This is a genomic window from Levyella massiliensis, from assembly GCF_000308275.2.
GTDB lineage: Bacteria > Bacillota > Clostridia > Tissierellales > Peptoniphilaceae > Murdochiella > Murdochiella massiliensis_A.
This window is the reverse complement of record NZ_HG529490.1, coordinates 934,450-1,049,792: the sequence shown is the minus strand read 5'-3', so window position 1 is coordinate 1,049,792 and position 115,343 is coordinate 934,450. Positions and strand designations below refer to the sequence as shown.

Annotated in this window: 98 protein-coding genes, 6 tRNA genes and 1 pseudogene (1 of these 105 running past the window's edge); 82 read left to right on the top strand and 23 right to left on the bottom strand. The window is 50.7% G+C overall.

From position 1 onward, the window contains the following. The first annotated feature begins 199 nt into the window (after window positions 1-199). The 4 genes from BN98_RS04840 (at window position 200) to BN98_RS04825 (ending at window position 5,595) form a co-directional block, all read left to right on the top strand. Window positions 200-1,294, top strand: coding sequence for an ABC transporter substrate-binding protein (locus BN98_RS04840; protein WP_019189455.1), 1,095 nt, complete (start codon window positions 200-202; stop codon window positions 1,292-1,294). Window positions 1,295-1,375: 81 nt separating this feature from the next. Then, complete coding sequence (locus BN98_RS04835; protein ID WP_019189456.1) at window positions 1,376-2,878, top strand: ATP-binding cassette domain-containing protein; 1,503 nt, start codon at window positions 1,376-1,378, stop codon at window positions 2,876-2,878. A 30-nt stretch (window positions 2,879-2,908) separates the two neighbouring features. After that, window positions 2,909-4,741: a glutamine--fructose-6-phosphate transaminase (isomerizing) gene (gene glmS / locus BN98_RS04830; protein WP_019189457.1), complete on the top strand. Its 1,833-nt coding sequence runs from the start codon at window positions 2,909-2,911 to the stop codon at window positions 4,739-4,741. Window positions 4,742-4,815: 74 nt separating this feature from the next. Continuing rightward, the gene (locus BN98_RS04825) at window positions 4,816-5,595 is read left to right on the top strand and encodes a hypothetical protein (protein ID WP_019189458.1); all 780 of its coding nucleotides are present in this window, start codon (window positions 4,816-4,818) and stop codon (window positions 5,593-5,595) included. A 162-nt stretch (window positions 5,596-5,757) separates the two neighbouring features. Here BN98_RS04825 and BN98_RS07945 read toward each other — a convergent pair whose 3' ends face one another. Beyond that, window positions 5,758-6,936: an AI-2E family transporter gene (locus tag BN98_RS07945; protein ID WP_019189459.1), complete on the bottom strand. Its 1,179-nt coding sequence runs from the start codon at window positions 6,934-6,936 to the stop codon at window positions 5,758-5,760. A gap of 220 nt (window positions 6,937-7,156) precedes the next feature. Here BN98_RS07945 and BN98_RS04815 point away from each other — a divergent pair, with 220 nt between their 5' ends. Beyond that, the gene (locus BN98_RS04815; protein ID WP_019189460.1) at window positions 7,157-8,077 is read left to right on the top strand and encodes a nucleotidyltransferase family protein; all 921 of its coding nucleotides are present in this window, start codon (window positions 7,157-7,159) and stop codon (window positions 8,075-8,077) included. 36 nt (window positions 8,078-8,113) lie between these two features. Next, window positions 8,114-9,307, top strand: coding sequence for an acetate kinase (locus tag BN98_RS04810; protein WP_019189461.1), 1,194 nt, complete (start codon window positions 8,114-8,116; stop codon window positions 9,305-9,307). 136 nt (window positions 9,308-9,443) lie between these two features. On the opposite strand, the gene BN98_RS04805 is transcribed toward BN98_RS04810, so the two are convergent. Further along, window positions 9,444-10,109, bottom strand: coding sequence for an HAD family hydrolase (locus BN98_RS04805; RefSeq protein WP_019189462.1), 666 nt, complete (start codon window positions 10,107-10,109; stop codon window positions 9,444-9,446). A 14-nt stretch (window positions 10,110-10,123) separates the two neighbouring features. Beyond that, window positions 10,124-10,882, bottom strand: a complete 759-nt coding sequence (locus BN98_RS04800) for an MBL fold metallo-hydrolase (RefSeq protein WP_019189463.1) — start codon at window positions 10,880-10,882, stop codon at window positions 10,124-10,126. A 138-nt stretch (window positions 10,883-11,020) separates the two neighbouring features. On the opposite strand from BN98_RS04800, the gene BN98_RS04795 reads away from it, so the two are divergent. Both BN98_RS04795 and BN98_RS04790 read left to right on the top strand, forming a co-directional pair. Further along, entirely contained in the window at window positions 11,021-12,346 is a 1,326-nt protein-coding gene (locus BN98_RS04795) for a glutamate--cysteine ligase (protein WP_019189464.1), read from the top strand. After that, the gene (locus BN98_RS04790) at window positions 12,333-13,754 is read left to right on the top strand and encodes a hypothetical protein (RefSeq protein WP_019189465.1); all 1,422 of its coding nucleotides are present in this window, start codon (window positions 12,333-12,335) and stop codon (window positions 13,752-13,754) included. Before BN98_RS04795 ends, BN98_RS04790 begins: the two co-directional genes overlap by 14 nt. A gap of 82 nt (window positions 13,755-13,836) precedes the next feature. Here BN98_RS04790 and BN98_RS04785 read toward each other — a convergent pair whose 3' ends face one another. The 6 genes and pseudogenes from BN98_RS04785 to BN98_RS07940 form a co-directional block, all read right to left on the bottom strand. Further along, a complete protein-coding gene (locus BN98_RS04785; RefSeq protein WP_019189466.1) occupies window positions 13,837-14,397 on the bottom strand; it encodes a QueT transporter family protein in 561 nt (186 codons plus the stop codon). A 479-nt stretch (window positions 14,398-14,876) separates the two neighbouring features. Then, window positions 14,877-15,746, bottom strand: a pseudogene (locus BN98_RS04780) (IS3 family transposase); the annotation flags it as partial. After that, window positions 15,743-16,069 (bottom strand): transposase, encoded by a 327-nt coding sequence (locus BN98_RS04775; RefSeq protein WP_019189468.1) that lies wholly within the window; start codon window positions 16,067-16,069, stop codon window positions 15,743-15,745. The gene BN98_RS04775 and the pseudogene BN98_RS04780, both read right to left, overlap by 4 nt. Before the next feature lie 341 nt (window positions 16,070-16,410). After that, window positions 16,411-17,418 carry a hypothetical protein gene (locus BN98_RS04770; protein WP_019189469.1) on the bottom strand — a complete coding sequence of 336 codons (1,008 nt, stop codon included), beginning with the start codon at window positions 17,416-17,418 and terminating at the stop codon, window positions 16,411-16,413. A gap of 65 nt (window positions 17,419-17,483) precedes the next feature. Continuing rightward, a complete protein-coding gene (locus BN98_RS04765) occupies window positions 17,484-18,941 on the bottom strand; it encodes a carbon starvation CstA family protein (protein ID WP_019189470.1) in 1,458 nt (485 codons plus the stop codon). Between the two features lie 272 nt (window positions 18,942-19,213). Further along, window positions 19,214-20,362 (bottom strand): polysaccharide deacetylase family protein, encoded by a 1,149-nt coding sequence (locus BN98_RS07940; RefSeq protein WP_019189471.1) that lies wholly within the window; start codon window positions 20,360-20,362, stop codon window positions 19,214-19,216. A gap of 273 nt (window positions 20,363-20,635) precedes the next feature. Here BN98_RS07940 and BN98_RS04755 point away from each other — a divergent pair, with 273 nt between their 5' ends. From BN98_RS04755 to BN98_RS07925, 7 genes are read left to right on the top strand one after another with little or no spacing between them, the layout of a single operon-like run. Beyond that, window positions 20,636-23,431 (top strand): ATP-dependent helicase, encoded by a 2,796-nt coding sequence (locus BN98_RS04755; protein WP_195891104.1) that lies wholly within the window; start codon window positions 20,636-20,638, stop codon window positions 23,429-23,431. Window positions 23,432-23,488: 57 nt separating this feature from the next. Beyond that, a complete protein-coding gene (locus BN98_RS04750; protein WP_019189473.1) occupies window positions 23,489-23,845 on the top strand; it encodes a GntR family transcriptional regulator in 357 nt (118 codons plus the stop codon). Beyond that, on the top strand, window positions 23,829-24,914 hold the full coding sequence (locus BN98_RS07935) for an ABC transporter ATP-binding protein (protein ID WP_019189474.1): 1,086 nt from the start codon (window positions 23,829-23,831) through the stop codon (window positions 24,912-24,914). The genes BN98_RS04750 and BN98_RS07935 overlap by 17 nt, the downstream gene beginning before the upstream one ends. A gap of 9 nt (window positions 24,915-24,923) precedes the next feature. Further along, window positions 24,924-25,754: a hypothetical protein gene (locus BN98_RS04740; protein ID WP_019189475.1), complete on the top strand. Its 831-nt coding sequence runs from the start codon at window positions 24,924-24,926 to the stop codon at window positions 25,752-25,754. Window position 25,755: 1 nt separating this feature from the next. Then, window positions 25,756-26,613, top strand: coding sequence for a hypothetical protein (locus BN98_RS04735; protein ID WP_019189476.1), 858 nt, complete (start codon window positions 25,756-25,758; stop codon window positions 26,611-26,613). Next, window positions 26,613-27,227, top strand: coding sequence for a histidine phosphatase family protein (locus BN98_RS07930; RefSeq protein ID WP_019189477.1), 615 nt, complete (start codon window positions 26,613-26,615; stop codon window positions 27,225-27,227). Before BN98_RS04735 ends, BN98_RS07930 begins: the two co-directional genes overlap by 1 nt. 50 nt (window positions 27,228-27,277) lie before the next feature. Then, complete coding sequence (locus tag BN98_RS07925) at window positions 27,278-29,146, top strand: cell wall-binding repeat-containing protein (protein WP_019189478.1); 1,869 nt, start codon at window positions 27,278-27,280, stop codon at window positions 29,144-29,146. Window positions 29,147-29,198: 52 nt separating this feature from the next. On the opposite strand, the gene BN98_RS04720 is transcribed toward BN98_RS07925, so the two are convergent. Beyond that, a complete protein-coding gene (locus BN98_RS04720) occupies window positions 29,199-29,960 on the bottom strand; it encodes an exodeoxyribonuclease III (RefSeq protein ID WP_019189479.1) in 762 nt (253 codons plus the stop codon). Window positions 29,961-30,123: 163 nt separating this feature from the next. Between BN98_RS04720 and BN98_RS04715 the strand changes: the two genes are divergently transcribed. From BN98_RS04715 to BN98_RS04645, 15 genes are all read left to right on the top strand, one after another. Further along, entirely contained in the window at window positions 30,124-32,997 is a 2,874-nt protein-coding gene (locus BN98_RS04715; RefSeq protein WP_019189480.1) for an insulinase family protein, read from the top strand. 350 nt (window positions 32,998-33,347) lie between these two features. Then, window positions 33,348-33,632, top strand: coding sequence for a 30S ribosomal protein S6 (rpsF, locus tag BN98_RS04710; protein ID WP_019189481.1), 285 nt, complete (start codon window positions 33,348-33,350; stop codon window positions 33,630-33,632). Window positions 33,633-33,651: 19 nt separating this feature from the next. Then, window positions 33,652-34,152, top strand: a complete 501-nt coding sequence (locus BN98_RS04705) for a single-stranded DNA-binding protein (RefSeq protein ID WP_019189482.1) — start codon at window positions 33,652-33,654, stop codon at window positions 34,150-34,152. Window positions 34,153-34,172: 20 nt separating this feature from the next. Next, on the top strand, window positions 34,173-34,400 hold the full coding sequence (rpsR, locus tag BN98_RS04700; protein ID WP_019189483.1) for a 30S ribosomal protein S18: 228 nt from the start codon (window positions 34,173-34,175) through the stop codon (window positions 34,398-34,400). A 194-nt stretch (window positions 34,401-34,594) separates the two neighbouring features. Further along, window positions 34,595-35,548, top strand: coding sequence for a DUF2232 domain-containing protein (locus BN98_RS04695; protein WP_019189484.1), 954 nt, complete (start codon window positions 34,595-34,597; stop codon window positions 35,546-35,548). Continuing rightward, the gene (locus tag BN98_RS04690) at window positions 35,541-37,559 is read left to right on the top strand and encodes a DHH family phosphoesterase (protein WP_019189485.1); all 2,019 of its coding nucleotides are present in this window, start codon (window positions 35,541-35,543) and stop codon (window positions 37,557-37,559) included. Before BN98_RS04695 ends, BN98_RS04690 begins: the two co-directional genes overlap by 8 nt. Further along, window positions 37,540-37,986: a 50S ribosomal protein L9 gene (gene rplI / locus BN98_RS04685; RefSeq protein ID WP_019189486.1), complete on the top strand. Its 447-nt coding sequence runs from the start codon at window positions 37,540-37,542 to the stop codon at window positions 37,984-37,986. The genes BN98_RS04690 and rplI overlap by 20 nt, the downstream gene beginning before the upstream one ends. Window positions 37,987-38,010: 24 nt before the next feature. Then, complete coding sequence (gene dnaB, locus BN98_RS04680) at window positions 38,011-39,372, top strand: replicative DNA helicase (protein WP_019189487.1); 1,362 nt, start codon at window positions 38,011-38,013, stop codon at window positions 39,370-39,372. A 41-nt stretch (window positions 39,373-39,413) separates the two neighbouring features. Further along, on the top strand, window positions 39,414-40,280 hold the full coding sequence (locus tag BN98_RS07920) for a DnaD domain-containing protein (RefSeq protein WP_052332301.1): 867 nt from the start codon (window positions 39,414-39,416) through the stop codon (window positions 40,278-40,280). Then, the gene (locus BN98_RS04670) at window positions 40,277-41,236 is read left to right on the top strand and encodes an ATP-binding protein (protein WP_040942529.1); all 960 of its coding nucleotides are present in this window, start codon (window positions 40,277-40,279) and stop codon (window positions 41,234-41,236) included. Before BN98_RS07920 ends, BN98_RS04670 begins: the two co-directional genes overlap by 4 nt. A 77-nt stretch (window positions 41,237-41,313) precedes the next feature. Further along, entirely contained in the window at window positions 41,314-42,000 is a 687-nt protein-coding gene (locus tag BN98_RS04665) for an NAD(P)H-hydrate epimerase (protein ID WP_052332300.1), read from the top strand. A gap of 89 nt (window positions 42,001-42,089) precedes the next feature. Beyond that, window positions 42,090-43,355: a serine--tRNA ligase gene (gene serS, locus BN98_RS04660; protein ID WP_019189491.1), complete on the top strand. Its 1,266-nt coding sequence runs from the start codon at window positions 42,090-42,092 to the stop codon at window positions 43,353-43,355. Window positions 43,356-43,421: 66 nt separating this feature from the next. After that, window positions 43,422-44,504, top strand: coding sequence for an undecaprenyldiphospho-muramoylpentapeptide beta-N-acetylglucosaminyltransferase (locus tag BN98_RS04655; protein WP_019189492.1), 1,083 nt, complete (start codon window positions 43,422-43,424; stop codon window positions 44,502-44,504). 88 nt (window positions 44,505-44,592) lie between these two features. Then, window positions 44,593-45,210: a chromate transporter gene (locus tag BN98_RS04650; protein ID WP_019189493.1), complete on the top strand. Its 618-nt coding sequence runs from the start codon at window positions 44,593-44,595 to the stop codon at window positions 45,208-45,210. After that, complete coding sequence (locus tag BN98_RS04645; RefSeq protein WP_019189494.1) at window positions 45,207-45,773, top strand: chromate transporter; 567 nt, start codon at window positions 45,207-45,209, stop codon at window positions 45,771-45,773. The genes BN98_RS04650 and BN98_RS04645 overlap by 4 nt, the downstream gene beginning before the upstream one ends. 10 nt (window positions 45,774-45,783) lie before the next feature. Here BN98_RS04645 and BN98_RS04640 read toward each other — a convergent pair whose 3' ends face one another. Further along, on the bottom strand, window positions 45,784-47,163 hold the full coding sequence (locus BN98_RS04640) for a UDP-N-acetylmuramoyl-tripeptide--D-alanyl-D-alanine ligase (protein ID WP_019189495.1): 1,380 nt from the start codon (window positions 47,161-47,163) through the stop codon (window positions 45,784-45,786). Beyond that, complete coding sequence (locus BN98_RS04635) at window positions 47,160-48,251, bottom strand: D-alanine--D-alanine ligase family protein (protein WP_019189496.1); 1,092 nt, start codon at window positions 48,249-48,251, stop codon at window positions 47,160-47,162. The genes BN98_RS04640 and BN98_RS04635 overlap by 4 nt, the downstream gene beginning before the upstream one ends. Before the next feature lie 162 nt (window positions 48,252-48,413). On the opposite strand from BN98_RS04635, the gene BN98_RS04630 reads away from it, so the two are divergent. The 5 genes from BN98_RS04630 to BN98_RS04610 all read left to right on the top strand — a co-directional run bounded on the left by BN98_RS04630 (window position 48,414) and on the right by BN98_RS04610 (window position 56,350). Continuing rightward, entirely contained in the window at window positions 48,414-50,375 is a 1,962-nt protein-coding gene (locus BN98_RS04630; protein WP_019189497.1) for a tellurite resistance TerB C-terminal domain-containing protein, read from the top strand. Then, on the top strand, window positions 50,362-51,657 hold the full coding sequence (locus BN98_RS04625; protein WP_052332299.1) for a BREX system ATP-binding domain-containing protein: 1,296 nt from the start codon (window positions 50,362-50,364) through the stop codon (window positions 51,655-51,657). The genes BN98_RS04630 and BN98_RS04625 overlap by 14 nt, the downstream gene beginning before the upstream one ends. 72 nt (window positions 51,658-51,729) lie before the next feature. Continuing rightward, window positions 51,730-53,931: a DEAD/DEAH box helicase gene (locus BN98_RS07915; protein ID WP_019189499.1), complete on the top strand. Its 2,202-nt coding sequence runs from the start codon at window positions 51,730-51,732 to the stop codon at window positions 53,929-53,931. Further along, window positions 53,907-54,611, top strand: coding sequence for an ABC transporter ATP-binding protein (locus BN98_RS04615; protein ID WP_019189500.1), 705 nt, complete (start codon window positions 53,907-53,909; stop codon window positions 54,609-54,611). The genes BN98_RS07915 and BN98_RS04615 overlap by 25 nt, the downstream gene beginning before the upstream one ends. Further along, a complete protein-coding gene (locus tag BN98_RS04610) occupies window positions 54,608-56,350 on the top strand; it encodes a hypothetical protein (protein WP_019189501.1) in 1,743 nt (580 codons plus the stop codon). The genes BN98_RS04615 and BN98_RS04610 overlap by 4 nt, the downstream gene beginning before the upstream one ends. A gap of 59 nt (window positions 56,351-56,409) precedes the next feature. Here the strand turns inward: BN98_RS04610 and BN98_RS04605 are convergent, their stop codons facing one another. The 3 genes from BN98_RS04605 to BN98_RS04595 all read right to left on the bottom strand — a co-directional run bounded on the left by BN98_RS04605 (window position 56,410) and on the right by BN98_RS04595 (window position 59,962). Continuing rightward, entirely contained in the window at window positions 56,410-57,351 is a 942-nt protein-coding gene (locus BN98_RS04605; RefSeq protein WP_019189502.1) for a TDT family transporter, read from the bottom strand. Between the two features lie 9 nt (window positions 57,352-57,360). Continuing rightward, a complete protein-coding gene (gene tyrS, locus BN98_RS04600; RefSeq protein WP_019189503.1) occupies window positions 57,361-58,602 on the bottom strand; it encodes a tyrosine--tRNA ligase in 1,242 nt (413 codons plus the stop codon). Between the two features lie 145 nt (window positions 58,603-58,747). Continuing rightward, the gene (locus BN98_RS04595; RefSeq protein ID WP_019189504.1) at window positions 58,748-59,962 is read right to left on the bottom strand and encodes an MFS transporter; all 1,215 of its coding nucleotides are present in this window, start codon (window positions 59,960-59,962) and stop codon (window positions 58,748-58,750) included. A gap of 158 nt (window positions 59,963-60,120) precedes the next feature. Here BN98_RS04595 and metG point away from each other — a divergent pair, with 158 nt between their 5' ends. From metG to BN98_RS04565, 6 genes are all read left to right on the top strand, one after another. Further along, window positions 60,121-62,169: a methionine--tRNA ligase gene (gene metG / locus BN98_RS04590; RefSeq protein ID WP_019189505.1), complete on the top strand. Its 2,049-nt coding sequence runs from the start codon at window positions 60,121-60,123 to the stop codon at window positions 62,167-62,169. Then, on the top strand, window positions 62,166-62,981 hold the full coding sequence (locus tag BN98_RS04585) for a TatD family hydrolase (RefSeq protein WP_019189506.1): 816 nt from the start codon (window positions 62,166-62,168) through the stop codon (window positions 62,979-62,981). Before metG ends, BN98_RS04585 begins: the two co-directional genes overlap by 4 nt. Next, the gene (gene rnmV / locus BN98_RS04580; RefSeq protein ID WP_019189507.1) at window positions 62,974-63,633 is read left to right on the top strand and encodes a ribonuclease M5; all 660 of its coding nucleotides are present in this window, start codon (window positions 62,974-62,976) and stop codon (window positions 63,631-63,633) included. Before BN98_RS04585 ends, rnmV begins: the two co-directional genes overlap by 8 nt. Then, entirely contained in the window at window positions 63,630-64,532 is a 903-nt protein-coding gene (rsmA, locus tag BN98_RS04575) for a 16S rRNA (adenine(1518)-N(6)/adenine(1519)-N(6))-dimethyltransferase RsmA (protein ID WP_019189508.1), read from the top strand. Before rnmV ends, rsmA begins: the two co-directional genes overlap by 4 nt. A gap of 20 nt (window positions 64,533-64,552) precedes the next feature. Next, window positions 64,553-64,783 carry a glutaredoxin family protein gene (locus BN98_RS04570; RefSeq protein WP_019189509.1) on the top strand — a complete coding sequence of 77 codons (231 nt, stop codon included), beginning with the start codon at window positions 64,553-64,555 and terminating at the stop codon, window positions 64,781-64,783. Window positions 64,784-64,850: 67 nt separating this feature from the next. Beyond that, window positions 64,851-65,111, top strand: a complete 261-nt coding sequence (locus BN98_RS04565; protein WP_242826675.1) for a GNAT family N-acetyltransferase — start codon at window positions 64,851-64,853, stop codon at window positions 65,109-65,111. Between the two features lie 81 nt (window positions 65,112-65,192). Here the strand turns inward: BN98_RS04565 and BN98_RS08695 are convergent, their stop codons facing one another. Continuing rightward, window positions 65,193-65,495 (bottom strand): DUF1858 domain-containing protein, encoded by a 303-nt coding sequence (locus BN98_RS08695; protein WP_084765295.1) that lies wholly within the window; start codon window positions 65,493-65,495, stop codon window positions 65,193-65,195. A 343-nt stretch (window positions 65,496-65,838) separates the two neighbouring features. Here BN98_RS08695 and BN98_RS04555 point away from each other — a divergent pair, with 343 nt between their 5' ends. The 5 genes from BN98_RS04555 to galE all read left to right on the top strand — a co-directional run bounded on the left by BN98_RS04555 (window position 65,839) and on the right by galE (window position 71,413). Then, complete coding sequence (locus tag BN98_RS04555) at window positions 65,839-67,224, top strand: aminopeptidase (protein WP_019189513.1); 1,386 nt, start codon at window positions 65,839-65,841, stop codon at window positions 67,222-67,224. A 385-nt stretch (window positions 67,225-67,609) separates the two neighbouring features. After that, window positions 67,610-67,849 (top strand): Veg family protein, encoded by a 240-nt coding sequence (locus BN98_RS04550; protein WP_019189514.1) that lies wholly within the window; start codon window positions 67,610-67,612, stop codon window positions 67,847-67,849. A 217-nt stretch (window positions 67,850-68,066) separates the two neighbouring features. After that, complete coding sequence (ispE, locus tag BN98_RS04545; RefSeq protein WP_019189515.1) at window positions 68,067-68,900, top strand: 4-(cytidine 5'-diphospho)-2-C-methyl-D-erythritol kinase; 834 nt, start codon at window positions 68,067-68,069, stop codon at window positions 68,898-68,900. A gap of 349 nt (window positions 68,901-69,249) precedes the next feature. Next, on the top strand, window positions 69,250-70,287 hold the full coding sequence (locus tag BN98_RS04540; protein WP_195891103.1) for a D-alanyl-D-alanine carboxypeptidase family protein: 1,038 nt from the start codon (window positions 69,250-69,252) through the stop codon (window positions 70,285-70,287). A gap of 118 nt (window positions 70,288-70,405) precedes the next feature. Next, the gene (gene galE / locus BN98_RS04535; RefSeq protein ID WP_019189517.1) at window positions 70,406-71,413 is read left to right on the top strand and encodes a UDP-glucose 4-epimerase GalE; all 1,008 of its coding nucleotides are present in this window, start codon (window positions 70,406-70,408) and stop codon (window positions 71,411-71,413) included. A 120-nt stretch (window positions 71,414-71,533) separates the two neighbouring features. Here the strand turns inward: galE and murJ are convergent, their stop codons facing one another. Then, window positions 71,534-73,081: a murein biosynthesis integral membrane protein MurJ gene (gene murJ / locus BN98_RS04530; protein WP_019189518.1), complete on the bottom strand. Its 1,548-nt coding sequence runs from the start codon at window positions 73,079-73,081 to the stop codon at window positions 71,534-71,536. A gap of 168 nt (window positions 73,082-73,249) precedes the next feature. Between murJ and BN98_RS04525 the strand changes: the two genes are divergently transcribed. The 11 genes from BN98_RS04525 (at window position 73,250) to BN98_RS04475 (ending at window position 83,191) form a co-directional block, all read left to right on the top strand. Further along, the gene (locus tag BN98_RS04525) at window positions 73,250-73,915 is read left to right on the top strand and encodes an ECF transporter S component (protein ID WP_019189519.1); all 666 of its coding nucleotides are present in this window, start codon (window positions 73,250-73,252) and stop codon (window positions 73,913-73,915) included. A 187-nt stretch (window positions 73,916-74,102) separates the two neighbouring features. Next, window positions 74,103-74,516, top strand: coding sequence for a tRNA (adenosine(37)-N6)-threonylcarbamoyltransferase complex ATPase subunit type 1 TsaE (gene tsaE, locus BN98_RS04520; protein ID WP_019189520.1), 414 nt, complete (start codon window positions 74,103-74,105; stop codon window positions 74,514-74,516). Further along, the gene (gene tsaB / locus BN98_RS07910; protein WP_019189521.1) at window positions 74,504-75,244 is read left to right on the top strand and encodes a tRNA (adenosine(37)-N6)-threonylcarbamoyltransferase complex dimerization subunit type 1 TsaB; all 741 of its coding nucleotides are present in this window, start codon (window positions 74,504-74,506) and stop codon (window positions 75,242-75,244) included. Before tsaE ends, tsaB begins: the two co-directional genes overlap by 13 nt. Further along, window positions 75,241-75,744, top strand: a complete 504-nt coding sequence (gene rimI, locus BN98_RS04510; RefSeq protein WP_019189522.1) for a ribosomal protein S18-alanine N-acetyltransferase — start codon at window positions 75,241-75,243, stop codon at window positions 75,742-75,744. The genes tsaB and rimI overlap by 4 nt, the downstream gene beginning before the upstream one ends. Next, entirely contained in the window at window positions 75,725-76,732 is a 1,008-nt protein-coding gene (gene tsaD / locus BN98_RS04505; RefSeq protein WP_019189523.1) for a tRNA (adenosine(37)-N6)-threonylcarbamoyltransferase complex transferase subunit TsaD, read from the top strand. The genes rimI and tsaD overlap by 20 nt, the downstream gene beginning before the upstream one ends. A 25-nt stretch (window positions 76,733-76,757) precedes the next feature. Then, window positions 76,758-77,480, top strand: coding sequence for a phosphatase (locus BN98_RS04500; RefSeq protein ID WP_019189524.1), 723 nt, complete (start codon window positions 76,758-76,760; stop codon window positions 77,478-77,480). An 8-nt stretch (window positions 77,481-77,488) separates the two neighbouring features. Next, window positions 77,489-79,714 carry an ATP-dependent helicase gene (locus BN98_RS04495; protein WP_019189525.1) on the top strand — a complete coding sequence of 742 codons (2,226 nt, stop codon included), beginning with the start codon at window positions 77,489-77,491 and terminating at the stop codon, window positions 79,712-79,714. Window positions 79,715-79,723: 9 nt separating this feature from the next. Beyond that, on the top strand, window positions 79,724-81,793 hold the full coding sequence (ligA, locus tag BN98_RS04490; RefSeq protein ID WP_019189526.1) for an NAD-dependent DNA ligase LigA: 2,070 nt from the start codon (window positions 79,724-79,726) through the stop codon (window positions 81,791-81,793). Between the two features lie 36 nt (window positions 81,794-81,829). Continuing rightward, window positions 81,830-82,495, top strand: coding sequence for an RdgB/HAM1 family non-canonical purine NTP pyrophosphatase (rdgB, locus tag BN98_RS04485; protein WP_019189527.1), 666 nt, complete (start codon window positions 81,830-81,832; stop codon window positions 82,493-82,495). Then, window positions 82,492-82,980, top strand: coding sequence for a metallophosphoesterase family protein (locus BN98_RS07905; protein WP_019189528.1), 489 nt, complete (start codon window positions 82,492-82,494; stop codon window positions 82,978-82,980). The genes rdgB and BN98_RS07905 overlap by 4 nt, the downstream gene beginning before the upstream one ends. Before the next feature lie 139 nt (window positions 82,981-83,119). Beyond that, window positions 83,120-83,191: transfer RNA gene (locus tag BN98_RS04475), tRNA-Arg, on the top strand. 72 nt (window positions 83,192-83,263) lie between these two features. Here BN98_RS04475 and BN98_RS04470 read toward each other — a convergent pair. Continuing rightward, entirely contained in the window at window positions 83,264-84,301 is a 1,038-nt protein-coding gene (locus BN98_RS04470) for a threonine aldolase family protein (RefSeq protein ID WP_019189529.1), read from the bottom strand. Window positions 84,302-84,485: 184 nt separating this feature from the next. Between BN98_RS04470 and BN98_RS04460 the strand changes: the two genes are divergently transcribed. The 5 genes from BN98_RS04460 to BN98_RS04440 all read left to right on the top strand — a co-directional run bounded on the left by BN98_RS04460 (window position 84,486) and on the right by BN98_RS04440 (window position 88,918). Beyond that, window positions 84,486-84,559, top strand: a tRNA-His gene (locus tag BN98_RS04460). Between the two features lie 31 nt (window positions 84,560-84,590). Beyond that, window positions 84,591-84,671 (top strand) — tRNA-Leu (locus tag BN98_RS04455). 250 nt (window positions 84,672-84,921) lie between these two features. Continuing rightward, complete coding sequence (locus tag BN98_RS04450; protein ID WP_019189530.1) at window positions 84,922-86,757, top strand: hypothetical protein; 1,836 nt, start codon at window positions 84,922-84,924, stop codon at window positions 86,755-86,757. A gap of 80 nt (window positions 86,758-86,837) precedes the next feature. Next, a complete protein-coding gene (locus tag BN98_RS04445) occupies window positions 86,838-87,662 on the top strand; it encodes an aminoglycoside 6-adenylyltransferase (protein WP_019189531.1) in 825 nt (274 codons plus the stop codon). Next, on the top strand, window positions 87,659-88,918 hold the full coding sequence (locus BN98_RS04440; RefSeq protein WP_019189532.1) for a D-alanyl-D-alanine carboxypeptidase family protein: 1,260 nt from the start codon (window positions 87,659-87,661) through the stop codon (window positions 88,916-88,918). Before BN98_RS04445 ends, BN98_RS04440 begins: the two co-directional genes overlap by 4 nt. 82 nt (window positions 88,919-89,000) lie before the next feature. Here the strand turns inward: BN98_RS04440 and BN98_RS04435 are convergent. Further along, a tRNA-Arg gene (locus tag BN98_RS04435) sits at window positions 89,001-89,074 on the bottom strand. Between the two features lie 174 nt (window positions 89,075-89,248). Between BN98_RS04435 and BN98_RS04430 the strand changes: the two genes are divergently transcribed. The 8 genes from BN98_RS04430 (at window position 89,249) to BN98_RS04395 (ending at window position 98,983) form a co-directional block, all read left to right on the top strand. Continuing rightward, on the top strand, window positions 89,249-89,722 hold the full coding sequence (locus tag BN98_RS04430) for a nucleoside 2-deoxyribosyltransferase (protein WP_019189533.1): 474 nt from the start codon (window positions 89,249-89,251) through the stop codon (window positions 89,720-89,722). A 70-nt stretch (window positions 89,723-89,792) separates the two neighbouring features. After that, the gene (gene fusA, locus BN98_RS04425) at window positions 89,793-91,853 is read left to right on the top strand and encodes an elongation factor G (protein WP_019189534.1); all 2,061 of its coding nucleotides are present in this window, start codon (window positions 89,793-89,795) and stop codon (window positions 91,851-91,853) included. A 360-nt stretch (window positions 91,854-92,213) separates the two neighbouring features. Further along, the gene (locus BN98_RS04420) at window positions 92,214-92,675 is read left to right on the top strand and encodes a CtsR family transcriptional regulator (protein WP_019189535.1); all 462 of its coding nucleotides are present in this window, start codon (window positions 92,214-92,216) and stop codon (window positions 92,673-92,675) included. 10 nt (window positions 92,676-92,685) lie between these two features. Beyond that, a complete protein-coding gene (locus BN98_RS04415; RefSeq protein WP_019189536.1) occupies window positions 92,686-93,294 on the top strand; it encodes a UvrB/UvrC motif-containing protein in 609 nt (202 codons plus the stop codon). Further along, window positions 93,284-95,752, top strand: a complete 2,469-nt coding sequence (locus BN98_RS04410; RefSeq protein WP_019189537.1) for an ATP-dependent Clp protease ATP-binding subunit — start codon at window positions 93,284-93,286, stop codon at window positions 95,750-95,752. The genes BN98_RS04415 and BN98_RS04410 overlap by 11 nt, the downstream gene beginning before the upstream one ends. Continuing rightward, window positions 95,743-97,155, top strand: a complete 1,413-nt coding sequence (gene radA, locus BN98_RS04405) for a DNA repair protein RadA (RefSeq protein ID WP_019189538.1) — start codon at window positions 95,743-95,745, stop codon at window positions 97,153-97,155. The genes BN98_RS04410 and radA overlap by 10 nt, the downstream gene beginning before the upstream one ends. A 142-nt stretch (window positions 97,156-97,297) precedes the next feature. Beyond that, a complete protein-coding gene (locus BN98_RS04400; RefSeq protein ID WP_019189539.1) occupies window positions 97,298-97,813 on the top strand; it encodes a CarD family transcriptional regulator in 516 nt (171 codons plus the stop codon). A 3-nt stretch (window positions 97,814-97,816) separates the two neighbouring features. After that, window positions 97,817-98,983, top strand: a complete 1,167-nt coding sequence (locus tag BN98_RS04395) for a PIN/TRAM domain-containing protein (protein ID WP_019189540.1) — start codon at window positions 97,817-97,819, stop codon at window positions 98,981-98,983. 68 nt (window positions 98,984-99,051) lie between these two features. Here the strand turns inward: BN98_RS04395 and BN98_RS04390 are convergent, their stop codons facing one another. Next, entirely contained in the window at window positions 99,052-100,473 is a 1,422-nt protein-coding gene (locus BN98_RS04390) for a S41 family peptidase (RefSeq protein ID WP_019189541.1), read from the bottom strand. Between the two features lie 242 nt (window positions 100,474-100,715). Between BN98_RS04390 and BN98_RS04385 the strand changes: the two genes are divergently transcribed. The 5 genes from BN98_RS04385 to BN98_RS04365 all read left to right on the top strand — a co-directional run bounded on the left by BN98_RS04385 (window position 100,716) and on the right by BN98_RS04365 (window position 104,829). Then, the gene (locus BN98_RS04385) at window positions 100,716-101,192 is read left to right on the top strand and encodes a ferritin (RefSeq protein WP_019189542.1); all 477 of its coding nucleotides are present in this window, start codon (window positions 100,716-100,718) and stop codon (window positions 101,190-101,192) included. A gap of 361 nt (window positions 101,193-101,553) precedes the next feature. After that, complete coding sequence (locus BN98_RS04380; protein ID WP_019189544.1) at window positions 101,554-102,099, top strand: rubrerythrin family protein; 546 nt, start codon at window positions 101,554-101,556, stop codon at window positions 102,097-102,099. A 45-nt stretch (window positions 102,100-102,144) separates the two neighbouring features. Then, a complete protein-coding gene (locus tag BN98_RS04375; RefSeq protein WP_019189545.1) occupies window positions 102,145-102,411 on the top strand; it encodes an HPr family phosphocarrier protein in 267 nt (88 codons plus the stop codon). 161 nt (window positions 102,412-102,572) lie between these two features. Then, a complete protein-coding gene (gene cdaA, locus BN98_RS04370) occupies window positions 102,573-103,625 on the top strand; it encodes a diadenylate cyclase CdaA (protein WP_019189546.1) in 1,053 nt (350 codons plus the stop codon). Further along, a complete protein-coding gene (locus tag BN98_RS04365; RefSeq protein WP_019189547.1) occupies window positions 103,606-104,829 on the top strand; it encodes a CdaR family protein in 1,224 nt (407 codons plus the stop codon). The genes cdaA and BN98_RS04365 overlap by 20 nt, the downstream gene beginning before the upstream one ends. 1 nt (window position 104,830) lies before the next feature. Here the strand turns inward: BN98_RS04365 and BN98_RS04360 are convergent, their stop codons facing one another. Further along, window positions 104,831-105,520 (bottom strand): LiaF transmembrane domain-containing protein, encoded by a 690-nt coding sequence (locus tag BN98_RS04360; RefSeq protein ID WP_019189548.1) that lies wholly within the window; start codon window positions 105,518-105,520, stop codon window positions 104,831-104,833. 178 nt (window positions 105,521-105,698) lie between these two features. On the opposite strand from BN98_RS04360, the gene gltX reads away from it, so the two are divergent. The 5 genes from gltX to BN98_RS04335 are packed head-to-tail and all read left to right on the top strand — an operon-like array spanning window position 105,699 to window position 112,171. Then, window positions 105,699-107,180, top strand: a complete 1,482-nt coding sequence (gene gltX, locus BN98_RS04355) for a glutamate--tRNA ligase (protein WP_019189549.1) — start codon at window positions 105,699-105,701, stop codon at window positions 107,178-107,180. Window positions 107,181-107,228: 48 nt separating this feature from the next. Continuing rightward, window positions 107,229-108,647, top strand: a complete 1,419-nt coding sequence (gene cysS, locus BN98_RS04350) for a cysteine--tRNA ligase (RefSeq protein WP_019189550.1) — start codon at window positions 107,229-107,231, stop codon at window positions 108,645-108,647. An 8-nt stretch (window positions 108,648-108,655) separates the two neighbouring features. Further along, the gene (gene rlmB / locus BN98_RS04345) at window positions 108,656-109,423 is read left to right on the top strand and encodes a 23S rRNA (guanosine(2251)-2'-O)-methyltransferase RlmB (RefSeq protein WP_019189551.1); all 768 of its coding nucleotides are present in this window, start codon (window positions 108,656-108,658) and stop codon (window positions 109,421-109,423) included. A gap of 4 nt (window positions 109,424-109,427) precedes the next feature. Further along, window positions 109,428-110,567, top strand: a complete 1,140-nt coding sequence (locus BN98_RS04340; RefSeq protein WP_019189552.1) for a hypothetical protein — start codon at window positions 109,428-109,430, stop codon at window positions 110,565-110,567. A 44-nt stretch (window positions 110,568-110,611) separates the two neighbouring features. Further along, complete coding sequence (locus BN98_RS04335; RefSeq protein WP_019189553.1) at window positions 110,612-112,171, top strand: ATP-binding cassette domain-containing protein; 1,560 nt, start codon at window positions 110,612-110,614, stop codon at window positions 112,169-112,171. A gap of 6 nt (window positions 112,172-112,177) precedes the next feature. On the opposite strand, the gene pepT is transcribed toward BN98_RS04335, so the two are convergent. Beyond that, entirely contained in the window at window positions 112,178-113,392 is a 1,215-nt protein-coding gene (gene pepT / locus BN98_RS04330; protein ID WP_019189554.1) for a peptidase T, read from the bottom strand. A gap of 837 nt (window positions 113,393-114,229) precedes the next feature. Here pepT and BN98_RS04325 point away from each other — a divergent pair. Both BN98_RS04325 and BN98_RS04320 read left to right on the top strand, forming a co-directional pair. Continuing rightward, window positions 114,230-114,302 (top strand) — tRNA-Thr (locus BN98_RS04325). Window positions 114,303-114,334: 32 nt separating this feature from the next. Further along, window positions 114,335-114,407, top strand: a tRNA-Lys gene (locus BN98_RS04320). Window positions 114,408-114,835: 428 nt separating this feature from the next. On the opposite strand, the gene BN98_RS04315 is transcribed toward BN98_RS04320, so the two are convergent. After that, window positions 114,836-115,343, bottom strand: partial view of a DUF438 domain-containing protein gene (locus BN98_RS04315; RefSeq protein ID WP_019189555.1) — the final stretch only. The gene runs 884 nt beyond the window's last position; the window shows 508 of its 1,392 coding nt (coding positions 885-1,392); its start codon lies off the right edge, out of view; it ends in the stop codon at window positions 114,836-114,838.

Sequence of the window (115,343 nt, the reverse complement as noted above, 5' to 3'; positions counted from 1 at the left end):
AGGCCACGAATCCATCGAGCTCTATCTATGAAATTATGGTACCACAGCCAAGCGCCATTGAAAAGAAATCATTTTCATTCAGCATGAAAAGGAGCCGGACTTCTGGGCCGCCTTCTTTTCATTGCCAATCCCAAAACAACTGGTTTACAATGAGTAGCGAACATTAAGAAAAGTAGGAACATAGAAACGAGGCAATAGAATGAAACAAGAAAGACGTTTCGGACGTCTGTTTGGCAGTGTATTTTTGGCGATGGTGTTATCGCTGGTTTTAACCGCTTGCGGTGGGAAGGCACCAAAAGATAGCAGTGAGGCCGCTTCGAAGGCATCGGCATCGATAGCAACGCAGACGGAGCAGTCGAAAGAAGAGGCGAGTGCGAAAGCGGCTCAAGGCGAAACGCTGCGCTTGGCTGCGCTGAAGGGGCCGACATCGATGGGGCTCGCGGATTTGTTTGCCAAAGCCGATGCCGGCACGGAGAAGCTTAACTATCGTGTGGCGGGATCGCCGGATGAAGTGGTGCCATTGCTGGTGAAGAAGGAAATCGATGTGGCGGCAGTGCCGTCGAATCTGGCGGCGGTTCTGTATGCCAGGACCAAGGGCCAGGTACAGGTGATTAATATCAATACGCTCGGTGTGTTGTATCTGGTGGAGCGTGGCGATAGCGTGAAATCCATTGCTGATTTGAAGGGAAAGACAATTGTGGCCTCGGGAAAGGGAGCCACACCGGAGTATGTGCTTCGCTATCTGCTTCAGGCGAATGGTCTTAGCGATGGTGATGTGACCATCGAATGGAAGAGTGAGCACGCTGAGGCGTTGGCAGCGATGACGAAAAATCCGAAGGCGGTGGCACTGTTGCCGGAGCCGTTTGTAACGTCGGCGGAAGCTAAGACGCCGGATTTGCATCGGGCGGTGGATCTTACCGCCGCTTGGGATGCTGCGCAGAAGAAGGAAAAGACGCCTTCAGCGCTGGTGATGGGTGTATTGGTAGCGCGCAAGGAATTTGTGGCAGCGCATCCGGAGGAAATCCAGCATCTGCTGGAGGCGGCCCAAGCCTCTGTGGCGATGGTCAAGGCAAATCCCGATAAAGCCGCAGCGATCATCGGTCGTCTGGGTATTGTGCCCGCACCGGTAGCGAAGAAGGCGATTCCGCACGCCAATCTGGTGTGTGTGACGGGCAAGGAAATGCAGGAGAAACTGGAAGGGTATCTGCAAGTGCTGTTCAAGCAAAACCCGAAGGCAGTGGGCGGTGCCCTGCCGCAGGCGGATTTCTACTATCTGCCGGGCGGTGAACAGTAGCGCAGCGTAACTTGTCGCATTGCTGCCGATAACAGGGAGGAGAGCCGTCCGCGTGGCGGCAGAGAATACGAGGAGCGGGAGATGACGGAAAGAGGCAAAAACGGGTTGGTACTGCTTTTCTGGCTGGCCGTGTGGAGCGTGGCCGCGCTGGTGGTGGCCAATCCTCTGTTTTTGCCGGCACCGTGGACGGTTTTGGAAGCGATGATGGCCACGGTGCAGGAGCCGTCCTTTCTTCTGCGCCTCTTTTTTTCACAAGTACATGTGTTAGGCGGCCTGTTGGTCGGTGCGTTTCTCGGCAGTCTGCTCGGCTGGCAGAGTGCGACGCACCCTCTGCTTTATCGCTTTTGCCGCATACCTGTTTTATTGATGCGTGCGGTGCCGGTGGCGTCCTTTATTTTATTTGCTCTTTTTCTGATGCCTTCCGCGCATCTGGCATTTTTTATCGTATTTTTGCTCGTGCTGCCACCCGTCTTTGAAAATGCGCGCGTGGGCCGCCTTTCGGTAGACCATGATTTGGAAGAGATGGCAGATACCTTTCATGTGACGCCTGCGTTGCGATTTCGAGGGTTGTTGTTGCCAACGGTCTCTCCATATTTGACCGCTGCCTTTCATAACGCCATCGGTTTGGCATGGAAAGGCGGGGCGGCTGCCGAGATGATTGCTCTGTCGACAAATACCTTGGGGGAGGCCCTCTTTCAATCCAAATTGACCTTGGAAATGCCATTGCTATTCGCTTGGACGAGTTGGATTTTGTTATTGAGCGCCTTCCATACCAAAGTGTTGCTGTTTTTGTGGAAAAAGGCTGTGCATGCCGTCTGTCGGATCGGTGTGCAAAAGGCGGCGCCAAGGGCAACCTCGCAACAGAGCGAGGGGCCACTTTTGCGATGGACGGATGTGTCAGTGGCCTATGGTGAACAGACCATATTGAATCGGGTCTCCGGACGTATTGCGATCGGGGATCGCATTGTCTTGACGGGACCATCGGGACGGGGAAAGACGACGCTGCTGCGCTTGCTTTCCGGTCTGGAACAGGGCGCATGTGGCAATGTGTACGAAAACGAAACCTCGCGCCGTCAAGAGCATCGCTATGAAAACGACGATACGGCGTTGCGCTTTGCGATTCTTTTTCAGGAAGATCGACTGCTACCACAGCACACCGTCCGAGAGAACTTGCGTTTTGTGGGGATCTCCGAAGAGGCCATCGCTGAAGGACTGGAGGCTCTGGAATTGGGTGATGCTGGGGACAAGCCGGCAATGCAGCTTTCAGGCGGTATGAAACGACGTGTGGCACTGTTGCGTACCGTATTGTGGCCGGGCGATATCCTTATACTGGATGAACCGGGGACGGGCATGGATGCGATGTTGCGCGAAAAAGCTCTACGCTATGCGGAACGGAAGAGTCACCACTTTGTGGCGATGGTGGTGGCGGATCATCTGCCGGAGGATGGCAAATGGCTTGCCGTGCATACGAGCTGGGCATTGCTGGCTGATGGAAAATTACAGACTACCCTCAATGAAGAAGGTGCGTCCATTGTCCAAGCTATGGACAGTTATGATAAAATGCAAGATGAAGAATTCCGGTAATCGAGAAGAGTTCTTCGGAGAGGAGATAGTATGTGTGGCATTGTAGGTTATGTCGGAGATTCCTCCGCAGTTGAAATATTAATTGATGGTCTGGAAAAACTGGAGTACCGTGGATACGATTCAGCGGGTATTGCCATTCGTAATCATAAAGGCGCTTTCGAGGTGTTGAAGGAGAAGGGACGCCTGTCGAATTTAGAGAAGCTTATTGCGGAAGCAAAACCGGAGGGGGAGGAAGGCATCGGACACACCCGCTGGGCGACGCATGGTGAATCCACTCGAACCAATGCGCATCCGCATTATTCCAAAGATGACCGCGTCGTGGGCGTTCACAACGGCATCATCGAAAATTATAAAGAATTGAAGCAGGAGCTGACGGAGAAGGGTTACTCCTTCTATTCCGAGACCGATACGGAAGTTTGCATCAATTTAATTGATTATTACTATACGAAAAAGAAGGATCCGCTGCAGACCTTAATCGTTGCCAAGTCTCATATTCACGGCTCTTATGCGTTAGCCATTATGTTTTACGATCGCCCGGGTGAGATTTGGGTGATGCGTAAAAATTCACCGATGGTATTGGGCGTGAAGGACGGCGCAAGCTTCTTGGGCTCGGATGTTACGCCCATGTTGAAGCACACCCGTGACGTATATTACATGGAAGACGACCAGATTGCCGTTTTAAAACGTGACGGGATTTCCTTCTTTGATGCCGAGGGTAAATCCATTTCTTTATCGATGCAGCATATCGATTGGGACGTGGCTGCCGCGGAAAAAGGTGGTTATGACCACTTTATGCTGAAGGAAATTCATGAGCAGCCAATCGTGATCTCGAACTCCCTGCGCCACTTCTTGGAGCCCAACGGCTGGATTCGCTTCCAGGGTTCGCATCTGACGCCGGAGTTTTATGATTCCTTTGATCGCATTCACATTATTGCTTGCGGTTCGGCGTATCACGTGGGCTGTGTGGCGAAATACACCATCGAATCCCTGGCCCGTATTCCCGTGGAAACGGATATCGCTTCCGAATTTCGCTATCGCAGCCCCATCCTGTCGGAACGGGATTTGGTGATCATTATTTCCCAATCCGGCGAAACGGCGGATTCTTTGGCAGCCTTGCGTGAAGCCAAAGCGCTCGGGGTCCCGACACTGGCCATTGTCAACGTGGTAGGTTCCTCCATCGCCAGAGAGGCGGATCGCGTGATCTATACCGTTGCCGGTCCGGAAATTGCCGTGGCAACGACGAAGGCCTACAGCTGTCAGCTTTTGGTGATGGATCTGTTAGCGCTTGATCTTGCGGTGCATCACAAGAAAATCAGCGAAGAGAAATTGCAAGAGCTTTTGGGAGAATTGAAGACGCTGCCGCGTAAAATGGAAGACATCCTGAAGCAAAAAGACAGCTACAAAGAGATGGCGCGTCATTTCTTGAATAAGAAGAATATGTTCTTTGTCGGACGTGGTGTGGACTATGCGGCATGTCTGGAATCCAGTTTGAAACTGAAAGAAGTTTCGTATCTGCATTCGGAAGCGTATGCCGCCGGCGAGTTAAAGCATGGCACCATCAGCCTTATCGAAGAGGGAACGCCGGTTATAGGCATTGCTACACAGCCGGAGTTAATGGAAAAAACGCGTTCGAACCTGTTGGAAGTGAAGACACGCGGCGCGGATGTGTTTACGCTTATCATGGACGGCATGGAAGGTTTTGAAGACGTAGGTGAAGTAATCACCATTCCCGCCATTCATCCGCTCTGGGCCACCAGCTTGTCTGTTCTGCCCATGCAGCTGTTAGCCTATTACGAATCTACTCTGCGCGGCCTTGACGTGGATAAACCGCGTAATTTGGCCAAGAGCGTTACGGTGGAGTAAACCTTACTGACGAAGGTCAGGCTTAGCAATGTCGGCTACGGCATCGCCCAAAAGAACTGTAAAAGGAGAAAGATTTGATTTCCTACACCTTTCCACAATTGATTCATGACGCCTGTGTTTTAGCGGTGGCTCCGGTTTTGAGCCGTGCACTCAGCGGCGCCATGGGAGACGAGATGGATCTCGAGGAAGCGGGCCATACGATTAAGCAAATCCTTGAAGACGATCCCATGAAACCGTCTTTCCAACTGCTGCCCGGCGAGGAAGGACCGGATTTATCCGGCCTTGGATTTCATTCCTTGTTCTTCCTCCTCTTTCAACAGCCCTACACCGGCTTCGAACGTGACACTTCTCGCAACGGCGCCATAGTCTTTCTGGAACGGCATTACGATCTGACACCTGCCCAGGAAGATATGATTTGGATGACGCAGCACCTCTACCAAACCGCCAATGACCAATTGCTCGCCCCCGATCTGGAGACGACGGATGGCGATGGTACAGCAGGTGAGAGGGCGGAAGGCTCTGAGGCAAACAGCGCCGACTTTTCGACATGGACCGACGAGCGCGCCTTGGATGTCATGAAGAACGCCATCGCTCCCTTTGGCGAAGATGTGGAAGCCTTTTTTGCGCCCCTTACCACCAGCCTCGAAGTGCAGACGGACATGAAACGTGCCGATGCCGGCAATGCCGATGCCATGATCGAAGTAGCCTATGACCTCATCGAAGGCCGCGGCGTAGCCCCGGATTTCAAGCTGGCGCAGCGGTGGGCGGAGCAAGCGCTCAAGGAGCAAACCAAGCGAAAAGACGAAGCCGAGAAGATGCTCGCATTCTTAGAACTATTGAACGAACGCCATTAATGCTTCCGCTGGCGGTTGCCCGCAGGCAATACTGGAACATAGAGAAGCCGGCCTTTTGGCCGGCTTTTTATCATTAAGAAGGCGGCCCGACGGGCCGCCTTTTCAGTATTAAATCGTACGTATCACACCCGGCCGAAGGCCGGCATCGCTAGTAAGTTGCCATTATTTTCTTTCTAAGTTCAGATTCTTTTCGACAATGCGGCGATCCATATAATCCATCAAAATCGTGTAGAACGTGGAGACCAGCGGCACGAAGAGGAACATGCCGAGGATGCCGAAACTGGCGGCTCCGACAAGCACGGCCAAAAGCACCCAGATGCCGGGCAATCCCGTCTGCTGACCGACGACGCGAGGATAGATGATGTTGCCCTCCATTTGCTGGAGGCAAGTGAGATAGACCAGGTAGGTGATGGCGTGAAGCGGGGAAATGGTCAGGAGCATGAAGGCACCGAGCACGCCCGCCAAGAATGCACCAACTAAGGGGATCAGTGCGCCCATCATGGTCATGAGCGAAATCATCAGCGAATATTCCAAGCCGAGCAAATTCATACCGACGTAGTTCATTACGCCGAGCAGCACCGCTTCCAGAAACTGGCCGGTAAAGAAGTTATAGAAACTGTCGAAGGCCGTATAGGACACGTACATCAATGTATCTGCTTGTTTCTCACTGAAGAAGGTGTAAATGAATTTCTTCGATTGATGGCTCAAGCGTTCCTTGCTTGTAATTGCATAAATCGAAAAGATGAAGGAAACCAACGCTGACACAGAGATACTCACGACGGAGCTAATTTGCGTGAAGATGTTTTGTGCAAATTGCGAAATCAACGCTTGAAGGTCGACCCCTTTGAAGTAGGTATTGATGAATTCCTGCAGGGTCAGGTTGTTCACATTATTGATCACCTGGCTGATGGCATCGTTAATGGTGTAGCGCAGCGATCCCAGCCAAGTGGCATTTTGAATGAACGAGCGCACTGCTCGCAAACCATCCGGAATCGCACGGATAAAGATTTGCAGCGATGTGATGACATTCGGAATAATGATCGCGAAGGTGATGAAGACGAAAGCGATAATAATGGCAAAGGATAGCAACATGGATAGGGGACGTGCGACTTTGGGACTTACCGGGAGGCGCAAGATCAGCGCTTCGATGCGGCGCATCGGGATGTTTACAATAAAAGCAATGGACAGACCGATGAGGAAGGGTCGGATCATGCCCAACAAGGCCAGAAACATCTCCCAGAGTATCGGTAAATTATAAAAAAGAAAGGCTAGGATGATCGCAAAAGCGGTGATCCGCAGTCCGATTAAAACGATGCGTTTGTCTTGGGGTGTCAGTTTCATATGCACTTCCTTTCCATTGCTCTCATTTTAGCATAGATACGACGGATGGTAACCTGTTAGCGATGCTTTCCTTGAGCGATAGGATAGCTCTGCATCGTTTTGTCGTGGGCATGGCGATGTCTTCCTCTCTACGGTTAGACTGCGGAAGGTGAGCATTTTGTGCTATCATAAAAGGCAAATGGCTGCATTAAAAGTTACAGCCGGTCGAAAGGGGACCTATATGGAGAAAAAACCAATTTTACTGGTATTGGCAGCGGGCATGGGCTCTCGCTATGGTGGCTTAAAACAGATTGATCCGCTCGGCCCGACAGGAGAAATCATCATCGATTATTCCATCTTTGATGCGGTGGAAGCAGGCTTTGAGCGTTTCGTCTTCGTGATCAAAAAAGAGAATCGCGAAGCGTTTGATGAAATTTTGACCGCTCATTTGCCGAAGAATTTGGAAATTCACATCGTTTATCAGGATATTCAGGCTGTGCCCGAGGGCTTTACGATTCCTGAAGGACGTGAGAAGCCTTGGGGAACCACGCATGCCATCGTCGCGGCCAAAGACGTTATCGATGCACCTTTTGCAGTGATCAACGCCGACGATTATTATGGCAAAGAAGCCTATCGCCAAATTTATGCGTTTATGACCTCGGATAAGATGAAAGAGGATCATCACGCCATGGTCGGCTTCAAAATTAAAAACACCTTAACCGATCACGGTTCCGTTTCTCGCGGCGTTTGTGAAGTCGAAGACGGCAAACTGGTGCAGATTGTCGAGCGCACGAAGATTTTCAAGGAAGGCAGCGGCGCCCGCTTTATCGATGAGAATGGCGTAGAGCAGCATTTGGATGGCGAAAACGTCGTTTCCATGAATTTCTGGGGATTCCATCCCGCTTTCATGCAGGTGATGGAAAAAGAATTGGATCGCTTCTTCCGTGAGGATGTTGCAAAGAATCCGTTAAAATCCGAAGCGTTGTTGCCCACTGCGGTCGGCTTGGGCCTCCAAAAGGGTATTCTTTCGGTGGAAGTTTTGAAGACGAACGATGCCTGGATGGGCGTGACGTATCATGAAGATAAGGAACCCGTGATGGCAGGCTTCAAGAAGCTGGTGGAAGAAGGCGTGTATCCTTCTCCCCTTTGGCAAAGCAAGTAATTCCGGAGATCTGGTAGCGAACAACAGGAGGCAAACATGAAAATTTTAGTCATCAACTGCGGCAGCTCGTCGCTGAAGTACCAGCTTTTTGACATGGATAACGAAGAGGTCATGGCCAAGGGCTTGGTGGAACGCATTGGTATTGAAGGCTCTCGCCTGGAACAAGAAGTCGGCGATGCAGAATGGGCGCAGGAAACGGCCATTCCCGATCACAACAAAGCCGTACAGCTCGTTTTTGCAGCGTTGACCGATGCCGAACATGGTGTCATTTCCGATATGAACGAAATCGACGCAGTCGGCCATCGCGTGGTGCATGGTGGTGAAAAATTCACCGACTCCATCCTTATCGATGACGCCGTCATCGCCGCGATTGAACAGTACATTCCGTTCAGTCCGCTGCACAATCCGGCCAACCTGCAAGGCATCAAAGCCGCCCAGGAAGCCCTGCCCGGCAAACCCAATGTTGCTGTCTTTGACACCTCTTTCCATCAATCCATGCCGGCAGAAAATTACATGTATGCTCTGCCGTATGAACTCTACAAAGATCACGGCATTCGTCGCTACGGATTCCACGGTACCAGCCATCACTTTGTGACCCTGCGTGCCGCCGAACTCATGGACATTCCTGTCGATCAACTGAATATCATCTCCTGCCACCTCGGCAACGGTTCTTCCGTGACAGCGGTCAAAAATGGCAAGAGCTACATTACCTCCATGGGACAGACCCCACTTGCCGGTGTGCCGATGGGTACTCGTTGTGGCGATATCGATCCCGCCATTGTCACTTTCCTGCAGAATCAGCTCGGTAAGAGCGCCAAAGAAGTGGATACGATCATGAACAAGGAATCCGGCGTTGCCGGCATCTCCGGTGTTTCAAGCGACTTCCGCGATCTTGAAAATGCCTCGAAGGATGGCAATGAACGTGCTCAGCTGGCACTGGATATGTTCCATGCGCGCGTACGCGAAACCGTCGCCGGTTATGCTGCCGACCTCGGCCATGTCGACGCCATTACCTTCACCGGCGGCATCGGTGAAAACGGCGCCGGCGATCGTTCGGCTATCTGCAAGGGCCTTGAAATCATGGGCGTCAAACTGGACGAATCCATCAACGGCCAGCGCAAACCCAAGGAAAAGAAAATCTCCGCGGAAGACTCCGCTATTCAGGTATGGGTTATCCCGACCAACGAGGAACTCATGATCGCTCGCGACACCATGCGTTTAGCAAAGTAAGCGCGTGCAGCGAATCCTTCATAAAGGCGCCGGCGGCGCCGGTAAGGAGCCGCCTTTGGCGGCGTAGTAATAAAAGGAAGAAGGCGGCCCGATGGGCCGCCTTCTTCCTTTTGAACCATCGCTATCGCGCTTCGGTCTACGCCGATTCTTTCGCGAATCGCTCCGCGACCTCGGCCAACGAAATGGCTTCCAATGAATCGACCTTTAGCCATGCCTGTGTAAAGGGGTAAGAGCGGGTCACCGTGCAGGGAACAGCCAGGGTTTTGAGTCCGGCAGCGGTTGCGGCGATGATGCCGTTCTTGGAATCTTCGATGACAAGGGCTTCCTTGGGAGAGACCTGAGAGACATCCAGTGCCTTCAAATAGAGATCCGGGGCAGGCTTCAAGGTTTCCACATCTTCGGCCGTCAGAACAAAGGAAAAATCGCTGCGAATGTGCAGAAAATCAAGGCGAGGTTGGATGGTGCGTGCCAGATTGGAGGAGACGATGCCACAGCGAATACCCAGGTTCTTGGCGTCATCTAAGAGACGGCGTACGCCGGGCATGAGTGGCAAGGCGCCCAGAACTTCCCCCTCCAGCGTACGCCCGAAGCGATAGAAGGCATCGCTGTCAAAGTGATCGCCATACAGGTTCTTCATATAGTCGACCAGATGCGCATGCCAAGAACCGGCAGCCAGGGCGTATTCCTCCAGCGTGAGGGAGTGACCGGTGTGCTGTGCGATCCAGGAACGCATCCGGTGAAAGACTTCGGTTTCGGTATCGGTGAGGATCCCGTCAAAATCGACGAATAAATACTTAAGCATCGGTTGCTCCGTTTCTAACCTTGTACGATGATTTTATCGCCGGATTTTTGGATGGTTTGGATGCGCGACTCCGTATGGCCCTGGTAGCGATTGTAAAAAGCATTGCTGATTTCAGGCTCGTCACGGAAGTGCATCGGAATAAAAATCTGCGGATGCAATCGCTTCAAATAGTAGGAAGGGCCGAGCATGGCGTTTTCGCCAAGACGCGGATCCAGCACGCCAAATCCGATATCGATGGGATTCAAGCTAACTTCCTCGAGAATGCGCAGATAATCGCGTACTTCCTGTTTCTGTTCGGCTTCCGTGAAAGAGGGCCACTTCCAAGCGTTGAGATCGCCGGCGTGGAAGAAATTCACCGAATGCAACGTAAATAAAACCGAAATACCTTGATCCGTGGATCCGTAGGTGTGAAAATCGATATCGCCGAAACGGAAGACCGCATTGGGACCGGTGCGATGGGTTCTCTGGGGATCGTAGACGATCTTTCGAATGCGAGTTTGTGCCGTCGAACGGCTCAGCACCAGACATTTTCCTTCTTTTTCGATGCGTTCGACGTCGTTCGAAAGCACATAACGGGCATTTTCGGTTCCCGGCATCGTGAAAATGGCAGGATTGTAGTGATCCGCGTGCGCATGGGTAACTATAAAAAGGATCTTTTTATCCGTTGGTAATACCAGATCGCCCTTCCAGTAATCGATAACGAGGAAGGTGTCCTTGTAAGAGATGGTAAATCCGCTGTTGTACAGATATTGAATCGTAATTAAAGAAGACATAACACGTCCTTTCGTGCGTTTCTCCTCGATTATACCCTATTTTGCTTTTGGGGGTATGTGTTGAGGCTTTGTAGCAATGGGAAGCACAGCGATGCAACAGCAACTGCGGCAAAGATTCAATCCGGAAAGGTGGTAACCATGGGAAAGCGATGGACAGTTGAAGAAAAAAGACGCCTTATCACCAATGTGATACGAGGCGGTTATACGGACCGCATCCGATGGCAGGCGGGGCCGGAGATTGAGCATTTTGTGATGGAACGCGAAAGCATGAAGCGCGTGATGTATCCCGGCGAAAAAGGCGTGGAAGGGATTTTGGAGACGTTTTTGCGTCGCCATGCGGACTGGACGCCCACCTATGATGAAGGCCATTTGATCGGTCTGGAGAAATTGGGAAACAGCATTACGCTGGAACCCGGCGCACAGCTGGAAACTTCTCTCGCGCCAAGCGAATCCCTGCGCATTTTGCTCCATCGCTATCAAGAGATGTTAGATGCTTTGTATGAAATCTTGGATCCGATGGGCTATGTGCTGGTCACGGTGGGCGTTGACCCCTTTACTCCCATTGATGCCATTCCTTTGCTGCCGAAGCATCGCTACGAACTCATGGATGCGCATATGAGTCAAAAAGGCAACCTGGCGCGAGCGATGATGCGACAAAGCGCGGCATTTCAGGTTTCGGTGGATGTCGGCAGCGACGCCGATTTTGTCAGCAAGTATCGGGTGCTTGCAGCGCTTTCTCCGATTTTTTATACCTTGTTTGATTCAGCCCCGCAGCGAGAAGGCAAAGCGCTTGAAAAATTCAATGCACGGCAGGAAATATGGCGTCATACGGATCCGGCGCGTACGGGCATTCCGCCGACAGTCTTTGATCCGGATTTCAGCGTCGAAAGCTATGCTGATTGGGTGCTCTCCGCGCCGCCGATCTTTGTTCCCTGTGGCGATGCCATCAAGGCGACGGGGGATCGGACGCTGTCCGACATCCTCGACGAAACAGAAACAGAAGAGGAAGCCCAATGTTTGGTGAAACACGGTATGTCCATCGTGTTTCCGGATATTCGCGCCAAGCAAATTTTGGAAATTCGCATGATGGATTCCGTCCCCGCTTCGTGGGCTTTTGGCGCTGCAGCGCTGCTGAAGGGGCTTTTGTACAACATGAATAATATGCGCCGTTTGCAGGATATGTTTACGCCCATGCAAGTGGATTGGGTCGAGCGCGGCAAGAACTCTGGTCGCGATAACGGCATTCAGGGCTACTATCATTCGGATTATTTTGTGAATTGGGGTCTGGGCTTACTGGCGATGGCACGCGAAGGCTTGTCCGTGCAAGAGGGGAAATTGCTGGATCCTCTGGAGATCTTGTGGAAGAATCTGGATACGCCGCGCAGTGTCCTTGCGCGCAACGTCGCAAAGGAAGGCTGGACCAAAGCATTGAGAAAATGGGAAGCACGTCATGTTTTATCCTGAGTTTACAAAAGAATATATTCATCGGGTGTTGACGGATCCCATGCGCTATGCCGGCGATGCCGATCATCGCATTTCTTCCAGTCGGGAAGAACGCCGCCTCTATCACGGGACCATTGTGCCCATGATCTATCAGGGATTCTTCCTGACACCGGCAGATGTTGCCGTGTTTCGCACGATGATAGAAACTATGGTTTCCATCGGACGTAAAATGACCGATGCCTACGTTAAAAATCCGGCCTATCGCCGGGGCTTTCATTTTGACCCGACCATAGAAGAACTGATTTTGCTTGATCCGGGCTATGACATTCCCGTGCCCGTGGGTCGCTACGATATTTTTTACAATGGCAATGGCGAGTATCGCTTCTGCGAACTCAACACGGACGGTTCTTCCGCCATGAACGAAGATCGCGTGCTGGGGAATTTGCTGGAAGACAGTCTGATTTTTCAAGATATGCGTGATCAATGGAAGATTTCCCGCTTTGAACTGTTCGATAGCTTAGTGGCAAAATTTTTAGCACGCTATCGCAGCATTCGGGGTCGCGAGGCTCGATCCGTCGCCATCGTCGATTTATTGGATAAAGGAACCGGCATAGAGTTTCAGGTGTATCGCGATCGCTTTGCGGCAGCCGGCGTGGAAGCCATGATTTGCGATGTGCGCCGGATGCATTATCGCGATGGTAAGCTCTGGGGCAGCGATGCAGAAACCGGCAAGGAAGCTCCGGTGGATCTCGTCTATCGCCGTATGGTGACTTCGGATTTTGCCGGCGTTCGTGAGGAAGCACGTGATTTTGAAGCAGCGTATCGCGACGGTGTATTCCTGTCCTTTGGTTCGTTCCGTTCGCAAGTCATGCATGCGAAGACGACTTTCTCCATGATGCACGATCCACAAACAAAGGCGATTGTAACGCCGGAGGAATGGGCCTTTATTCAGGAACACGTGCCCTTCACGAAGGAACTTGCCACGTCACAGGACGTGGAGGAAGTATTGCAAAATAAAGATCGCTATATATTAAAGCCTTACAATTCGTATGCTTCCCAAGGCATTCTTGTGGGGCGGGATCATAGCCACGCGGCATGGAAAGAACAGATTCAGGCGCTGCCGCTGGATCAGTACATCTATCAGGATTACGTGGACGTATCGCCCACACCGTTTTTGGTGTTAAAGAGCGATGCCAAATGTCGCACGTCACATCCGCTTCAGGGCGCAATAAAAGAGCTCCTGTCCCGGGAAGATCGCTCGAAGATGGCAGATTCTCCCTTTATGGTGGAGCCCTTTGGTCATGTGTTAGGTTGTTTTCTCTTTGACGAAGCGTTCAGCGGTTGCTATGTGCGCATCGGCCAAACCCACATCATTTCTGGATTGCGTGACTATTACACTGCTCCGACTTTTGTGGTAGAGCCTCGTTAGAGAGGGAAGATCGCCCCAAAAAGGACACCTTCCGCTGAGATATGATTTTCCGATCCCCAATTATGATTTGAAGAGGAATTCCTTAAAACAGGAATTCCTTTTTTCCTGTCAGGCTTTCCTTCGTGGGGAGGGTGCTTGCATCCAGCAAAGTATTGTGTACCGCTTTGTTACGCGTGAGGAAATACATCACCGGCAGGCCGATAATATAGGTAATGATGAATTCGGACAACATGATTTGTCCGGTAACGATTGGGAAAAGATCCGTTGTAATTTCTCCCAGGAAGAGTGCTTCGCCACTGTATAAGAAGGAAAATAGCGATGGGAACAGTCCGGCCACCCATTTGGAAGATACTTTGGCCATGCATGCCGTCGCCAACAATGTGCCCAGCGTGCCAACCACCATATCGATGGCACCAAACGGGCTCCAGATATTGGAAATCAGACAGCCGATGGTCAGACCGATCACATTTTTAGGATCCAGAAACGCCAGCCAGTTCATGACTTCCGAATAGCGAAATTGTACGGGACCGTAGCTGACGCCGAATCCCGACAATGTGAAGATCACATAGACGGCAGCGATGACGCCTTGTCTTGCTAGTGTTTTCGTAGAAAAAAGAGACTTTAACGATAATGATTTGTTCATGAGAACCTCCTTAGAAATTGGAGTGTTCGTGGCAACATAAAAGGTGTCGGAAAGACACCATCTTGATTTTTAAAGTGGGTGCCAAGAAACACTGTCAGACTATTGTAGACAGTTTTATAAAAAATGGCAAGGCAAACGCAAGTGTGGGCATGAAAAGCAGTGCAACCGCTTAAGGGAGGGGCGCTACAGTGCTTTTCGGAATTTGCGAGATTTGTACTGTAGAAATTCGGCAAAATACTGTGGAATACAGTGGAATACAGTACTTTTTGGAATTTACACGATTTGTACTGTAGAAAAATGGGGTGAAATACAGTACTTTTCGGAACTTGCGAGATTTGTACTGTAGAAAAATGCGGTGAAATACAGTGTTTTTTTGAATTTGCGAGATTTGTACTGTAAAAAAATGCGGCAAGATACAGTGTTTTTGTCGAAATTGAACTGTCCCCCAAATGGTAGAGTGTAGATTTCCCATTTCTACCTCATCCGTAATAAACCTCAAAAGGGGTTTGGTATCCGTTTGTCGCATGCCTTCTTTCTTTCGCATAAAAGGCCCATACATATTCGTAGACCCGTTTTCTTGCTTCTCGAATGGTTTGTGGCATCTGGTAGAGCCACTCGGTTTTCATCTTACCAAAAAAGCTTTCCATTGCTGCATTGTCCCAACAGTCTCCTTTCCTACTCATGCTACAGCGAATATAGTTCTTTCTGAGAAGCTTTTGGTAGTCTTCCGAAGCATAGGTCGATCCACGATCGGAATGGCCAATGCATCCAGGCTTTAAGGTATGCCTTGCTAGCGCATCGTCTAGGCAATCCATCACCAGCTGTTTGTTGTTCTTGGTACTCATGGCTAAGCCTAGGGGGTATCGTCCATAAAGGTCTAAAATCACAGCAACATAGAGCGTTCCTTGTGGCGTTGGGACATAGGTGGTATCGCTGATGAACTTCTCTCCTGGCGCTTTGGCCACAAAGTCTCTTTGAAGGAGATTGTCGGCGGGCTTCCTTGTTTTCGAGGAATCGGTGGTGACGAGGAATTTTGGTCGCACTCTGGAATGCCAGTGATTTTCCCGCATGATGCGTTCCACACGCTTGTGATTCACCGGCGACTTTCCTACCTTCTGTCGTTGGGAATTCAACTCCGCCGTGACCTTTCGTATCCCATAAACAGCTTTACTCTGATCGTAAATTTTTCCGATCTCTTTTGAGAGCTGCATGTTTTCAATTTGACGCAGTGTCTGCGCTTTCTGTGCGTTTTTCCACTTGTAATAGCCACTTTCAGAGACTTCAATAACTTTGGCCATTCTAGCAATTGCATGTTCATGACGAAAGCGATACATGAATGCAAATTTTAGTCTCGGGGTATCTTGGCTAGAAAGGCCGCGGCTTTTTTTAAGATGGCAATTTCCTCTTTGAGTTCCGCGATTTCTTTGTCCTTCGCAGCTTCCCTCTGCTTCTGCCTACGGGTGAACGTGCTCTCTTTCTTACGAAACTGTTGGATGTTATCTGCTAAGCCCATCTCCCCATAGTTGTTAAACAAGTCCATCCAGCGCAAAAGCGTTGAGGTTTGGATATGGTATTTCTCTGCAACAAGAAATTCTTTGCCTTCGAATTCCGGTTTTAATGCCTCTTCCACTACGCGTTTTCGAAAAGATTTCGTGTATCTACGTCGTGTCATGTCATCCTCCTTACGCCTTTCTTCATTGTATCTTTTTGTTCTGTAAGGCTCTACTTTTTGGGGGACATGTCAAATATTAGTTTTGCACTGTAATTAGGGAGAAAAAACTACAGTGTAAATTGCTGGATTTTAATAAAGTACTGTATTTCGAGCGAAATAAGTACAGTACTTTTACGAGTATGCCAATTTTGTACTGTATTCCAGGGAAAAAGCCTACCGTGTTGCATTGCTACATTTAAAAAGCACGGTATTACGCGTTACTCGCTACCGTGCTTTTCTCACTATCTTTACGTTTGTTCTTCGTGTTGCGTAAAAATCCTGTTTTTTGGGGTAGTCCCTTCTCATTCGTAATGATGCACCAAGAAAAGCGGTTTTATGGTGATAATATCTTCAAATTCTTCCGGATCAACTTCCACGTCAGCGTTTAAGGCTTTAAGATCCTTTTTCAGCTGTTCCAGCGCTTCAGCGGCGGTGTCAGCACGCTGATCGGCAATGATCTGTTCCATCCATTGCAAAACGGTCGGATGCGCATAGCGCGCGGGAACCGGGAAATCGGGCGTATCGGCGAGTGCCTTTTCCATGGCATCGATGCTATTCGTGAAACGGCGCAGAATGGCGGTGCGGTTATTCTCGGAAGTCGGGAGCACGTGGGCGCCCGAAAAGAGAAAGATGGCCCCGAAGCCGAAGAGCATGAAGAAAATACTGAAGCTTGCACCATGCAAGAATTGATAGGCGCCATAGAGTGCGGCGAGCACCCCCATGATGGTGATGGCCAGCGCCACCCATTTATAGGCAGGGTTACTCATATCGTGCATGCGTTTCTGCTTGGCGGCGGCGCTTAGTTCAATCGAGAGGCGCGGTGTCTTTTCCAGCAATGCAATGCTTTCATCCAATGTGTGGATGACGGCCAGGCCTTTCACCTGTTCCAATTTTCGTTTCTTTTCTTCGAGGCGATAGCGTCTCTCTTTTAATAGCTTTTCCGCTTCTTTACTGTGGCGCTTAATAGCCGGATGGCGCTGTTTCATTTCGAGAAGGAAAAGATCCACATCCTCCTCTTTTTTGAACAGGCAGGAGCGTTCCTTGCCATCGTCGAAGAGCACCACAAGATAGGGGAGTGTGGCAAAGAGACCTTTGCGATTGAAGCCGCCGCGGCTCATGGCTACGCGTTTGAAAGCACGATGCACGGAGGAAACAGGAACGTAGAGACTGCGATCGCGCAGATAGCGCCCCAAGTAGAGGGCCTTATCACCGATAGCACAGGGACCGAAGCGTTTCGCGTTTCGCAGATCGTTTTCAAGCTCCTCTTTAGGGAGCGTTGTCGTGCTTAATGCTTTGGGTTCAAAAAGCATAGTGCCTCCTTTGTTAAAAAAACGGGGTCGGTTTCAGACCCGACCCCGCCTTTTTTGACTCTTTATTATGCCGCGACATTCGGTGTATCGGGCGTTGCCTTCTTAGTTGCATAGAGGAACAAGCCCAAGAAGCAGGCGGCAAGGACGATACCGACAGGATACGCGATGCCAGTACCTAAATTCAAGCATTCTTTGGCATAGAAGAAATAGGTCATGGAAACGGCACTCATAAAGGTGGCTGGAACCGCGCAGAGCCAATAATTCTTCTGATGCTTAAAGAGATACATGGCTGCGGTCCACAACACGATCATAGCCAATGTCTGGTTGGTCCAGCTGAAGTAACGCCAAACGACGATGTAGTCCAGATGGGCAACAATAGCACCAACGCCCAGCAGAGGAACGCAGAGATACAGACGATTCTTCATGTTGACCTGATCCATCTTGAACCAGTCGGCCAAGACTAAACGAGCGCTACGGAAGGAAGTATCGCCGGAAGTGATCGGGCAAACAATTACACCGATCATCGCAAGGGATACGCCTACTTTGCCCATGGTCTTAATGCAGACGTCATAGATGGCGGCGGATTGACCGTTCGTCAGGATTTTAGCCAGACCCGTGCTGAGTCCGCCGGTAACCTGATACAGCGAGCAACCGGCAGCAGCCCAAATCAGAGCGATGATACCTTCAGTAACCATGGCGCCGTAGAAGACGAAACGGCCCTGATGTTCGGATTTCATGCAACGCGCCATCAACGGCGATTGCGTGGAATGGAAACCGGAAATCGCGCCGCAGGCAACGGTGATGAACATAACGCTCCATACCGGCGTTGCCTTCGGATGCATATTGGTAAAGTGATCCCAAATTTCAGGAATGGTGAAATTCGGATTCGTATAGATACCGATGATGACACCGATGGCCATTACAATCAGACAGATGCCGAAGATCGGGTAAATACGACCGATAATCTTATCGATAGACATAAAGGTAGCAATGAAATAATACGCTAAGATGAGCCAAAGCCAGAATTCGGTGCTGGCAATCACCCCGGTGATGCCGCCTTCTTGCAACAATTTAACGATCAAACCGGCGGGACCGACAGCAAATACGGTGCCGGTCATTACGAGCAGGACGACGCTGAAGATACGCATGATATTACGCATCACAGGGCCAAGATAGATACCGCAGACTTCTGTAATGGACGCACCATCATGACGCGCCGACATCATGCCGGAGAAAAAGTCGTGCACACCGCCGGCAAAGATCGTACCAAAGGTGATCCATAAGAATACAATGGGTCCCCAGAGAGCGCCTTGCAGTGCGCCGAAGATCGGGCCTAGCCCTGCAATATTCAACAATTGAACGAGGAATAATTTCCATTGCGGCAGAACGACGTAATCCACACCATCGTTGAGACGAATAGCCGGCGTTTCACGATCATCGGGAGCAAATGTGTTCTCGGTGACTTTACCATATGTAAAGAAAGCTCCGACCAGTAACAAGAAACAAATAATAAAACTGACCATACTATCCTCCTCTCTCCTGAAATGTTCCGAAGGCTACGGGGAAAAACGAAATTCCTCCTTTCCTGCCCGAAAAATTAAAGGCACCCCTTTCTCCCATGGCGAAAGATGTACGTTTGCCGGGATCTAATCCTTCGACTTCATTATATAACGAATTCAAGCGTTAAAAAAGCATGGAGAAAATAGAAAAACCTTTTCTAAATCGGATAGCGATATCGCGGACAGCAAAAAAAAGGCGGCCTGAAAGGCCGCCTTCCGCTTTTTTATTACTTTACCTATTCCAGCACGCCGAAAGAGAATCCTTCCGCACGGAGTGCTTTCACGATGGCCGGCACCGAATTTCGCGTCAGCGTCTTAGCGCCCGTGTCATGCATCAGAATGGTGATGACTTGTGGCTTGCCATATTCTCCCCAAGACTCAATAATGCGGGAAACTTGTGCCTGCGTAGAAGTTGGCGATTTTCTGCCTTCTGCATCGCCATTTAGGCAGTTCCAATCAATCCATTGCACGCCTTCCTTTGCCAACAAATTGTCCCCTTCGTCCAGATCCTTCCACGACATATGGCCACCCGGATAGCGCCAGACTTTAGGATTGACAGAGTCACCCAAAAGCTCGTGCAGGGCATCCATACATTTTTTATATTGCCCAAAAATTTCCTTGGCATTGCCATGGCGACCGGGATAGAGCTTTTCATAGATGTGATCGAACGAATGTAGCGCCAGCGCATGCCCTTCTGCCATGGTTCGCTCCAGCAAAGCCTTATGGTTAGGTGTGAACGACTTTCCGACCATAAAGAACGTAGCCGGTACGCCCAGTTCCTTTAACGTATCCAGTAGCAATGGCGTTGAGTTGGAATCCACACCATCATCAAAGGTCAAAAACGCCAGGCGATGATCAAAAATCTTTTTGCCATGATACATGGCTTCTTTCACATCCGTGGTGTTGTAGGCATACACATTGGCAGCGGTATTGTGGTTATTGCCTTTCCCTTTCGCATCTTGGACAGCGTCGCCGGTGTTGGCTTTCGGCTGTGCCGTTCCGGCAAAAATACCCGTACCCGCCTTAGCAATGCTTTCTTCACTCTCCTCCGATGCTTCCTTACTTTCGGATGGTGCGGAGTCGTTAGAGACGGCTTCTTTGGCATGGCTCTCTTGCACAGAACTCTGTGTAGTCACCATGGAAGAAGCTGGCGGCGTTACCGTCCCTTTTTTGGGCATGAAATGTTTCACAAGTGATGTTAACAAGAAAAACGCCACGGTACAAAACAATAATAGGATGAGAATCCACCCGATCATGCGTCGCTCTCTTTTTTGGCGACGATGCTGTGCACGCTCCGCTGCGTGCCTATGAATGGGTTGCTTCTCCTCTTCCGCGTGAGAGGCATTCGTTTCAGACGATGGCTGTTGATTTTCCGGCTCTTGCATACTAAATTCCTTTCTAAAGGACATGTCACTTTTCGTGACGAAATTCCATTTTTTAGCGATGCCACGGCGGTATTGAACCCGTGTTGCATCGTTTCACTGAGAAGAAGTATATCATCTGTGCACGGACTTGAACAATAACTGTAACGATACTTTATCCTATTTTCTGCGCCATGAGGAGTGCCACGTCACATGCTTTATTTCTTCAAAACGCACGAAAACCCGCCCGCCGCCATCCGTCGATTTGATAGAATAAAGGATGGAAAGGCGGTGCGCATGTTTCAACCGAATGCCCAACAGAAAAAAGCCATCGAGACCACGGAAGGACCGGTGCTAATCTTGGCAGGTCCCGGCGCAGGGAAGACCATGACTCTCGTGCAGCGCGTGGCGTATTTGATTGTGGAAAAACAGGTGGATCCGGCCGGCATTACGGTGACGACATTTACGCGAAAGGCAACACGGGAGCTGGTGACGCGCTTGAGTCAACTCTTGCAGAGAGCGCATCGCGAGGAGGCGGCACGAGAGATTCATGTCGGCAATTTCCACCAATTGGCGGGGGATTTGCTGGAGCGCTATGCGGATCGCGTGGGCTTTGCTCCGGGGTGGGCACCACTGGATGAAATGGGAAGGCGGATGCTGTTAGCGTCGCATCTGGATGTCTTTCAAGCGATTCCAAATGTGGAGACGCTGCGGCTGTCGCTGACCAAGGATTGGCATGCCTTGCGGGCATTGGGCTCGTTTTTGGATCAGCTGCGGGAAGGCTTTGCCGATTTACGGGGACAGGATGCACCGACACGGGCGGCGGTGGCCATGCTGCAAGGCTATCGCCGAATTTTGCAAGAACAGAATCGGTTGGATTTCAGTGAAATGCTTTTTAGCACGGCATTGCTTCTGGGAAGTGACGCCGCTGTTCTTGCCGAAGAGCAGGAAAAAGGTCGCTATCTGATGGTGGATGAGTATCAGGATACCAATCCCATACAGGAGCGGATTTTGCGTTTATTGCAGGCGAAGAGCGGCAATTTGTGTGTCGTTGGCGATGACGACCAGAGCTTATATCGCTTTCGGGGCGCCAGCGTCCGCAATTTGCTGGACTTCACCCATCGCTATGAAGGTGCGACGGTCATTTCGTTGCAGGAAAATTATCGCAGCGATGGTGTGATTTTACGTGTTGCCGAGCAACGGCTAAGGCAGGAAGTGGAGCAGTTGAAGGCGGGCAGGGATGACGTCGTGTACCGACTGGAGAAGAATTTAGTGCCGGCGGATGCGTCACTGTCGGAAGAAAGTGCGCTACAGCAGCTTTTTTGTGGTGATCTAGAGCTTTGGGCGAAGCGTCTGGCCACATCCATTCGCACGGTGCATGAGAAAGGCGTGCCTTATGAGCGCATGGCGGTTCTGTCCTTTTCCGTGCGGTCTGCATCCATGCTGGTTCTGGCTAAAGCATTGCGGGAACAGGGCGTACCGACACATATGCCGCGCGGCGGTACGCTGTTGGCGGATCGCGATGTGCGCCGACTGATGGGCTGTATCACGTTGGCGTTTCGCCCCTATCTTGCCCAAGCGCTTAAAGACGGAACCGTGCAGCGTCATGATTTGGACATCTTCGTTTCTTATGCTAATGACATCCCGAAAACCGCTTTTTCAGCGTGTGAGCGTGTGGCGGAGGAATTTCGTCGCGCATTGCATGAGGGAAGCGTCACGTTTGGGGAACTTTGTTATCGCTTTTTCGGCGTGGATCCGTTGCATCGCTCCCTAGAAGAGGCGTTGCAGGGAAAACTTCCAGCTCTTGAGCATACGGCAGCACTGCGGCATTTTATGACTGTTGTGGAGGAGATGTTGACCTTGGCCGAGGCGGGAGATACGCGATGGACCAAGGAAAATATTGTGGCACAGGCGGCGTTCTTATTTACGGAGATTCTGCCCGCCATTGAGGAGGCACGACTGCCTGCATCGCCGGAAGAAAGTGAAGACGTACCGACAGGGCATTTACCGCTCTTAACCATCCATCAATCCAAGGGATTGGAATATGCGGCGGTGTTTTTGGTGCATTCGCCGAAGCGACGCGCCTATGTTTCCCGGCGCGGGGTTGCTGTCTTAAAGCGAGCAGGGGCGTCTGGCTCAGAGTTGCCCGAAGAAACCGCTGCAGCAATGGACGAGGTGCGGCTTATGTATACTGCGCGCACAAGGGCAGAGCGCCTGTTGGTCGAAACGGGCATCCGCGCCGGGGCGGATGATCCGGCGCTCACAGCCAAGGATCTTGAGGCGTTAACCTTTCCGACGAAGAAGGTGTTGCCGGAAAAAACGCCCTATGCCTTTACGAGCGATATTGCCCGCTATCGTCATTGTCCGCGCCAATATTTTTTCTTGCGCAAGATGGGTTTCCCCACGCCGCGCACAAAGGCAGCAGATTACGGCACTTTGGTGCATGCGTGTCTGGCGCGCACGGTGGCGTATCTCAAAAAAACAGGCCATGCTCCATCCCCGGAGGACACGCGTACCATGGTACAATGGGTGGGGGAAGGATTTCGTCGCTCCGGCGCGCTATTAACACCGGACAGCATTCGACGCGCACAAGAGGAAGTAGCGGCTTTCTGTGCGGCAGAGCCGTTCCCGCCGCATCGCCTGTATGCAGCAGAATGGAATCTGCACGCTATACGAGACGGCTATCTGTGGGAAGGCACCATTGACTTGGCACTGGACGGCGGAAAAATGCTCGTGGATTTCAAAACGGCGCGTCCCGCTGCCACCGGGCAAGCGGTCTATCGCGATCAGCTGCGGTTTTATCGCTGCCTTATCGGCGATGGCGATGAAACCAAACAGGAAGACAAAGACGGCAAAAGCGATGTATCCATAAAAGAGTCCCAGATTCTCTATTACACCGCGGAGAGCGAACGTGAGCACCCCATGGATGGTTTTGCTTTTTCCTTCGAGGAAAGAACAGCTTTTCAGGCGGAAGTGACGAAAACGATAGAAGCCATTGAAAGCGGTGCTTTTTCTGCTCATACGAGCGATGCTTCGTTCTGTCAAGTTTGTCCGATGCGCGCCTTTTGTAATCAAGACGATACTGTTTGTTGAGGGAAAAAGGCAGCAACGCTTGCATCCCTAACATGCCCATAAGAAAGAGGAGGCCCGATGGTCGCGACACTGTATGAACGGATAGCAAAACAAATGGCAGAAGAATTGCTGCGCGAGGATAACGGCGGGGAGGTGTCTCTTCCGGAGGTCAATCTTTTGATGAAGCGTTATCGGACGACAAAGAGCACGATTGAGCGCGCTCTGCTGTTGCTAAAACAACGTCAAGTCCTTGAAGAGCAACAAGGTGTTTTGGTTCTGACTACCGATCCGGAAGCGCGTCGTCGTTTACGAGAAGCCCTGGTTTTGCAAGAAGCAACCGAACTGTTTCGCCGTGCGCGCGAATTTCATCTGGCAGATGATCGAATTGTCGGGCTGATCTTGATGGCGGGAGGCTATGATGGGGCACAAGGATAAGCATAAAAAAGAGCATAGCGGTCATAAGAAAAGAAGACAGGGGGAAGAGAGCATGAGTGAAGACAAACGTGTTGTTCCCGTTTCGGAGTTATTGCGCGGCGCGGCACCTGATCCGGTTGAGGAAGAATCGGTAGCAGAATCGGTCGAAACGCCGACCTCAGATTGGCTTAGCGTGCCGACGGAGGAATCCGCAGAAAACACCGATGAAAACATTGCTGAGGATACGGCACCGTTGCCGGTGGTGGATGACGAAGCGATACCGGAGGACGGCCCGATCCAAGCCGAAAGTCTGGAAATGGTTCAATCTGAAGAGGTGCTGGCGGAAGAGGCGCCGTCAGAAGAGGCGCCGGAGGATGGTCTCCCGGAAGGCGAAGGCGAACCGGTCGTATTGATTTCCCATCTCTCGAAAAAGATTGCCGGACAAACGGTCTTGCAGGATATTAATTTAGCCTTGTTGAATGGCCATGTGCTGGGACTCTTGGGCCCGAATGGCTCGGGAAAAACGACCTTGCTGCGCATATTAGCAGGCCTTGCGCATAAATCGGGTGGTCGCGTGGAAATTGATGGCATGGAACCCGGCACGGAGACAAAAGCGCTCGTTTCTTATTTGCCGGATACGCTGTTTCTCAGCGATGATATGACCGTCGAGCGGGCGCGCCACTATTTTGAAACCTTTTTTATGGATTTTGATCGGGAGCGTTTTGATGCGTTAGCGGAGCGATTGGCGCTGCCGAAGCATACGAAAATTTCCAAAATGTCGAAGGGCTATCGGGATCGTCTGGCCGTTTCTCTGGCCATGAGTCGTCGGGCGCGCTTGTATTTGTTGGACGAGCCCCTTGGCGGCGTGGATCCCATTGTGCGCGACGAAGTGTTGGATATCCTGATCGAAGCCCTCGGCGATGAGGCCACCATGCTCATTACGACGCATCAGGTGCGCGATTTGGAGCGCATCTTTGACGAGGTCTGCTTCCTCAAAGAAGGCAGTATCGTACGTTACGGCGCGGCGGAAGCCATTCGCCAGGAAGAAAACGCCGATCTGGATGCCGTGTATCGAATGATTTTCGGATAGGAGGCGACCATGAAATACTATTTTTCGCTCCTTCGGCGAGAAACGCGAAACGCCCGTATGGGCATACTGGTATCCGCACTTCTTGTGCTGGTCGTATCGCAAGTTCTGGCACGTTATGTTAAAGAATGGGATGCCGATCTCGTACGCTATGTCGGCGCCTTATTGGCACAGCTTCATCTGGTGGCCGGCTTTTTGCGAGAGTTATTTCGTGCGATACCTACCATAACGGAGGATGCGTTCGGGCATTTGCTGCCGCAACCGGAACGGAAATCGCTCCTTGCCGTCGTGTGCAGTTTGTTGCTCAGTGCCGTTCTCTATATGATTTCAAGCGTTTTGCTGGAACTGCTACTTGAATTTTTGCAAACGCATTCGCTGCAAGCCGTGCGCCAGGGATTAACAGCCTTTTCTCCGCAACTGTTGCTCTTGCACTTGCCGGTAGCTATTCTCGAACTGCTCTTTCTCATTACCTTGGTGATGGCACTACAGCTGTTATTACATCGCCTCGGACAAAGATTCCACTTGGCGGGCAAGGTGCCGACGGTCGTTGGGCGCGTGTTTGCTTTCTTTTGTACGATCGGCCTCTGCTGTTTTTGGATATGGGTGGCAAATAACGTAATGCTGCGTTTTCCCTGGTATCTGGACGTGCTGCAGGGAACGCTTGTCAATACCCGTCCGGCAACCTATATCATGCAAAATTTTTGGATGAGCGGTCTGCAAGTCTCGGAAGAAGGTAGATCGGTCTGGTCTGTGGCGGTACTAGGCGGCATGTTTCTTTTAACCATCCTGCAATGGGTTTTTTCTCTGATTTTGGTCGAGGATCATCTGGACTGGGAGGTATAAGATGCTAAAGCGCTTCGTTTACGAATGGAAAAGAAGCGTTCCGTTCTTTTTGACGTTTTTCATGGCAGCGACACTGTATTACTTTATCGTGCGCCTGATGATTCAGCATAAGCTATATCTGACGATGGGGATTATCCTGCCTTTTATCTTAGGGATAGGCTTGGACATGGCAGCGGTCGTTTACGTTATTTTGAATGTAAAGCGGGAACTCACCAATGCCGATGGCATACTGACATTTCTTACGCCTTTAGCACCTTGGAAAATGATGGTAGCCAAGTGGTTGAATTTCATCGTTTCGTATGGCCTGACCTTCATTGCACTACGCTTTTTGATCGCTTTTTTTCCGCTGGAGGGCAGCGGCATGGATACTTTTAGCCAAGATATCGCCAGCCTTACGGAACATGCTGCGACATTTAATGTTCCTTTTCTGTTTCTGATGGGCCGCCCCGCCATCGGTGTATTGCTCTTTGTTCTTCGCTGGACGTTGGTACTTGTACTTTTATTTTGGGTACTGGGGTGGACAGAGCGCCTCTTTGCATACGGACGATTAAAATTTGGGAAGTTTGCCGTTCGCCTGGCCAGCGTCCTTCTCTGTTTGCTGATAACGGCGATACTGGTGACGCATCTCAGCGCATGGTTTCCCTACTATTGGGAGGCGAATACCCTACAAATTTTTCATCGCGAGGCGCCATCAACCTTTTACGCGCTAATTGGATCGATGAGCTATTTTTACGGCCCGGAAGGGCCTGCCGGACCGACGCTTAGTGGCATTCCGATCGTCGCTTTTCTTGCATTGACAGCGGAAATTGCCTTTTTCTTGTGGCGCGCCAATGTAAACTGGAAGAGGATGGATCGCTGATGAGAATTTATGTGATACGGCATGGTATAAGCGAATCGAACAAAAGCATGACCTACAGTGAACCGGAAACACGGCTTGCTCCGGAAGCTGCTCGACAACTTCGCAGCGTAAAAAAGAAATTGAAATCCATTCCCTTTGAACGAGTGTATGCTTCCGACTATGCACGAACGCTCAAAACGGCCAAGATACTGGGCTTTTACGACCCGATCTTAGAGCCGCGCGTACGAGAGCGCAATTTCGGCATCTTCACCGGCCACACTCGCCTGGAATGTCAAGAGAAATTCCCTGAGGTTTATGCCAATTATCTGGCAGATCCCATGGGCTATCGCATTCCCGAAGGCGAAAGCTTTGACGATCTCTGTGATCGCGTGTGGAATTTCCTGGACGAGCTGACCGAACAAGAACGCAAGGGCAATCCTCCGATCGAAGGATTTCGCCTCCGACCGGTCTGTGATTCCCAAGTTTTGGTTGTATCCCATTTTAATGTCATCGCTGCCTGTGTATGTTGGGTCTTCGGCGATCGCTCACTCAGCCATCACGTCGTGGCGGATAACGGCGCAAGCCTTCTCCTGGATGTGCGAGGAAGCTTAAAAACCATTTTTATCGAACGATAACCGGCAGAAATAAACATCGGCCATCGGGAAGAACACATAGGAGGAAAACAATGTACACATGGAAGCGGAAAAAAGGTCAAGTATTGCTTTTATGCTTGGTCGGCATGCTATGCTGGTTTTTAGCCGGTGCATGGTCGACTGCAGAGGCGGCGCGGGCGCCGCGGGCTGGCAATGTATCGGTGAAGATAACGGGGCGCTATGAAGTACCGGACAAGACAGCCATTTTGAAAGCGGTGAATGCCATTCGCCAAGAAGCGGTGAAGGAAAGATTAACCGAACCTTATGTACCGTTGGCTTGGTCTGACGGGTTGGAAGAGATTGCTCGTCAACGTGCGGCAGAGCTCACGCTTGAGTGGGCGCACAGTCGCCCGAATGGCGGTCGCACTCCTTTTATGACCGCCTCGAACGGGGCGGAAAACCATGCGGAGAATGTGGCTAAGAACGGATCGGGCTTTGCACGAAGCATTGCGCAGTTCTATGAAGAAAAGGCGGATTATCTGGAGGCCCTTCGTACAAAAGCAGACTTGAACAATTATCCGAAGATGATAGGCCATTACACGACCATGATTGACGCAGAGTTTAAGTCCGTTGGTGCGGCAGCCTTCTATTCTCCGGCCATCGACTATTACTTTGTTGCGATGGAATTTTCACGTAATAATACGGAAAATGCTATAACCTTGCCGACGTTGCCGAAGGAAGTGCTCGTGGAGGTGGAAGGATCGCGTGTACGCAACTTAAAGTTAAACGTGCCGGCCAAGGCTGCGCAAAACAAAGCGGTTGACTTCACGTTAAGCGGCAGTGTCCACATGGTAGACAATACGACGACGAACGATAGTGAATGGATCAACCTGGCGATTATGAATGGAGCTAAGTGGAGTACATCGCCAGCCAATGCTTGCCGCGTGGACGGCAGCAAGGTCACCTTTGCGACAACAGGAAAAGTGAATTTCACCGCACAGGTCGGCAACGCGAAAGTGTCCGGTACTTCGACGGTGCAGGAGGATACATCGATTTCGAAGCCCTCTGAAAAGGATGACCAACCGCAGCTGAAGGTTTCTCGTCTCTCCGGTTCGAATCGTGAAGAAGTGGCCGCGTTGGTGGCTAGGAAATATTTCGCAAAGGCGGAGACCGTATTGGTAGTGAATAACGCCGCCTTTGGCGACGCCATGAGTGCGACCAATCTTTCGGCAGGTAAAATGCCGATTCTGTATACGACGAGTACAAAATTACCGGAAGCAACTAGAAATTGCCTGAAGACGCTATCTCCGTCAAAGATTATTATTTTGGGCGGGAAGAACTCAGTCAGTTCCGCTGTAGAAAGTGCATTGCACCAAGCTGTGCCTGCCGCAAAAGTAAAGCGTATCGACGGAAAAGATCGCTATGAAGTCAATGCAAAGACTCTCTCGAATCCAAAGGGTGGCACCATCGCCGTGAACGGCACGCTGTTCTCCGATGCGCTGATGGCATCGCCACTGGCACAGCGCTATCATGCACAAATTGCCCTGATCAGTAAGAATGCCGTGCCGGAGTCCGTCGCTCGCCAACTGCAAAAGAATGGGACGTATCTGTCGATGTATGTGGTAGGTGGCAAGAACTCCGTTTCTACGGCGGCTGAAAACGCCTTGGGTCAACTTGTGAGCAGTAAAGTCAAGCGCATTAGCGCAGCAAATCGCTATGAGCTTTCCGCCGTCGTTGCGAAATTGTTCCCAAAGACAAAACGCGGTATTCTTGTCAGCGGTGAAAAATTCTCGGATGCGTTGGTTGCGGCACCGCTCGCACAGCAATGGTCCGCACCCATTCTTCTGACGACAAAGGCGAATCTAACAGATGCGGTGCAGCAACAGATCTCCCGTCTGGACAGCGTCACCATTTTGGGTGGCGTTAATTCGGTCGGTAAAGGAATCTTGTCGTCACGTTAACCTTGCATAATAAAAACAGCCTGTCGGTCATCGGATCGACAGGCTGTTTTTTTTAGGCTTCGAGTTGCAATTCCACCGGGCAATGATCGGAACCCATGACGTCCGCATGAATGGCAGCTGAGATCAGGCGTGGCTTTAAGGCTTCGGAAGCTAGGAAATAGTCGATGCGCCAACCGATGTTACGAGCACGTGAATTAGCAAAGTTGGACCACCAGGTGTAGGCCTCCGTTTCATCCGGATGGAAGTAGCGGAAGGTATCAATGAAGCCGTTATCCAGAAGCTGATTGAACTTGGCGCGTTCCTCATCGGTAAAGCCGGCGTTCTTATGATTGGAGGCGGGATTTGCCAGATCGATATCGTTGTGCGCGACGTTCAGATCCCCGCAGACGACAACCGGTTTATCCTCTTCCAATTTTTTCAAATAGGCAAGAAAGGCATCCTCCCACACTTGGCGATAGTCGAGTCGTTCCAAACCACGTTTGGAATTTGGCGTGTAGCAGGTCACCAGAATGAAGGATTCAAACGCCATCGTGATCACGCGCCCTTCTTGGTCGTGTTCGGGAATACCGATGCCGTACGTAACGGAAAGCGGCTTTTTCTTTGTAAAGATGGCCGTGCCGGAATAGCCCTTGCGCTCGGCATAGTTATAGTATTCTTCGTAATTTTCCAGATCCAGTTCTAACTGGCCTTCGGTCAGTTTGATTTCTTGTAGGCACAGGATATCCGGATCCAGCGCTTCCAGTTTTTCTAGAAAGCCTTTGCGCACTTGAGCACGCAGACCGTTAACATTCCAAGAGATGAGTTTCAGCATCATATTTCCTTTCTATCGCTTCGGACAACGAAGATTGATGTCATGAGTCCGGAAAACGGTGCGTTTTTCCTTTGTCCATCATAACCTAAAACGAAAAAAACTGCCGCCTTCCTTGTGGGCGATCGGATTGGCATGGGCTATAATGGGAGAAAAAAAGGAGGCTGCCATGCAGGGATTTACGCTATTACAGGAAGATTTTGTATCCGAAGAGCCGTTTCAGGTACGGCGCTATCGCCATGATGGAACCGGCGCATCCGTTTACCATTTAAAAAATGAGGATCCCAACAAAATGTTTGCGATTGCTTTTCCTACCAATGCCATGGGAGCAACGGGCAACATGCACATCATGGAACATTGCGTTCTCAACGGATCTCGCAAATTCCGTACAAAAGAACCCATGTGGGACATTATGAAATCCAGCCTTCAGACGTTTTTGAATGCCATGACGTACCCGGATTGCACGGTTTTTCCGGTGGCCAGTCGAAACGATGCGGATTTTCGTAACTTAACAGAATTATATCTGGATAGCGTTTTTTATCCACGCGTATTGGAAGAACCGCTGATTTTTGCGCAGGAAGGTTGGCATCGCGAAATCTTTTCAGAAGAGGAGCCAATCCGCTATAACGGCGTTGTTTATAACGAAATGCGTGGAGCGCTGTCTGCACCGGATCAGCAGGTGTGGCTGCAAGCCCTAAGCGCCATTTTTCCGGATCAGCCCTATGCGAAAAACTACGGCGGCGACCCGTATGAAATTCCGACACTTTCCTATGAAGCCTTCTGCGATTTTCATCATCGCTATTACTATCCCTCGAATGCGTTGGTATTTTTGTACGGCGCCATTGATGAGGAGGAAATTTTTGGATTGTTGCGCTCCTATTTTGATGCGTTTCCCAAGCAAGAACCGGCACCGCGTCCGGCACGGCAAAAACACTTTTGCGCACCGAAAGAAGCCGTTTATCCCATTGCTGTGGCGGAAGAGGAAACGGTGGAAAACAAGTCCTATCTAGCGATGAACTGGATCGTGGATGAAGCGCGTACGGATTGCTCCCGCTATTTTGCACACCTGTTGGGCCCCGTGCTCACGGATTCGGAATCTTCGCCGTTGCGCCGTCGCCTGTTGGAGGAACTGGGGGCAGAGGACGTGTTCAGCCTGGAATTTCCCGTGCGTGAGATCGGGTTCAGCATTGTGGCCAAACACGTGGATCCCGCACGAAAGGAGGAGTTTGCACGCATCGTGGAGGAAAGTTTGGAAACCATGGCAAAAGAAGGAGTGGATCCGGCCATCCTGGAAGGTGCGTTACAGCGCATGGAATTTGATTTGCGCGAGAAAAACGGTGAAGCCACAAAAGCCATTACGCATCTTTCCACTTTCCTTGCCGAAGGCATCTATGGCTTAGATCCGACGCCGGTATTCCACTACGAGCAACAACTGAAGGACGTGCGGCGCCTGTTGTCACAAGGAGGTTTTGAAACGTGGCTTCGTAAACACTTGTTGCAAAATCCGCATCGCGTGCTCTCTGTGCATACGCCGGATCCAGGACGCAATGTGCGCCGCGATCGTGAGGTGGAGAAAGAATTGGCAGCCTATAAGGCGTCCTTATCGCCGGAAGCCTTGCAGGCGTTGATTCAAAAAAATGAAGCGCTGCGTACGCGGCAGAATACGCCGGATACGGAGGAAGATAAGGCAACGATTCCTTCGCTCTCTCGCGCGGTCTTGCCACATAAACTGGCTAAAATTCCTTCTCGCCTGACGACGTATGGCAGCGATACCGTGCTTTTTCATGATTTGCCGACCGCCGGTATTCACTATTTGATTGTGGCGTTTGACCTGGCACACCTCCCGGCGGAAGACCTTCCGTATGCCGCGTTGGCAGCAGACTTTCTGGGGCGACTGGATACGGAAAAACACAGCTATCAAGCATATGAGGTGGCGGAAACGCGCTACACCGGCGGCATCACTATGCGTCCGTCCATGCAACGAATCGAAGGAAGCACGAAACTATCTCGCAAGCTTTTAGTAGATATGGCGGTGATGGGCGAAGAGAATTCGGCAATGGCGTTTTCGTTGTTGCGTGAGCAACTGCTCGAAACACGTTTTACCGATCTGGCGCGTATGCGCGAGCTACTGGCAATCAGTGTGACGAACTTGAAACAGTCGATCTTAAGCGGCGGGCACGCCTTTGCCATGGAGCGCGCTTTGGCCATGACAGAACCGGCAGCCTATCATCGCCAATTTGTCTCCGGCGTGCCGTACCTGCGTTTCTTGGAGCATTTGCAGCAGAATTTTACGGAGGAGGAAGCGTCACATTTGGCAGACGTAGCCAAACGCCTTTTTGTAGCGCCCGGACGTGTGATAAACGTCACCGCTGATGGAGCGTCCGGCGAACGCTTCTTAACCGCCGCTTTGCAGGCGTTGGACGGTTTTCCGCAGAAAGATGAACCCCTTGCAACGATACCGTTTACCGCAAAACAGCAGGCTGAAGCGTATTACGGTTCGACGGATGTACAGTTTAATGCCGTAGCAGCGCCGTTCTGTTCACCGGACGCATTGGATGGGTCTATGCTCGTTTTAACCAATGTGCTGACCAATGCTCTGCTCTATAACGAAATTCGCGCAAAGGGCGGCGCCTATGGTGCGTTTGCACGGTTTACCGGCTCCGGTTATGCCCTCATGGCCTCCTACCGTGATCCAAAATTGGAGGAAACGTATCGCGTCTATCAAAATCTAGGCAACATGGTCAGGGAACTTGCGCTTTCGCCGAAAGAGCTGGATGATTTTGTAATCGGTACGGTGGGACATATGGACGCCCCGTTAACCGAAGAACAGAAAGGACGCCGTGCGTTACTGCAGTATCTTTCCGGACATGACCCCGCTATCGATGATAAGCATCTGCAGGAAGCATTAGCCGCAGATTTGAAGAGTTTGCACCGCTTGGGAGAAAAATTAGAGACCGCCATGGAGAACGTCTCTGTCGTGACGGTCGGTAGCCGCGAACGTATCGAAGCCGTATCAAGCTTTGCGGTGGTAGAGAAATTGTAGACGAAACAGACAAACTCTTTTTCCTGCGCCTAGACAGAAGGGCGATGTATCACTTTGTTCCGTTCTGTCTCAACCGGTTCCAAGTGATGGGCGCAGCTCGAATTTTCCTCAGCGCTCCCTTATAATAAAAGTGGCGATCGTAAGGAACGGAAGATCCCTTGGGACGGGCTCAAAAAAAAGAAGACGGACGCGTCACACGCGTCAGGAAGTAGGCAGCGATAAAATTGGAGTGATTCATTTGCGCTTTCTCCTCGTTTCGTTATAATAGATAGGTGACTTCTTGCGTTATCGCAGGGTCGTAATCTCTGCTCCGTTAAAAAGCGGGGCGCAAACCAGAGGGAGGTGAAAGTATGAATCAGTACGAAATGGTCCTTATCCTGAAGGCCGGTTTGGAAGAAGACGAGCGTAACCAAGTGCTCGATCGTCTGAAAGACGCCATCAACCAAAACGGAACCGTCGGGGAAATCGACGATTGGGGCACCAGAAAGCTCGCGTACGAGATCAACTACAACAAAGACGGTTATTATTACGTCCTCAATTATGAGGCAGACCCGTCCGTTGTTGCTGAAGTTGAACGTCGCGCCCGCATTTTGGATCAGATCCTTCGCTACCTTACTGTAAAGAAAGAGGCTTAGTTTCTTTAGGAGGTAACCGGTGAATCAAGTGACGATTATGGGACGCTTAACGCGTGACCCGGAATTAACCTACAACAATTCGACAGGCAACGCCATGGTACGCTTTTCGGTGGCCGTGGACAAAAAGCTGTCGCGTGAGAAAAAACAAGAGATGGAATCGCGGAATCAACCCACCGCAGACTTTATTAACTGCGTGTGCTGGGGAAAACTGGCGGAAACGGTGAATAATTTCTCAGCCAAGGGCAAGCGTGTTATCGTAGAAGGCCGTCTGCAGACGGGCTCCTACCAGACGCAGGACGGCTCCCGTCGCTATACGACGGACGTCGTGGCCAATGCCGTGGAATTTATTGACTGGAAAGATCGCAACGATTTTGGCGGCGGACAACCTGCCCGTTCCGCGCAATCGAACGACTTCCCGAAAAATGATCAGGCTGCTGCGCCCGAGCAGGGCAACAGCGGCGATGATGAATTTTTCGGTGCTGACTTCAGTCCCGTGGATGATGACCGCATTCCCTTCTAATTTCAGTAAGGGAGGTCGAAATGGCTCAACGTAAATTCAGACCCCACAAAAAGGTCTGTGTCTTCTGCAAAGACAAAGAACGCGTATTAGACTACAAAGATGTCGACGCGGTAAAAGAATTCATTAGCGAAGCGGGGAAAATTCTTCCGCGCCGCATTACGGGCACCTGCGCCAAGCATCAGCGTGATGTTACCACCGCTGTAAAGCGCGCACGTCACATTGCCCTCATTCCGTATGAGGACAAGTAAACCAGTGCTTTAAAAGAATGAATAAAGAAGGTCGCCTGCGGGCGATCTTTTTTATTGGAAGAAGGGAAATGGCAGAAGGCGCGGCCGGCGGGAACCTATTGGCGTGGGGATGGCTGTTACCACCGCACCGGTGCCGTCATCCTTTTACTCGCCCGATGACACACTATGTTAGAATGGTATCGGAGGAAGTAGCTATGAAATTCAACACAAAGCAATGGACAGCGCCGGCGAATGCCTTGATTGCCACGGCGCTGGGTGTCTTTATTTGTTATGTATCGTCCCGCTCCTTACCGATGATACGCTTTTTGCAGTATTTCCCGCTCACGACGTTACTGGTCGTGGAGGGTCCCGTTTGGGCGGTCCTATCGGCTGCAGTAAGCCTGGTGGCGATGGGCTTCCTGTTAGGCGTGGAAACCGGCCTTGTGATGGGCGCGCAGCTGATCGTCATCGCTTTTGGCGTGGGACTATTACTGCTGCGCAAGAAATCGCTCTTTCATGAGCTGGTTCTGCCGGCGGTTCTGTTCACGGCGCTGGGGATCTTTCTGTTGTTCCTGGATCAAAGGCAAGGCGGTAATACGCTGTCGTTTTTGCAGGAGATAATACAGCAGGCAACAACGGAGGTTCTGAAAACCGCGCGGGAAAGCGGCGATGATGGCGCGAAAATTCTGCAGTTGGAAGTGATGCTGCGACAGATGGGCGTGCTATTGATGGATTTGATCCCTTCAGCCATTTTCCTGGAAGGCTTTATTGCGTCAGCGATTACATCTTTCGTCTCTCGTTTGCTTCTGTCGCATACGGAAGAGAATGTAGCACCATTTCGACTGGGTAACTATGTCATCACACGACGCATGAGTTTGTCGCTGCTGGGCATGACGGCGATCGGTCTGGTGCTGGCCTCTGTGTCTTCACGGTTTCAATTTTTGGGCAGCAATTTGTTAGCTGTAGCCATCCTTTTGTATGGTTTTCACGGTCTGGCGCGCATTGATGCGCGGCTGAGGAAAGTACGCGTTCCGGTTGTGCTGCGCATTCTGCTCTATGTGGCAAGCATGATTCTGTTTTTCATTGGAGCAGTGTTTATCTTAGTAGGGCTTATAATGAGCTTTTTCATTGTTGCGGTTCCGTTGCCGCAGGGAGGAGATCATGAGTAAGAATCTGTTTCGGGGCACAAATCGAAAAGGCCCATGGGGAGAGGTGCTGGTAGTGAGTGCTGTCAGTCTCTTGATGAGCTTGGGGCTTTTCCTCTGGAATCCCTATGCCGGCGTTGCCGGTCTGGTAGGGACGATCTTTCTGAGCGTTCACAGCTATATGCGTGAACGCGAGGCAGAAGGCCGTGCCATTGCTGCGATTGAGACCTTGGATTACCATTTTGACGAATTGACGAAAAATGCTGTCTTCGGCATGCCGTTTCCCATGACAGTCTTGGATGAAGAGGGGAATTTTCTCTGGTACAATTCGTACTTTAAAAAGATTTTCGGCATCCGCGATTCACTGCTCGGACAGCGCTATGATCAGCTGTTTGCTGATGTGCCGATTAAGGTGCTGAAGGAAAAAAATGCGGAACCCTTTCGCGTTGAGGTAGACAAACGCATTTACCTGTTTTATAACAGCGTAACAACATCTTCCAAGGAAGGCGCTCTTATTCTGCTGTACGGCATTGATAACAGCGAGGACGAAGAAATTCGTGCGCATTACACAGCAGAACGGCAGGTGCTTGCGGTGGTATTTCTGGATAATTACGACGAAGTACGCGCTACGTTGCCCGAAGCGGATCGTCCGATCGCGTTTGCACAGATCGACCGAATGATCTCAGACTTTGCTTCCAAATACGATGCCTCGTTTGTTAAATACGAAACCGATCGTTATTTAATGGTGCTGACGCAGGATGCTTTCGAGCGCATGAAGAAGGATCGTTTCCCGCTGTTGGAGGAATTGAAAACGGAGAGCGATGAAGTCCAGGCCATTCGGCCGACGGCATCCATCGGTGTGGGCTACGGTATGGCGTCGCCGGCGGAGAATATGCTTGAAGCACGCTCGGCCATTGATATTGCGTTGGCACGCGGTGGAGACCAGGTGGTGATGAAATCCGGCGAACAGTTGGATTATTTCGGCGGTAAAAATCAGGCGACACAGCGCATTACGAAAGTGAAGGCGCGCGTGATGTCCAATACGGTACGACAATTTATTGAGGAATCCTCTCATGTCCTTATTATGGGGCATCAGAATGCAGATATGGATTCCTTGGGCTCCTGCCTGGGCATGTTGAACTTTGCGGAGCAAATGGGCGGCGATGCATGGATCGTTTTGGATGAAGTGACGCCTTCCATTGAAAACCTCTATAACCAGGTGAAACAAGAAGCACCGGATATGATGAAACGCATCATTTCACCGCAGCGCGCCATGGATCTTAGGGATCCGCAAGCACTCATCATTGTCCTGGACAATCATCGCCATGATGCCACGGCTGCGCCGGCGTTATTGGATGGCGGGAATCGCGTCATCATCATTGATCACCACCGCCGCGGCGCGGGGTATATTCAGGGGGCAGAAATTTCCTATATTGAGCCGTATGCCTCTTCAACCTCGGAAATGGTGACGGAACTCATCAGCTATCAGGACAGCGAAATCGCCCTGCCGAAAGTGGCAGCCGAAGCACTTTTGGCTGGCATTACGGTGGATACGAAGAATTTCTTCTATCAGACGGGTACGCGTACGTTTGAAGCTGCCGCCTATCTGAAGCGTAAGGGCGCAGATTCCATCGTAATTAAGGAACTGTTTAAAGATGATTTTGAATTGATGCGATATCGCTCCGAAATTTTAGTGAGCGCAAAGCATCTGCGACCAGATATTATGATTGCTCGCTTCCCCCACGATATAGAGGGCTCGACACTCATTGCTTCGCAAGCGGCAGATGACCTGTTGGGCATTCGCGGCATAAAGGCCTCTTTCGTGCTGACGCTGGCGGAGAAGCGCGTTCACATTTCAGCGCGCAGTTTGGGGGATATCTCGGTACAACTCATCATGGAGAAAATCGGCGGCGGCGGACACATGACCGCTGCGGCAACACAGATGGACACTACGTTGGATGAAGCACAAAAACAGTTGGAAGAAGCCATAGAAACGTATTTAAAGGAGGAAGGCAATGAAAGTAATCCTGCTTAAGGATGTCAAAAATTTAGGCAAAGCCGGAGAACTGGTCAACAGCAAACCGGGCTATTTTCATAACTTTTTAGCGGCGAACGGACTGGCCGTTGAGGCCACACCGGCAGCGGTGAAAAACTGGAAGGCGGAACAAAGGCGTCTCCAGGCAGAAGAAGCTGCGCAAAAAGCCGAAGCGGAAGCGCTGAAAGTAAAAATTGAAGGCCTCGAAGTCAAAGTACAGGCCAAAGGTGGCGGTAACGGAAAATTGTTCGGCTCGGTGACTGGCCAGGATATTGCCGATGCGGTAAAAGCGCAAGCGGGTCTGGAACTGGATAAGAAAAAGATCGAACTGAAAGAATCCATCCGCGAAGTCGGCACGCATACGGTTGAGGTACGAGTCTATGCCGATACCACGGCTAGTCTGAAAGTGGTTGTAGAAGAAATCTGACAGGCGAAACAGAAAGGGTCGAGTATGGCAGCGGAACAATTGCCGGGCAATGCCAATGCGGAACGAGCGGTGCTGGGAAGCATTTTATTTGATGAACGCACCATCAATACCGTCATTGAGCAGGTAAAAACCGACGACTTCTATTTTCCCAAACATCGCATTCTCTATGATGCCATGCTGGAACTCAATCGTCGGCATGAACCGATTGATTTACAGACATTGGTTGCGGAATTGGAGCGCGAGAAAAAATTGGATGAAATCGGCGGATTTGCATTCATTCAGCAAATTACGCAGGAACCGTTTTATTCGGCCAACCTCGACGCTTATATTCGCTTGGTCAAAGATCATGCGCTACAGCGCGCGCTGATTCGTTTCGGGAAGGATGTTGCCGCCCATGCCGGCGACGGAAAAGATCCCTCAAAGATCGTGCTGGAAGACGCCGAGGAGCAGTTACTGCAGCTTTCACAAGATCGCACACGTATCGGTCTGACGCCTCTGGCGGACACCATGGAGGAAACGCTCCAACGCATTTCGGAATTATCCATGAATCAGGGCGAAATTACCGGCATTCCGACCGGCTTTCGTTGGCTGGATCGCGAGCTTTCAGGCTTGCATCCCTCAGATTTGGTGCTGCTTGCAGCACGCCCTTCTATGGGAAAGACCGCACTGGGCTTAAACATTGCTTTTAATGCGGCGCGCTATCAGGATAAAGATGGTAATCGCCCCTTTAAAGTGGCGGTGTTCTCTTTGGAAATGAGTAAAATGCAGCTGACACAGCGCTTGCTGGCGATGGCGTCCGGACTGGATCTGCAAAAGATCATTACCGGTGATCTTCAATCCGATGAGGATTGGCAGCTTTTATTTAACGGCGTCAATGTGTTGAAGGAATTAAGTATTTTTATTGATGATACTTCCTCCATATCCGTGCAGGAATTGCGCGCGAAATGTCGTCGCCTCAAAATGGAGCAGGGATTGGATCTGATTATGATCGACTACCTGCAGCTGATGAATGCGGATGAATCCCGCCGTAATGAAAATCGTCAGCAGGAAATCACACAGATTTCGCGTGGCCTGAAGGGGCTTGCCAAGGAGATGAATTGTCCGGTGTTAGCGCTATCGCAGCTGTCCCGTAAGGCGGAAAGCCGTGAAGGCGGACGCCCTCTCATGAGCGATTTGCGTGAATCGGGTGCCATTGAGCAGGATGCGGACGTTGTTATGCTTCTACATCGCGAGGATTATTACGATAAGGATACCGAGCGGCCGAATATTACGAAAGTCATCATTGCCAAGCACCGTAACGGTCCGACGGGCGAAGTCGACTTGTACTTTGAGAACTTCCTGACACGTTTCAAGGATTTGAATCGGGAACAGGATCCCGGCGCTTAATCGAAGATGGCGAGTCGTCCGTGACCGAGAAAGGGGGAAGAATGGACGCCTCTTTTGAATTATCGAAGGTGGATTTTCGAACCACACCCCTAGAAAATATTTTTTTGGATACGTATTTAGCCCACGCGCCGGCGGATGCCCTGCGCGTGTATTTGGCAGGATGGAAAGCCTGTTGCAACAAGCAGGATCTGCATACGGAAGGTAGCGGTCTGAAAGAGTCATTGGGTCTTAGCGATGCGGCTTTTGATGAGGCGATTCGCTATTGGGCAGGCGAAGGTCTTGTGGAAACGGATCCGCAAAATCCGGAGCATCTGCTGTTTCATTCGATGTTGCTATTGTGGGCAGGTATCGCCGAGCCGGCGCAAGAAGCCCCGTCTCCATCGCATGAAAAAGCAAGCGACCCGCCGGCAAAGCCGCTGACGCCGCCGCAACCGAAGGAAACGGATCTGGGCGACATGACGCAGGCGGAGATGTTTAATGCACTGGAAGCCTTTTTATCCGAAGGCTTGCCCTATCACGTGACATTAAAGGAAAACGAGTTGCGCCTCATTCTGCAGACGATGGAGCAATACCATTTTGCGTCGGATTATTTTCTTTACGCCTATAAACAGGCTTGTCAGCGTAAAGAAGTGGGCTCTCGTTCCGTGAACTATGTGGTGGCCGTTATTGAAAACTGGGCACGTTTCGAGCATATTGTGACGAAAGAGGCACTGGATGCATACTTTGTGAAAGAAGAGCAGGAGAAACCAGTGCGCAACGTGCGCCGGAAACGAAAACAGCCGGCCTATGTCAAAAAAGATGCTCGTATGAGTCGAGAAGAGAAGAAGGACTGGGTCCTTCGTAAACTGGAAGAGTCGCGTCGTAAGAGTTTGCGTGGCGACGAAGGGACGCAGGAGGAGCAGCCATGACGAATGTACATGAAATTTTAGCACAGCGTCGACAGGCCGCACTGCAACGTCGGGATCGTCGGGTGGAGGAACTCTATCGCCGGCATCCGGGACCAGCCAAGCTGCGGGAAGAGCGTCTGCAAAAAGGACGTGCCTTGTTGGGACAAGCCATGCGCATGAGCGAACGCGAACGTGAAAGAGCACAGGAGGCCATGCATAAGTTGTTGGCGGAGGAGAAGGAAGCCTGGAATGCGTTGGGCGTTTCTTCGGATGCTTTTGAACCGCACTTTACTTGCTCCGATTGCGAGGATACGGGCTTTGTGGACGGCGTATCCTGTCATTGCCGCAATGCATTATTAGCGGCGGAACGCTACGATATGAGCGCTATTCGGGAGCGTTTAAGCGTGGAAAACTTCAAAAATTTCAATCTGACGCTGTTTCGTCGCGATCGGCAGGCCAATGAGCCCTGCAGCCCCTATGAAAATATGGCAGATTTGAAGCAGCGTATGGAAAAGGAATATGTGCCGACCTTTTCTCGGCGCTCGCCGAACCTGTATTTTTACGGGCCGACGGGAACGGGCAAAACGTTTCTGGTGAACTGCATTGTCAAGGGCGTCTTGGATCAGGGCGCGCAAGTATATTACCAAACCGCTCCGCAGCTGCTGGATTTTTTAACAACCTATTCGTTCTCCTATGCGCGCGAACGCACGGAAAAGGAACAGGCACGCCATGATTTTGCCTATACCTGCGATTTATTGGTCGTGGATGACTTGGGCACCGAATATTTGACGGATAAGATGAATTCGGAATTGTTTGAACTCATCAATGCGCGAATTGTGGCGCAGCGGCCTACCATTCTCTCCTCGAATGTGCAGTTGGAGGAATTGGGGGAGATTTACGGTGAACGCATTGCTTCTCGCATTGCGGGAGAATACATTGCGTTTCCACTGTTTGGCAGCGATATCCGTCGGATGTAGAACATAGCAACATCGTATCGAAGGGCAAAATGCCGGCTTTCATCGTGTGAGGAACACAGAAAAAAGAGGAGGTTTCTATGCGCAGCGTTACAGCGGAAGAAATGCGACGCATGGATCAGATGGCTACCAAGCAATATGAGATTCCGGAGGCTTTGTTGGTGGAAAATGCGGCGCGCAGCATATTGCAATGCATTGATCTTTCCACACGCCATACCTTTGCCATTTTTTGCGGGCCGGGTAACAACGGCGCGGATGGATTGGCGCTGGCGCGCCATTTGCTGGGCCGCGGCAAAAAAGTTATGGTGTATTTGATCGACAAGAGCGATCATCCTTCAGAGGCTTGGCGTATAAATCGAACCTGCATCGGGCACATGACCGACGCCATTCGTGCTATTGAAACCCTAGGCGATTTGGATGATATGCTGCACGAGTTGAAGCAATATAACACCGTTATTGATGCCATGTTCGGAACCGGCCTCAACCGCGAACTCAAGGGAGTCGCGCCCATCGTCATCGATAACATTAATCAATCGCGCATTTATACGATTTCTGTGGACATGCCTTCGGGACTGGATGCGACTACCGGTCGGCCATTTGGGGCTTTTATCGAAGCCAACGAGGTCATTACCATGGAATGTATGAAAAAAGGATTGGAAAGCAATTCCTATGTGGACTGTCCGGTTCATGTGGTATCTGCCGGACTGCCGCAAGCGATAGTCGAACGCGTGCTCGGGATTGAGTCGCCCGGCGAAAGCTGGCGGTGACGATGAGGCAAAGCCGCCCGAAAGGCGGTTCCGTGCTATAATGAACAGAAAGACAGCGGAAGCTGTCGGTAAAAAATGAGGAGGGACTCATGTTAGACATCAAGCGTATCCGAGAAGAGCGAGAAGCCGTTGAAAAAGGGCTGTCAGGACGTTCGGGATCCTTTTCGGTGGACACGGCATTAAAACTGGACGATGAGCGTCGCGCTTTGCTGAAGGAAGTGGAAAGTAAGAAGGCAGAACGCAATCAGGTTTCCAAAGAGATTCCGCAACGCAAGAAAGCGGGCGAAGACGTGACTGCCACCATTGCACAGATGCGTGAGCTGGGAGATGAAATCAGTGCCGCGGATGAAAAGATTCGGGCTATTGAAGAAAAATTGCGCATGGAATTGCTCTCCATCCCGAACGTGCCGCATGAATCGGTTCCCTTTGGCAAAGATGATTCGGATAACGTGGAGATGCGCAAGTTCTCGAGTCCGCGTGATTTTGATTTTGAACCGAAGCCGCACTGGGATCTGGGCACGGATCTTCATCTGCTCGATTTCGATCGCGGTGCTAAACTCTCGGGCGCCCGTTTTACGATCATGACCGGTCGCGGTGCACGTTTGGAGCGTTCTATCTATAACTTCATGTTGGATCTGCATACGATTGATCAGGATTATTTGGAAATTGAACCGCCGTATCTGGTGAACCGTGCCTCTATGACGGGTACGGGCCAGTTGCCGAAATTCGAGGAAGATATGTACCACTGCAATGAAGACGATCTTTTCCTCATCCCGACGGCGGAAGTTCCTGTCACCAATATTTATCGCGATGAAATTCTGGATGAAAAAGATTTACCGCGTTACATGACCGCTTTTACGCCATGCTTCCGTCGCGAAGCCGGATCGGCAGGACGCGATACCCGCGGTATCATTCGTCAGCATCAGTTTGATAAGGTTGAACTCGTTAAATTCGTTAAGCCGGAAGGCTCCTACGATGAACTGGAGAAGCTGACCAACGACGCCGAAGAAGTCTTGAAACGTTTGGAGATTCCGTATCGCGTAGTCACGCTATCCAGTGGGGACCTCGGCTTCTCCTCGGCAAAAACCTATGATATTGAAGTTTGGATGCCGAGCTATCAGCGCTACGTCGAGATTTCTTCCTGCTCGAACTTTGAGGATTATCAGGCCCGTCGCGCCAATATTCGTTTCCGCGATGCGCAAGGCAACGTGCGTTACGTCCACACGCTTAACGGCTCCGGCTTGGCTGTTGGTCGTACATGGGCTGCCGTCGTCGAAAACTACCAGAATGCAGACGGTTCGATCACGATTCCGGATGCACTGCGTCCGTACTTCGGTAAGGATCGTATTGACTGAAGGCAAAGCAGTACGAAAAGACGCTGCAGTCAACCATAGGAAAGATGGAACAGATAAGGAACGATAATGACCAAACGCATTGTACTGACCGGTGGCGGTACTGCCGGCCATGTCGTGGTCAATCTGGCGCTTCTTCCTCGCCTCGAGGAAGAAGGGTGGGAAATCCACTACATCGGCTCGGAAACGGGCATTGAAAAAAGTTTGCTGGCGGATTATCCGCAGGTCACCTATCATGGCATCCCGACAGGCAAATTGCGTCGAGACCTTTCGCTCAAGAGCATCACGACAAACGTGCGCGACATGGGACATGTGATTTCCGGTGTGCACGAAGCGCGTAAGTTGATGAAGGATATCAAGCCGCACATCGTGTTTTCTAAAGGCGGTTTTGTTTCTGTCCCGGTGGTTCTGGCGGCCCATTCGTATCATGTGCCGGTTATCAGTCACGAATCAGACTTATCGCCGGGGCTGGCCAACAAAATTACCGCACCTTTTGTCAAACGCATACTCGTCACGTTTGAAAGCACTGCTGCTCAAGTGCCTGCGAAAAAAGCCTTCTACCTGGGGCCGGTCATTCGGCCGCAACTGAAAGGGGGATCCGTACGCGAAGGTCGCATTCGTTTCGGCATGCAGTCCAACAAGCCGATCCTGCTCGTTCTGGGCGGCTCACTGGGCGCCGAAGCCATCAATCGCCTCGTATGGGAAAATCTGGACGAACTTCTGAAGCGCTTTGAAATATTGCATGGCGTTGGTGCTAATAAGGGAGATTCCTCCATGGAACGGCCGGATTATCACCAAATCGATTACATCAAAGCCGGCATGAACGATGCCCTGGCGATGGCCGATGTGGTTGTTTCGCGCGCCGGTTCCAATGCCATTTTTGAATTCCTGTACTACCATAAACCCATGCTGCTCATTCCGTATTGGAAGGGGAGCCGTGGCGATCAGGTTGAAAATGCGCGCGAATTTGCCCGCGCCGGCTATGCCAAGGTATTGGATGAACGCAAAGCCACGCCCGCACAGTTTCTTCAAGCTGTCACTGATCTGATGAATCATCGTGAAGCCATTCAGCAGCGCCAACGTAAATTTGAATTTCGGGATGGGGTGGAAACCATCCTGTCCCTGTTGGAGGCGCATCGCTTGCCCTTTTAGCGATGTGCACGGTTGGAATGATCGTGACATTACGGATCCGTAACAAAGCCGACTGTATTCACAGTCGGCCTTTTTATCAGGAGGTACCATGCAAAACGAACCCATGCAAAAAAATAAGGCCCCCCGAGAGGGCGCATCGCATAGCAGTCCATCCATTTCTCTGGGAGAACTCTTTCTTACCTTTTTCAAGATTAACCTCTTCACCTTTGGCGGCGGCTACACCATTGTTCCCGTGATTCGCGACGAATTTGTCCAAAACAAACCGCTGATTGAAGAGGAAGAGATGCTGGATTTGACGGCACTTGCCCAATCCGGTCCCGGCCCCATGGCCATCAATACATCCATTCTCACCGGCTATCGCCTCCGTGGACCTTTGGGCGCCGTGGTATCCCTTATTGCCGCAACCCTGCCGTGCCTCATTGTGATTACCCTGCTCTTTTATATCTATCAATCTCTTCGCACGAACCCCTGGGTCAACGCAGCCTTTGCCGTCATGGGTGGCGGAATCTCTGCTGTTCTCATTCTTACAACCTGGAACATGGGCAAAGTGGCTCTTAAAAAGCATCCTGTCTTTGGTGCCGGGATTATGCTAGGCGCCTTCATTTCCGGCTTCTTTTTGCACTTAAACGCCGCTTTGATCATTTTGATTTGCGGTACCATTGGCCTGGCTATGTTCAGTCTTGTTGAAGAAACGAGGATACGATGAAACTTGCCCTTCTATATCTTACCTTTTTAAAAATCGGAGCCTTTGCCTTCGGCGGCGGTTACGCCGTCCTGCCGCTGATTGCCCAATATGTCGTGCAAGAGCAGGGATGGCTTACGACAAAAGGCCTGACGGATCTCGTTTCGCTTTCCCAGATGACCCCGGGTCCCATTGCCATTAACTCGGCGACCTTCATTGGTACGAAAGTGGCCGGCATTCCCGGCGCCATCATTGCCACCCTCGGCAATGTAACACCACAATTTATTTTGATGATGATTCTGGGTTATTTTCTGTTTTCTCGTCATCAGGAAATGCCGTGGCTTGACCGCATTTTGAAAGGCCTCAAACCGGCCATTGTGAGTTTGGTCGGCCTTGCGGCCCTGGATATGGTTACGGCCTCGCTTTTTACGGATGGTGTCTGGAGCCTGTCCTCTTTGAGCCTTGCCGGTGTCATCGGCTTTGCCATCGGCTTTGTTTTCTACGCCCGCAAACGCCTGGGCGTCATCGGAATTGTTATCGTCTCTGCTGCCTCCGGGCTGGTGCTGCATCTGGTGGGCGTGATATAAGAAGCGCCGCTTACGCTGTTACTACCGAAAGACTCTCCACCACTTCTTCCAGACGCATGGCGCGGGAGCCTTTCACCAGCACCAGCGAATTATGAGAGATAAGGTATTTTGCTTTATCCACCAGATCCGGTTTGGCGTCAAAATGGAAAAGATGAGAGGGATCAAAATTTTCCATGGCTCCCTCCATCATCGCTTTGGACAATTTGCCATAGAAGAGCACATCATCAAAGACGTTGGGATCAATCTTGCGACCGACGTCACGATGCAATTCCCATTCGTCAGGACCAAGCTCTAACATATCGCCAAGGATGGCGATTTTTTTATGGTAACCGTGCAGGAGGCCCGCAGTATGAAGCGCTTCCTCCAACGAAGACGGATTGGATTTATAGACATCGACGAGGATATCAAAACCTTCGAAATGCTCCAGCTCCGTACGCCATTTGGTCTGATCGGTAATGTGTAAACCCTTTTGAATGGTGGTATCATCCAAGCCATAAAGACGGCCGACGATGACCGCCACGGCGGCGTTATACATTTGGTAGGCGCCCAGAAGATCCACCGTAAAGGAGGCGCCATCTACGGAGAAGGACGTGCTTACCGGCGTTGTACGCTCCAGCACCAGAGTTACATCGGCACCGGGATCGGTACCGAAGGAAATGACACGTTGGGGAATCGAACGCTGCGCCACAGCGTTGCGCAGAATCTCGTTATCGTAGTTATAAAGGAAGATGCCGTCCGCATCCAATCCCTCCAGAATTTCCAGCTTAGCTTTGGCGATGTTTTCGCGTGTCCCGAGCTGCTCCAAATGTGCTTCGCCCACATTGGTAATGATCGCAATGTGCGGACGCACTAGGCGCGTCAGGTGCGAAATTTCACCCAAGCCGCTCATGCCCATTTCCACCACAGCCGCTTCGGAATCCTCATTAATCTGCAGAAGCGTACGTGGCACGCCGATGGCATTGTTCAAATTGCCCGTCGTTTTGATGGTGCGAAATTTCTGCTGCATCACCGAATGAATAATATCTTTCGTCGTCGTCTTACCGTTGGAGCCGGTGATGCCGATCATGTGCAGATCAAGCGATGCCCGATAATTCGCCGCTAAACGGGTAAATGCCTCTGTCGTATCGTCCACGGCAAGATAGGTCCGGCTGTCATCATGCGAAGGGATATGCGAAGCATCATGGAACGAAGCAATCGCTCCTTTGTCAAAAGCCGTATCAATGAAACGATGGCCGTCTAACCGTTCTCCGATGATGGGGACGTAGACATCTCCCTCGTTCAAAGTACGCGTATCAATGGAAACGGCGCGTACGATGCGACTTTCTTCAATGGCGGGATGCAGCTCCGCCTTAGCGTATTTAGCGATTTGTCCCAATGTCTGATGCTTCATGCTTCCTCCCAAGAAGTTTCCACCGTGGCCTGTGATGCCTCGGATTCCATCGCGTAGTTTATGATTTCATCCAAATAGGCGGAAAACGTCATGTCCGTCAACGCCGTCCACAGCTTCGGTGCCAAAGATGAAGGGGTCATGCCCGGAAAAGTATTGATTTCATTGATATAGAGCTTGTCGTTTTTGCCCAGAAAAAGATCCACGCGCGCAAAGCCTTCACAGCCCGCTGCTTCATAGGCGCGAAGCGCAATCGCTTGTACCGCCTTTGTTTGCTCCGGCGAAAGGGGATGGGGCACGTTTTCTTTTGTGGACGTGTCGTTATATTTGGCTTCGTAATCTAAAATTTCATGCGTGGAGGTGTAACTGCCGGGTAGCGATGCCTTGGGCATCGCATTGCCTAAGATGGAAACTTCCAACTCATGGCCCTGAATTTCTTCTTCAATCACAATGCGTCGATCAAAACGAAACGCTTCGCGAACGGCGGCTTCCAGCGATTCTTCCGTAGCACGATTCACCCCGACCGAAGAACCGTTGTTGGCCGGCTTCACAAAGCAGGGGAAACCGAAACGTGCGCGAATCGCATCGCAAAGAGGGCCTATGTTCTCCCCGTCAGCTTTCCATTCGGACAGATTGTAGACGAGATACTCTGCCTCCGGAATACCACAGGCTTGAAACACATCATTGGCAAAGCCCTTATCCATGCACAATGCACTGGAGGTGAGGCGATTGCCGACATAGCTCAAGCCCAATGTTTGCAGAAAGCCTTGGATTTCACCATCTTCACCTGTTTGCCCGTGTATCACAGGGAAGACGATCACTTTTTCGGATGCAGCGGTCAATTTTTCCGCATAGGCGCAAAATGCCCGCAGGGATTCCAAACGAGAAACCTGCGTTTCACGCATGAGATCTTCCGGTTTGTCGACATGCTCCAATGGCCCGATGGGTATAAAACGTCCGGATTTATCGATGTAACAAACTTCAACATGGTATTTTTGGCGGTCCAACGTATTGATCACCGATTTGGCGCTGCGTAGCGCAATTTCGTGCTCCGTGGATCGACCTCCACAGAGAATTAATATAGTCTTCAACGGCAACTCCTTTAATGTCCTGATTGTCTTATTATAATCTACTTGCTAAAACTTGCACAAAAGAAACGGGAAAACATGCCATTCTGCGGAAAAGCTTGGTTTTCACAACGCAATGAGGAATGCGGTACAATAAAGGATACGGATGAAGAAAGGAGGCGGGTGATGTCGCAAGATTTTAAGTCCTGGGTGCTATCGCAATTGCAAGATCCCAAGCTCAAAGAAAAAGCGGAACGTCGCATGAAAGATAGCGGCGCCCAAGAGGATCCCAAAATCACGGATGTCGCGCGCTTCGGGGCGCTGCGCCTTCCACCACAAGAAATTGCTGCGCCGGAAAACAAGAGAGAATCTCCTGCTTCGGTACAACGAGACACGCCGCGCTCCTTTTTGCAATTTGCGCATCCGCATCGTGAGGGATATTGGAAGGAACAGCTTAAACAGTCTACCTGGCGTTTTCGGGCGCGCGAGCACGAAACACAAATCATCACAGAAACGGACGCCCTGTTTGAAAAGACGGCCGATGAAGCCTATGCTCTGCGATTGCGTCGCGATGCGGCATTAACGGAAGAGACCGGCAATGTCGCAACCCGTGATCGACTGCCTAGCTATTTTTTAGAGCAAATCTATCGCGTGACCTATCAGGCAGTGGTACGTCACTATGATCCCGAGCGCAAGGGGACCACTGTGACCGACCCCTATTTTGTCTTTACGCTGGGTAGCGATGGGGTTCGTTCCCTTTCCACATTTTTGGGACAGGCTGTTGAAAAACTTCCACCGGCAACCCCCGAAACGCTGCAATATTTCGGGTATGACGAAAAAGGGAGGAAGATCCTCTGGTGGGATCCGCAAAGCGTATTGCGGGAAAAAATCAGCTATACCCCTAAACAGATTGCCCGACTGTGCGAGCCGATCTCTCATCCGACGCGCCTCTGGGAAATCCCGTCCCTGGTACAGCGCATTCTTGAACTGTATCATGCCATGCTGGACATTGTGGAGAAGCATGCCGAGGATGCCGAAATTCCCTGGAAAAACCGTAATATGCGCCGTTATCTGGCGCAGGCGGCGCGTGGCGAAAAACCGCGAAATCCCTTTCATTATGCTATTTTGCCAGCCTTTTTGCGCCTAGCGGAAGAGCGCGTTCGAAATGAAGTAGCCGAGATGCCGAAGCTCTCCACGTCCTCCGCATGGGAAGAAATGGAGAGACGGCTGCCGCTTGCTTTACGGGAAAAAGTGATCCGTGTATTGGAAACGCATCCTATTTCTCCGATAACCATCGATGATATCGAGGCACTGCCGAAAGCTTCCCGCTTAGCCAAACGCTTGCGCGTCAAGTGGCTGCATCAGCTTTCAAAAAGCAGCGGCCGTGCTTCTGTTTTGAATGCGATGGATGAGGATGAGGCGTGTATATTCTTACAACATGCGGAAGTCAAAAAAACAGAAAGCCCTTTGCAGCAAAAGATACGCATTCTTTTGCAGGAACGACGGCGATGGAAGCGTGCTGCACAGCCGCAAATGCCTAAAAAAGTGGAACGGCTTGTGGATGCCACCCATAAACAAGAGCTTGCCGCCTGGATGAAGACCCCGTTACAGACGGCAGACAGAATGTGGTACGAGGCACTAGAAGACCAAGTGAAAGCGTGGTCCGTGCCCAAGGTGCGGACGCTAAATCTGGATCGGCAGGCGATTCGCCATTCGAGACGAGCGTTGGCGGATACGGTGGCCTTAGTGGACCGCCTAGTAGAAAACGGCTCTGCTATTGTAGCTCACGCAGAGAATGCGTCGACGGCCATAGACGAAGAAATGAACGACAAAGAGAACACGACGGAGAAAGAGAAACCCACCGCGTCGGAAAGCATCGTGGAAGAGGCTGCCTTAGCCGATGCATCGCCGGAAGAGCGATTGGTCGATCGCGTGGCAGCTGCTTCGGAAGGCCTTACGATGGCAGAGGTGGAGCAAATCGCGCAAGAGGAGGGCAGAAGTGCTGCAGGGCTTATTGCTGCGGTCAACGATGCCTATTTTGATGAAATCGGAGCGCAACTCCTATTTGAAGAAGAGAAACGATTGTGGATGGACCCGGCGGATGCCGCTTGGTGGCAAGAAAAGAGGGATGAGCATGCAGGAAAATGAGAACAAACGTCCTTTGCGTCGTCGCGAAGCACAACAAATTTTACAGGCTTTGGAAGCTGGTGTTGTGCCAACAATGGGCATTCAGCACCTGCTTGTCGGTCGCCAAGCGGAGGTCGAGGAAGTTGCCGCTACGCTGGCACGCGTGGCGGAAGGTGACTCCGATTTTCGCGTTTGGGTCGGTGACTTCGGGTCCGGCAAGAGCTTTATGCTTCACACCATTGAACAGCTAGCGCTGCAGATAAATATGGCTGCCGCCACCGTGGACCTGACGCCCACACGTCGTTTCCACGCTTCGGATGGTAAAGGAGTTGCCCTCTATCAGGAAATCATGAAGCGTCTTCAAACGCGTGCTGCAGCACCGGGGGAGGCCTTGGGAGCGATGCTGGATCGTTGGTATGACAATGTCGTGCAAAAGAAAAAGGATCCGGCAGCCTTTGTGTATGACGGTTTCAATCGCTTTTCGAGCGGCGGCTTGCGCTTTGAATTGGCAGCGGTGGTGGCCGCCTATATGGAGGCAGCGGCCAAGGGCGATGCCTTGCAAAAAGCGCAGGCGCTGCGCTGGATGAACGGCCATATGCCGACCAAAACGGAAGCCAAACGATCGATTGGCGTAGGGGAAATCATTACGGATGACAACTGGACTGATGTCCTGTTCAACTGGAGTGAATTTTTCCGTATCCTGGGTTACAGCGGGCTTGTCGTGAATTTTGACGAATGCGTGAATCTGTATAAATTACCGCGCAGCATGACCCGTGAACAAAACTACGAGCGCATTTTGAATTTATACAATGAGACGAAGGGCGGCCGCGCGCCGGGGCTGTGGATCAATTTGGCGGCCACACGCAAAACCATCTTTGACGAACGGCGTGGCATGGCCAGTTACGGCGCCCTCAAGGGGCGTTTTGGCATTGCTCGCGAAGGCTTAAGCGATTTGGTGGATACGACGGCGACTGTGCAGCTCTTAAAACCGTTGACGCCGGAAGAAATCTATACGTTGCTGGAAAAAATCCAAACGGTGTTTACCACCCATTACGGCTTAGGAAAAGCTGCGTATTCGGAAGAACAGATTGCGCAGTACATGCAGGCACAGCTCAATCGTCCGGGCGCCGCGGAATTTCTAACGCCGCGAGCGGTGATTAAGGACTTTCTGCAACTCTTGCAGTTAGCGCGTCAGAATCCGGAGGTTTCGACCGAAGAACTGCTAACAAGGCGTTTCGGTACGCTCGGACGCGTGGAAAAGGATCCGGATAATTTGGACGACGCCGAAATATCCATTCTGTAATGCGGAGCGTTGAGTTGGAGAAATCCGTCGGCACCGCGAACAGGCAAAGCGTATTGTCGGAAGGAAGCAAGCATGGCTGATGCGTTTATGCGTCTTATCGCACCCATACGAAAATATATTTATGAGCAGGGATGGGAAGCTCTGCGCCCGATCCAGCATGCCGCCATCCGTGTCGCGACGGAAACAGACGATAACTTTATTCTGTCCGCGCCAACGGCAGCAGGAAAAACGGAAGCGGCATTTTTACCCGCCATTTCTTCTGTGCCTTCGTCAGACTGGCATAACGGGGTGCAAATTCTGATGATTTCTCCTCTGGTGGCCTTAATTAATGACCAGTTTCAGCGACTTTGGGGGCTCTGTCGTGCGCTGGATATCCCGGTGACGGCATGGCATGGCGAAGCCAAAACCTCCGCCAAGCGGAAGCTTGTAGCGCATCCGGAAGGTATTGTCCTTATCACGCCGGAATCCCTCGAAGCCATGCTGGACACGCATCCGGAACGCGTTTCTCGCTTATTTTCTTGCCTTTCGTGGGTTCTGGTGGATGAATGCCATAGTTTTCTATCGGGACAACGCGGCGTGCAATTGCGCTCCTTGTTGCAGCGATTGGAAAAGCGAAGCGAAGCACATCCGCGCTATGTGGGTATGAGCGCAACGGTGGTAGAAGAAAATTATGACGACCTGCGCTACTTTTTCCCGCACGGCCGCGACACGCGCATTGTCGTGGATCATGCGAAGCGCATTCCGATCACAAACCTGCATTTATGCTTACCCGCGCAGCAAGGAGACCGCCCGGAGGATCCTTCCGATACGGCAGCGCTCTACGATGCGCTGTTTGCTGTGCTGAAAAAGGAAAACTTGCTGATTTTCCCCAATTCGCGGCGGCGCGTGGAAGAAATTGCCCACGCGTTGCAGGAGCGCGTGAAGCACGAGAATCTCTTTATTCGCGTGATGGCCCATCATTCTTCCATGGAGAAAGGCCTGCGCCTTGAAGCGGAGGAGTGGGTAAAATCCGGCTTTTCACGCTTTGCCCTCTGTGCCACCTCGACGCTTGAACTGGGTATTGATATTGGAACGGTGGATGCGGTGTGCCAGGTAGATGCTCCTTTTTCGGCCACATCGCTTGCACAGCGATTGGGGCGCAGCGGGCGTGGGGAGATGACGGATCCGGAAACGGGCAAAAAAATAGCGGAACCGCCGCGGTTGCATCTTTTTGCGACGCGCGAGGATGCGTTTTGGCAGGCCGTTACGGCGTTGGAAATGGTAAAAACAGGGCAATTGGAACGCTTGGAGCCGTTAGCGGCACCCTATGATGTTTTTGCGCACCAGGTGTTGGCGCTGGCATTGGAAACAAGCGGCCTTCCGTTGTCGGACTATTACGCCCTTTCTGATTGGCCGGTGTTCTCGTTTCTGACTCGTCAAGACCAAGAGAAAATTCTGCACTATCTTTTGGAACAGGAGTACCTGGAGATGTCGGAAGAGGGCACGGAGATGTTTTTGGGCCTTGCCGGCGAACGGATTGCAACGCGCCATGATTTTTATGCGATGTTTCAAACGGAGCGCGATTTTACCGTGCTGTTTGGCAAGGAGCGCATCGGTACCCTGCCCTTAACCCCGGAGGTGGTGCCGGGCGCGCATATTCTCTTGTCCGCACGCGTGTGGTCAGTGGATTCTGTTGATGAAAAAGCACAGAAAATTTTCGTCAAGAGTGCAAAAAAGGGGAAGGCGCCACTTTTTGCAGGATCCTACGATGATGTGTCTGCACCCTTGCGCCGTTTGATGCCGGAGGTGCTCTACGCGCCGCCTGCACTCGTTGAAAAAGATGCCGTAGCGCGAGATGCTTTCAAGCGCCTGCGCACGGTTTATGCGCCCAAGCGCCACGTCCAATGGACAAAGGAAGGGGATGAGGCTGAACTCACGCTGTTTCTCGGCAGTCGCGCGGAGCGTACGCTTTTTCTATTGCTGCGTGCGCTTACGGAGAGCCCGTCCCCGCGCATTTTCTGGGACAGCCGACGCGGCAGACTTTTTGGCGAGCACTTGCGTGCGGCTATCTTGCGGTTGCGCTATCTGTATACCGAGGAGGGCGATGACGTTATCTCTCGCATTCGCGCTTACTTGGAGGAAGACGCAGCCATGCTTACGCGTTTGCTTGGCTCTGCAAAATACGCTATTCTGCTGTCAAAAGAATACAAAATTCGCTATATCTTAAAAAATCTGTGTTTAACGTCGCTAAAAGAAGTGATGGAGGAAATATGCAACTCATACTCGAAAATCTGAAAAAATCATTTGCTAAAAAAGAGGTGCTGCAAGATGTGACCGGCACCTTTGAACAGGGGACGGTCTATGCTTTACTCGGTCGAAATGGTGCCGGTAAGACAACCCTGTTTACGCTGATTGCGGGGGAGCGCAGCAAGGATGCCGGTTCGGTATGGATCGAACAGGATGGCCATAAGCGTCCGCTGGAAGCGGAGGATGTCTTTTTTATGGTTTCTGAGCCGACACTGCCGAATTTTTTAACCGGGCGCGAAATGCTGGCGTTCTTTGTCGAAGCGAATCGCGAGAAAATTCATAAGGATGTGAACTTGGATCAATATTTTGACCAAATTGATTTTGCTGTGGAAGATCGCGACCGTCTCTTGCAAAGCTACTCGACCGGTATGAAAAATAAAATTCAGATGCTGATGTTCATGATTTTGCGTCCGCCCGTGATTCTGATGGATGAGCCGCTGACATCATTGGATGTGGTGGTTCAGCACGAGATGAAGGAGCTCATTCGCTCCATTCGCGGCGAACACATCATTCTTTTTTCGACGCATATTCTGCAACTGGCGCGCGATCTGTGTGACAGCGTGGTATTACTCAAAAATGGTAAATTGCTCTCAGTGGACGAGGACCTGTCGAATCCCGATATCGAAGAGCAGGTCATTCGTCTGTTAACGGAAGAGGATGCCCAATGAATTTGAAAAGAACTTGGCAGGATTTCAAACTGATTTCCCTCATCAATTGGTATTCCTTCGTGAACGGCGTGGTGTATATGGTGCGTCGCATCCCGATCCTGGGCCGTGCATTAGGCGACTCCTATGCTTTACGTCCGTTTAAGAAGCTGAGCCGTCTGGTGACGCCGCTCGTGATTCTCGTCATGGATCTGGTCAAGGTGCTCCTATCGTCCTGCATTTGCGTGGTGCTCTCCTATTTAATGCTCACCATTTTGCAGGATAATATCGCTATTTTTGCGCCGCTTGCGGGGATGGATCCTTTTCGCCTCTGCATACGCACAGGGATTTTTCTGATTGTTTATCTGTTTTTCACCTGGGGCAGTTCACAAGTGGTCGATAATGGCAATACGCTTTACGAGTGGTTGCGCTATTTTCATTTGGACATTCATCGCAGCGTGATGGTAATGGCCCTGTTTCGTCCGGCCCAACATTTTGTTTCGCGCTGCATTGTCTGGAGCGTGCTATTTACTATGGTGTGGCCGGCGTGGAACGTTCTTGAAGTCATCGGCTGGAGCCTTGCCGTCTATCTCTTAGACCAGGCCTTTGCGCGCCACAATTATCAGAAGAAATTAAAAGAAAAAGAAAATAATACCGCAAGCCAGTGGGCAAGCGCATTTCTGCGCCTATTCGTCAATATTGCCATCATAGCGATATTTGCGTATTTTCATATGAATATTGGTCTTTTCGGCTGGCTATTGAGCCTGGCGCTCCTTGTGCCCGCTTGGCAATCCATGCGCTTTTTCCTGCAGCAAAAGGAATATTCGCGTCTGATCCAGGTCAGTACGGAAATGTACTATTCGATCGAAAGTCTGTCAGAGGTTTCGAAGGACAATTTGAAACTCAACGATTCCGATTTGCAGCAGACGAATGCCGGTATCTTTGCATCCCTCTTTCGCAAAAAATCCTCTGCGGAGAAGGAGGATCCTGCGCGCGGCGACGATGCTTCCGCATCGGGTGGGCAGAATGTGCCGGACGCTTATTTGTCCGAGGAGGTGCTCCATCATCAATCCGATAAGAAGGGCTACGCCTATTTGAACGATCTCTTTTTCAAGCGTCATGCGCGCCTGTTGGAACGCCCTATTCTTACGCGCACCATCATCGGTGCACTTCTCGGCTTTATTGCTACCTTTGCTTTTATCCTTTTAAACGATGCAAAAGTGATAACGGATTTGATTTATATCATTCCGCTTATGATGTATCTCTTATGCAGCAATGAAAACCTCACCAAAGCAATGTATATCAATTGCGATCAGAGCCTGCTTCACTACAGCTTTTATAAAGAACAGGAGGCCTTGCTTACGATGTTTAAGTGCCGTATGGCCAGCCTTTGGAAGCTCATGCAGCGTTCCACGCTGCTGGTGATTCTGTTTTTTGCCGTAAACGGCTTGCGTGTGCACATGTCGCCATGGCATCTCATGGCCACGCTTCTTCTGGTACTGACCTATGGCGCTTTCTTCACTATCTTTCCGCTCTTCATCTACTATGTCTTTCAACCCTATGACGAAGAAGGAAGCCATAGCTTCGCCCCAACGCTGTTAAACGGTCTAGTCTACGGCTTCTGCTTCTTCGGCGCCACACGCTTTTCCAACATTATGACCCCGATGCCCTTCGCCTTGGTCTCCATCGCCTTCTTCTTGATCTTCATTCCCGTCGCCTACTGGCTGGTCGTGCGCCTCGGTCCGAAAGCGATGCGGCATTAAATCAAAGCCAAGTGGGGTATTCTGCTTTTTCTATTGTTGCCCGCCATCGGCGGGCTTCTTTATTTACTTTTCGCAAAAAGCGCGAGTAGCACGCGCAGCAATACATAGTAGCAAATAACGGCAGCAACAAGCACGGGTACGATGGATACCTGTTGCAGGAGCGGAGCCAAGGATGCCAAAGTGCCGCCGGCGGCTTGCATTGCTAAGGGAGCGCGTTGTAAGGCAAGGGCACTGACGGTCATTGGAAAAGCGATGAGAGCCAAGTCCTCTTCATAGGGAGCGCGCAGGATGCGTGCCAGTAAAACGAGAGCAATGACCCAAGTCATCGCTGTACCAAGTGTCAGTACAGCCAAGATAGGCAACGCCAATGTGTTTGCGGAAGCTGTATACGCCAGAAAAAGAAGCGGCAGTGGCATTGCCTGGGTTACGAGCGCAGGCGAACGAAAACCGGGCGCCAAAGCGGCATTCCGGCGAGTTCCCCTTCGCAAAAACACGAGCAACAGGAGACTCAGCACCGCAAAGAAGAAGACGGTGACTAAAAATATCGGTTTACCGGTGGCTGCGGAGCCAATTTCATCGGCCGCCCAGGAAAAACTCGCCATGCCTACAAAGGGTACATAGAGCAAGGGACTGAAATTTTCTGCCTTATGCGCACGAAAGAGACGTACAACCGAGACGAGCAGCAGAACGCCTTGCAAAGCCAGACCGAGCAAGAGCATTTTTGCGGCGGCATCGCCGATGAAATAGTCTTTCGCGTAGGGCGCCAGAAATTCAACAGCCAGCGGAAAGTAGGCAAATATGGCAATGCCGAAGGGGCGTCCCATCGATTGTGCGATATGTTTCGTATCGGAGAAGGACTGGACGATGAAAGCAATGCCAAGCGCCATGGCAATGACGCCGCAGAGGGCGCGCAGCGCAGCCTGATAGGGCATCAGGGCGGTGCCTAATGCCGCAAAGGCTGCTACTAAGGAAAGAACGGACAGAGGGAGTCGCTTTTTCATCACGGCACCTTATTTCGTTACGATACGCAGATAGATTTTTTTGCCTTTTTTCACCGTAATGCCTTTTGCCAGGGCAGCGCGCGACAGCTCGAGGGCAATATCCGTGATTTTTTCATCGTCCACGGTGATACCACCCTGCTGTACAAGACGGCGAGCTTCGCCATTGGATTTAGTGAGACCGCTTTCGGTCAAGAGATTCAGGATACCGATGGTGTCACCGTCAAAAGAAATGGCTTTTTCCGGCATATTGGCGTGATCTTCGCCGGCACTGAACAGTGCCTTCGAAGCGGCCAGCGCCTGATCCGCTTTTTCTTTGCCGTGGATAATACGGGTGACTTCATAAGCTAAGCGCTCCTTGCCTTCGTTGATGCGGGCATCTTGATAACTGCCGAGTTCAACGCACTCCTCCTTCGGCAAGAAGGTCAGCTGTAACAGGAACTTGGTCACATCGCGATCATCCACATTACGCATGTATTGAAACAGATCGTAAGGAGAAGTTTTGTTCTCATCCAGCCAAACGGCACCCTTCATGGATTTGCCCATTTTGACGCCATCTGCGGTGGTTAACAGCTTGAAGGTCATGCCATACACATCGACATTCTCCGCTTTTCGCACCAGATCGACGCCACCGATGATATTCGCCCACTGATCCGACCCGCCGAATTCCAAGCGGCATTCCAGACGGCGATAGAGCTCGAGAAAGTCATAGCTTTGCAGAAGCATGTAGGCGAATTCGAAGAAGGTAAGACCACCTGCGGCCAGACGATTTTTATAAGCGTCCTTTTTAATCATTTCCCCGACGTTGAAGTGGACTCCCACATCACGCATGAAATTTAAAAAGTTCAGATCCAGCAGCCAGTCTTTGTTGTTCATCAGAATCGCATTTTCATCATTAAAGTCGATGAAGCGGCAGAGCTGCTTGTAGAAGCAGTCTGCATTGTGGTTGATTCTTTCATTGGTCATGACCGTGCGCATATCGCTACGACCCGAAGGATCACCGATCATCGTGGTGCCGCCGCCCAACAGAGCAATGGGCACATGACCGTAGGCTTGCATGCGCATCAAAACCATAATCTGAATGAAGTGACCGATTGTCAGCGAATCTGCTGTCGCATCAAAGCCGATATAAAATTTGACAGGACCTTTGCCTAACAAGTCACGCAGGGCGGCCTCATCCGTTGCGTTATCAAAATAGCCGCGATCCTTCAATTCATCCAATACATTGTCATACTCTTTTTTGTATTCGATCATCGTTGTCTCCTTATCATTGTTTTCTGCTTTCGACAGGTAGGCCTATGCCGACTTTCGAAAGGGGAACTGCTTCTATCATACGAGAAGCCGTCCGCTTTGTCATGCTTTCCATCGAAACGGCTTCTGCCATGGCAGGGAAAAATCGTCAGAGCGCCTTTTCGGCAGTGTTCTTTTTCGTAACAGCTTTACCGGCGCTCCAAATGCCATAGAGAGCAATGAGCGTACCGACGAGACTGATGGCGACGGTGACCATTAGAGCTGTAGCAGCATTCGTATAGTTTAACAGGAAGCCGCCGCTCGTGGAACCGATGGCGCCACCGAGCGCCATAATGATGGTCACGACGTTTTGCCCCTTGACAAGATCCTGCACCTCGACCACATCAGCGGAAAAATAGCTGATGCCACCGGTGAGGAAGGGGAAGGTGGCAAACTGGAAAAACTGTGAAACATAGACCAGCCCGACATCCGCTGCCTGACTCAGTATAAAAGCTTTGACCGTAAAGAAACAGGCAGCAATGGCCATAAGGGCACGATCGGAGAGCATGCGTCGAAAACGTCCGTAAAGCATGAGAGAAGTGGTTTCCATAACGATGGCACAACTTACGGCCACACCTACTTGGCCGGACGAACCGCCGACATTTTCCACTAAGAGCGCCAAAAAATTATTGATGATCATATGCCCGGCAAATAGCAGGGTGAAGCCAATCAAAAGAGGCACAAAGAAGGGGTATTTGCGATAAAAATGCTTGGTCGGTTGGCTGGTTGGCTCCACGCGCGCATCGCGAAGGGTATTTACGCCCGCCGGAACGGGCGGTACCAGAAAAATACAAAGCATAAAGAGAAGCATGCCGCAAAACAGGACTAGTGGCACATCAGTGATCGGACGGCTTTCAAAATAGAAGCCTGCAGCCAGAGAGGTCAGGCCATAGCTTGCCGAGCCGATGCCACGGATCACGCTGAAAGAAATCGGATAGCCGGCCTGTTCAAATGCGACGGAGACGGAATTGATAGGACCTTGGATGGCTTGTGAAATAAGCACAAATACAAAAAATGCGACAGGAATGATAAAGCCGGTCGCCTGAAAAAAGACGACGGGAATCATGAAGACAAGCGCCAACAGAGCGTGTCCGAAAATTACCATCCGTAGGGAAATCACTTTCGAGGCGTCAGCCAGTTGTCCGGTCACCAGCTGCAACAAAGCACCGCAGAGATTTCCCAAACCGAAGATGATGCCGGTATCCAGCGTGGAAAATCCGACCGATTGCAGATAGAGCACCGTAAATACGGTCAGCACACAAAAGCTGATAAAAAAGCTGAATTGCAACAGTGCATTTCGAAAGAACAAAGATCGTCGCCCCATAAGCCCCCCTTTTTCGCCCGATATGGGGAGGTATCGAAAAAGGAAAACCACCCCTATTTTGATCGCTTCATTATAACACGAATGCCAAAAGGTGCCCCTCGGCTGCAGCACGGACTATGCTATAATAATTCCATCGATTTGGGACGAAAGGAGCCACTATGTGTCAACACCATGAGAACGGCAAGAAACCGTTCTATATTACTGCACCCATTTATTATCCCAGTGCGAACCTGCACTTGGGCAATACGTATACTTCTATCATTGCCGATGCGGTCAAACGCTATAAGCAAGAACAGGGCTATGATGCCTATTACGTGACCGGTTCGGATGAACACGGCGAAAAGCTGGCCCGCATTGCGGCAAAGAATAACGTGGAACCGTTGGACTACATTGATCCCATTGTAGAGTCCATTCGAGAGCTGTGGAAAACCTTGGATGTGGAGCCGGATACCTTCGTGCGCTCCTCCTCGGAGCAGCATGAAAAAGATGTTCAGAAGCTCTTTCAGCGCCTTTATGACAAGGGTGCGATTTATAAAGGCAACTACTCCGGTTATTACTGCACACCGTGCGAGGAATTCTGGACAGAAGCACAGCTTGTTGACGGCAAATGCCCGAACTGCGGTCGTCCGGTCGAACATCGTGAAGAGGAAAGCTACTTCTTCCGTCTTTCGGAGTATCAGGATCGCTTGCTGCAGTACTACAAAGATCATCCGGAATTTATGCAACCCGCCAATCGCCAAAAGGAAATGATCGGCTCCTTCTTTAAGGACGGATTGGAAGATCTGTCGGTAACGCGTAAACGTCTGAAATGGGGCGTGCCTGTGCCGTTTGACACGGAGCATGTGATCTATGTCTGGATTGACGCGTTGATTTGCTATTTGACCGGCATCGGTTTTGGCGATGACCCCGAAAAATTTGACAAATATTGGCCGGCTTCGGTGCACTTTGTCGGACGCGATATTATGCGTTTCCATTCCATCATCTGGCCCGCCGTTTTAATGGCGCTGGATATGCCGCTGCCAAAGACCATCTTCGGCCACGGTTGGATCCTCTTTGATGATGATAAAATGTCCAAATCAAAGGGCAATGTCATCTATCCGGAACCGCTCATCGCGCTTTACGGACGCGATGCGTTGAAGTATTTTGTCCTGCGCGAATTCAATTTCGGTGCAGACGGCAATTTCTCAACGCGCAAATTCCTGACGCGCCTGAATGCTGATTTGGCAAACGACCTTGGCAATCTCTTATCCCGTAGTGTAGCAATGGTGGAAAAATATAACGACGGCATAGTGCCGGCGCCGACGGCTCCTGCTGATCCGGATGATGCCCTTACACAATTGCAGCAGCAAACCCCGAAGGCGTTGGAAGCGGCCATGGAGCAGTACGATTTCCAAAACGGACTGGAAGCCATATGGACGCTCATCCGTCGCACCAATAAATACATTGATGAAACGGAACCGTGGGCGCTGGCTAAGGATCCGACAAAGAAAGAGCGCTTGAACACGGTACTCTATCGTTTGCTGGACAGCCTGACCACCATTGCGTCCCTGCTAGTCCCGTTCATGCCGGAAACCGCACCGAAAATGTTTGAGCAATTGGGATTTGCCGGCAAGGGCTTCCTGCAGGCGGGCGAAGTGAATCAGATTCCCGCCGGTACGAAGGTATCCAAGGGAGAAGCCCTCTTCCCACGCCTCAAGATCGACGACGAGGTGCAGAAAATTTATGACGCGAACAATGCGCTGATGGCGAAACGTCTGGGAATCAGCATTGAGGAACTGGTAGCGCGTCAGCAGGAGAAACAGCAAGAAATGGAAAAAGCGGATATGAAAAAGAACCAGGAGAAAGAGAATCCGAAGGTGGAGAAGAGCGATGCCGCATCGACGGCGCTTATTGCCTTTGAAGATTTTGAGAAGGTGAAGATTCGCGTGGGAGAAATCATTGCCTGCGAATACCATCCCAATGCAGATTCGCTCTTAGTAGAAACTGTCGATTTTGGTGATGAAGTGCGCACGATCGTTTCAGGGATTCGTGAGTGGTGGAAACCCGAGGATCTCATCGGCAAGAAGCTGGCTTTTGTGGTCAACCTGAAGCCGCGTAAAATTCGCGGTATCGAAAGCAACGGCATGATTTTAACCGCAGAGGGCAAAGATATGGTTGCGCCGCTTTCGCCGATTGCCGACGTGGAAAAGGGAACGTATCTCGCATGAAATGGCTCATTGACGCGCATTGCCATTTAGACGACGACGCTTATGACGACACGCGTGAAGAGATCATCTCTCGCCTGGTGTCTGAAGGAGTAGCGGCTGTCATCGATCCGGGTTGCGATGCGAAAAGCTCGGAGAAGGCGGTGGCACTGGCCAAAACGCATGAACGCCTCTATGCCTGCGTGGGCACCCACCCGCATGAAGCCTCAGGCTATACCGATGCCTGGGAAGCGCGGATGCGTGTCTTGGCGAAGGAGGAGAAGGTGGTTGCCATTGGTGAAATCGGCTTGGATTATCACTATGATCTTTCTCCGCGAAAAACGCAGTGGGCCGTCTTTGAACGACAGCTGGAATTAGCGCGATCGCTTCAAATGCCGGTTGTCATTCACAGTCGCGAAGCGGCGGCAGATAATTCGGCCATTTTGAAAAATTTCGGTTCTTCCATACGCGCATTGCTGCACTCCTATAATGAAACGTGGGAGACCTGGGAAGAATTGGCTGAATTCGGCTATTTTATCTCTCTGGGTGGCATGGTAACGTTTAAAAACGCCGCCATGGCCAAGGAATTGGCGCGCCGTGTGCCTTGCGAGCGCCTGCTCTTGGAGACGGACGGCCCCTATCTGGCACCGGTGCCGCATCGCGGGCGCACCAATATGCCTTGGTATGCGCACGATACCCTTGCCTATATGGCATCGCTACGTGGCGATGACGAAGAAGCACTCCGTCGACAGGTTTTCCAAAACACCTTGGACTTTTTCAACCTGCCGGCAACCTTAAAAGAAATGCCCGACGCAGAAGGAGGCACGCATGTCTGACGCGCAGCGTCCCTCAAAAAAAGAGACAGCGGCATCGCAACCGAATTATAGCGATGCCGCCTTTTCGCGTACGCCGCTTCCCGGTGATAGCATGATGATTCACGAAGTGATCGTCGTCGAAGGAAAGGACGATATTGCCGCCGTGAAGGCGGCCGTGCAAGCCGAATGCATCATGACCCATGGCAATGGCTTAAATCCGACCATTGCAGCGGATATTCAGGAAGCCGCCGCGCGTTGCGGCATCATTATTCTGACTGACCCGGATTATGCGGGGAAACGCATTCGCCGTCTTGTCACCGATCTTGTGCCCGATGCCAAACAGGCGTATCTTCCGCGTAATGAGGCGCTGCGTGGCGATGATATCGGTGTGGAGAATGCTGCACCGGAGGCCATTCGTCGGGCACTCGCCAAGGCGCGTCCGACCCTTAGGGAACGATGCGAGACTTTTTCCAAGCAGGATCTGTTGGCGCACGGCTTGGATGCGGCCGAAGGGGCGAAGGATAGACGCATCGCCCTCACATCTTTATTGGGTTTAAGCTATGGCAATGCGAAACAGCTGTTGTCACGGCTAAACGCCTTCGGCATTGCGCGGGAAGAATTTGAAACGGCCATGCAACAGGTTCACGCCGAGCGTGGAGAGGAGGAAGTATGAGCGAACGTTTATACTCGCCAGCGGTCATTCGTGCCGTGATGGAACGTCATCACCTGCGCTTCACGAAGGCCTTGGGTCAAAACTTTCTCATCGATGGGAATCTGGTGCATAAAATTATTGAGACAGCGGAGGTACAGCCGGGGGACGTGGTGCTCGAAGTGGGTCCCGGCATCGGGACACTGACCCAGGCATTGCTGGAAGCGGGAGCCATCGTCTTGTCGGTCGAACTGGACCGCACATTTTTTCCGGTGTTGCGCGCCACATTCGGACAAAACGAGCGCTTTCATCTGCTCGAGGGCGATGCATTGAAACTTGACTTAGGCGACGCTTTATCGCACATTGCGCCCGTTGGCACGCCTGTTAAGGTCGTGGCCAATGTGCCGTATTATATTACGACACCGCTGCTTCGCCGCTTTCTGGACGATACCCTGCCTGTTGATACCGTCACGGTCTTAGTGCAAAAAGAGGTGGCAGAGCGCATGACGGCAACCCCCGGCAATAAAGTCTATGGGGCGCTGACGCTTATGATCGCACTCTACGGTCAGGCGCAAGCCGCTTTCATCGTGCCGCGTACGGCATTTTTACCGCCGCCCAAGGTGGATTCGGCGGTGGTGCATATCAAAAAGCAATGGCCCGATAACGTCAGCCCGGAGGCGTGCGCGGCTATCAATTTGTTGGTACGCGATGCTTTTTTGCAGCGACGCAAAATGGTGGTAAAAGCGCTTTCGAAATCGACCGGTGCCTCTTTGCAAGCGCTGCGCGATGCGCTGATTGCTCGCGGCCTTCCCGCCACAGCACGCGCTGAAAATCTCTCCATCACGGATTTTATTGCTATTTATAAAGAATTTGGGTATAAGAAACAGGAAGACAGCGGAGCCGACAGGCCCCGAGAATCTTAATAGTCTCTAAGGAGGACACGATGGCAGATGTAACCATTTATACTTCGCCGAGCTGCGTCCATTGCAAGGCAGCGAAGACTTTTATGCAGGAAAATGGCATTGATTATACCGAAAAGGATGTGATGGCAGACACTGAGGCACGCAAGTGGATGTTAGATCGCGGCTATCGCGGCGTTCCGGTTATTGTTGTGGATGGTGAAGAAATCATCGGCTTCGATCAGAAGAAGCTCAGCGAATTGTTGAAGAAGTAAGAGAAGGCGGCCTTATGGCCGCCTTTTTTACTAAAAAAAGACGATTAATGGGGCAGGAAGGAAAAGCATGATCAAAATTCAGTACGAGGAAGATAAGAATCGGGCAGCAGCCTATGATGGAGAAACCGAAATCGGAGAATCCACCTATTCTCCATCGGAAGACATGTGGATCATAGACCATACGCTGGTAGATGCGACGTATGGCGGTAAGGGAATAGCGGGAAAGCTAGTTGCTAAACTTGTGGAAAAGGCTCGCGAAAAGGATATAAAAAATTCTTCCCCTGTGCACCTTCGCGAAAAGAGAGTTCGAAAAAAACTCAGCCTATAGAGATATCTTAAAGAAACAATAAAAAAGCGGCCAAGGGGCTTCATATCTGCCCATTGGCCGCTTTTTATTTGCCGTTTATCATTAGCATTCGTTCAGCTTTTCGACCAGCATATCGGGATCAATGCCATGCACCCAGGCGGCCTGTTCCACGGTTTCCATCAGAGAACTCGGGCAACCGATGCAGCCCATGCCGATCAATAGCAATGTCTGAATCGTGCGCGGCTTACGCTGGATCACTTCGGAGAGCATCATCTCTTTCGTGATGATCACTTCCTCTTTTTTTCCAGCGGATGGTTCCACATTCGCCTTCTCTACGGATGTATTGTCCTGTACCGGCTTCTGCTCCGGTTCTTTGGTGTCTTGTAACGATTGAAACAGATTCATAGTGCCTCCTTATTGCGCTCTGTATCACAACACAGCGGACTGTGTTCGGCTTGTCCTTAGTATCGATGTCATAAATCGATATGTTCTGCTGTTCTATACCCAAAAAGTTAACCAATCAAAACATCGGCTGACGAAAGGGCAACACTTGGCTTCATCGATGACGAATACTTCTTCCTCGTATCGCTTTGACCCATGCAGTGTAGCAAAATGTTTGCGAAGAAGCAAACGAGAGACGCAAGAAATATGGTAGGATTAAGAGACGTTTAAGGGCACAGCTATTTTGTGCCGGTCGCAGCCAATCACGGGGGAGGCTCATGCATACGAGCGCCCGGAAAGGAGAACTATGAAATACGAGAGAACCAATGCTTGGGAGGTCCTGACGCCGCAGCAGCGGGAGGAAATGGAAGCCTATTGCAAAGAGTACATGGCATTTTTATCCGAAGCGAAGACGGAACGTCTGGCGCATGATTTTATTCAGAAAGCCGCCGAGAAGGCAGGCTTCATGCCTTTGGAAGAGGCGTTAAAAAAAGGTGTTAAAGCCGGCGATAAAATTTTTGCCTCAAATCGCGGCAAGAGTGCGGCACTCTTTGTTATGGGCAAGGATATCGCGGAAGGAATGGACATTGTGGGCTCGCACATCGATTGCCCGCGCCTGGATATTAAAGCCAATCCGCTGCATGAAGAGGGAAACCTAGCGTATTTGCGCACGCACTATTACGGCGGTGTAAAGAAATACCATTGGGTCACCCTGCCACTGGCTTTGCATGGCGTGATGTTCACGAAAGAGGGCAAGCGCGTGGATATTCATATCGGTGAAGATCCGTCCGATCCGGTTTTCTACATCAATGATCTTCTGATTCATCTTTCCCGCAATCCGAATCAGAAGACTTCGGCCGAAAACCTGACCGGCGAACGCCTCCAGATCGTGATCGGTCACAGCAGCGAAGGCAAAGCCGATGATGACAAAGATCCCATCACGACGAATATTTTGAAATTGCTCCATGATAAATACGGTATCGAGGAGGAAGATTTCCAAGTAGCTGAACTGGAAGCTGTTCCCGCCGGCCCTGCTCGCGAAGTGGGCTTTGATCGCTCCCTCATTGCCGGTCATGGTCACGACGACCGTATCTGCTCTTTTGCTAATCTGAAAGCCATCTTGGAAATCGAGCATCCGGAACGCACTGCTGTCGGTCTCTTTGTTGATAAGGAAGAGGTCGGCTCCATCGGCAATACGGGCATGAAATCTCATTTCTTTGTGGATACCGTCGCGGAACTGATTGCCGCCAGCCGTGATACCTACAGCGAACTCTATATGAAGCGCGCCATGGCCAATTCACGCGTGCTCTCTGCCGATGTCACGGCAGCCTACGATGCACAATTTGACGGCACGCAAAAGTATGAAAAGCAAAACGCCGCCTATATGGGCTGCGGCGTTGCCATCGCCAAGTACACCGGTTCAGGTGGCAAGAGCGGTTCCAACGATGCTCATGCCGAATTCCTGAACGAAGTACGTCAGATTTTCCGCAGCCACGATGTGGTCTATCAGACAGCCGAACTGGGCGCTGTGGACGCCGGCGGCGGCGGTACCATCGCCTACATTCTGGCCGAATACGGCGCCGATGTCGTCGACTGCGGCACAGCCATGCTCTCCATGCATGCCCCGATTGAACTGGCCTCTAAGGTTGACGCCTACGAAACCTATCGCGCGTATAAGGCGTTCCTGGAATAAAACTTAACATTGAGTGATAGGGAAGGCGGCCCAACGGGCCGCCTTTTTTGTATGATCAGTCAGCGATGTCTAGGGGTTGCGCGACGGTTGGGGGGGTGTAGCGTAAGCGGTATTACGGGTCAATTCTCTACTTTGCGGTTTTACCCCCGTAAATTGACGCAGAACTTTACGGCGGCTATCAGTCATTTCGCCATTTACCCCCGTAAAGGAAGAGCATCGGAAGCTTCAAACTGCGCCGCATGAGGATTGCTCATTTTTTCTTCTGCATAACCTACCGAGTATACGGCTCCCGTGCGGGTCTCCCACTCCGAGATTGTATAATTCACTATTTTAGTGTATAATTTAAAAGTCTATCCATACTTTAAACCAGAAGGTGGGTGTTATCTTGCAGGAAAACAATTTGATTCAGGCGATTCGCAGTGAGGTAGAGCAGAACATCGGCCGCACTGTGGTTGTCCGCGCCGATAAGGGGCGAAAGCGCATCGTCACCAAAGAGGGCGTCATTGAAAATGCGTTTGATGATGTTTTCACGGTGCGCATCTCTAATTCTTTTGATATGGAACGTACAGTATCGTACACTTACACGGATGTTTTGACGTCCACTGTAAAACTGACCGTGTATTAAAACCGATGTAAGGAAAAGGAGCTCGCTGAGCTCCTTTTCTTCGTATGCGCCGCAGCGGGGAAGATGCGCCGGAGGGGACATCCCGCAGCCACGGAGCTATCCCGCAGCCGGGGGTTGCACTCCGCAACAGGAAGTCACCCCGCAGCCGGGGCATACCGCATTTAGGAAAATCCCCCTTCGTAGGGCGAAGGAATGAAATTAGGCAGAGGAGCGAAAAATGGAATTGGAGCTGCAGGCAAACGCGAAAATTAATTTGTCGTTGGATGTGATCGGCATGCGAGACGACGGCTATCATGATTTGGATGGCGTGATGCAGGAGATTGCCTTGCATGACACATTGGACATTGAAAATGGGCGGGGAGGATTTGTCCTCTTTTGCAATCATCCGAATTTAAAATTGGATGAGAACAATTTGATCTATCGTGCGTGGAGTGCACTTCGCGATCGCGTGGAGGATGATTCCGTCATTATCGAATTGAAAAAGGAAATTCCGCTGTCGGCAGGACTCGGGGGAGGCAGTGCCGATGCGGCGGCCACGTTGGTCGGGCTGAATCGACTGTGGAATCTGGGGCTCACCGAAGAGGATTTAATGGAGATCGCAGCGACGATCGATTCCGACACGGCATTTTTTATTCGCGGCGGCACGCAACGTGCGCAGGGACGCGGAACAGTTTTGACCAAATTGCCCCCGTTCTCGCAGAAGCCTGTGATTTTGATCAATACCGGCGATACGATTAGTTCCCGCTATGTGTACGATCGTGTTGAAAGCAACGGACGCATTCCGATTTCCAAGATGATCGATCTCTTACAGTACGATAATTTAAAGGCATACGGCCTCATGAAAAATCAGATGGAGAGCGTTACTTTCGATTCCATTCCGCAGTTGGCAGAAATCAAAAAGGAATTACTGGCTACCGGCGCACTTGCCGCATTGATGAGCGGAAGCGGCCCCACGATGTTCGGGTTATACGAAACCATGGAACAGGCGGAGACAGCGTATTCCTCTCTGTACGGAAAATATCCGTTTGTGGTACTGACGCGGACGGTGTAGGACAAAAAGACATTGTTCGAACCCGCAGAGGGGGCAGATGCACGGAAGCCGCGACCGGAGTCGGAAACTTTTCGCATAGTTATTCGGAATGAGAAAGAGAAAATGTTTTCCTTACATAGTTCATACATTCGTCATGAGTAATCCATCGTTTTGCCGTTCTTTCGACTCGTACAACATGTTGGGCTCGAGGAAAAATTGAACACATTCATTAGAAGCTTTTGCCTCATTTTGCCCCATTTTTTTTCATTTTTGGCTTGAACATCCCTTCGGTGTTCGTTATAATACTACTAGTGTAAGATAAATTGCACGGGATACCGTTTTCACGAACGGAAAGCATAGAGGTATGTCGATGAAAAAAGATAGGCAAATTGAAAGACGCTTCAGAGAGCGCAAAGTGCGTCGCGAGATGCTTCATCGTCGCCGCCACAAAAGAAATGTCATGCTCGGTGTATGTGCGGGCGTATTCCTTCTGCTGGCCGGTAGTTTTGTTATTCGCCATTTCATGACCAGCTCCAGCGCCGTGGACACCCATATTGCATCGGCGACATCGCTGGAACTGATACAGGAATCAAAAACTTCATCGAAAGAACCTGCCTCGGTATCGATTGATTACAAGACGCGTGCCGAGATGGAACAACAAAAGGCGGAACCCCGTCAAGAAAAAATGCAACACGACGGTTATACGGATACGTTGGACACCTATCTGCAGGTTTCCCGCGATACAACGCTGTTTACAAGGGATTCCACGAAGTCTCATGTTGTGGCACCCATTGCTAAGGATACCTATGTTGAAACCTACGGCAAGAAGGGCGATTGGACGAAGGTCGTGACCAAAGGGCGTACCGGTTATGTGCGCAACAATGATCTGGCCGTCGTGAGTGATGCATCGCTATTCAAGACGGTGGACGGTCATGTGATTGTCAATGCGACGTATCGTTTACCGGAATCGTATGAAACGGTTTTTCATCCGGATGCCCAGGCAGGACTGAAGGTCATGCTTGAAGCCATGCAGCGTGACGGGTTGCAAGTTGAAGTGGCCGCCACGTATCGCAGCGCAGAGGAAGAAAAGAAAGAATTGGTTTTGCGCGGCAATCCCGGCCATGTACCGGATCCGGGACATGCCGTTTTCCAAACGGGCTATGGCGTACAGTTCTACGCGCCGAATACGGATCCGCGCTTGGAAAATCATTTTGAAAACACGCCGCAGTTCCGTTGGTTGAAAAAACACGCACAAGAATACGGATTTGTACTGCGTTATCCGAAAGGTAGCGAAACCATTACCGGCTATCGTGCCGATCCCACGATTTTCTACTACGTGGGTGTTGAGGATGCCTCCATTATCAGCAATGAAGGGCTGACAATGGAAGTCTTCTACGGTGTACATTAGTGATTGAGAGTTATTAAGCCCATGGGTGTTACCTGTGGGCTTTTGTCTGCTTAGATGGTATGCCTGCGCAGGTATCGCTCCAAAGGACAACTCAACAGGAGCAAGAGTAGGAGGAAATATGAAAGTATTGGTCACAGGAGGCCTGGGTTATATCGGCTCTCATACCGTCGTTGCCTTAGTGCAACGTGGTCACGACGTCGTTGTCGTTGACAACTTGTATAATGCGGAAGCAGAGGTACAGGGACGCATCGAAAAGATTACGGGCAAACCGCTGGAGGTAGTGATTGCGGACTGCACGGATGCGGAAGCCATGCAGAAGCTCTTCGACAACCATGCCTTTGATTGTGTGATCCATTTTGCCGGCTATAAGGCAGTTGGCGAATCGGTGGCAAAACCGCTGATGTATTATCGCAATAACTTGCTGAGTACCCTTGTGATCCTCGAGCAGATGCAAGCACATGATGTTCACACCATGGTCTTCAGTTCTTCTGCTACCGTCTATGCGGCAGAGAATACGCCGCCGTTTTCTGAAGATATGATCATCGGCTCAAGCAATCCCTACGGCTGGACGAAGGTCATGATCGAGCGCATCTTGCAGGATCTGTGCACCGCAGATGACAGCTTTTGTGCGGTATTGCTGCGCTACTTTAATCCCATCGGTGCTCACGAATCCGGTTTGCTCGGCGAACGACCGGTCGGAACACCGAATAACCTTTTGCCTTACATCTGCCAGGTTGCAGATGGCACGCAGGAAAAACTTCGTATTTTTGGCGATGATTACGATACGCCGGACGGCACGGGCGTGCGTGACTATATCCATGTTGTGGACTTGGCCCTCGGTCATGTGGCTGCGCTGGAAACAATGGCGAAGAAACCCGGTGCCCATGCGTTTAATTTAGGGACAGGCCGGGGCACCAGCGTAATGGAGCTAGTCCATGCTTTTGAAAAAGCCTCCGGCGTTACGGTCCCCTATGAAGTACAATCGAGACGCCCGGGAGACCTTGCTACCGTCGTGGCGGATCCGTCGCTGGCGGAAAAGCAGTTGGATTGGAAAGCAACGCATTCCATTGAAGAGGCTTGCGCCAGCTCGTGGAGATTCCAGAAGGGGCTGCAAGACGAGAAATAAGGACCGTCGCCGTGGTGAAAGACAGTCGGCGAGGGCGCATTACGATAGCATAAAAAAACGGGAGCCAAAGGCAATGCCTTCGGCTCCCGTTTTTACGTCGATAAATATATCCATACTTTCTTATGCGCGCGTCCCGTTTTGGCGATGCTTGCGACGCATGCGGTTGTGGTAGATGTGATTGACCAAGCGGCGCACTTCCGGAATTTGTGCGAAGAGGATCAATATGCCATAAACGGCGGCGGCAACGAGCACGGTGACGCCCATGCGCAACAATTCCATGTGCCGTCCCATACCATAAAAGAGCGGATAGGCCACCAACGCCATTACGGTTGAAGCGGCTACGATTTTTGCCGTAGAAATCAAAAGCGATCGGAATTGCAGATTACCGCATTTTTTGCGTAGTGCGATGCCCATGAGAATAGCGCCCACGGCATTGCCGATCATCGTGGAAGCGGCCAGACCGTTTAATCCGAACAAATACGACAAGATGAAGTTAAACGTGATATCCACACCTACCTGAATGGTGGAAAGGATCAGCGGCGTTTTAGTGTCGTTTAAAGCGTAAAACGCACGTACAAAAACTTGAGAACATAAGAGTCCGATAAGACCGGGGGTATACCAGAACAAGGCGCCTGCTGTCATCATCGTCGAAGCTGCCGTGAATTGGTCACGTTGGTAGAACAACCGTACCAGAGGCTCTGCAAAAAGCATCATACCGACGGTGGCCGGGATGATGAGAAGCATGCCCTGCGTCAGGGAGCGATTGATCACATGCTTAAAGGGGGTCAGATCCTTCTTCTGCGCTGCACGACTCATCCCCGGATAACATGCGGTGGTTATGGATACGATGACGACGCCCTGCACGAGCATGAACATCATATTGGCATAGTTTAAGGCGGAAGCGCCGCCGTTTGGCACGAGGGTCGTTGCCAGGGCTTTGTCTACAATGATGGAAATATCGTTGACCAGGATGGAGAACATGGCCGGCACCGCAATTTCCAGAGATTCCAAAATGGCCGGATCTTTGGGCTTCAGAATGAATTGATGGCGATAGCCGACGCGCCGTAGTGCCCCGGGGAAGAAAATGTACTGTACGCCCATGGACACGATGCCGCCAAATGCCAGAAGATAGAGGCTGCCGGTACGTGCCGTCAGATACGAAAAGAAAATCATAACGACGTTCATAATGATACCGGTGGTGGCGGGGGTAAGGAAGTTATTGTAATTGTTGAGGTAGCCGATGAAGCCGCCGTTTAAGGCTGAGAAGAGAATGCGAAACAGGACAATGCGGGTAAAGAGTACGGCCTGGTCTAATTTTTCTCCTTCAAAGCCCGCCGCAACGAAATGCATGATTTGCGGCATAAAGACAAAACCAATGGCAACAATGGCTAACGCTAACACGACAACGGTATTTGTAAGATTGGCCGTGAAGCGATCCGCCTGCTTGCGACCGCGCCGCGCCAAAACCTTATTGTACATTGGTATAAAGGTTGTCTGAATCGAGAGAAAAAGAAAGCTGAACGCCATGGCAGCGACGCTTTCCGAAACAACGTAGATATCGGTAATCGTACCAGTGCCAAAAAACTTGGCCAAACTGACTTCACGAATCAATCCGGTCATTTTGGAGATGATGGTGACGATCATTAATTGAAAGGTTACAGATCCCATGGATACTCCTTTGTGTTAATCTCCTTTAGTCTATCACAAAAAAATTGTTCTGCACCTATACAAGAGCAGCGTAATCGACTATAATAGAAAAGGTTGTTAAACCTCTATCATTCTTTTCTTCGGACAAGAAACATCTTACATAGTCCCTAATTATAGAAAGGAATGGATATGGAATCAAATAATAGTGCAACAAAAAAAGTTAGAGGATGGGCGGAACCGAAAACCTTCACGCAACAGCTGAAGGACGTGACGCGTATCCGTAGTATTGTGAAGATTGGTGCGTTGGGCGCCTTGGGCTTTTTGCTCATGGAATTATTTCAAATCCCCATGCCCTTTGCTCCTGCTTTTATGAAAGTGGATTTTGGTGATGTTCCCGGTTTGATTGGCGGTTTTGCCATGGGACCCGTCGCCGGCTTTTTAATTCAATTGGTCAAAAATATTCTGAAATTATTTACCTCGGAAACTGTGGGTGTCGGCGAATTGTCCAACCTTATCGTCGGTTCGACCTTTGTGTTGGTCTCTTCTATTATTTATCGTCGCTCGCACAATAAAAAAGGCGCCATCGTCGGTTTGATTGTCGGTTCTTTGGCCATGAGCTGTATTGCCGTTTTATCCAACACGTTCTTCATTTTCCCCGCATATGCGGCGGCCATTAAATTGGATTTGGATGTATTGGCAACACAAATCGGTGCGGCAAACGGCTTGGTCAGTAACTATATGACCCTGATGCTTTTCTCCGTTTTCCCGTTTAACTTGGTGAAGACCCTTTTGGAGAGTGTTGTGACATTCCTTCTCTATAAACGTATTTCTCCCATTCTGCACAGCTGGTCCTGATCCCCGGGCAGAAGAAATTGCCACAGGTCATAGGGACGCCTGCGGCACACATCGCTAGACAGGAAATTCCCTCGGAAGATAGACCTTCCGGGGGAAGTGCATTACAATAAGAGAGAACAGAAGAAGAGGTGGCCCTTCGGGGCGCCTTCTTTTTATTGCCCGAATGGTCGGGACGAAGGGAGGACTGATGCGCATTGAAACGAAAGAAGCCATGCGGAAATGGGCAGAAACTTTTGCCGATTCCTTACAGCTTGGCGACGTTGTGAGCCTTGAGGGCACGCTCGGTGCAGGAAAAACACAGATTGTGACGTGGATTGCCGCATACCTGGGAGCCGATAGACCTGCCGGTTCTCCGACATTCTCTCTGGTCAATCACTATCCGACCCCCAAGGGAGATATTTTCCATTTGGACTTATACCGGCTGGAAAAGCCGGAGGACATTGAAGCGATCGATTATGAAACGTATTTTTATCCCGAAGAGGCGATGACGTTTGTGGAATGGGCAGATAAGGCGGGAGACTATCTTCCGCACGGGCTGCGCCATGTGCGCTTAACGCCGCTGGGCGGGGAAGCAAGAGAGGTGGAAGTATGGCAAGACTGATCGGAGCAGACACCTCCACAAAAGCAACCGGGGTGGCAATTTACGCAACGGAGCGCCCCCTCCACTGCGCCATTGTGGAACAGGATCGCCTGCGGGCAGAAGAATTATTGTCCGTCATGGATGACCTGTGTAAAAAAAGCGGATGCCGTGCAGCAGAGGCGGATGCCTATGTCGTAGCGATAGGCCCCGGCTCTTTTACGGGGTTGCGCATCGGCGTGACGATGCTCAAGACCATGGCACAATTTACGCATCGCCCTATTATAGGCATTTCCACCTTATTGGCCTTAGCAGAAGAGGGATGCGCGCAGCAGGAAGCGCAGTATTATGTGCCCATCATTGATGCCCGCGCCAACCGCATTTTTGCGGCAGCCTATTGCCAAAAGGGCGGAGCGATGGAATGCATCATAGAGGAAGGTCTGTATACGGAAGAAGCGTTACTGGAGCGGTTAAACGCTTTACCGATCGAAAAGGATAAGCCGGCTTTTTGCTGGGCAGGCATTGGCTTGGATCGCCATCCGGCATTGTCTGCCGCATTTCCGAGCGTGGTGCAGAGAAAACTGACAGGAGATGCGGCACTTTCACCGATTGCTGCCGTGATGCGCCTGGCCGCCAAGCGATGGGAACGCGGTGACAGTGACGATGTACTGGATTTGGCGCCGCACTATCTTCGAAAATCGCAGGCCGAACTGGATCGCTTGCGTGCCAAGCATGAGGGGAGGCCGTCATGAGTCAAGCTGTGCCGACGCTGTGCATACGCGTGATGCAAGAAGGCGATCTGACAGTGGTGCACCGGTTGGAACGGGAAGCCTTTCGTAAAGCCTGGACGATCGATCAGCTGCGTTCGGAGCAACGGCAGCCTTTTACGACAGCAATGGTCGCAGAAGAAGCAGGTGAGGTGGTCGGCTATTATTTTTCTTCGGATGTTGCCGGGGAAGCAAGTTTGAATCGCATTGCCGTGACGAAGGATAAGCGCCACCGAGGCATCGGAAAAGCGCTATTGGACAGCTTTTTGGTGCAAGCGCAATACAATGGCTCCCAAGAGGCCTTCTTGGAAGTCAATGCCTCCAATCAGAAAGCAATGGCGCTCTACGAACAGGCAGGCTTTCGTACCGTCGGAAGACGCCGTCATTATTATGCAGAGGAAATGGCGGATGCGCTGATTATGCGCCTTGCGCTATGGAAAGAGAAAGAAACGGAAAGGAGTGCCCATGCTGACCTTAGCCATTGAGTCTTCCTGTGATGAAACAAGTGTTGCGGTTTTGCGCAACGGACGCGAAGTGCTTGGCCAACTCATTTCGTCGCAAATTAAAGATCACGCCGTATTTGGCGGCGTCGTGCCGGAAATCGCCTCGCGCAAGCATTTGGAAGTGATCAATCATCTGCTGGAAGCCGGGCTGCGCGAAGCAGGCGTTCGAGCCGAGGACTTGGATTTGATTGCGGTGACACGCGGTCCCGGATTGGTGGGGGCCCTGCTGGTGGGCATTTCGGCAGCCAAGGCGATTTCCTACGTGCGGGATATTCCTATTGTGGGGGTCAATCACATGGAGGGCCACGTATGCGCGAACTATCTGGCGCATCCGGAACTGGAACCACCGTTTTTAAGCCTGGTCGTCTCCGGCGGGCATACGTATCTCTGTGTGGTAAAAGACTATGCGCATTATGAAGTCGTAGGTTCCACAGTGGATGATGCCGCTGGCGAAAGTTTTGATAAAATTTCAAGAGTGCTGGGTTTCGGCTATCCGGGTGGTCCAAAAATCCAAAAAGCAGCAGAAGAGGGCAATCCGCAGGCGTTCTCTTTTCCGCGTGCCATGATGGCAAAGGAGGATGGTTATACCTTCAGTTTCAGCGGCTTAAAGACGGCGGTTATCAATGAAGCCCACCACTATGAACAAATGGGTAAGCCCCTGCCGACGGCGGATATGGCGGCATCGTTCCAGCAAGCGGTGGTGGATGTGTTGACGGAAAAAGCGTCGCGCTTAATGGACGCCATGCCCCAGATGAAACGCTTTTGCTTATCCGGCGGCGTGGCAGCGAACAAGCCTTTGCAGCAGGCCCTTAAAGCGGCATGCACAAAACGCGGCGTGCAATTTTTTGTGCCGCCTGCGATTCTTTGTACCGACAATGCAGCCATGATCGGCTGCGCCGGTTACTATCAATATCAAGAACGCGGAGCGTCGTCATTGGATTTTGCAGCAGACCCGGATTTGGGCTTGTAATAACAGCAACAAACAGGAGGATGGAATGCAGGCATTAATGGATTTACACACGCATACGCTTGCCAGTGTGCATGCCTATTCGACGTTGACAGAAAATGCGCGGGAAGCAAAGAAAAACGGCTTGGAAATTCTGGGCGTTTCGGATCACGGTTATGGCATGAAGCATACGACATTTCCGGAATACTGGATGAATCTGGATGTGATTCCTGCCTATCTGGAGGGCGTACGCATTTTGCGCGGCATTGAAATGAATTTATACAATTTTGACGGCAAACTGTACGAGGACGACCTGATCGGCAAAACGGACTATATTATTGCTTCATTGCATGGCAATACTTTTGATTTTGGCAATAAGAAGCACAAGGACTATACACCGGTATATTTGAAAGCACTGGAGCGCTATCCGGAGATCAACATCATCGGGCATCCGGATGACGGACGCTATCCGATCGACTATGAAGAATTCATTCCCGCTTGCAAGGAACACCATGTGGCGGTCGAAGTGAATTGTTCATCGCTGAACGGATCCGGCTTTCGCCTGGATGCGGAAGCCAATCAGCGGGTGTATTTGGAATTGTGCAAAAAATATCAAGTCCCCATCATTATCGATAGCGATGCCCATATGTCGGTGCATGTAGGCGTGTTTGATGTGGCAGAGCAGCTGCTGCAGGAACTAGAGTTTCCGGAGGAGCTGATCATCAACGCCTCTTGGGATAAATTGGAAAGCCTTCTGGGCTACGCATTATAGGAGAGAGTATGCAATACGAGAATCTGAACCGTGCCCAACAGGAAGTGGTGTTGTCGGACGATCCGGCGCTGTTGGTTTTGGCAGGCGCCGGCTCTGGGAAGACACGGGTTCTGACGACAAAAATCGTGCGTTTGGTGGAGGAAAAAGGCACGGATCCCCGTCATATTCTGGCGTTCACCTTTACCAATAAGGCGGCGGCGGAAATGCGAGAGCGCGTGGAGAAGGCGCTCGGTGAGGAGCCGCGGGGTATGTGGATTGGCACCTTCCATTCCATGTGCGCACGTCTTTTGCGGCGGGACATTGCCTGTCTTGGCTACAGCTCGGATTTCACCATCTACGACACACAAGATCAACGCACTTTGGTCAAACAAATTCTGAAGGATATGCAGGGAACGCGCGATATGCGTCCACAGACAGTGCTGGCTCGCATTTCGGATTATAAAAATCGCAGTGTGTCGGTAGATGCCGTGCTACAGAGTGCACAAATGGAGCGCGAAAAGATCATCGCCCATGCGTATCGTCGCTATGAAGAGACAAAGAAAAAGAATAATGCACTGGATTTTGATGACCTCATTCTCAAAGCCATCGAAGTTTTGAAACAGGACGAGGTACGCGCACACTACCAAGAAAAATTCCAATACATCTTTGTCGATGAATATCAGGATACGAACCATCCGCAATATGAATTAATTCGTTTATTGACCGGAAAGCAAGCCTCCATCTGTGTGGTTGGCGATGCCGATCAATCCATCTATGGCTGGCGCGGGGCAGATATTCATAACATTCTCTCGTTTGAACGGGATTTCCCCGGCGCGCGCACGATTCTTTTGGAGCAAAATTATCGTTCTACATCGCATATTTTGAATGCCGCCAATCAATTGATTGCGCACAATCGCGAGCGTAAGGATAAAAATTTATGGACGGCCAACGGGGAGGGTGAGGCGGTACATTTTCGTCGGGTACAAAGTGAACACGAAGAAGCGGCCCTTGTTGCTTCGCAGATTCGCCAGGAAGAAAAGAATGGCGTGGCGCTAGCGCATATGGCGGTGCTGTATCGTACAAATGCGCAATCGCGACCGTTTGAAGAAGCGTTTTTGCGCGAGGGGCTGCCGTACCGCGTCATCGGCGGCTTAAAGTTCTATGATCGCGCTGAAATCAAAGATCTTGTGGCCTATATGAACCTGATCTTGAATCCGCTGGACGATGTTTCCTTTACGCGCATCGTGAATCAACCAAAGCGAGGCATCGGCGAGACAACTCTTGCACGCCTGCGGGAGGAAGCGGCCTCGGCCGGCATGTCCCTGTTGCAAGCAGTGGAAGAGGAAGAGATCCTCAGCAATCTGACCGTGACACAGCGCAACAAATTGATGCAATTTGGCGATTTGATCCAAGAGCTCAATCGTGAACGTGAAGATATGAAGATCACGCAGTGGGTGGAGCATGTGTATGAACGTAGCGGCTATCGGGACATGCTCGAATCCAGCCATGCCATTGAGGATCAGTCGCGCATAGAGAACGTGGGTTCCTTTTTGGATGCGGTTTCCGTGTACGAAGAAGAGGAGGAGGAACCGTCACTCGTCAACTACTTGCAGAGTCTGTCCTTGTTATCTGACTTAGATAAGACGGAAAACAAGGAAAATGGCGTCAACCTGTTGACCATCCATTCGGCAAAGGGTCTCGAATTCGAAGTTGTTTTTGTCGTCGGACTTGAGGAAGGCCTGTTTCCGAGCCGTCGCTCGATGGAAGAAGGCAATCTCGAGGAAGAGAGACGGTTGCTTTATGTGGCTATGACACGTGCGATGAAGCACCTCTATCTTTCTCAAGCGCAAAGCCGTCGCGTATTCGGTACTCCCATGGCTGCCCTGCCATCTTCCTTTTTGGAAGAGCTGGAGGGTTCCATTGAGACGGAAGATATGCCGTCGGTGTTGACGCGTTCCAATGTCTATGATCGCAACTATGCGCCGCGCAGCAATGCCGCCGATCCTCGGTTACGCGCCGAATACGATCGCAAGCGCGAGGCATTTCGTACTATGATTCGCGAAAAACAAAAACAACGCGATGCCGAACTGTCGACATCGCTTAGAGTCGGGGATAAGGTACAACATAAGAAGTTTGGTCACGGCACGGTGATTGCCGTGGTGCCGCAGGAAAATGGCGATGAAGTAACGGTGGCGTTTGAAGGTCGTGGCATCAAACGATTGAATGCTACCTTGGCGCCGATGAAAAAACTTTAGGAGGCAGCGATGCAAGCGGATGACGAAAAACGGATGCGCGCATTGGTTGATGAACTGAATCGGCTGAATTATCACTATTACACGTTAGACGCACCGCTGATGAGTGATGCGGATTATGACGTGCGCTATGATTCTCTATTGGCACTCGAGAAAAAGACCGGCATCATTCTGCCGGATTCGCCGACGCAGCGTGTGGGCGGCGAAATTTTGAAAAAATTTACCAAGCATCGTCATCTGGCACCGCTTTTTTCGCTCGGAAAAACAAAAACCGTGGCAGAGGTACAAAAATGGGCGCGGGACGTGAAAGAAGCCGTGATTGCCTATAATCGCACCCATCCGCAGGAGCCGCTTCCGGAACCAGAATATTTTGCGGAACTCAAATTTGACGGTCTCACCGTGAACCTGACCTATGACAAGGGGCAGTTGGTGATGGCTTCCTCCCGTGGCAATGGCCGTATCGGAGAGGAAATTCTGGCACAGGTGCGCACCATTCCCTCCATTCCGCTTTCCATCCCGTTTCAAGGCACCATGGAGGTGCAGGGTGAGGGCGTAATGCCGCGTTCGGCCTTGCGTCGATACAATGAAGATGCGGAAGAACCTCTGAAGAATGAACGAAATGCCGCTGCCGGCGCTTTACGCTCCCTGGATCCTTCCGTAGCAGCTTCCCGACATCTGGATGCCTATTTTTATCAGGTCGGTTATGTGCGCCTCTCTGAGGAAACGGCAGAAGATGGCGCAGCACATCCGTTGGCCGAAGCGCCTTTTGCGACGGAGGAAGCGATGTTTGCGTTTCTCAAGGAGAATCGCTTTAAAGTACATCCTTTCTTGCGTCGCTGTAAGACGGTGGAAGAAGTGCTCGACGCTATTACAGAAGTCAAAACGTTGCGCAATGAAATTGACGTTCTCACCGATGGTGTGGTGATTAAAGTCAATGATTTGCGTACGCGCGAATTGCTCGGCTTTACGGCAAAATTCCCGCGCTGGGCGATTGCCTTTAAATTTGAACCGGAAGAGCTCATTACCACGCTGAAAGACGTGGAGTGGAATGTCGGGCGCACGGGGAAGGTGACGCCGACGGCCATACTTGAGCCGGTGGAAATCGGAGGAGCAACCGTTTCACGCGCGACCTTGAATAATTACGACGACATCTTGCGAAAGGGTGTACGCTTGGGAGCGGACGTGAAGATTCGCCGTTCCAATGAAGTGATTCCGGAGATTTTGGAAACGCTGGATACGCCGGGGCGCCAAACAGAAACGATTGAAAAACCGACACATTGTCCGGCCTGTGGTGCCGAACTGGTCTACGATCGCGTGCATATTTATTGCCCCAATTCGCTTTCCTGTCGGCCGCAGTTGATTTCGCGTTTGGTGCACTTTGCTTCACGCAATGCCATGGATATTGATGGACTGTCGGAGAAAACATTCGAGAAATTATTGGATTCCGGCTTTTCGCAGATGGCGGACCTGTACCGCTTACGGGAAGAAGATATTTTAAAGTTGCCGAATTTTAAGGAAAAGAAAACGAAAAATCTTCTCTCTGCGATTGAAGCTTCTAAGACACCAACCTTTAGCGCGTTTCTTTTTGCCCTCGGGATTCCCGAGGTGGGAGAACGCACGGCGCACGATTTAGCTGTACACTTCGAGGACTTTGAGGCGCTGCGTCATGCTTCAGCCGAAGAACTTACCACCATCCCGGATATCGGCGAGACCACGGCAGGCAATATCGTGGAATTCTTCCATGACCCGCATATTACCGAAGCGATTGATGCTTTGCTGGCGCAGGGAATTACCATTCAGTATCCGAGAAAACCGGACGAAAATGAGCTTTGGCTGCAGGATCAAAAGATCGTCATAACAGGCACGATTGAGGGATGGACGCGTGCAGAACTTGAAAAAGCGGTGACGGCAGCTGGCGGACGTGCCCAGGGTTCTGTTTCCGCTAAGACCGATCTGGTTCTGGCCGGGGAAGCGGCCGGCTCCAAGCGTACGAAAGCAGAACAATTGGGCGTGCCTATTTTGGAAGGCGAGGCATTGCAGGATTGGCTGACTCGCTGGAAGCCGGCGAATGAGCAAGCTTAGGCAAAGGCAAATATAGCGCCAGAAAGGAGAAAACCCATGTCCGAATCCCATACCGAACCGATTCACGTTCTCATCTCCACGGGCAATCCTGATAAAGCCCACGAATTGCGTGCGCTCTTGGGGGATCGCTTTGTCGTACAAACAAAAAATGAAGCCGGCTTTAGCGATTTGATCATTGATGAAACGGGAAGCACGCTCGAAGAAAATGCGCGTTTAAAGGTCGTCGGCTTGTACCGCGCGCTGCTCGAAGAGGGAAAAGACCCCAATGCCCTTTGGATTTTAGCCGACGACACCGGCCTCTTTGTGGATGCGCTCGACGGACGTCCGGGCGTTTATTCCGCTCGCTATGCCGGTCCGGGCGCTACCTACGCCGATAATGTCCATAAATTACAAAAAGAGATGGAGGCCACACCCTGGCAAAATCGCGGTGCCCACTTCCGCACTGTCATAGCTCTTTGCCGCAATGGTGAAACCGAGACCGTGGAAGGCATATTGGAAGGCCGTATCTTGGAACAAGAGCGCGGCACAAATGGCTTCGGCTATGATCCGCTGTTCTACGTGGCAGAAGAGGGGCGCACATTAGCGGAGATGAGCGATGTCGAGAAAAATCATATTTCCCATCGCTCCCGTGCCTATCGCGCTTTATTAAAGAAATTAGAAGAGGAAGGCGCCCTTGTGAAGGACGACGATAACGAAGAATGACGGAACGTATTTTATTAGTGGCAGATACCCATGGCGACATATCCCGTATCATGCACTATGCCCAAGAGATGAAGGGGATCGATCGCATCTTTCATTTGGGCGATCATGCCTGGGATGGCGAAGAGATGCAGGAGATGCTCGGCCGCGTGGTACTGAGCGTTCGCGGCAATAACGACTGGGGTTCCCCTGCGCCATGGGAACATCAGGTTCTCATAGAGGGATTTTCCATTCTCCTCCTGCACGGGCATCGCCAAGGAGTACATTTCGGCCGCCAACAATTGGCAGACTATGCCTACGATAAGCTTTGCGATATCGTTGTCTATGGCCACACGCATGTGTTTGCTGACGAACGATTTGGCAAAGTTCGCGCTATCAATCCCGGCTCTGCGAGTTTACCTCGCGACGGCATGGCCAGTTGCGCCATTCTGACACTCACCAAGGGCGAAGACCCCATCGTGGAACGCGTGAATCTGGAAAACTTTTAGGCAGCGGTCACAAAGCGCTGCCTTTTGCGGCAGGTGGCCTGTGTCATCTATGTCTTATCAGATTAGACGGAAGGGCCACATGGTCTGCGGTGCAGCATTGCAAAACCACAGGCTATCCTATAAAATAGAACGACAGTGTGTGCCATTAGCGCAGTGGAAGCGCGCCACTCTCCGGAAGTGGAGGCCCGGGGTTCGAATCCCCGATGGCACGAAACTTTAAAGCCGTTGGAATCATTAGATTTCAACGGCTTCGTTAGCTTATGGGGGGGGAGTGAGATCTTTCTCACTTCACAAGCGCTTTAATATCCGCCAGGAGAGTAGCCACGTCGCTTTCTTCGGTAGCCCAGCTCGTGCAGAAACGGATCGCAATGCGTCCATCCTCGAGCGTTGCCCATCGCTCGAATACGTAATTTTTCTCCAATGCTTCCACCTGCTCCTTTGTAAAAATCGGGAAAATTTGATTGGTCGGCGACGAAGAGAAAAAAGAGATGCCATAGGAAGTCATTTCATCGTGCATTTTCTTGGCCAGAGCGATGGCGTGCTTGGCGATGGTTGTGTAAAGGTGATCGGTAAAGAGCGTGTCAAATTGCAATCCCAGGAAGCGCCCCTTGGCCAGCATGCCCTCATTTTGCTTAATGGAATAGCGGAATTGCGGCTTAATCGTGTCGTTGGTGATGACGATGGCTTCGCCGAACATCGCACCGACTTTCGTTCCACCAATGTAAAACACATCGGTTAAGCGAGCTAAATCGGGCAGAGTTACATCGTTTTCCGGGGTGGCCAGCGCATAGCCCAGACGTGCCCCATCGATGAAGAGAAAAAGGTCATAGGCATCGCAGACGCGGCGAAATGCCTCAAGCTCCGCCTTGGAATAGAGCGTGCCCTGCTCTGTCGGCTGGGAGAGATAGACCATTTTCGGCGCAATTTCATGCTCCGGATAGTCCATGGCACGATACTTTTTCATATACGCTTCGACCTGCTCGGCCGTGATTTTGGCATCTTTTTCTGGCAGGGGCAGCACTTTGTGGCCGCGCGCTTCTGTCGCACCGGTCTCGTGGCCATTGATATGCCCGGTCACGGCACACAATACGCCTTCCCAAGGACGCAAAGAATGCGAAATGACGGTTACATTGGCTTGTGTACCGCCCGTCACAAAGTGAATGTCGGCATGCGGTGCCTGACAAGCCTCCATAATGCGCTTGCGCGCCGATGCGCAGTATTCATCTAAGCCGTAGCCTTGCTGTTTCACCAAATTGGTCTCTTCCAATCGCTTCAAAATAGCCGGATGGCATCCTTCAATATAATCCGTATCAAATCGCATGGAATCCTCCTTTTGCCGTATGTGTCATTGTTAAATGAATGTAGTTATGACCATTATAGCGCAAGCCCTGTAGCGACAGAGCAGAAAGCACCGGGGTAATCTCTTTGGTAAAACGGCGGGTAAAGCTCTTTTTAAAATTGACAGAAAAATTTTCGTCCTGTATAATGGAACAATCAAAGCTGTGGTGGGTATGGCCTAGCTGGTTAGGGCGCCAGATTGTGGCTCTGGAGACCAAGGGTTCGAATCCCTTTACCCACCCTTTTTTTGTGCCCGAATTTCGTCGGGCTTTGCGGGAATGGCGGAATTGGCAGACGCGCCAGACTTAGGATCTGGTGTCCTAGACGTGGGGGTTCGAGTCCCTTTTCCCGCATGAAGGAGAGAAGCGTTTATCACGCTTCTTTTTTTTGTGCCCTGCGGGGGACATTTATGACCAAAATACGATATGCATAGAACGGAAAAGAATGAATTGGGACACGGCGAGTCCTTTTAGGAGTGTCTGTGTCCATATGAAACACTGTGCGACAAATAACCGAATGTTGGGATACGGTGAGAAAAAGAACCTTGCATAATAACAGTAGCGAAGAAAGGCTTCGCCGATTAGAAAAAGAAAGTGAGGTTCTATGTGTAAGCGTATTGTATCGAATGTAAGGTTCCGAATCCTGTGGCTAGTTGTTGCCATCATGATTTTGGCGGGTGTTTTGCGCCCGTCGGCAGCCGCCAAGGATATTCGAGATCAACCCTTTGTCTGTGTCATCATGCAGCCAAAAGAAGAACTGGATATTGTGTATAAATTACGCAAGATGGGGCGCTCTTCCAAAGTAATAGAGCAAGAAACAGAGATGAAGCAGCCGTTTTTCCTCTATACGGTGCCGAAATCGATTAACAGTTATAACGGCAGTAAACCGTATTGGAAACCGGAGTATCGCATCTACTGCATTGAAGGTACCGGCACTCCGAATTTTATTGTAGACGGCGGATTTGAAAACGTCCCCAGTGATGTGTATCGTGCCCATAAAGGCGTGCTTCCCGAAGTGGAAAAAACATTTGAGGTTACGAAGGATGACTGGAGGTTGACCGCGCACGCCCTGGCTTACAATCGCTATGCGAAGATGAACACACGATACAATCAGGCAGTTATCTATTTAGGCCTGAATCAAACCGTATATTCACGTAAAGTCTACCTTCCCAAAAGCGCAAGTGAGAGCTTAGGCTCGCTCAGCGAAAAAAACAAGGCGGCACATAACACGCATAAAGATTGGAATATCGTCGCGGACACGCTTCCCGAGTCGCGTTTGATGGAGTTGCGTTCTGCCGTTATGTGGCCGACAAAATCCCAATCGTTGAAGGTGACAAAGCCTGGCACCTATACCTTTGCCTCTGTGGCCGGCTTTGCTATGCCGGGAATGTTTGCCGTCTCTTCGGGCGATGCTGTCGTTTTGCCAAAGGAAATGAAGGAACCCATGAAGCGTGACGCGCTACTCCATAAAGACGACGGATATGCTCTCACCTTTACCGTACCCAAAGGCGCTAAGAACGGCAACTATACCATTGCCGTGAATCGCCCGGATTATTCGGAAACGCCCGAGTGGCTCGGCTATTCCAGCAATACAGATCTGCAAAAATCGGGACAGTGGTTGGGCTATGTATCCGATGCGTTGCCACTGCAAAAAACGACGCTGACGGTCGAGGTGCAACTGGAACCGGAACCTGTCTCGAGCGAATCGGTATCCTCTGAAGCTTCTCATGAGTCGCTTTCGTCTTCTGAAAGTTCTTTAGAAGCCTCCGTTGCGCCGGATTCCGGCTCCCAGACAACGACGTCTTCAAAAGACATTCCGCTCACGCCGCTAACGCCTGCAGAGAGCATCTCTTCCGAGGAACCGCCGGAGGAGACGTCGCATGCTTCGGAAAAGGAGACGCCGGTTATAGCGCGCAAGGAAGAAAAACCCAAAGAGCCACCCAAAGAAAACAAGCCGACCTGTTCTTCGGATGGAAACGGCTGCTCTGCACCGACCAAGGTGGAGGTACACACTACCACTCAGGTCAATCCGCAACAGACCAACACATTGACGGTAAAACCGAATCCACTTCAAAATGCGCTGCGTACTGTGTCACAGTGGTTGGACGAGAAGGTCACCCCTAAGGCAGACGCAACCAGCGTGAAGGACGAGAGCAAGGCGGGGGCGGTTCCCGGCGAAGCGGTTTTGAGCGCTTTGGATGACAAGATAGGCACGAAAAAAACGCTTGCGACTGCGCCGAAGCAAAACAGGATGGCGCAATCACCAAACGCCTCTGCCGATCCGTATCGCATCGCCCAAACGTCGGAAGATGGCTATTCCATTGATGCGCCGCCCATCACCGGCGATTCCATCCGTCTGGTTCTTTGGAGCGTCGTTTTATTGGCTTCTTCCGGCGGCTTACTGGTCATGCACCTGTACCTGCGTCGTCATCGCAGCTGAACCGCAACAGGGCTTACTTTTTAAGCGATTTCTGATAAGATACAATCAAATATCTTACAGAAATCAAGAAAGAGGAGCCTATGGAGACATTTATCCAACATGCTATGTTGTCCTGGGCATCTGTCACGCCAACGGTTGCGGCAGTCTTCATGACGGGAAGTCGCATGAACCCCGCAGCGGTTAAAAAAGAGTCGGATCCGTATGATTTTGTGTTGGTCGGAAATCCGAAAGACGTGCAGGTGACAGAGATGGACTGGGGAGAACAATTTTCTTCCTCAATACTTCAAATCGGCTGTGTGGAAAACGAGCCTTATCCTCGCTATCGTATTTTTTTGGAAGATGCCTCGCGCATCAATATTACCGTGGTGTCGGAAGAGGGGATGGAAGCGTTCTTGAAAAAAGACAGCTTAGCGACGGTTCTGTATGATCCGCAGGAAAAATATCAAACACTGGAAAATCCGAATGATCTTACGCTACGTACAAAAAAGCCTACGCCAAAAGAGTATGCACTCTGGTGCCAGCGTTTTTTCAGCGATATTACGGATGTCGTTATAGCCTTGGCCGAAGAGGACTTGGTGGTAGCCCAGGCGAAACTCAGTCGCGCGCGCGAAGCACTGTTGGCAATCAATCGTGCGGCGGTAGCATCGGACTCCTCCTTCCACATCAATTTGGGCAGCGATGGAGAAAATCTTAAGGCCTATATGAACGAAGTGGAATACGACCATTTGGCGCGCTCCTATGCGCAAACGGAGCGTGCACGCATTTGGGATGCGGTATTCCAAGCCTGCATGTTGTTTCGTAAGGCGGGACTCAAGCTCAATGCATTGGAAGGATTTTCCTATCCGAAAAAACTGGATGTGGATATGATGCGTTATTTGCGTAAAACGTGGGAGGAGACAAGATGAAAAAGGGAAAACTTCGCGTCCTTTGGCTGGTATTGGCGCTGCTTGTGACGCTGCCGAGTATACCCGCCGCTGCTGATTCGGCAGACAATGCGATCACTTTATCGCCCTATCAGGGTGATACGTCAAAGCATTTTCAATCCTCGTTCACGTATTATAACGAAATTCGCGCGATGCTCATCGGGGAACCAACGACGGGGAAAATCCTGATTGAAAAGAATAGCGATGAGCCCCTGGGCATTGCCTCGATGACAAAGCTGATGACTTGCTACATCGTCAAAAAAGATATTCGGGATGGAAAGCTGGATGCGAAAAAAGTGGTGACGGTTACGCCGGAAGCGGCCGCTTTTAATGCACAATCTTCGTCCAATTACGGTTTACAAGTGGGTGAAAAGTTGACCGTGGAGCGTTTGCTGATGGGCATGATGGTCGTTTCGGGAAACGATGCGGCCACGATGCTTGGGCAAGTGGTTGGAGGCAATGAAGTAAATTTTGCCAAGCGCATGAACGCAGAAGCACAAGCGCTGGGCATGAAGAAGACACATTTTGTCAATGCCAGCGGATTTACCGTTAACGGGAAATACAATACGTCCACGGCACGCGATATGTTTTTATTGGCGTCCACACTGATCCGTGAGTTTCCGGAAGTGCAGGATTGGGCAAAAATCAAAACCGTGGATGAGCCGGAACGCAAGTACAAAGGAAAATCAACGCTCACCGAAGCCACGGTTGCCATTCCCGGGATGACGGGTCTTAAGACTGGCGTTACGGATGAAGCGGGATATTGTTTCACCGGTTCCTTTGCGCTGAAGTCCAGCGTGGATGGCGGCGCTTTCGAAGCCGTCACCGTGGTCATGGGGACAAAGAGCAACGATGCGCGCTGGCGTACAACGAAAGAACTGGTGGATCTGGCCGCAGGAACTTTTTCGCATGTTCCTCTCGTGGATGCAGCAAAACCGGTCAAACGCTATGCCATTCCTTCTGCCGAAGAAGAATCGATAGTGCTCTATCCGGCCAAATCTTTCTCGGTGTTCACCTATACGAATCAAAACTTTGATGTGCGCTACAAGATTGACGAAACGATCAAAGCCCCCACTGCGGCCGAAGCAAAATTCGGAGAAATTTCCGTCTATCGGGACGGAAAGCTCATCAAGATCATTGACATTGTTTCCCATAAACCCACCAGAAAGGCGGGTTTATGGACGCGCTTAACACGGGCTACTTCCGATTTTGTCCGTTTCCTGTCCAATCTCTTTTAATGCAAACACTTGTGTCCTCATCGAATTAGAAGAGTCAAGCGTCTCACGTAAAAAGCCGACCCTCGGGTCGGCTTTTTTTTATCGCAGTATGAAGGATTCGAACCCTCGGCCTTCCCCTTAGGAGGGGGACGCTCTATCCAACTGAGCTAATACTGCACACAATTCACGGTATTATTGTAGCATAATCTTTCTGTTTGGAAGCATGCAATGACGCATATATCGCAATATCGACTTTTGACAAGAGTTTTCCGCCGAGCGATTCAGAAGGTTGTATCCGAGGAAAAATCTTTGCTATAATGGGGGAAAGCGATTGGAAAAGGGGGACCCCGTATGAAAGTGTATTATGCCGCTCCGCTCTTCAGTGAAGCGGAACAGCGCTACAATGCCTACGCAGCGCAAACGATACGAGCAGTATCCGAAACGATTGATTTGTACGTTCCGCAGGAACAAACGGACATTAATGATAAATCAAAATATGCCGACAGCGTTATGATTGCAAAAGTGGATACAGAGAAGGTCTTGGAGAGCGATCTGATGATTGCTGTGCTGGACGGTCTAAGTATCGATCCGGGCGTTGCAGCGGAAATCGGCATCGCCTATGCGAAAAAAATCCCCATATTGGCGCTTTACACGGATGTGCGCACGCAAGGAGCCGACGTGCCGGAAAAACTCAAGGCATTGCAAGTGCTCGCTGAATCACAATTTTCCTATGTGAATTTATACGTGGTGGGTTTGGTGAAAGAGCATGGCGCCGTGGTATCCACCTTGGAACAACTACAGGAAGAAATTCGTAAATACATCTAAATTGATTTGTACAGTATGAAAACGGTATCCCTTCAGGAGATGTTCTCGGAAGGGGAAGAAGGAGGAAGGAATGAAAAAGTATAATACAGAGCAGATTCGGAATCTCGCCTTCGTCGGCCACAGCGGCGCCGGCAAGACCACTCTTGCTGAGGCGCTTCTCTATTTAACGCATGCGACCGAACGCATGGGCCGTATCGAGGATAAGAATACCGTCTCCGACTTTGATCCGGAGGAACAGGCTCGTCGCATTTCTATTGGCCTGAGCGTATTGCCGGTAGAATGGAAAGACTATAAGATTAATCTTTTGGATGCGCCCGGGTATTTTGATTTCGCAAGCGAAGTGCTCGTATCGTTGCGCGCAGCCGAAGCAGCGTTGATGGTCATTGATGCCTCGGCTGGCATTGAAGTCGGTTCTGAAATCTATTGGAATTACACCGAAAAAATTCACCTTCCTCGCATTATTTTCCTGAATAAGATGGATAAACCGAATGTCGATTTTAACGTACAGGTATCGAACTTGCACCAGCAATTCGGTAAAAAAGTCATTCCGCTGACGCTGACCTTGGGCGCCGGCGAAGACTTTGAAGGCATTATCGATATCATCGACAAAAAAGCGTTCCGCTACGACGGTTTTAAGAAAACGGAAGTAGAAATTCCGGAGATCCGTAAAGCGGAGGTAGATGCGGCCTACGATGAAATCGTCGAAGTCATTGCCATGACGGATGATACTTTGATGAATAAATTCTTCGAGGGCGAAAGCTTTACGCATGAAGAAATTGCGGAAGGAATGACCACAGCCATGTTGGACGGCTCAGCAGTGCCTTTGATCGCCGGCTGTGCGACAACGGGCGCCGGCTTGGATCTTTTGATGGATGCCATCGTAAAGTATATGCCGGCTCCGAATGACTCGCGTGCACATTCCGGTTTCCGTCCGGAAGAAGGCGATCCGGTAGCCATGGATCCGACGCAGCCCTTGCGCGCTGTGGTCTTTAAAACGGTGGTTGACCCGTTCGTGGGTAAGGTTTCCCTTGTGAAAGTCGTCAGCGGCACGGTGAAGAAGGGAGACGCTCTTATTTCACTGCGTACCGGCGAATCTTTAAAACCCGCCGGCATGTTCTATGAACGCGGCAAAGAGCATCTGGATACGGATGAAATTACGGCGGGCGATATCGGTGCTTTCTCGAAGCTGGAGAAGCTGTCCACTGGCGATACCATTGCTACGAATGCGGATGCGATTCCGTTCAAGCACGTGAAGACGCCGGAACCGACGCTGACCTTTGCCATCCAAGCCGATTCCAAAAACGATGACGATAAACTCTCCCCATCGCTTAATAAATTGCAGGAAGAAGATCCGAGCTTCAAGGTAGAGCGCAATAAGGAAACCAATCAGATGTTGCTACGCGGACAAGGCAACGTCCAGCTCGAAGCAATGATGAATAAATTAAAGACGAAGTATGGCGTCAATGTGCATCGTATCCCGCTGATCATTCCGTATCGTGAAACCATCCGCGGCAAGAGCGATGTCCAAGGTCGCCATAAGAAGCAGTCCGGCGGCGCCGGACAGTTTGGCGATGTCTTTATTCGCTTTGAGCCCATTCCGGACGGCTTTGAATTTGCCGAAGAGGTCTTTGGCGGTTCGGTACCGAAGAACTACTTCCCGGCCGTTGAGAAAGGCCTGGAAGAATCTCTGTCCAAGGGACCGTTGGCGGGCTATCCCGTAACCGGCCTTAAAGCCACCCTCTATGACGGTTCCTATCACCCCGTGGACTCCAACGAAATGGCTTTTAAGATTGCGGCTTCCATCGCTTTCAAAAAAGGTGTCGAGGCAGCCGATCCGGTACTGCTTGAACCCGTCATGACGTTAAAGATTACCATTCCCGATGAGTATCTCGGCGATGTCATGGGCGATATGAACAAACGTCGCGGCCGTATCCTCGGTATGGAGCAGGACGAAGACGGCAATCAGGTCGTCAACGCCGAAGCTCCCTACGCGGAAGTTCAGGAATACGCCATTGATCTGCGCAGTATGACACAGGGACGCGGCTCCTTCACATCGGAATTCAAGAGCTATGAGCAGGTTCCGCATGAAATTGCCGAAAAGGTCATCGAAGAAGCGCATAAGGAAGAATAAGAAGTTGGCCCGGTGGCCGACGTTAAATACGAAAAGGAAGGCGGCCTTAAGGCCACCTTCCTTTTTGACCATCATTGACAAATTCACGCTGCGAGAGTATAGTAAGAGCAACCATCCTAGGCGATGGCTTTCTTTTTACTATGAAAAGTCAAAGTAGGTCAACCCACGCATTGCCTCTATGACGTTGCATCACAATACTCTGTCACGGCGAAAGGGACAGTTGTTCACGCGTCGGAAGCCTACCCGTCCATCGCCACGGAACGATGTAAAGGAAGTATGAGGAATTTTTAATCCTCATGTTCAATTCATATCTTTGCCGTATGATAGCTAAGAACCGAGAAAAGGAAGGAGAGGGGAACCATGGCTGGTTTAACCAATCGTATTGAACAATTCCTTCTGCAATTGATGGAGGAAGAGGGGGAAGGCGTGCTGGAAATTGGCCGCAATGACTTGGCGCAGCGTTTTGCCTGTGCCCCTTCGCAAATCAATTACGTGTTAACGACCCGTTTTACCCCTTATAACGGATATTATACTGAGTCTAAACGAGGCGGCTCCGGGTATATTCGCATCATTCGCCTGGAGCGCTCGTCGGAGGATGTGGTTTCGGAAGTTCTTTCAGAAGTTGTACAGGATGAAATAACGCTGGACAAAGCGCGCCATATCCTTCGTTCGTTCAGGGATCGCAATTGGCTGACGTCTCGGGAATGTCAGATGATGCTATTAGCCATGGACGACCATGCGTTGTCTGCCGTACCCTTGGCCGAGCGCAATGAAGTGCGTGCCGGTATCTTGAAAAATATGTTGATCATCTTACTGCGATGAGGAGGATGAAATGAAGTGTGATTTTTGTGATAACGACGCCAATGTGGAAATTGTCGTTTTCATTAATGGAAAAGCGCAAAAGGTGCGCATGTGCTCCTCTTGCTACCAGAAAAAATTGGCCGAGATGATGGGGCAACTTCCGAAAGAATGGGGCGGCAAAGAATTGACCGACCAGATTCGTTCCATGTTGGAAAAGGCGCAGGAAGGCGGATTCATGCCGGGCATGGAGGTCTCATTTCTGCAATCCGATATGCCGAATGTGCCTCCGATGGAGGACGCTGCCGATGCAGCAGAGGAATCCGAGGAAGATGCCGATGACGAGGATAGTGGCGAGGGAACGAGTCAGTTGAATCCCTTCCGGCAGTTATTCATGCCAATGGATAGCAAGGAAACTATAGAAACCAAGGAAGAGAAAACCGCGACCAGTGCGCGTGATTTAGCTTTCGCGAAACAAAGAAAACAGCTGCGCAATCGCCGCAATGCGCTGGTGCAGAAGATGCAAATAGCCTTACAGGAAGAAGACTACGAAAAATGCGCCGCCTATCGGGACGAACTCAATGATATCGGCGATGCACTACTGCGATTGAACGAAGAAAGGAAGGATCCTTATGGAGTTTAAAAGGACCTCCGTCCAACAATTATTACAAGTCGCGGCGGCAGAGAGCTATTCTTTCCGCCATGGAGAAATTGATACCGAACATGTCTTGCTGGCGATGCTGAAGACCGGCGGCGTGGAGACCCAGGCGTTACTGCGCGCTGGGACGAACTACAGCACGCTTCGAAAGATTGTGTTGAGCAACAATGAGCCGGGAACGAATGAAAATCCGACCATGCAGACGAGTGCTGCCGTACGGCGCTTGCTTTTGCAGGCAAGACAGATTGCGGATCAAAATAACGAGAAGGAACTCTTTGCGGAATACGTTCTTCTGGCCATTCTCAACGATAAATCGGGTCTGGCTTCGGTTATGCTGACCATTGCCGATGTGGATAAACGTGCGATCTATCAGAATTTGGTGGGCGCCATGCGCGAAAACCAGAATGAAGACACGGATTCCAATTTGAGCCGATACGGCACCAATCTCAATGATGAGGCGAAAGATGGAAAAATTGACCCGGTCATAGGCCGCGATCGCGAAATCAATCGTGTGATTCAGATTCTTTCGCGTCGCACCAAGAATAATCCGGTTTTAATTGGCGAGCCGGGCGTCGGGAAGACCGCCATTGCGGAAGGCTTGGCACAGCGCATCGTTTCCGGAAATATTCCGGACATTATGCGCGATAAGGTGGTCTATTCCATTGATATGGCAACGCTCGTTGCCGGGACGAAATATCGCGGCGATTTTGAGCAGCGCCTCTCCGATACCATCGATGAACTGATGGAGAGAAAAGATGCGATCGTATTCATCGATGAACTGCATACGATTATCGGTGCGGGTAGCTCGGAGGGATCGCTGGATGCGTCAAATATTTTAAAACCGGCACTCTCGAAGGGAGCGTTGCAGATTATTGGGGCAACGACTATCGATGAATATCACAAACGCATTGAAAAAGATGCGGCCTTGGAGCGTCGTTTCCAACCGGTGGCGGTGGAAGAACCGAGCCGCGAGGAGTCCAAAGAAATTATTCGCGGTTTGCGTCCGCGCTATGAAGAATTTCATCGTGTGCACATTTCCGATGAAGCCATTGATGCCGCAACCGAATTAACGGATCGCTATCTGACGGACCGCTTCTTACCGGATAAGGCCATTGATGTTATCGATGAAGCGTTGGCGCGCGTGCATGTGGACGCCTTTCACATTCCGGAAAAAGAACTGGACTATCGCCGCGAACATGACCGTTTGGAAGAGGAAAAACAAAAGGCAGCGTTGACGCAGAATTTTGAAGAAGCGGCGCGCTTACGGGACGTTTTGGCCAAAATGGAAGAAGAGTTCGAAGCCTATCAGAAAAGCAAAAGTGATTCCGAAGAGCAATGGCCGATCATCGGCTTTGATCAAATAGCGACGATTGTTTCGCAATGGGCCGGCGTGCCGGTTACGCGTATGACGGAACGCGAAGCCGATAAATACTTGCATTTGGATGAACACTTAAAGGAAAAAGTCATCGGGCAAGACCATGCGGTTGAGACGGTTTCCTCCGCTTTGAAACGCGCCCGTGTCGGTTTGAAAGTAGCCAATCGCCCCATCGGTTCCTTTATTTTCGTAGGACCGACGGGCGTCGGGAAAACATACCTTGCCAAGGAAATTGCCGCACAACTTTTCGGCTCGGAAGAGAATATGATACGCATTGATATGTCGGAATATATGGAGAAGTATTCCGTTTCACGGTTGGTTGGTGCGGCGCCGGGCTATGTGGGCTACGAAGAAGGCGGCCAGCTGACAGAAATGGTACGCAAGAAGCCATACTCTGTGCTGCTCTTTGATGAAATTGAGAAGGCGCATCCGGATGTATTCAATTTGCTTTTGCAAATCTTGGATGATGGCCGTTTAACCGACAGTCAGGGACGACTGGTGGATTTCCGCAATACCGTGATCATTATGACCTCCAACGTGGGAGCCTCACAGATAGCCACAGAGAAGCGTTTTGGATTCGGCATCGAAGAAAGCGTGGAGATGGACGAGTATGAGCGCATGAAGGACGTGGTGCATGAAGAATTAAAGCACACCTTCCGCCCGGAGTTTTTGAATCGCATTGATGACATTATTGTGTTCCATCGCTTGAGCGAAAAGAGCATTCTGCATATTTCGGCACTGTTGATGGATGCATTGATGGAACGCGTGGAAAGCCTGGGCTATCACATCTCCTATACGGATCCGGTCTTGCGTCACTTGACACAGATTTCGTATCAGCCGGAATTCGGAGCGCGTCCGTTGGAACGCTCCATCCGCACGAAGATTGAAGACACGCTGGCGGAGAAAATGCTCTCCGGCGAACTCCAAAAGGGCGGCTACTATGTGCTGCACTTAGAGAAAAACGCCATTGTCGTATCACCTTCGAAAGATGGGACACTGCGAGACACAATACCTGCTAAAGTAGAAACAAAGGCAGAAGTGGAAACGTCGGAGGTGTCATGGCAATAAAAACTCGCTATCAATGCAGTGCGTGCGGCTTCATCGCGACAGGGTGGACGGGCAAATGTCCGTCCTGTGATTCCTGGGGTACGATGGAGGAAATACAAGTTAATACGGCAAAGAGTGCGGCAAGCAACCAGATGCTGCATACGGTAACAGAGAAGGCAATGCCGTTGCCGGAGGTGCCTCTGTCTCGGGCAGATCGTACGGACACGGGTATTCCCGAGCTGAATCGCGTGCTCGGAGGTGGCTTGGTGCCGGATGCGGTGACCATGCTCACGGCTAAGCCGGGAGCAGGAAAATCCACACTGCTCTTACAGTTGGCGGGAAAGCTGGCGGCGCGTGGCGTTCGCATTCTCTATGCGTCGGGAGAGGAGAGCGCCTCGCAGATTCGCATGCGGGCGGAACGTATTCTACAGCCGGCGCAAAAGGGGGAAGAGGACATCTTCATCCTGTCAACGAATTCGATGGATGCCGTGCTGGAAGAGTGTCGAAGGCTCCAACCGGCCATTTTCATCGTGGACAGCATTCAGACGATGGCTTTGGCGGAATATCCCCAACGTCCCGGCACGCCAACGCAGACCGTCCAATGCACGGCAGCCATCGTGGAAACCTGTAAGCAGGGAGAACATCCCATGGCAGCCTTTGTCGTAGGCCATGTCACGAAGGACGAGACCATGGCGGGCTTACGAACCCTGGAGCATCAGGTGGATACCGTGCTCTATCTGGAAAGCGGATATTCGGATGCACTGCGTCTGTTGCGCTCCACAAAGAATCGCTTCGGCTATACGGATGAAGTGGGGCTGTTTCAAATGGGCGCGGAAGGGCTGACAGATGTTACCAATCCCTATGATCTGTTTTTGACACGGCGAGACAAGCCGATTGCCGGCTCTGCAGTGGCCTTGCAGAAAGAGGGATCGCGCCTCATTCCTATTGAAATCGAAGCCTTGGTTTCACCGTCGCATGAAGCCTATCCGACACGCATTGGGGATTCCTTGCGGCGCGATGATTTGAATACGTTAGTGTCCATTCTTTCTCAGCGCGCAGGTTATCGTCTGCAGGAAATGAGCGTGGTGCTTAAGGCGACGGGAGGCCTGTTAATACGCGAAAAAATCTGCGATTTAGCCATACTTGCTGCGATTGCTTCAGCCACGGAGGATTTTCCTTTGGACGGTAAGGACGCATTTTGCGCAGAAGTGGGATTAACGGGAGAATTAAAACGAGCCACGGAAATGGAACGACGCTTGCGTGAATTGGATCGCTTGGGCTTTCAACGTGCTTTCGTGGCAGAGGAACATCGCACACTCGCACAACGTCTTAAGAAGGAGATTAAACTGCAGATTTGCTGTGCGAAAACACTAGCCGACGTCATCCGTGCCATTAAACTCTCGCGCCATGAAATGCGAGGCTGACGTCGAGCGCGTCAATTCCTGTCCTTACGGCAGGAAAACCACTTGACAAGTTCTATAGACTTCGATATTATAATAAATTTTTCTCTTATGGTGTCCCTTTTCGCCTTGTTTTCAGTTATAATTGTGATAAGGGGGTGTAGCCATGTATAAGATCGGAGATCGTGTCGTATACCCGATGCAGGGTGCCGGAACCATCGTCGATAAGGAAACGAAAGAGTTGTTGGGCATGGAAAGGGAATTTTTTATTCTGCAAATGCCTATCTCCAACATTCGTATTTCCATTCCCGTAGATCAGATGGAAAAAATCGGCATCCGTCCGGTGATGAGCCGGGAAGACGGACTAAAAGTGATGGAGATTTTACGCCAAGATTCGACCAAAATGTCGGATAATTGGAGCCAACGTTACCGTGAGAATTTGGAAAATCTGAAGACCGGAGATCCTTTTGAAATGGCGGATATCGTGCGTAATCTGCAGATTCGAGATATGGAAAAGGGGCTTTCCACTTCGGAAAAAAAGATGTTGGGCAAGACGAAGAAGATGCTGATTTCGGAGCTGATTATTGTAGGCTCGTTATCGGTAGAGGAAGCCAGAGATATGATTGATGAAGCCATTACTCTGGATGAAAATGAAGCGCCGGAAGGCGGAGAAGAGGAGTAGCCTTTGAAACAATTTATGCGGGCCGTATTGGGCTTAATCGGCGCCGCGCTAGGGGCTGTGCTGGCACATATGCTCATCACATCAGACTTGATCGGCGGACTGGGCAAAATAGAGCGCATAATGTGCTATATCGTTGGGGCAGGCATCGGATTCGGCTTGCTTTTCGCTATGGCAGATCGCTTCGCGTTCTTTATGAGGAACTTTGTAGAGTCGGTGATTAAGCAGATTCGCGAAGTATCTCTCAGTGAGGTCCTGTTTCGCACCATCGGTTTGATTGTGGGGCTTATCATTGCCAGTATTATCAGCACACCGGTTCTGCAGTTGAGCATCAGCCAAGTGGGAAATGCCATCGGCGTGATCATTGCTGTGATGATTTATGCAGTGATGGGCCTATTGGGCATTCGTTTGGAGATGATGTACCACGAAGACATCATGAGTGTTGTGCAACAGCTACGCAACGCCTTGACGCGCTCCGAGGCAGATCGGGAAAAACGCGCGGAAAACAAGAAGAAAAAGAAATTTTTAGCCAAAACAACGGAACTGGAAGGCGACGAAGAGGAGTTTGAGCCTCCTATCGCGTGCCCGAAGATCTTGGATACGTCAGTGATCATTGATGGACGTATTTTTGAGGTTATGCGTGCCGGCTTTTTGGAAGGAACGATTGTTGTTTCGCACTATGTGCTTGAAGAATTACAGCACATCTCGGATTCGTCGGATCCGTTGCGGCGAGAACGGGGACGCAAAGGCCTGGATCACATCCACGAAATGCAAACCCATTCCGCACAGGAGATTATCATTGACAATCGTGAGATTTCAAAACCCAAGGAAGTGGATTCCAAGTTATTGGTGCTCACACAGCAATACGATGGCCGTTTGGTAACGAATGACTTCAACTTGAATAAAGTAGCCACGGTACAAAATATTCCTGTGTTAAATGTGAATGATTTGGCGAATGCGTTAAAGCCGATTGTGATTCCCGGTGAACACATGACGGTAAGCGTTATTAAGCATGGTAAGGAGCCGGCACAGGGCCTGGGCTATTTGGAAGATGGCACCATGATCGTCGTGGAAAACGGACGCGATGCGATTGGACAAACCGTGGATACCATCGTTACCTCGGTGTTACAAACCTCAGCCGGAAAAATGATTTTTACACGAATCCCGGAGTAATTTATCTGTTATTATGCGTGGGAAACCACAACCGCCGCCCGACAGGGCGGCGGATTTTTTATGGGAAATTATTGAAATCTGCGAAGAACCTCAGCAATGGGATCGTCAGAAGCAAGAAGTGTATCCGGTTGGACCCGTGCAGAGGACTGCAACGCATCGCTATCCGGTACCAGAGCAATGGAGGCATCCAACAGCGCAATATAACCGGAATGCGTCAACGCAACAGGAAAAGCCGGCAGCTTCCATGCCGTGCCGGCGGTTTTACTGCCGAAGACACGTACATTTTCAAGGCGGCGACAAAAGTCCGCGAAGGTTTCTGCGGCGCCGCCTGTGGTTTGATCCACCAGTAAGGCGAGTTTTGCCGGCGCCAGCGTTTCCGACGCTCCCTTAGCGCTGACGATGAGTGTCTTCGCGTAAGCCATGCCCTGCACCGCCTTTTGCGCCTCGGCACTCTTCAGCCCCTCCGTTTTTTGGCGGGCATCCTCCAGATCAAAGCTCTCCATACGCTCTTTGACGGATAGATAATCGACATAATCGTCAAACCCATCCGGGAAAAAGAGACGGGTCTGCACGCCATAAGTGGACGTGATCAGATAGGGCAAAAGCCCCTCCGTCCAATATTCCACAGAAAAGCCGTCCGTATGGCGCAAATCAAACAGAATCTTTTTATGGCTGCAGGCTTCTTGCAGCAACTTTTTCAGGGCGGCCTTTTGCTGGCGATAGGCGCCGTCTTCAAAGGTAAAGCCGGAAAGAATGGCTGTGTCTGTTGCGGCATCGACACTCATTTTGGGTAGCGTGTAGGCTAGCGATGTCTCGGCACTTGAAGTGCTTGGCTTCGTTTCTGCCGGTTGTCTTTGCGTAACTTCCGTTCGCAGCTTTTCATAGCGATCCTTCACCCGCTCCGATCCTACGGCTTTGGCATAGGGAGAATCGGTGGCATAAAAGCCACTTCCCAAATTTCGAGCCAGGCGTTCATAGGTATTGCTGTCGGCCATATGTGAGGAAGGCGCCGCAATCTGTACCATTTGTTGCAACACATCGAAAAACTCCATATCCGAATGGGTATCACCAGCTTTTTTCACCATCGTTTCCAGCGAGGATTCCACAGCGGTACTATCCTGTACTTGACTGTGCTTTGGCATATATTGCAGCAATTGCTGTAATTGTTTGGCATCGGCTGTTTTTTCTGCGCGTGACAGGGCACGCCCCTCCGTATCTGAAGGCAGCACATCGCCTAAAACAGCGTGATTGGCACGTTCACGTATTTCCGGAATGGCGTCCAGCTGTGCAGCCAAAAATTCACGGCGCACGAAGGTCCAAATGCCATATCCGGCAGCTGCCAACAGTAGCAAGAGCACGACAAATACCAAGCAATGGCGACGACGCTTGCGCTTTTGATTGCGTTTTATCACCTGCTTACGATCGTGGCGACGCTGACTATCATGAAGCCGTTTTTCCAACGGCGATTTTTTGAGATGTTTCCGACGCATATTACCTCCGCCAAAATTTTTCTCCGAAATGTATCGCTTCGGATACATTATTTTATCAGATTTGGAACGGGGCTTCAGGAAGGCATGGCAGAGTATTCTCAGGAGAATTTCAACAGGGAGGAAAGGCATTACGTAAGCGGACTTCCTTTTGTTTTAAACTGTTAACGAATTACAAGGTAGGGTACACATAAAATAAGGCGATCGGATAAGGTCGCAAATAATAGTTAATGAGGAGGAAACAGATGAAAATTTTAGATGCGATCAATGAACAAGCTAACTTTGAATTGGAATCCGCGTATGTCTATCTTACCATGTCATCCTATATGGCAGATCAGGACATGGCAGGCATGAAGCACTTTATGGATCTACAGGCCAAGGAAGAGATCGAACATGCCGAGAAAATGATCGGATTCCTGCAGGAGGTCGGTTATGCCGTCAAATATCGTCCGTTGGATCCTGGCGACGGAAAATTTGACAGTTTGCTGGATGTGTTCAAGAAAGCGTTAGCGCATGAGAAGCAAGTGACGGAAAACATCTATAAGTTGGTCGATTTGGCCAGAAAAGAAGACTATAAGCCGGCAGAATCTATGCTGCAGTGGTATGTGGATGAACAAGTGGAAGAAGAAGATAACTTCAACACTCTGGTTACACAGCTGGAGCGTGCCGGCTCGAACTGGGGCGCACTCTATCAGATCGATCATTATCTGAGCAAGCGTTAATTTATGATAAAAGACGGGATACCTCTCATGGCGGAGACCGTCAATGAAGGGCAATCCGGAGAAGGAGAGCCATTGGCTCTCCTTTTTTATCGGTAGGAACGAGGAAAATCGATCGGAAGAGGAGAAGGGAAACGATTGCACTTTCCCTTTACTTTTCCAGATTTTTCTCGTACTATAATAGTAGTTTCCGTAATACGTAATGTGGGATTACGTGGAAAACCTATCCTGCTAGCGCGACGCGAAAGAATGCGGAAGCGTTTTACACGGAAAACGTGTAGACTTTTGCATACTCGTATCGTAACGGCGGACGAAAATCTTCCAAATGGAGAAGGACCGGAAGATCCAAAGAGGAGGTATGGTTATGCATCAAATGACACAAGCAAATTTACGTTCCGCGTTTGGCGGCGAATCGATGGCACGCAATCGTTACAATATTTGGGGTGAGGTGGCCGAAAAAGAGGGCTTCCCCAATGTGAAGCGTTTGTTTGATGCGACGGCTCATGCAGAGCAGATTCATGCAGGCCTGCATTATAAGGCGTTAAAAGACGTTGGCGGGGACTTTGATGTTTCAAGCCGCGGCGGCTTTGGCATCGGAAAAACCGTAGAGAATTTGCAAGGCGCCATTGATGGTGAAACATTTGAATTTACCGAGATGTATCCTGCGTATATCGCTATTGCTGAAATGCAAGAAGAAAAAGCGGCAGTACGTGCGATGCACTTTGCGGTAGAGGCGGAAAAGGTACATGCCAAGATGTTCGGCGTAGCAAAAGATGCCGTAGAACAGGGTAAGGACCTGGCAGTCGAAGATTCGGTCTATCTGTGCCCGATATGCGGTTTTGTAGCTTTGTCCAACGAAGAAAATTGTCCGATTTGCGGCTGTGCCGCTTCTAAGTTCATCGCTTACTAGAACAGGAGTCCGATGAAGAACGTACGATGAAGGCGGGGAGAACCCATGGTCGAGAAAAAAATAATATTGGATAGCGAAATCGGGCTAATGGGACGCCCGGCTGCCAACTTTATTCAGACAGCAAAGAAGTTTGTTTCGGATGTGTATTTGGAGCGTGATCACAAAGTGTATAACGGTAAGTCCATTATGAGTGTACTCAGCATGGGCGCCGGTAAGGGCGCGAAATTCATTCTCCGTACCGACGGGCCGGATGAGGAAGAAGCCCTGGAAACTTTGCTGGTGTATCTGGAGCAGGGTATGACGCGTCTTTAATCAGCGTTCGGATCGTTTTTGGAAAAGAATAACAAGAGAAAGAGAAGGCTGCTGCCGTAACAACGGCGCAGCTTTCTTTTTGCGTCTCGACAGGGAAAAGTCCGTCGTCTGTGTTTGCAGGCGGGGCATGTGTTAAAATAAAGGACGAGAGAGGAGGGATCATGAACTATTTTCGAAATCTGCGCGAACTTCTCGTGACCTTTTCCGTCACGGATCTAATCGACATTCTAGTGATTGCTGTCATCGTGTATTATCTGATTCTTTTGGTTCGTGAAACCCGTGCGGAGCAACTGATCAAGGGATTCATTGTTATATTGGTTTTTGCCCAGCTCAGCGACGGTTTAAAACTCTATACGGTCAATTGGTTGCTGTCGAATATTATGACAGCCGGTTTTATTTTAGCCATCGTTGTGTTTCAACCGGAGATTCGTCGTGCATTTGAACGCTTGGGGCGGTCGCAGGGCTGGCTCAGTAGTCTGGTCAACAGCGGAAACAATCAAACCGAAAGTGCCGGACGCGTAGAGGAAATTGTACGCGCGGCGACCTCCCTTTCGCGACAGAAAATTGGTGCTTTGATTGTACTGGAGGGCAGTACCGGTCTTAAGGAGATTGCAGAATCCGGCACGGAGGTAGATGCCTTGGTGACGGCTGAATTATTGATTAATATTTTCATACCGAATACACCGTTGCACGACGGGGCTGTAGTGATTCGCGGCGACCGTGTCTTAGCAGCGGGTGCGTTTTTGCCGTTAACGCAGAATCGCAATCTGGACAAGGATCTGGGCACACGGCATCGTGCGGCATTGGGCATATCCGAACGCTCGGATGCGTTGATTGTAGTAGTTTCCGAAGAGACAGGCACTATTTCCATCTGTTCCAACGGCGTGATATCGCGTCACATGGATGAGACGACGTTGCGTGAAAGTCTGACAGCCTTTTATGAAGATGAACTGGAAGAATCGCATCGGACCGGTATTAATCGTTTGGTAGCCTTTTTTACGCGCTCAAAAAATGAGAATGGGCAAGCGGATTCGGAAAGCAACAATGCATCAACCGAAGCGAATGCGGCAGAGGACACTGACACCAACGAGAGTGGTGAGAATCGCTTGGAAGTAAACGACGACATTGCAACAGATGAAAAGTCGAAACAAAAGAGTGACAGACACGTGCGTAACGAGCAGGAAGGAGGACACCATGAAACTCCTCAAGCATAATTGGCAGTGGAAAGTGACCTCGCTCATCATCGGGATTTTAATGTGGAGCTACATTACGGCGGGAGTTAACCCGACGCAATCCACAACACTGTCCGATATTCCAATTCGTGCGATCAATCAGGATGTGTTGGAAGAAAAGGGACTGAAAATCACAGAAATGGAAATCCGACAGGTATCCATGCGCATCATGGGCAAGCGTAATGATTTGGGGAGTTTGGACCGCAATTATGTCATAGCTACGGTGGATGTCGGGGCGCTGAAAGAAGGCGTGCAGTCCGTTCCTATTCATTACAATGCACCCGCCAATGTGTTTATCAATGAAATGTCCAGTAGCCAAGTACAAGTGCATGTGGAAAGAGTTGTGACCAAGAGCCGCAATGTGGTGGTGCGTGAGAGCGGATCGCTGGCAGATAACTTTGTCTTGCGCGGCGTGGCAGCAACGCCGCAGACCGTACAGGTGACGGGTCCGCGTTCCTATGTCGAGAAAGTGGCAAACATCCTTGTGACGCTGAACCTGAGTGGATTGACGGCCGACACCTCGGCCAATCTGCAGGTGCATCCCGTGGATGAAAGCGGGAATGTCGTGGAGGGGGTGGAGCTTTCACTTTCCTCCGTTAATGTGGCGGCAAGCATTGCCAAGCAAAAAGAAGTACCCGTTCAGCTGCAATGGGCACCGTCCAAAGATAACGCGGGAAAGATACGGATCAGTCAATCGAGCGTGACGCCAAACACGGTACTCGTGATGGGCAAAGCGGCCGACATCGATAAAGTGACGGTGATTAAAACACAGCCGCTGGATATGAAAACCATCACCAAAGACGGCCTGTACCCGGTGACGCTCAGTTATCCGGAAGGCGTTACGCCGGTCAATGATAAGCTGACCTACAAGGCGCAGATCACGCTGGATGTTCTTGAAGAACGTGTGATGAAGATCAGTGTAGATGCCATACAATCAAAAAACGCCGGTGCGCGTAAAGCGCAACCGGCGGGAGATGTGAAAGAGATTCAGTTGAAATTGGAAGGCTATAAGATGGTGCTGGATGGCCTTCATGCGTCGGATTTTCTGGTGAGCGCCGATTTAAGGGGCGTAGAGAATGGGTTGCGTGTTCTTCCCCTGGAGGTGAAGCTTCCCAACGAGGATATTCTCTTGAAGGAATACAGCCCTAATCAATTGTTGATGAACGTCGTTGCGGATAATCGCTGACTCAGATGATTTTCAGTGTGCCGGCAAAGGTCTCGCTATCAACAAGCAACGTTGTTGCCGCGTCAATGGTTTGGCGGGCCTCTTCAGAGGAATAGTAGTGTTTGCCGTTTACAATCACGTGCCAATCTGCAGGCACCTCAAGGGTGAGTTCGCCAAATTGAATACCGCAACTGATACGGACTTCTTTATCAAGTGGCAGCACGTTTTTGAGATTGATCGTGACGGTAGAAAACAGAACATCAATATCGCCGCCAGAGAAGGAATCCGAGCGATACACACGCACGGTTTTGTCAAAGAGGAAACGGTCATTGATCATATCACGCTCTTCAAAGTACTGCGCGCCGTGATTATCGGCGTCGCCTGAAATGGAAGCGGAAGAGGACCATTCTTTTCTCTTCTGATAGCGTTCCACAATCATACGCAGCCCTATGAGAATCAAGACAATGCCGATTAGGATCCAGATCAGGCTGCCGCGAATCCAGTTGAGTTTTGACGCCTGTACCAGTGCGCCCAAGGCAATCAAAAAACTGGAGAAGTTTTGGGAATGTTTTCTGGTAAAAAGGCGAATGCCACCGTAAATAATGAGCAGACACGGCCAATAGGTAAAGAGCAAATTCATGAAATCCCAGCCGAATAGCTGTGCTAGCACGATGCACACGCCAATGCCAAGGAGCATAATTCCAATGATCATAACAATCCTTTCCGGTTCAGACTAATCCAAAGGATTCGTCCATAAGGAACAGCGTAGCCCGAGAAACTGCAATCTTAAGGGCTATTTTCAGCATAAAAAGTTTATTTGTAAGGAATGTGAAGGGGATGGAAAATCCCTAAAGGAAGCATCGCCAGACGATGAAAACCAGGAGGACTTCATGACTCAGGTAAAATTACGTTTTGCACCTAGCCCCACGGGCTATCTGCATATTGGAGGACTGCGCACAGCGCTTTTCAATTATCTTTATGCACGTCATCACGGAGGGCACTTCATTTTGCGTATTGAAGATACCGACCGAACACGTTATGTGCCGGATGCGCTTGAAAACTTGCTGCGCGTTTTGCAATGGGCAGGCCTTGAAAACGATGAAGGCCCGGTACTCGGCGGTGCATCCATCACCGAAAAAGGGGAAAACGGGCCCTACATTCAATCCCATCGCCATGAGCAGGGGCTCTATCGTCACTATGCGGAGCAACTCATTCATCAGGGACAGGCATACTACTGTTTCTGCACCAAGGAACGCTTGGATGAGGTGCGCGATGCAATGAAATCCCGCGGTGAAACGCCTCGCTATGACGGGCATTGCCGCAACTTATCCCCGGAAGAGGTGAAGCGCCATTTGGAGGCGGGAGAAGAATACGTGATTCGCATGAAGCTGCCTCGTGATACCAATGTGACGTTCCATGACGCCATTAAAGGCGACATTACTTTCAATACGGATGAACTGGATGATCAGGTACTGATCAAATCGGACGGCTATCCGACCTATCATTTTGCCGTTGTGGTGGATGACCATTTGATGGGCGTGACGCACATTGTCCGCGGGGAGGAGTGGATTTCTTCCACACCGAAGCATGTGCTCCTGTACCAAAACTTCGGCTGGGAGCAACCGATGTATGTGCATCTGCCGACCGTTCTCGGTGAAGATCATAAGAAGCTGTCCAAGCGCAATGGTGATGCCGCCGTTGAGCAATACATTGAAAAGGGCTATTTACCGGAGGCCTTGATCAACTATATCGCCCTCTTAGGCTGGTCGCCGAAGGGGAATGAAGAAATTCTCTCGCGCGAGGAACTTATCAAGGCATTTGACTTTGACCGCATATCCTCAACGGGCGGTATTTTTGATATTAAAAAGCTCAATTGGATGAACGGGGAATACATTAAAAAATTACCGGTCGAAAAGGTTGTGGAAGCAATGCGACCGTTCCTTGAACGAGCCGGACTTGTGGATGCCTCCACAGATGAAGAACGCCTGCGCTTGGCGGCGGAACTCTATCAGAACCGCATCGAATATTTTGCGGAAGTACCGGATATCATGCGCCATCTTTTTGTAGAGGCCAAGGATGTCGTCTATGACGACGAGGCGAAGGAAGCCCTTGCCACATCGGAGGCACAGGAGCTCGCCAGCTGTTTGGCAGAAAAGGTGAAAGCACAAGACGCTCTGACGCCGGAGTTTACGAACGGTGTAGTAAAGGAAATTCAAAAAGAAAAAGGTATTAAGGGAAAGGCGCTGTGGTTTCCTATCCGTGCGGCAGTGGTCGGCTCGACGTCGGGACCCGATTTTGGTAAAACGCTGCTCATTTTAGGAAAGGACGAAGTGCTGCGTCGCTTGGAAGTCGCCAAAAAATTTGCAAAATAACCGAAAGGCGCCTTCGGGATGAAAGGCGCTTTCGGGAAAGGATAAAGCATGAAAATTTATAATACATTAACGCGTCGTAAAGAAGATTTTTTGCCATTGGAGGAGGGGAAGGTCCGCATGTATGTGTGTGGCCCGACCGTATATGACTTCATCCATATCGGAAACGCCCGTCCGTTGGTCGTGTTCGATACGCTGCACCGTTTTCTGCGCTGGCAGGGCTATGATGTGCAGTATGTCGTCAATTTTACCGATATCGATGATAAAATCATCAACCGTGCCAATGTCGAAGGCGTACCGTTTACGGACATCACCGCAAAGTACATTGCTGCGTTTGAAAAGAATGCGGCATCGCTCAATCTTTTGGAATCGGAAACCATTCACCCGCGAGCGACGGAAATGATTGAACCCATTATCACGTTTGTACAGGGACTCATCGATAAGGGAGCGGCCTATGATGCGGCAGATGCCGTGTACTTTGATGTGTCGAAGGCCAAGGATTACGGAAAATTGTCCGGTAAAAAAATCGACGACCTGCAAGCGGGAGCACGCATTCGCGTGAATGAAGCCAAACGTAACCCGCTGGATTTTGCCCTGTGGAAAAAGCAAAAGGAAGCGTCGGAGCCGGCGTGGCCGAGCCCTTGGGGGGCGGGCAGACCGGGATGGCATATTGAATGCTCTACGATGTCCAAATCCCTTTTGGGCGAAACCATTGATATTCATGCCGGCGGCAGCGATCTCGAATTTCCGCATCACGAAAACGAAATTGCACAGACGGAAACCTTAACGGACCATCCCTTTGCGCGTTATTGGATGCATAACGAGATGATTACGGTATCAGCTGCGGACGGCTCGCATGAAAAGATGTCCAAATCCAAGGGCAATTTCTTCATGCTGAAAGATATCGAAGCCTCCTATGATCTGATTTTGGTGCGTTTGTGGCTGTTATCAGCGCACTATCGCTCGCCGATCAACTTTTCACGTGAAGTGATGGAAGCTACAAAAAATGGTTATGAACGTCTGATGAACGGAAAGCACAATCTGGAGAGATTGCTGGCACACAATGCCTCCGGCGATATGTCGCAAGAGGAAAAGAAACTTGTGGCGTTTACGGAAGAGCAGCAAACGGCCTTCACTGATGCCTTGGCCGATGATCTCAACACCGCAGATGCGTTAACGGCCATCTATGAAATCGTACGATTGGCTAATGCCACCTTAAACGAGGACAGTGCGAAGGAAGCTGTGCAGGCGGTGTATGAGCATCTGACGAGTCTGTTGGACGTGCTCGGCATTGCGGATCACAGCAACCGGGATAATTTGGATGAAAAGATTGAAGCCCTCATTGCGGAACGCGAAGCCGCGCGCAAGGCCAAGGACTTTGCCAAAGCGGATGCCATTCGCGATGAATTGGCAGCGCAGGGCATTCAATTGAAGGATACACGTACGGGCGTGACCTGGAGCAGAGAGTAGGAGCTGAGATGACGGACTATATTTTTGGCCGCAATGCGGTGTTGGAACAACTAAAAAGCGGAAAAGAAGCGGAAAAACTCTATGTCCAAAAGGGCAAATTGCAAGGCGTGGTGCATCGCATCGTTGGAATGGCACACGATGCTAAACTGCCCGTGATTGAAGTGGATCAGGCAAAATTGGACCGTATGACGGAAGGTGGCAATCACCAGGGCGTGGCGTTGCTTGCCACGGATTTTGCCTATAGCAGTGTGGAGGATATTTTAGCTTCTGCCAAGGCGGCAGGCCATGCTCCTTTTGTGGTGCTCTTGGATGAATTGACGGATCCGCATAATGTGGGTGCCATCATCCGCAGCGCCGCTTGCTTTGGTGCGGATGGCGTATTGCTGCCGAAACGGCGCGCTGCAACGGTGACGTCGGTGGTGCAAAAGGTGTCGTCCGGTGCCACGAGCTATGTAAAAATTGCCAAAATTAACAATGTGAACCAAACGATCGATGCCCTGAAGAAAGAAAATATTTGGGTCTATGGCGCGGCCGGAGAGGCGAAACAGACGCTTTGGAAAACCAATTTTTCCGGTGGCGTGTGCTTAGTCATCGGCAATGAGGGCAAGGGGTTGGCAGAACTGACACGTAAAAAGTGCGATGTGCTGGTGTCCATTCCCATGACCGGTCCTATTGACAGTCTGAATGCTTCCTGCGCGGCGACGGTTCTCATGGCGGAGGTGTATCGCGGCCGCTTGACAGCGGTTGCGGCGGATAACGACAAGACCGCGGATTAATCGTATGAAGACGCTTTTAACGGCAGATCCCATTTTGCAGGGGCAGCCCTTTCAGGTGCCTCTGCACGATCCGGTCGAAATTCGTTTGGCCGTTCATGCCCGCGGCATGGCTTGTCAAACGCCGGATGCCCACTACTTGGTGGTTGTAGGGCTTTTTAAGCTGTTACGGGATCTCACCGTTTTGGATTTTCGTCACTCTCGGGATGCGGAGGGACTTGTTTTTTATCTGGCTGTGCGAGAAAGCCGCAGTGTGGTGCGCAGTTATCTGAATAACACCAAAAAATATCATGTGCTCGGGGATGCCTGGGATTTGGTCTTGGTGGACGGATCGCGTGTTTCCACGGTGCTTGGGGATGCCTGCGTCCCGCCGCTTTCGTCAGAAGCGTTGCACCAGCTGGCATTTATGCATCGTCGCATGGGATCCCGTCCGCTGCGTTTTTCGCGCTATTTTTTAACAGCCGCTTTGTTGCCATTTGGCAGAGAACGCGGCTATGGCTCAGCGCTCATGCAGGTGGAAGATGCCAAAGGGCGTGTTCATTTTTATTCCGTCCTACAAGGATTGGAACTCTTGCAACGCAGTTTTGCCACCTTGGATTTTTCCGGCATTTCGTCGGCACAAGAGTTGCACATTATCATCGGACCGCTGGAAAAAGCGCTGCAAAATATAAGTAAGATACCGCGATTTTTTGCAACTCTGCTGTATCCAACGCTCTTATTGGCGTGTTGTTACGAGCAAAAGGTGCGCTTAGAGGATATGGTGTTGTCTATGAAGGCGTTTCATGGTTCGGATCCTCTGTGGCGTCCGTTGCTTGGCTCTCGTGAAGGGGTAGAAACGGCGACGGAATGGCTGTTTACGACCCTACTCGGTATGCTGCACGAACAACCGGGTCTCTTAACAGATCCGGATGATTTAAGCCTTCAATTGTTAGCCACGTTTGAAGATCTTTCTACAAAACAGGACATGACGCTTGCTCAATATCGTCAGGTACAGCAACTGGCCTATCTGGCGTGGAAGGGACGCGGCGTGGATCGAGATCAACTGAATCAATTTTTTTATCGCAATCATCTGGTGACCGACGGAGTTCGTGACGCTCTCGTATTTTTACGACTTCTCTCATTTATGGAAGAAGAGGAAACGACGTAAGGCGGCAGCGCAGAAAAAACTTGTTGAGCGGGGAAAGGCGTAACATGCAAAAAATATGGGATAAGAATCGACTGTTCTATTGGATTACCAGCGGATGCGGTTTGCTTTTACTTCTTTTGGAAATATTGGCAGCCCATACCATCGGTATGCTGGTGGACGATCTGGTTGCCGGCAATCAGGCGGTTCTGTGGGAAACTGCGCAGCGATTGTTGCTTTTGCTGCTGGGCGGTTTTGTGTTTGGACTGACGGAATTGCGAGCACGCCGCCATTTTCTGTCGCGCCTCGTCATCGGTATGAAAGAAAATATTTTATTGGTCATGAGTATGCTGGAAATTTCGGAGCAACACGAGGAAACAGATGCTTTTTATCGGTATCTGCTGACTTCGGAAATGGACGCTTTACAAGAGAATGTTTGGCAGCCGCGCCTGGATCAGAGAATTGCGGAAGGCGGCATTGCTTTGATTTTCCTGTTTTTGGCAATATTCCGTTTGCCATTGGCCTTCGGTCTGCTCTGTGTGACGGCGCTGACCGCTTTATTCGTGTATGCGCTGTCACGCTTGCAGGCACGTAAATTGGCAGGCGCAGAAGACACCGATAATTTCACCTATTTATTTGCCGGTCTGGACAGCTTTAAAATGCTAGGCTTGCATCAGCATTTTTATGAGCGCGTAAAACAGGAGGCAGAAAAGCAAGAGAAAGCCAAGTTATCCAATGCTTTGGGTTCTGATCTTTTGGAAATGGTGCTGCGCATGCTTCTTGTTCTTGCGCAATTGGTCGGTCTCTTTCTTTGCGCTTATGCTGCGGCGCGGGGACAGCTGACACCAGGCGGCATGATCTATACCATTTGGCTCTTCCATCGCGTGTTTCGGCTGTTGCGCCAGGTAGAAACGGCATACCATAAACAGCATCAGGCAGCGCCGCTGCTGGAAAAAATTGAAAACTTTTTGCATCGCTCTTCCTTACACAAAGAAGATTATACCGGTGGCACGCAGACGATTTCGTTCCGTGATCTGACGATTGACCGCGAGAAGGAAGGCGAGGAGCCACTTTTTCGGCGCTTTAACCGCAACATTCGCCGCGGCAATGCCGTGGCCATTATTGGTCCGTCGGGCTCCGGTAAAAGTACATTGATGCAGGCGATGATTGGCGCCATTAAACCCCGATCCGGCTTAGTGACCTTCGACGGTCATGATGTGCGCGAGTATCGCCAGTCTACCTTTTTACAAAAGGTGCGCTATATTCCTTCGGAACCGTATTTATTGCCCGACACCATTGAAGAGAACATCTTATTGGGGCGCTCCCTTGCTCCGGACGAATGGAAGCAATGGTATGAGCGTTTCGGCTTTTCGGCGTCAGATTTAAAGAAAAATCTTTCCGAAATCACTCTCACCGAGACAGAAAAAAAGCGCATCGGATTGCTCCGTGCGCTAATCGATTCTCCCGAAATTTTAATTTTTGACGAACCCTTCCTGCATTTGGATCCGGAAAAGGCAGCTTCTCTTCGTGCGAATATCCTGCGTCTGCCGGAAACAAAGATTTTGCTTTTCCATGAGGAAAGCGAGGCAGCCCTGGATCAATACGATCAAATCATCCGTTTATCTTGAGTAGGTTCATTGTTCGCCAAAGCGCTTAATAATCTCTACGATGACCCGGACGGCTTTTTCCATCCATCCGATCACTGCCACCTCATAGGGACCGTGGAAATTCATACCGCCCACAAAGAGGTTCGGCGTTGGCAACCCCATAAAAGACAGCTGCGAACCGTCCGTGCCCCCGCGCGTCGGTTCCACGTGCACCGGAACACCGACGGCTTTCATGGCGGCAATCGCCGTATCAATGAGTACGGGATATTTCTCAATGATTTCCAGCATATTGTAATAAGAATCTTCGATAGTTAGCGATATACGCTTTCCGTACTTTTCATTGAGGAAGTCCGCAATCTTTTGTAGCATCGCTTTTTTGGCTTCAAATTTTTCCTTATCGTGATCGCGGATGATGTATTCCATTTCCGCATGCGCTAAATTGCCCTCCATCGATTCCAGCAAAAAGAAACCTTCACGATTCTCCGTGTATTCCGGACGCATCTGCACAGGCAACATGGCATTCATCTCCATGCCCAGCAGCAATGCATTAATCATGATATCCTTCGCCGAACCCGGATGAATGCTTTCGCCATCAATCACCACCTTGGCGGATGCGGCATTAAAAGTCTCATAACTGAACTCACCTAATTCGCCGCCATCCACGGTATAGGCCATATCCGCTCCGAACGCCTTTACATCGAAGCGATGCGGCCCTCGTCCGATTTCCTCATCCGGTGTAAAGCCGATTCGAATCTTTCCATGCTGAATCTCCGGATGCTCCAGAAAATACTCCATCGCACACAGAATTTCCGAAATGCCCGCTTTATCATCCGCCCCCAACAACGTCGAGCCATCCGTCACCAGCAACTCTTCGCCAACGAGCGATGGCAGCTGCGGAAAATTCTTCTCGGTCAGGCTGCGTCCGTGCCCCAATTCAATCGGTGATCCGTCCACCTTTACGATACGCGTATTCTTCGCGCCGCCCTTAAAATCCGGCGCCGTGTCCATGTGGGATAAAAAACCAATGGTCGGTATTTTCTTCGCCGTATTCGCCGGCAATGTCCCAAAGAGATAGCAATTCTCATCCAGCACTATCTCCTCCAAGCCCATTTCTTCCATTTCTTTTTTCAACAATTTCGCCAGCGCCCATTGCTTCTCTGTACTCGGACATGTCTCCGATTCCGGATCCGACTGCGTATCCAGCGCCGCATAGCGTTTTAACTTTTCAACAACCTTTTCCATACCGTCCTCCTTGCTATGTGCCGCAAGCTGTTCTTCACGGCAACGGTCCATTTTGCCTCAATTTTCTCTATTCTACTGTATTTTTTGAAGCATCGCTATGGCGAAATAGCGGTGGAGCATGCCGACGCGCAGATCGTCACCGGATGGTAAAGCCGGCAGGTTGACAGGCTGATAGGAGAGATAGCAGTGTTCCAACCCGATCCATCCCGGCGATAGTTACTGCCACTTTTAGGGTGCTCATTGTGGCAACCGTAAGGGAAAAATCGGAATATTCAAATAACGTCGAGCGAGCGACGCCCCTTCTTTATAAATTGTCGGCTGCGATTACGGGTCATTTCTGCGTTTCGTCGATTTGACCCGTAAATTTTGGACGTATTTTACGGGTCATTTTCGCCTTTCGTCGATTTGATCCGTAAATAGGTGTCGAACTTTACGGGTCATTTTCGCCTTTCGCCGATTTGACTCGTAAAATGGCGTTGTACTTTACGGGTCATTTTCGCGTTTCGTCGATTTGACCCGTAAATGGGTGTCGTACTTTACGGGTCATTTTCGCGTTTCGTTGATTTGACCCGTAAATGGGTGTCGTACTTTACGGCTGCTTTTCACGTTTATGCGTTTTACCCCCGTAATCGGGCGGTAGATTTTACGGCTGCTTTTTGCCGTTATGGCTTTTGCCGCCGTAAATGGGTAGGGCGCGTCCTACTTAATGGTCTCTTGTTTACGGCGCCATACGTCGGCCTGTGTTTTATCGGACGGATCATAAAAAAACTCAAAAAACATTGACAACCCTTCGTATCTTGTCTAAAATATCTGTGTTACGCAAATGAGTCTTAAGACGCTGTCTTAGCTCAGCAGGTAGAGCGCAGCCATGGTAAGGCTGAGGTCACCGGTTCAATCCCGGTAGACAGCTTTCTGTGCACGCAACGCCGTTGCGTGCAGTAACTACCCTTAGCTCAGTTGGTAGAGCACCTGACTCTTAATCAGGGTGTCCAGGGTTCGAGTCCCTGAGGGTGGATAGCTAAAGCCGCTGAAATCACTTGATTTCAGCGGCTTTTTCTTTTTGCGATTTTTCAGTTTGGGTGCTACCGTGAAAAAACTCGAAGCTTGTTGATCCCCTCTCGTAGCCTCTTGGATTCCATTTCTATTTAATGCTTTTCCTCTACCGCCACATCTGCGTGGCCGGCAATTTTGATCCGGATGCTGTCGGATATTTCTCTATTTTCAGCCATTAAAGATTATGGCATGATCGCTGGATCGCTCTAATTGACCGTTAGTTTAACGGGAACCATATAGTAATATGAGTTGGCTGTTCTAAAATGCAATACTGTAACAACAACATCTCCCGGCAACACATGAGAACCTATTACGGACTCTACAACATGATAGGCAGAGCGAGTCGCGTCGTCTTGGCCATTCTTACCCTGGACATAGGGCCGTTTTCTTCTATTTTGAAAAGTGATCCTTGGCAAAGTCCATATCCATGATCCACTCCAATGTGCCGTAATATAGACCGGCTTTATCCCGTACCGCCATATACTGAATAAAATAGTTTTTGTCGCCGATGACGCGCCATACAGAAACGGTATCTTTTTTTCCAAGTTTAAAGTCTTCGATAATGCCTTGTACCATGGGACGCACTTTTGCGGGATGGCACTCGTAAACCTCACGGTTCAGGGAACTCTTGGGTCGCTGGAAAACTTTGGGCTTCCCGTTATCGTTATAGTAGCGATTGATATCGTTATGATCGACAAAAGTAATTTCCATGGGCAGGGTATTCAGTAAGGCTTCCACCTGTAGGGGAGAAAGTTGCCCCAGAGTAAAGCGTAGCAGATCCGGCATCGATGGTGGCATCTCTTCTTTATCGGTGGATTCCGTGACAGGCGCTTTCTCGGAAAAATCGGATTCATGCAGGAGAAGCTGCGGATAATTTTTCATATCCTCTGCGATTTCT

Excerpts from the sequence above, each read along its gene's own strand:
- BN98_RS04840 (WP_019189455.1), top strand. The coding sequence starts at position 200 with ATGAAACAAGAAAGACGTTTCGGACGTCTGTTTGGCAGTGTATTTTTG.
- BN98_RS04835 (WP_019189456.1), top strand. The coding sequence starts at position 1,376 with ATGACGGAAAGAGGCAAAAACGGGTTGGTACTGCTTTTCTGGCTGGCC.
- glmS (WP_019189457.1), top strand. The coding sequence starts at position 2,909 with ATGTGTGGCATTGTAGGTTATGTCGGAGATTCCTCCGCAGTTGAAATA.
- BN98_RS07945 (WP_019189459.1), bottom strand. The coding sequence starts at position 6,936 with ATGAAACTGACACCCCAAGACAAACGCATCGTTTTAATCGGACTGCGG.
- BN98_RS04815 (WP_019189460.1), top strand. The coding sequence starts at position 7,157 with ATGGAGAAAAAACCAATTTTACTGGTATTGGCAGCGGGCATGGGCTCT.
- BN98_RS04810 (WP_019189461.1), top strand. The coding sequence starts at position 8,114 with ATGAAAATTTTAGTCATCAACTGCGGCAGCTCGTCGCTGAAGTACCAG.
- BN98_RS04805 (WP_019189462.1), bottom strand. The coding sequence starts at position 10,109 with ATGCTTAAGTATTTATTCGTCGATTTTGACGGGATCCTCACCGATACC.
- BN98_RS04800 (WP_019189463.1), bottom strand. The coding sequence starts at position 10,882 with ATGTCTTCTTTAATTACGATTCAATATCTGTACAACAGCGGATTTACC.
- BN98_RS04795 (WP_019189464.1), top strand. The coding sequence starts at position 11,021 with ATGGGAAAGCGATGGACAGTTGAAGAAAAAAGACGCCTTATCACCAAT.
- BN98_RS04790 (WP_019189465.1), top strand. The coding sequence starts at position 12,333 with ATGTTTTATCCTGAGTTTACAAAAGAATATATTCATCGGGTGTTGACG.
- BN98_RS04785 (WP_019189466.1), bottom strand. The coding sequence starts at position 14,397 with ATGAACAAATCATTATCGTTAAAGTCTCTTTTTTCTACGAAAACACTA.
- BN98_RS04775 (WP_019189468.1), bottom strand. The coding sequence starts at position 16,069 with ATGACACGACGTAGATACACGAAATCTTTTCGAAAACGCGTAGTGGAA.
- BN98_RS04770 (WP_019189469.1), bottom strand. The coding sequence starts at position 17,418 with ATGCTTTTTGAACCCAAAGCATTAAGCACGACAACGCTCCCTAAAGAG.
- BN98_RS04765 (WP_019189470.1), bottom strand. The coding sequence starts at position 18,941 with ATGGTCAGTTTTATTATTTGTTTCTTGTTACTGGTCGGAGCTTTCTTT.
- BN98_RS07940 (WP_019189471.1), bottom strand. The coding sequence starts at position 20,362 with ATGCAAGAGCCGGAAAATCAACAGCCATCGTCTGAAACGAATGCCTCT.
- BN98_RS04755 (WP_195891104.1), top strand. The coding sequence starts at position 20,636 with ATGTTTCAACCGAATGCCCAACAGAAAAAAGCCATCGAGACCACGGAA.
- BN98_RS04750 (WP_019189473.1), top strand. The coding sequence starts at position 23,489 with ATGGTCGCGACACTGTATGAACGGATAGCAAAACAAATGGCAGAAGAA.
- BN98_RS07935 (WP_019189474.1), top strand. The coding sequence starts at position 23,829 with ATGGGGCACAAGGATAAGCATAAAAAAGAGCATAGCGGTCATAAGAAA.
- BN98_RS04740 (WP_019189475.1), top strand. The coding sequence starts at position 24,924 with ATGAAATACTATTTTTCGCTCCTTCGGCGAGAAACGCGAAACGCCCGT.
- BN98_RS04735 (WP_019189476.1), top strand. The coding sequence starts at position 25,756 with ATGCTAAAGCGCTTCGTTTACGAATGGAAAAGAAGCGTTCCGTTCTTT.
- BN98_RS07930 (WP_019189477.1), top strand. The coding sequence starts at position 26,613 with ATGAGAATTTATGTGATACGGCATGGTATAAGCGAATCGAACAAAAGC.
- BN98_RS07925 (WP_019189478.1), top strand. The coding sequence starts at position 27,278 with ATGTACACATGGAAGCGGAAAAAAGGTCAAGTATTGCTTTTATGCTTG.
- BN98_RS04720 (WP_019189479.1), bottom strand. The coding sequence starts at position 29,960 with ATGATGCTGAAACTCATCTCTTGGAATGTTAACGGTCTGCGTGCTCAA.
- BN98_RS04715 (WP_019189480.1), top strand. The coding sequence starts at position 30,124 with ATGCAGGGATTTACGCTATTACAGGAAGATTTTGTATCCGAAGAGCCG.
- rpsF (WP_019189481.1), top strand. The coding sequence starts at position 33,348 with ATGAATCAGTACGAAATGGTCCTTATCCTGAAGGCCGGTTTGGAAGAA.
- rpsR (WP_019189483.1), top strand. The coding sequence starts at position 34,173 with ATGGCTCAACGTAAATTCAGACCCCACAAAAAGGTCTGTGTCTTCTGC.
- BN98_RS04695 (WP_019189484.1), top strand. The coding sequence starts at position 34,595 with ATGAAATTCAACACAAAGCAATGGACAGCGCCGGCGAATGCCTTGATT.
- BN98_RS04690 (WP_019189485.1), top strand. The coding sequence starts at position 35,541 with ATGAGTAAGAATCTGTTTCGGGGCACAAATCGAAAAGGCCCATGGGGA.
- rplI (WP_019189486.1), top strand. The coding sequence starts at position 37,540 with ATGAAAGTAATCCTGCTTAAGGATGTCAAAAATTTAGGCAAAGCCGGA.
- dnaB (WP_019189487.1), top strand. The coding sequence starts at position 38,011 with ATGGCAGCGGAACAATTGCCGGGCAATGCCAATGCGGAACGAGCGGTG.
- BN98_RS07920 (WP_052332301.1), top strand. The coding sequence starts at position 39,414 with ATGGACGCCTCTTTTGAATTATCGAAGGTGGATTTTCGAACCACACCC.
- BN98_RS04670 (WP_040942529.1), top strand. The coding sequence starts at position 40,277 with ATGACGAATGTACATGAAATTTTAGCACAGCGTCGACAGGCCGCACTG.
- BN98_RS04665 (WP_052332300.1), top strand. The coding sequence starts at position 41,314 with ATGCGCAGCGTTACAGCGGAAGAAATGCGACGCATGGATCAGATGGCT.
- serS (WP_019189491.1), top strand. The coding sequence starts at position 42,090 with ATGTTAGACATCAAGCGTATCCGAGAAGAGCGAGAAGCCGTTGAAAAA.
- BN98_RS04655 (WP_019189492.1), top strand. The coding sequence starts at position 43,422 with ATGACCAAACGCATTGTACTGACCGGTGGCGGTACTGCCGGCCATGTC.
- BN98_RS04650 (WP_019189493.1), top strand. The coding sequence starts at position 44,593 with ATGCAAAACGAACCCATGCAAAAAAATAAGGCCCCCCGAGAGGGCGCA.
- BN98_RS04645 (WP_019189494.1), top strand. The coding sequence starts at position 45,207 with ATGAAACTTGCCCTTCTATATCTTACCTTTTTAAAAATCGGAGCCTTT.
- BN98_RS04640 (WP_019189495.1), bottom strand. The coding sequence starts at position 47,163 with ATGAAGCATCAGACATTGGGACAAATCGCTAAATACGCTAAGGCGGAG.
- BN98_RS04630 (WP_019189497.1), top strand. The coding sequence starts at position 48,414 with ATGTCGCAAGATTTTAAGTCCTGGGTGCTATCGCAATTGCAAGATCCC.
- BN98_RS04625 (WP_052332299.1), top strand. The coding sequence starts at position 50,362 with ATGCAGGAAAATGAGAACAAACGTCCTTTGCGTCGTCGCGAAGCACAA.
- BN98_RS07915 (WP_019189499.1), top strand. The coding sequence starts at position 51,730 with ATGGCTGATGCGTTTATGCGTCTTATCGCACCCATACGAAAATATATT.
- BN98_RS04615 (WP_019189500.1), top strand. The coding sequence starts at position 53,907 with ATGCAACTCATACTCGAAAATCTGAAAAAATCATTTGCTAAAAAAGAG.
- BN98_RS04610 (WP_019189501.1), top strand. The coding sequence starts at position 54,608 with ATGAATTTGAAAAGAACTTGGCAGGATTTCAAACTGATTTCCCTCATC.
- BN98_RS04605 (WP_019189502.1), bottom strand. The coding sequence starts at position 57,351 with ATGAAAAAGCGACTCCCTCTGTCCGTTCTTTCCTTAGTAGCAGCCTTT.
- tyrS (WP_019189503.1), bottom strand. The coding sequence starts at position 58,602 with ATGATCGAATACAAAAAAGAGTATGACAATGTATTGGATGAATTGAAG.
- BN98_RS04595 (WP_019189504.1), bottom strand. The coding sequence starts at position 59,962 with ATGGGGCGACGATCTTTGTTCTTTCGAAATGCACTGTTGCAATTCAGC.
- metG (WP_019189505.1), top strand. The coding sequence starts at position 60,121 with ATGTGTCAACACCATGAGAACGGCAAGAAACCGTTCTATATTACTGCA.
- BN98_RS04585 (WP_019189506.1), top strand. The coding sequence starts at position 62,166 with ATGAAATGGCTCATTGACGCGCATTGCCATTTAGACGACGACGCTTAT.
- rnmV (WP_019189507.1), top strand. The coding sequence starts at position 62,974 with ATGTCTGACGCGCAGCGTCCCTCAAAAAAAGAGACAGCGGCATCGCAA.
- rsmA (WP_019189508.1), top strand. The coding sequence starts at position 63,630 with ATGAGCGAACGTTTATACTCGCCAGCGGTCATTCGTGCCGTGATGGAA.
- BN98_RS04570 (WP_019189509.1), top strand. The coding sequence starts at position 64,553 with ATGGCAGATGTAACCATTTATACTTCGCCGAGCTGCGTCCATTGCAAG.
- BN98_RS04565 (WP_242826675.1), top strand. The coding sequence starts at position 64,851 with ATGATCAAAATTCAGTACGAGGAAGATAAGAATCGGGCAGCAGCCTAT.
- BN98_RS08695 (WP_084765295.1), bottom strand. The coding sequence starts at position 65,495 with ATGAATCTGTTTCAATCGTTACAAGACACCAAAGAACCGGAGCAGAAG.
- BN98_RS04555 (WP_019189513.1), top strand. The coding sequence starts at position 65,839 with ATGAAATACGAGAGAACCAATGCTTGGGAGGTCCTGACGCCGCAGCAG.
- ispE (WP_019189515.1), top strand. The coding sequence starts at position 68,067 with ATGGAATTGGAGCTGCAGGCAAACGCGAAAATTAATTTGTCGTTGGAT.
- BN98_RS04540 (WP_195891103.1), top strand. The coding sequence starts at position 69,250 with ATGAAAAAAGATAGGCAAATTGAAAGACGCTTCAGAGAGCGCAAAGTG.
- galE (WP_019189517.1), top strand. The coding sequence starts at position 70,406 with ATGAAAGTATTGGTCACAGGAGGCCTGGGTTATATCGGCTCTCATACC.
- murJ (WP_019189518.1), bottom strand. The coding sequence starts at position 73,081 with ATGGGATCTGTAACCTTTCAATTAATGATCGTCACCATCATCTCCAAA.
- BN98_RS04525 (WP_019189519.1), top strand. The coding sequence starts at position 73,250 with ATGGAATCAAATAATAGTGCAACAAAAAAAGTTAGAGGATGGGCGGAA.
- tsaE (WP_019189520.1), top strand. The coding sequence starts at position 74,103 with ATGCGCATTGAAACGAAAGAAGCCATGCGGAAATGGGCAGAAACTTTT.
- tsaB (WP_019189521.1), top strand. The coding sequence starts at position 74,504 with ATGGCAAGACTGATCGGAGCAGACACCTCCACAAAAGCAACCGGGGTG.
- rimI (WP_019189522.1), top strand. The coding sequence starts at position 75,241 with ATGAGTCAAGCTGTGCCGACGCTGTGCATACGCGTGATGCAAGAAGGC.
- tsaD (WP_019189523.1), top strand. The coding sequence starts at position 75,725 with ATGCTGACCTTAGCCATTGAGTCTTCCTGTGATGAAACAAGTGTTGCG.
- BN98_RS04500 (WP_019189524.1), top strand. The coding sequence starts at position 76,758 with ATGCAGGCATTAATGGATTTACACACGCATACGCTTGCCAGTGTGCAT.
- BN98_RS04495 (WP_019189525.1), top strand. The coding sequence starts at position 77,489 with ATGCAATACGAGAATCTGAACCGTGCCCAACAGGAAGTGGTGTTGTCG.
- ligA (WP_019189526.1), top strand. The coding sequence starts at position 79,724 with ATGCAAGCGGATGACGAAAAACGGATGCGCGCATTGGTTGATGAACTG.
- rdgB (WP_019189527.1), top strand. The coding sequence starts at position 81,830 with ATGTCCGAATCCCATACCGAACCGATTCACGTTCTCATCTCCACGGGC.
- BN98_RS07905 (WP_019189528.1), top strand. The coding sequence starts at position 82,492 with ATGACGGAACGTATTTTATTAGTGGCAGATACCCATGGCGACATATCC.
- BN98_RS04470 (WP_019189529.1), bottom strand. The coding sequence starts at position 84,301 with ATGCGATTTGATACGGATTATATTGAAGGATGCCATCCGGCTATTTTG.
- BN98_RS04450 (WP_019189530.1), top strand. The coding sequence starts at position 84,922 with ATGTGTAAGCGTATTGTATCGAATGTAAGGTTCCGAATCCTGTGGCTA.
- BN98_RS04445 (WP_019189531.1), top strand. The coding sequence starts at position 86,838 with ATGGAGACATTTATCCAACATGCTATGTTGTCCTGGGCATCTGTCACG.
- BN98_RS04440 (WP_019189532.1), top strand. The coding sequence starts at position 87,659 with ATGAAAAAGGGAAAACTTCGCGTCCTTTGGCTGGTATTGGCGCTGCTT.
- BN98_RS04430 (WP_019189533.1), top strand. The coding sequence starts at position 89,249 with ATGAAAGTGTATTATGCCGCTCCGCTCTTCAGTGAAGCGGAACAGCGC.
- fusA (WP_019189534.1), top strand. The coding sequence starts at position 89,793 with ATGAAAAAGTATAATACAGAGCAGATTCGGAATCTCGCCTTCGTCGGC.
- BN98_RS04420 (WP_019189535.1), top strand. The coding sequence starts at position 92,214 with ATGGCTGGTTTAACCAATCGTATTGAACAATTCCTTCTGCAATTGATG.
- BN98_RS04415 (WP_019189536.1), top strand. The coding sequence starts at position 92,686 with ATGAAGTGTGATTTTTGTGATAACGACGCCAATGTGGAAATTGTCGTT.
- BN98_RS04410 (WP_019189537.1), top strand. The coding sequence starts at position 93,284 with ATGGAGTTTAAAAGGACCTCCGTCCAACAATTATTACAAGTCGCGGCG.
- radA (WP_019189538.1), top strand. The coding sequence starts at position 95,743 with ATGGCAATAAAAACTCGCTATCAATGCAGTGCGTGCGGCTTCATCGCG.
- BN98_RS04400 (WP_019189539.1), top strand. The coding sequence starts at position 97,298 with ATGTATAAGATCGGAGATCGTGTCGTATACCCGATGCAGGGTGCCGGA.
- BN98_RS04390 (WP_019189541.1), bottom strand. The coding sequence starts at position 100,473 with ATGCGTCGGAAACATCTCAAAAAATCGCCGTTGGAAAAACGGCTTCAT.
- BN98_RS04385 (WP_019189542.1), top strand. The coding sequence starts at position 100,716 with ATGAAAATTTTAGATGCGATCAATGAACAAGCTAACTTTGAATTGGAA.
- BN98_RS04380 (WP_019189544.1), top strand. The coding sequence starts at position 101,554 with ATGCATCAAATGACACAAGCAAATTTACGTTCCGCGTTTGGCGGCGAA.
- BN98_RS04375 (WP_019189545.1), top strand. The coding sequence starts at position 102,145 with ATGGTCGAGAAAAAAATAATATTGGATAGCGAAATCGGGCTAATGGGA.
- cdaA (WP_019189546.1), top strand. The coding sequence starts at position 102,573 with ATGAACTATTTTCGAAATCTGCGCGAACTTCTCGTGACCTTTTCCGTC.
- BN98_RS04365 (WP_019189547.1), top strand. The coding sequence starts at position 103,606 with ATGAAACTCCTCAAGCATAATTGGCAGTGGAAAGTGACCTCGCTCATC.
- BN98_RS04360 (WP_019189548.1), bottom strand. The coding sequence starts at position 105,520 with ATGATCATTGGAATTATGCTCCTTGGCATTGGCGTGTGCATCGTGCTA.
- gltX (WP_019189549.1), top strand. The coding sequence starts at position 105,699 with ATGACTCAGGTAAAATTACGTTTTGCACCTAGCCCCACGGGCTATCTG.
- cysS (WP_019189550.1), top strand. The coding sequence starts at position 107,229 with ATGAAAATTTATAATACATTAACGCGTCGTAAAGAAGATTTTTTGCCA.
- rlmB (WP_019189551.1), top strand. The coding sequence starts at position 108,656 with ATGACGGACTATATTTTTGGCCGCAATGCGGTGTTGGAACAACTAAAA.
- BN98_RS04340 (WP_019189552.1), top strand. The coding sequence starts at position 109,428 with ATGAAGACGCTTTTAACGGCAGATCCCATTTTGCAGGGGCAGCCCTTT.
- BN98_RS04335 (WP_019189553.1), top strand. The coding sequence starts at position 110,612 with ATGCAAAAAATATGGGATAAGAATCGACTGTTCTATTGGATTACCAGC.
- pepT (WP_019189554.1), bottom strand. The coding sequence starts at position 113,392 with ATGGAAAAGGTTGTTGAAAAGTTAAAACGCTATGCGGCGCTGGATACG.